The organism is Paraburkholderia phytofirmans, from assembly GCF_046028095.1.
Classification (GTDB): Bacteria; Pseudomonadota; Gammaproteobacteria; order Burkholderiales; family Burkholderiaceae; genus Paraburkholderia; species Paraburkholderia phytofirmans_A.
Window position 1 is genome coordinate 1 of sequence record NZ_JAQQDJ010000019.1, and the last position, 115,000, is coordinate 115,000.

At 63.1% G+C, this 115,000-nt stretch carries 104 protein-coding genes and 1 tRNA gene (1 of these 105 cut by a window edge); 70 read left to right on the top strand and 35 right to left on the bottom strand.

Features of this window, described 5'->3' with window-relative positions; translation table 11 throughout:
* Positions 1-99: 99 nt before the first annotated feature.
* Positions 100-1,296: a M20 aminoacylase family protein gene (locus PQR54_RS34965; RefSeq protein ID WP_408254022.1), complete on the bottom strand. Its 1,197-nt coding sequence runs from the start codon at positions 1,294-1,296 to the stop codon at positions 100-102.
* Positions 1,297-1,483: 187 nt separating this feature from the next.
* On the opposite strand from PQR54_RS34965, the gene PQR54_RS34970 reads away from it, so the two are divergent.
* Positions 1,484-3,562, top strand: coding sequence for a molybdopterin-containing oxidoreductase family protein (locus PQR54_RS34970; RefSeq protein ID WP_408253806.1), 2,079 nt, complete (start codon positions 1,484-1,486; stop codon positions 3,560-3,562).
* 146 nt (positions 3,563-3,708) lie between these two features.
* On the top strand, positions 3,709-5,382 hold the full coding sequence (locus tag PQR54_RS34975) for a long-chain fatty acid--CoA ligase (RefSeq protein ID WP_408253809.1): 1,674 nt from the start codon (positions 3,709-3,711) through the stop codon (positions 5,380-5,382).
* 205 nt (positions 5,383-5,587) lie between these two features.
* Here PQR54_RS34975 and PQR54_RS34980 read toward each other — a convergent pair whose 3' ends face one another.
* The gene (locus PQR54_RS34980) at positions 5,588-6,757 is read right to left on the bottom strand and encodes a porin (protein ID WP_408253811.1); all 1,170 of its coding nucleotides are present in this window, start codon (positions 6,755-6,757) and stop codon (positions 5,588-5,590) included.
* A gap of 303 nt (positions 6,758-7,060) precedes the next feature.
* Here PQR54_RS34980 and coq7 point away from each other — a divergent pair, with 303 nt between their 5' ends.
* The 18 genes from coq7 to lpxC all read left to right on the top strand — a co-directional run bounded on the left by coq7 (position 7,061) and on the right by lpxC (position 27,616).
* Entirely contained in the window at positions 7,061-7,699 is a 639-nt protein-coding gene (gene coq7 / locus PQR54_RS34985) for a 2-polyprenyl-3-methyl-6-methoxy-1,4-benzoquinone monooxygenase (protein WP_408253813.1), read from the top strand.
* Between the two features lie 412 nt (positions 7,700-8,111).
* A complete protein-coding gene (gene mraZ / locus PQR54_RS34990) occupies positions 8,112-8,540 on the top strand; it encodes a division/cell wall cluster transcriptional repressor MraZ (protein WP_408253815.1) in 429 nt (142 codons plus the stop codon).
* A 15-nt stretch (positions 8,541-8,555) separates the two neighbouring features.
* A complete protein-coding gene (rsmH, locus tag PQR54_RS34995) occupies positions 8,556-9,509 on the top strand; it encodes a 16S rRNA (cytosine(1402)-N(4))-methyltransferase RsmH (protein WP_408253818.1) in 954 nt (317 codons plus the stop codon).
* A complete protein-coding gene (gene ftsL, locus PQR54_RS35000; RefSeq protein ID WP_408253820.1) occupies positions 9,506-9,856 on the top strand; it encodes a cell division protein FtsL in 351 nt (116 codons plus the stop codon). Before rsmH ends, ftsL begins: the two co-directional genes overlap by 4 nt.
* Positions 9,853-11,718, top strand: coding sequence for a peptidoglycan D,D-transpeptidase FtsI family protein (locus PQR54_RS35005; RefSeq protein WP_408253823.1), 1,866 nt, complete (start codon positions 9,853-9,855; stop codon positions 11,716-11,718). The genes ftsL and PQR54_RS35005 overlap by 4 nt, the downstream gene beginning before the upstream one ends.
* Complete coding sequence (locus PQR54_RS35010; protein WP_408253826.1) at positions 11,715-13,262, top strand: UDP-N-acetylmuramoyl-L-alanyl-D-glutamate--2,6-diaminopimelate ligase; 1,548 nt, start codon at positions 11,715-11,717, stop codon at positions 13,260-13,262. The genes PQR54_RS35005 and PQR54_RS35010 overlap by 4 nt, the downstream gene beginning before the upstream one ends.
* The gene (locus tag PQR54_RS35015; RefSeq protein ID WP_408253829.1) at positions 13,259-14,671 is read left to right on the top strand and encodes a UDP-N-acetylmuramoyl-tripeptide--D-alanyl-D-alanine ligase; all 1,413 of its coding nucleotides are present in this window, start codon (positions 13,259-13,261) and stop codon (positions 14,669-14,671) included. Before PQR54_RS35010 ends, PQR54_RS35015 begins: the two co-directional genes overlap by 4 nt.
* A gap of 17 nt (positions 14,672-14,688) precedes the next feature.
* Entirely contained in the window at positions 14,689-15,858 is a 1,170-nt protein-coding gene (mraY, locus tag PQR54_RS35020) for a phospho-N-acetylmuramoyl-pentapeptide-transferase (RefSeq protein WP_095418165.1), read from the top strand.
* 26 nt (positions 15,859-15,884) lie between these two features.
* Positions 15,885-17,399 (top strand): UDP-N-acetylmuramoyl-L-alanine--D-glutamate ligase, encoded by a 1,515-nt coding sequence (gene murD / locus PQR54_RS35025; protein WP_408253832.1) that lies wholly within the window; start codon positions 15,885-15,887, stop codon positions 17,397-17,399.
* Positions 17,396-18,673: a putative lipid II flippase FtsW gene (ftsW, locus tag PQR54_RS35030; RefSeq protein WP_408253835.1), complete on the top strand. Its 1,278-nt coding sequence runs from the start codon at positions 17,396-17,398 to the stop codon at positions 18,671-18,673. Before murD ends, ftsW begins: the two co-directional genes overlap by 4 nt.
* Before the next feature lie 121 nt (positions 18,674-18,794).
* Positions 18,795-19,913 (top strand): undecaprenyldiphospho-muramoylpentapeptide beta-N-acetylglucosaminyltransferase, encoded by a 1,119-nt coding sequence (gene murG / locus PQR54_RS35035; RefSeq protein WP_408253838.1) that lies wholly within the window; start codon positions 18,795-18,797, stop codon positions 19,911-19,913.
* A complete protein-coding gene (gene murC, locus PQR54_RS35040) occupies positions 19,910-21,313 on the top strand; it encodes a UDP-N-acetylmuramate--L-alanine ligase (protein WP_408253841.1) in 1,404 nt (467 codons plus the stop codon). The genes murG and murC overlap by 4 nt, the downstream gene beginning before the upstream one ends.
* A gap of 5 nt (positions 21,314-21,318) precedes the next feature.
* Positions 21,319-22,260, top strand: a complete 942-nt coding sequence (locus tag PQR54_RS35045) for a D-alanine--D-alanine ligase (protein ID WP_408253844.1) — start codon at positions 21,319-21,321, stop codon at positions 22,258-22,260.
* Positions 22,261-22,284: 24 nt separating this feature from the next.
* Positions 22,285-23,037 carry a cell division protein FtsQ/DivIB gene (locus PQR54_RS35050; RefSeq protein WP_408253846.1) on the top strand — a complete coding sequence of 251 codons (753 nt, stop codon included), beginning with the start codon at positions 22,285-22,287 and terminating at the stop codon, positions 23,035-23,037.
* A gap of 27 nt (positions 23,038-23,064) precedes the next feature.
* Complete coding sequence (gene ftsA / locus PQR54_RS35055; protein WP_007180311.1) at positions 23,065-24,297, top strand: cell division protein FtsA; 1,233 nt, start codon at positions 23,065-23,067, stop codon at positions 24,295-24,297.
* 155 nt (positions 24,298-24,452) lie between these two features.
* The gene (ftsZ, locus tag PQR54_RS35060) at positions 24,453-25,649 is read left to right on the top strand and encodes a cell division protein FtsZ (protein WP_408253848.1); all 1,197 of its coding nucleotides are present in this window, start codon (positions 24,453-24,455) and stop codon (positions 25,647-25,649) included.
* Between the two features lie 256 nt (positions 25,650-25,905).
* Positions 25,906-26,409: a peroxiredoxin gene (locus PQR54_RS35065; protein ID WP_408253851.1), complete on the top strand. Its 504-nt coding sequence runs from the start codon at positions 25,906-25,908 to the stop codon at positions 26,407-26,409.
* Positions 26,410-26,698: 289 nt separating this feature from the next.
* On the top strand, positions 26,699-27,616 hold the full coding sequence (lpxC, locus tag PQR54_RS35070) for a UDP-3-O-acyl-N-acetylglucosamine deacetylase (protein ID WP_106285167.1): 918 nt from the start codon (positions 26,699-26,701) through the stop codon (positions 27,614-27,616).
* An 82-nt stretch (positions 27,617-27,698) separates the two neighbouring features.
* On the opposite strand, the gene PQR54_RS35075 is transcribed toward lpxC, so the two are convergent.
* A complete protein-coding gene (locus PQR54_RS35075; protein WP_041758585.1) occupies positions 27,699-28,184 on the bottom strand; it encodes a DciA family protein in 486 nt (161 codons plus the stop codon).
* Between the two features lie 291 nt (positions 28,185-28,475).
* Here PQR54_RS35075 and secA point away from each other — a divergent pair, with 291 nt between their 5' ends.
* From secA to mutT, 4 genes are all read left to right on the top strand, one after another.
* Positions 28,476-31,286 (top strand): preprotein translocase subunit SecA, encoded by a 2,811-nt coding sequence (secA, locus tag PQR54_RS35080; protein ID WP_408254025.1) that lies wholly within the window; start codon positions 28,476-28,478, stop codon positions 31,284-31,286.
* 149 nt (positions 31,287-31,435) lie between these two features.
* Positions 31,436-32,677 (top strand): bifunctional glutamate N-acetyltransferase/amino-acid acetyltransferase ArgJ, encoded by a 1,242-nt coding sequence (gene argJ / locus PQR54_RS35085; protein ID WP_408253854.1) that lies wholly within the window; start codon positions 31,436-31,438, stop codon positions 32,675-32,677.
* A gap of 45 nt (positions 32,678-32,722) precedes the next feature.
* Positions 32,723-33,592 carry an ATP-binding protein gene (locus tag PQR54_RS35090; RefSeq protein ID WP_041758583.1) on the top strand — a complete coding sequence of 290 codons (870 nt, stop codon included), beginning with the start codon at positions 32,723-32,725 and terminating at the stop codon, positions 33,590-33,592.
* Positions 33,593-33,600: 8 nt separating this feature from the next.
* Entirely contained in the window at positions 33,601-34,026 is a 426-nt protein-coding gene (mutT, locus tag PQR54_RS35095) for an 8-oxo-dGTP diphosphatase MutT (RefSeq protein WP_408253856.1), read from the top strand.
* Positions 34,027-34,108: 82 nt separating this feature from the next.
* On the opposite strand, the gene yacG is transcribed toward mutT, so the two are convergent.
* The 9 genes from yacG to PQR54_RS35140 form a co-directional block, all read right to left on the bottom strand.
* On the bottom strand, positions 34,109-34,309 hold the full coding sequence (gene yacG / locus PQR54_RS35100; protein ID WP_408253859.1) for a DNA gyrase inhibitor YacG: 201 nt from the start codon (positions 34,307-34,309) through the stop codon (positions 34,109-34,111).
* Positions 34,310-34,432: 123 nt separating this feature from the next.
* Positions 34,433-35,188 carry a cell division protein ZapD gene (gene zapD / locus PQR54_RS35105; RefSeq protein ID WP_012434407.1) on the bottom strand — a complete coding sequence of 252 codons (756 nt, stop codon included), beginning with the start codon at positions 35,186-35,188 and terminating at the stop codon, positions 34,433-34,435.
* A gap of 193 nt (positions 35,189-35,381) precedes the next feature.
* Positions 35,382-35,984 (bottom strand): dephospho-CoA kinase, encoded by a 603-nt coding sequence (gene coaE, locus PQR54_RS35110; protein WP_408253862.1) that lies wholly within the window; start codon positions 35,982-35,984, stop codon positions 35,382-35,384.
* Between the two features lie 3 nt (positions 35,985-35,987).
* Complete coding sequence (locus tag PQR54_RS35115; RefSeq protein ID WP_408253865.1) at positions 35,988-36,929, bottom strand: prepilin peptidase; 942 nt, start codon at positions 36,927-36,929, stop codon at positions 35,988-35,990.
* A gap of 27 nt (positions 36,930-36,956) precedes the next feature.
* Positions 36,957-38,195, bottom strand: a complete 1,239-nt coding sequence (locus tag PQR54_RS35120; RefSeq protein WP_408253868.1) for a type II secretion system F family protein — start codon at positions 38,193-38,195, stop codon at positions 36,957-36,959.
* Positions 38,192-39,493: a GspE/PulE family protein gene (locus tag PQR54_RS35125; RefSeq protein WP_408253871.1), complete on the bottom strand. Its 1,302-nt coding sequence runs from the start codon at positions 39,491-39,493 to the stop codon at positions 38,192-38,194. Before PQR54_RS35125 ends, PQR54_RS35120 begins: the two co-directional genes overlap by 4 nt.
* A 264-nt stretch (positions 39,494-39,757) precedes the next feature.
* Entirely contained in the window at positions 39,758-41,056 is a 1,299-nt protein-coding gene (locus tag PQR54_RS35130; protein WP_408253873.1) for an HlyC/CorC family transporter, read from the bottom strand.
* Positions 41,057-41,255: 199 nt separating this feature from the next.
* Positions 41,256-41,332, bottom strand: a tRNA-Pro gene (locus tag PQR54_RS35135).
* A gap of 48 nt (positions 41,333-41,380) precedes the next feature.
* Positions 41,381-42,373: a polyprenyl synthetase family protein gene (locus tag PQR54_RS35140; RefSeq protein ID WP_012434401.1), complete on the bottom strand. Its 993-nt coding sequence runs from the start codon at positions 42,371-42,373 to the stop codon at positions 41,381-41,383.
* Between the two features lie 239 nt (positions 42,374-42,612).
* Here PQR54_RS35140 and rplU point away from each other — a divergent pair, with 239 nt between their 5' ends.
* The 4 genes from rplU to proB all read left to right on the top strand — a co-directional run bounded on the left by rplU (position 42,613) and on the right by proB (position 45,754).
* The gene (gene rplU / locus PQR54_RS35145) at positions 42,613-42,924 is read left to right on the top strand and encodes a 50S ribosomal protein L21 (RefSeq protein ID WP_007180329.1); all 312 of its coding nucleotides are present in this window, start codon (positions 42,613-42,615) and stop codon (positions 42,922-42,924) included.
* A 25-nt stretch (positions 42,925-42,949) separates the two neighbouring features.
* Entirely contained in the window at positions 42,950-43,213 is a 264-nt protein-coding gene (gene rpmA / locus PQR54_RS35150) for a 50S ribosomal protein L27 (protein ID WP_007180330.1), read from the top strand.
* A 232-nt stretch (positions 43,214-43,445) separates the two neighbouring features.
* Positions 43,446-44,567 (top strand): Obg family GTPase CgtA, encoded by a 1,122-nt coding sequence (gene cgtA, locus PQR54_RS35155; RefSeq protein WP_408253876.1) that lies wholly within the window; start codon positions 43,446-43,448, stop codon positions 44,565-44,567.
* A gap of 68 nt (positions 44,568-44,635) precedes the next feature.
* The gene (gene proB, locus PQR54_RS35160) at positions 44,636-45,754 is read left to right on the top strand and encodes a glutamate 5-kinase (RefSeq protein WP_106310923.1); all 1,119 of its coding nucleotides are present in this window, start codon (positions 44,636-44,638) and stop codon (positions 45,752-45,754) included.
* Positions 45,755-45,864: 110 nt separating this feature from the next.
* Here the strand turns inward: proB and PQR54_RS35165 are convergent, their stop codons facing one another.
* Positions 45,865-46,422 (bottom strand): CNP1-like family protein, encoded by a 558-nt coding sequence (locus PQR54_RS35165; protein WP_408253878.1) that lies wholly within the window; start codon positions 46,420-46,422, stop codon positions 45,865-45,867.
* Positions 46,423-46,499: 77 nt separating this feature from the next.
* Positions 46,500-47,240, bottom strand: coding sequence for an RNA pyrophosphohydrolase (locus PQR54_RS35170; RefSeq protein ID WP_408253881.1), 741 nt, complete (start codon positions 47,238-47,240; stop codon positions 46,500-46,502).
* A 303-nt stretch (positions 47,241-47,543) separates the two neighbouring features.
* Here PQR54_RS35170 and PQR54_RS35175 point away from each other — a divergent pair, with 303 nt between their 5' ends.
* Positions 47,544-49,280, top strand: coding sequence for a proline--tRNA ligase (locus PQR54_RS35175; RefSeq protein WP_408253883.1), 1,737 nt, complete (start codon positions 47,544-47,546; stop codon positions 49,278-49,280).
* Between the two features lie 12 nt (positions 49,281-49,292).
* A complete protein-coding gene (locus tag PQR54_RS35180; RefSeq protein WP_408253886.1) occupies positions 49,293-49,892 on the top strand; it encodes a MarC family protein in 600 nt (199 codons plus the stop codon).
* A gap of 191 nt (positions 49,893-50,083) precedes the next feature.
* Here PQR54_RS35180 and PQR54_RS35185 read toward each other — a convergent pair whose 3' ends face one another.
* A complete protein-coding gene (locus PQR54_RS35185) occupies positions 50,084-50,635 on the bottom strand; it encodes a hypoxanthine-guanine phosphoribosyltransferase (protein WP_012434394.1) in 552 nt (183 codons plus the stop codon).
* 154 nt (positions 50,636-50,789) lie between these two features.
* A complete protein-coding gene (ffh, locus tag PQR54_RS35190) occupies positions 50,790-52,157 on the bottom strand; it encodes a signal recognition particle protein (RefSeq protein ID WP_408253889.1) in 1,368 nt (455 codons plus the stop codon).
* Positions 52,158-52,238: 81 nt separating this feature from the next.
* On the opposite strand from ffh, the gene PQR54_RS35195 reads away from it, so the two are divergent.
* The 7 genes from PQR54_RS35195 (at position 52,239) to PQR54_RS35225 (ending at position 60,687) form a co-directional block, all read left to right on the top strand.
* A complete protein-coding gene (locus PQR54_RS35195; protein ID WP_408253892.1) occupies positions 52,239-53,168 on the top strand; it encodes a cytochrome C assembly family protein in 930 nt (309 codons plus the stop codon).
* Positions 53,169-53,177: 9 nt separating this feature from the next.
* Positions 53,178-53,489 carry a PP0621 family protein gene (locus tag PQR54_RS35200; protein WP_408253895.1) on the top strand — a complete coding sequence of 104 codons (312 nt, stop codon included), beginning with the start codon at positions 53,178-53,180 and terminating at the stop codon, positions 53,487-53,489.
* Positions 53,486-54,082 carry a 1,6-anhydro-N-acetylmuramyl-L-alanine amidase AmpD gene (gene ampD / locus PQR54_RS35205; protein ID WP_408253898.1) on the top strand — a complete coding sequence of 199 codons (597 nt, stop codon included), beginning with the start codon at positions 53,486-53,488 and terminating at the stop codon, positions 54,080-54,082. The genes PQR54_RS35200 and ampD overlap by 4 nt, the downstream gene beginning before the upstream one ends.
* A 541-nt stretch (positions 54,083-54,623) precedes the next feature.
* Entirely contained in the window at positions 54,624-57,629 is a 3,006-nt protein-coding gene (locus PQR54_RS35210; protein WP_408253901.1) for a ribonucleoside-diphosphate reductase subunit alpha, read from the top strand.
* Between the two features lie 761 nt (positions 57,630-58,390).
* Positions 58,391-59,626: a ribonucleotide-diphosphate reductase subunit beta gene (locus tag PQR54_RS35215; RefSeq protein ID WP_106310951.1), complete on the top strand. Its 1,236-nt coding sequence runs from the start codon at positions 58,391-58,393 to the stop codon at positions 59,624-59,626.
* 86 nt (positions 59,627-59,712) lie between these two features.
* Positions 59,713-60,039 carry a hypothetical protein gene (locus PQR54_RS35220; RefSeq protein WP_012434387.1) on the top strand — a complete coding sequence of 109 codons (327 nt, stop codon included), beginning with the start codon at positions 59,713-59,715 and terminating at the stop codon, positions 60,037-60,039.
* Between the two features lie 30 nt (positions 60,040-60,069).
* Positions 60,070-60,687: a histone H1-like DNA-binding protein gene (locus PQR54_RS35225; RefSeq protein ID WP_408254026.1), complete on the top strand. Its 618-nt coding sequence runs from the start codon at positions 60,070-60,072 to the stop codon at positions 60,685-60,687.
* A gap of 248 nt (positions 60,688-60,935) precedes the next feature.
* On the opposite strand, the gene PQR54_RS35230 is transcribed toward PQR54_RS35225, so the two are convergent.
* The 10 genes from PQR54_RS35230 to PQR54_RS35275 all read right to left on the bottom strand — a co-directional run bounded on the left by PQR54_RS35230 (position 60,936) and on the right by PQR54_RS35275 (position 69,228).
* The gene (locus PQR54_RS35230) at positions 60,936-61,412 is read right to left on the bottom strand and encodes an outer membrane lipoprotein (RefSeq protein ID WP_408253904.1); all 477 of its coding nucleotides are present in this window, start codon (positions 61,410-61,412) and stop codon (positions 60,936-60,938) included.
* Between the two features lie 26 nt (positions 61,413-61,438).
* Positions 61,439-62,377 (bottom strand): carbohydrate kinase family protein, encoded by a 939-nt coding sequence (locus tag PQR54_RS35235; protein ID WP_408253907.1) that lies wholly within the window; start codon positions 62,375-62,377, stop codon positions 61,439-61,441.
* A gap of 94 nt (positions 62,378-62,471) precedes the next feature.
* A complete protein-coding gene (tpx, locus tag PQR54_RS35240; RefSeq protein WP_408253910.1) occupies positions 62,472-62,972 on the bottom strand; it encodes a thiol peroxidase in 501 nt (166 codons plus the stop codon).
* A 73-nt stretch (positions 62,973-63,045) separates the two neighbouring features.
* Positions 63,046-64,383 (bottom strand): zinc-ribbon and DUF3426 domain-containing protein, encoded by a 1,338-nt coding sequence (locus PQR54_RS35245; RefSeq protein WP_408253913.1) that lies wholly within the window; start codon positions 64,381-64,383, stop codon positions 63,046-63,048.
* 48 nt (positions 64,384-64,431) lie between these two features.
* A complete protein-coding gene (gene prmA / locus PQR54_RS35250; RefSeq protein WP_408253916.1) occupies positions 64,432-65,334 on the bottom strand; it encodes a 50S ribosomal protein L11 methyltransferase in 903 nt (300 codons plus the stop codon).
* 3 nt (positions 65,335-65,337) lie between these two features.
* Positions 65,338-66,705, bottom strand: a complete 1,368-nt coding sequence (gene accC, locus PQR54_RS35255) for an acetyl-CoA carboxylase biotin carboxylase subunit (protein WP_012434380.1) — start codon at positions 66,703-66,705, stop codon at positions 65,338-65,340.
* Between the two features lie 118 nt (positions 66,706-66,823).
* Positions 66,824-67,294 (bottom strand): acetyl-CoA carboxylase biotin carboxyl carrier protein, encoded by a 471-nt coding sequence (accB, locus tag PQR54_RS35260; RefSeq protein WP_134457782.1) that lies wholly within the window; start codon positions 67,292-67,294, stop codon positions 66,824-66,826.
* Between the two features lie 68 nt (positions 67,295-67,362).
* The gene (gene aroQ, locus PQR54_RS35265) at positions 67,363-67,818 is read right to left on the bottom strand and encodes a type II 3-dehydroquinate dehydratase (protein ID WP_408253920.1); all 456 of its coding nucleotides are present in this window, start codon (positions 67,816-67,818) and stop codon (positions 67,363-67,365) included.
* Positions 67,819-68,012: 194 nt separating this feature from the next.
* Positions 68,013-68,564 carry a TlpA family protein disulfide reductase gene (locus PQR54_RS35270; RefSeq protein ID WP_408253923.1) on the bottom strand — a complete coding sequence of 184 codons (552 nt, stop codon included), beginning with the start codon at positions 68,562-68,564 and terminating at the stop codon, positions 68,013-68,015.
* 10 nt (positions 68,565-68,574) lie between these two features.
* Entirely contained in the window at positions 68,575-69,228 is a 654-nt protein-coding gene (locus PQR54_RS35275; protein WP_408253926.1) for a UDP-N-acetylmuramate--alanine ligase, read from the bottom strand.
* 277 nt (positions 69,229-69,505) lie between these two features.
* Between PQR54_RS35275 and mpl the strand changes: the two genes are divergently transcribed.
* The 16 genes from mpl (at position 69,506) to pyrF (ending at position 88,066) form a co-directional block, all read left to right on the top strand.
* Positions 69,506-70,900 carry a UDP-N-acetylmuramate:L-alanyl-gamma-D-glutamyl-meso-diaminopimelate ligase gene (gene mpl / locus PQR54_RS35280; protein WP_408253929.1) on the top strand — a complete coding sequence of 465 codons (1,395 nt, stop codon included), beginning with the start codon at positions 69,506-69,508 and terminating at the stop codon, positions 70,898-70,900.
* Positions 70,897-71,499: a YqiA/YcfP family alpha/beta fold hydrolase gene (locus PQR54_RS35285; RefSeq protein ID WP_408253932.1), complete on the top strand. Its 603-nt coding sequence runs from the start codon at positions 70,897-70,899 to the stop codon at positions 71,497-71,499. Before mpl ends, PQR54_RS35285 begins: the two co-directional genes overlap by 4 nt.
* A 196-nt stretch (positions 71,500-71,695) precedes the next feature.
* Positions 71,696-73,813, top strand: coding sequence for a ribonuclease catalytic domain-containing protein (locus PQR54_RS35290; protein ID WP_408253934.1), 2,118 nt, complete (start codon positions 71,696-71,698; stop codon positions 73,811-73,813).
* Entirely contained in the window at positions 73,810-74,673 is an 864-nt protein-coding gene (aroE, locus tag PQR54_RS35295; RefSeq protein WP_408253937.1) for a shikimate dehydrogenase, read from the top strand. Before PQR54_RS35290 ends, aroE begins: the two co-directional genes overlap by 4 nt.
* A 48-nt stretch (positions 74,674-74,721) precedes the next feature.
* Positions 74,722-75,444 carry a monofunctional biosynthetic peptidoglycan transglycosylase gene (mtgA, locus tag PQR54_RS35300; protein ID WP_408253939.1) on the top strand — a complete coding sequence of 241 codons (723 nt, stop codon included), beginning with the start codon at positions 74,722-74,724 and terminating at the stop codon, positions 75,442-75,444.
* Between the two features lie 1,141 nt (positions 75,445-76,585).
* On the top strand, positions 76,586-77,572 hold the full coding sequence (locus tag PQR54_RS35305; RefSeq protein WP_408253942.1) for an IclR family transcriptional regulator: 987 nt from the start codon (positions 76,586-76,588) through the stop codon (positions 77,570-77,572).
* Complete coding sequence (locus tag PQR54_RS35310) at positions 77,569-78,621, top strand: 2-dehydro-3-deoxygalactonokinase (RefSeq protein ID WP_408253945.1); 1,053 nt, start codon at positions 77,569-77,571, stop codon at positions 78,619-78,621. Before PQR54_RS35305 ends, PQR54_RS35310 begins: the two co-directional genes overlap by 4 nt.
* 36 nt (positions 78,622-78,657) lie before the next feature.
* Positions 78,658-79,338: a 2-dehydro-3-deoxy-6-phosphogalactonate aldolase gene (locus PQR54_RS35315; protein WP_408253948.1), complete on the top strand. Its 681-nt coding sequence runs from the start codon at positions 78,658-78,660 to the stop codon at positions 79,336-79,338.
* Positions 79,335-80,111: an SDR family oxidoreductase gene (locus PQR54_RS35320; protein ID WP_408253951.1), complete on the top strand. Its 777-nt coding sequence runs from the start codon at positions 79,335-79,337 to the stop codon at positions 80,109-80,111. Before PQR54_RS35315 ends, PQR54_RS35320 begins: the two co-directional genes overlap by 4 nt.
* A 130-nt stretch (positions 80,112-80,241) precedes the next feature.
* A complete protein-coding gene (locus PQR54_RS35325; protein ID WP_408253954.1) occupies positions 80,242-81,240 on the top strand; it encodes an arabinose ABC transporter substrate-binding protein in 999 nt (332 codons plus the stop codon).
* Positions 81,241-81,373: 133 nt separating this feature from the next.
* Complete coding sequence (gene araG / locus PQR54_RS35330; RefSeq protein ID WP_408253956.1) at positions 81,374-82,912, top strand: L-arabinose ABC transporter ATP-binding protein AraG; 1,539 nt, start codon at positions 81,374-81,376, stop codon at positions 82,910-82,912.
* 54 nt (positions 82,913-82,966) lie between these two features.
* Positions 82,967-83,983: an L-arabinose ABC transporter permease AraH gene (gene araH / locus PQR54_RS35335; RefSeq protein WP_106285215.1), complete on the top strand. Its 1,017-nt coding sequence runs from the start codon at positions 82,967-82,969 to the stop codon at positions 83,981-83,983.
* A 39-nt stretch (positions 83,984-84,022) separates the two neighbouring features.
* Positions 84,023-84,823: an SDR family NAD(P)-dependent oxidoreductase gene (locus PQR54_RS35340; protein ID WP_408253959.1), complete on the top strand. Its 801-nt coding sequence runs from the start codon at positions 84,023-84,025 to the stop codon at positions 84,821-84,823.
* A complete protein-coding gene (locus PQR54_RS35345) occupies positions 84,820-85,722 on the top strand; it encodes an SMP-30/gluconolactonase/LRE family protein (protein WP_408253962.1) in 903 nt (300 codons plus the stop codon). Before PQR54_RS35340 ends, PQR54_RS35345 begins: the two co-directional genes overlap by 4 nt.
* Positions 85,723-85,940: 218 nt before the next feature.
* Positions 85,941-87,002, top strand: a complete 1,062-nt coding sequence (locus tag PQR54_RS35350; protein ID WP_408253965.1) for an aldose 1-epimerase — start codon at positions 85,941-85,943, stop codon at positions 87,000-87,002.
* A gap of 248 nt (positions 87,003-87,250) precedes the next feature.
* Entirely contained in the window at positions 87,251-88,066 is an 816-nt protein-coding gene (gene pyrF / locus PQR54_RS35355; RefSeq protein WP_408253968.1) for an orotidine-5'-phosphate decarboxylase, read from the top strand.
* A gap of 155 nt (positions 88,067-88,221) precedes the next feature.
* On the opposite strand, the gene PQR54_RS35360 is transcribed toward pyrF, so the two are convergent.
* From PQR54_RS35360 to thiL, 4 genes are all read right to left on the bottom strand, one after another.
* Positions 88,222-88,740 carry a cupin domain-containing protein gene (locus PQR54_RS35360; RefSeq protein WP_408253971.1) on the bottom strand — a complete coding sequence of 173 codons (519 nt, stop codon included), beginning with the start codon at positions 88,738-88,740 and terminating at the stop codon, positions 88,222-88,224.
* Positions 88,741-88,764: 24 nt separating this feature from the next.
* Positions 88,765-89,265, bottom strand: coding sequence for a CinA family protein (locus tag PQR54_RS35365; protein ID WP_408253973.1), 501 nt, complete (start codon positions 89,263-89,265; stop codon positions 88,765-88,767).
* Positions 89,266-89,331: 66 nt separating this feature from the next.
* Positions 89,332-89,913, bottom strand: coding sequence for a phosphatidylglycerophosphatase A family protein (locus PQR54_RS35370; RefSeq protein WP_408253975.1), 582 nt, complete (start codon positions 89,911-89,913; stop codon positions 89,332-89,334).
* On the bottom strand, positions 89,903-90,901 hold the full coding sequence (gene thiL / locus PQR54_RS35375) for a thiamine-phosphate kinase (RefSeq protein WP_408253978.1): 999 nt from the start codon (positions 90,899-90,901) through the stop codon (positions 89,903-89,905). Before thiL ends, PQR54_RS35370 begins: the two co-directional genes overlap by 11 nt.
* A gap of 219 nt (positions 90,902-91,120) precedes the next feature.
* Between thiL and PQR54_RS35380 the strand changes: the two genes are divergently transcribed.
* The 3 genes from PQR54_RS35380 (at position 91,121) to PQR54_RS35390 (ending at position 94,898) form a co-directional block, all read left to right on the top strand.
* Positions 91,121-93,460, top strand: a complete 2,340-nt coding sequence (locus PQR54_RS35380) for an NADP-dependent malic enzyme (RefSeq protein ID WP_012434352.1) — start codon at positions 91,121-91,123, stop codon at positions 93,458-93,460.
* Positions 93,461-93,904: 444 nt separating this feature from the next.
* On the top strand, positions 93,905-94,321 hold the full coding sequence (locus PQR54_RS35385; protein ID WP_408253981.1) for a ribonuclease: 417 nt from the start codon (positions 93,905-93,907) through the stop codon (positions 94,319-94,321).
* Positions 94,322-94,337: 16 nt separating this feature from the next.
* Complete coding sequence (locus PQR54_RS35390; RefSeq protein ID WP_408253984.1) at positions 94,338-94,898, top strand: barstar family protein; 561 nt, start codon at positions 94,338-94,340, stop codon at positions 94,896-94,898.
* Between the two features lie 134 nt (positions 94,899-95,032).
* Here the strand turns inward: PQR54_RS35390 and PQR54_RS35395 are convergent, their stop codons facing one another.
* The 3 genes from PQR54_RS35395 to speE all read right to left on the bottom strand — a co-directional run bounded on the left by PQR54_RS35395 (position 95,033) and on the right by speE (position 97,193).
* Positions 95,033-95,773 (bottom strand): 16S rRNA (uracil(1498)-N(3))-methyltransferase, encoded by a 741-nt coding sequence (locus PQR54_RS35395; RefSeq protein WP_041759039.1) that lies wholly within the window; start codon positions 95,771-95,773, stop codon positions 95,033-95,035.
* Positions 95,774-95,792: 19 nt separating this feature from the next.
* Complete coding sequence (locus PQR54_RS35400; RefSeq protein ID WP_011489849.1) at positions 95,793-96,206, bottom strand: VOC family protein; 414 nt, start codon at positions 96,204-96,206, stop codon at positions 95,793-95,795.
* Positions 96,207-96,320: 114 nt separating this feature from the next.
* Complete coding sequence (speE, locus tag PQR54_RS35405; RefSeq protein ID WP_408253987.1) at positions 96,321-97,193, bottom strand: polyamine aminopropyltransferase; 873 nt, start codon at positions 97,191-97,193, stop codon at positions 96,321-96,323.
* 279 nt (positions 97,194-97,472) lie between these two features.
* Here speE and tkt point away from each other — a divergent pair, with 279 nt between their 5' ends.
* A complete protein-coding gene (tkt, locus tag PQR54_RS35410) occupies positions 97,473-99,494 on the top strand; it encodes a transketolase (protein WP_408253990.1) in 2,022 nt (673 codons plus the stop codon).
* Between the two features lie 95 nt (positions 99,495-99,589).
* A complete protein-coding gene (gap, locus tag PQR54_RS35415) occupies positions 99,590-100,600 on the top strand; it encodes a type I glyceraldehyde-3-phosphate dehydrogenase (protein ID WP_035548635.1) in 1,011 nt (336 codons plus the stop codon).
* A gap of 98 nt (positions 100,601-100,698) precedes the next feature.
* On the opposite strand, the gene PQR54_RS35420 is transcribed toward gap, so the two are convergent.
* Positions 100,699-101,403 (bottom strand): FadR/GntR family transcriptional regulator, encoded by a 705-nt coding sequence (locus PQR54_RS35420; protein ID WP_408253992.1) that lies wholly within the window; start codon positions 101,401-101,403, stop codon positions 100,699-100,701.
* A 229-nt stretch (positions 101,404-101,632) separates the two neighbouring features.
* Here PQR54_RS35420 and PQR54_RS35425 point away from each other — a divergent pair, with 229 nt between their 5' ends.
* From PQR54_RS35425 to PQR54_RS35435, 3 genes are all read left to right on the top strand, one after another.
* Positions 101,633-102,958 carry a C4-dicarboxylate transporter DctA gene (locus PQR54_RS35425; RefSeq protein WP_408253994.1) on the top strand — a complete coding sequence of 442 codons (1,326 nt, stop codon included), beginning with the start codon at positions 101,633-101,635 and terminating at the stop codon, positions 102,956-102,958.
* A 114-nt stretch (positions 102,959-103,072) separates the two neighbouring features.
* Positions 103,073-104,083, top strand: a complete 1,011-nt coding sequence (gene alc / locus PQR54_RS35430; RefSeq protein WP_408253996.1) for an allantoicase — start codon at positions 103,073-103,075, stop codon at positions 104,081-104,083.
* A 13-nt stretch (positions 104,084-104,096) separates the two neighbouring features.
* Positions 104,097-104,609 (top strand): ureidoglycolate lyase, encoded by a 513-nt coding sequence (locus tag PQR54_RS35435; protein ID WP_408253999.1) that lies wholly within the window; start codon positions 104,097-104,099, stop codon positions 104,607-104,609.
* 117 nt (positions 104,610-104,726) lie between these two features.
* Here PQR54_RS35435 and fur read toward each other — a convergent pair whose 3' ends face one another.
* Positions 104,727-105,155, bottom strand: coding sequence for a ferric iron uptake transcriptional regulator (gene fur, locus PQR54_RS35440; RefSeq protein WP_012434340.1), 429 nt, complete (start codon positions 105,153-105,155; stop codon positions 104,727-104,729).
* A gap of 160 nt (positions 105,156-105,315) precedes the next feature.
* On the opposite strand from fur, the gene PQR54_RS35445 reads away from it, so the two are divergent.
* The 9 genes from PQR54_RS35445 to PQR54_RS35485 form a co-directional block, all read left to right on the top strand.
* The gene (locus tag PQR54_RS35445) at positions 105,316-106,173 is read left to right on the top strand and encodes an outer membrane protein assembly factor BamE (RefSeq protein ID WP_408254001.1); all 858 of its coding nucleotides are present in this window, start codon (positions 105,316-105,318) and stop codon (positions 106,171-106,173) included.
* A 165-nt stretch (positions 106,174-106,338) separates the two neighbouring features.
* Positions 106,339-107,136 (top strand): 4-hydroxy-tetrahydrodipicolinate reductase, encoded by a 798-nt coding sequence (gene dapB, locus PQR54_RS35450; protein ID WP_408254004.1) that lies wholly within the window; start codon positions 106,339-106,341, stop codon positions 107,134-107,136.
* Positions 107,137-107,213: 77 nt separating this feature from the next.
* Entirely contained in the window at positions 107,214-107,930 is a 717-nt protein-coding gene (locus tag PQR54_RS35455; protein WP_408254007.1) for a MotA/TolQ/ExbB proton channel family protein, read from the top strand.
* Between the two features lie 25 nt (positions 107,931-107,955).
* Positions 107,956-108,384 carry an ExbD/TolR family protein gene (locus PQR54_RS35460; RefSeq protein ID WP_116139124.1) on the top strand — a complete coding sequence of 143 codons (429 nt, stop codon included), beginning with the start codon at positions 107,956-107,958 and terminating at the stop codon, positions 108,382-108,384.
* 333 nt (positions 108,385-108,717) lie between these two features.
* Positions 108,718-111,309, top strand: coding sequence for a leucine--tRNA ligase (gene leuS, locus PQR54_RS35465; protein ID WP_408254010.1), 2,592 nt, complete (start codon positions 108,718-108,720; stop codon positions 111,307-111,309).
* 91 nt (positions 111,310-111,400) lie between these two features.
* Positions 111,401-111,952 carry an LPS-assembly lipoprotein LptE gene (locus PQR54_RS35470; RefSeq protein ID WP_408254012.1) on the top strand — a complete coding sequence of 184 codons (552 nt, stop codon included), beginning with the start codon at positions 111,401-111,403 and terminating at the stop codon, positions 111,950-111,952.
* 54 nt (positions 111,953-112,006) lie between these two features.
* Positions 112,007-113,128: a DNA polymerase III subunit delta gene (holA, locus tag PQR54_RS35475; protein ID WP_408254014.1), complete on the top strand. Its 1,122-nt coding sequence runs from the start codon at positions 112,007-112,009 to the stop codon at positions 113,126-113,128.
* Positions 113,129-113,362: 234 nt separating this feature from the next.
* A complete protein-coding gene (locus PQR54_RS35480; protein WP_408254016.1) occupies positions 113,363-114,634 on the top strand; it encodes a glutamate-5-semialdehyde dehydrogenase in 1,272 nt (423 codons plus the stop codon).
* 15 nt (positions 114,635-114,649) lie between these two features.
* On the top strand, positions 114,650-115,000 hold the 5' portion of the coding sequence (locus tag PQR54_RS35485) for a CopD family protein (RefSeq protein ID WP_012434331.1). The gene runs 66 nt beyond the window's last position; 351 of the gene's 417 nt are visible here — the first part of the coding sequence; its start codon is at positions 114,650-114,652; the stop codon falls past the right edge of the window.

Consider the following 115,000-nt stretch of genomic DNA (forward strand, 5'->3'; position numbering starts at 1 on the left):
AGGCTTAGGCGAGCGAGCGGCAACGGGCGTTAATCACCCGTTGCGCGAGAGATAACAGGCGACGAACCAATCACAGCCGAAAACCCTCTCGAAAGCATTCTATTTGCCCTGCGCCAAGAACTGCTGTGCGAGTCGTACCCAGTACGTCGAGCCGATCGGCAACAACTCGTCGTTAAAGTCATAGCTCGCGTTATGCAACATGCACGGACCCGCGCCATGGCCCGAATCTCGGTGCCCTCCATCGCCATTGCCAAGGAACGCGTAACAACCCGGTTTGGCGAGCAACATGAAAGAGAAGTCCTCCGCGCCCATCGTCGGTTCAACCGCGTCGTCGACGTTATCCGCGCCGACAATTTCCTTCATCACCGTCGCTGCAAAGCGGGCCTCTTCGCTGCTGTTAATCGTCGGCGGGTAGTTTCGGTGGAATTGAATATCGACCGAGCAATCGTAGGCCTCGGCAGTGCCCTCCGCGATTTTGCGCATGCGCGCTTCGATCAGATCAAGCGTATCGGTCGTAAACGTCCGCACTGTGCCTGCGATCCACGCATTGTTCGGAACAACATTGACCGCGTCGCCAGCGTGAATCTGGGTGATCGACAGCACGGCGGTGTCGAGCGGCTTCTTGTTCCTCGTGATGATGCTCTGCAGTCCGTTCGCGATCTGCACCGCAGTGAAGACAGGATCGCGGCCATTGTGCGGCAGCGCGGCGTGCGAACCCACGCCTTTGATTTCAATGTGAAACTCGTTGCTCGACGCCATGATCGGACCTTCGGTCACGCCGAAGTGTCCCGCCGGCATGCCCGGCCAGTTATGAATGCCGAACACCGCGTCGACCGGAAATTTCACGAACAGGCCGTCGTCGATCATGGCTTGCGCGCCGGCGCCGCCTTCTTCAGCAGGCTGGAAAATGAATACGATCGTGCCGTCGAATTCGCCATGTTTGACCAGGTGCCGCGCGGCACCGAGCAGCATCGCGGTATGTCCGTCATGGCCGCACGCGTGCATCTTGCCGTCGTTTTTCGACCGATGGTCGAAGCTGTTCAGTTCCTGTATCGGCAGCGCATCCATGTCGGCCCGCAGCCCAATGGAGCGTGAACCATTGCCGCGTTTCAGCACACCGACGACGCCGGTTTTGCCCAACCCTCGATGTGTTTCGATACCCCAGGATTCGAGAGTTCGTGCCACCAGATCGGCCGTCGCCGTTTCTTCGTAACGCAATTCCGGATGGGCATGGATTGTTCGTCGGAGGGTCTGAATTTCGCCGTGAGCGGCTTGGATTTCGGGAATCAGTTTCATGATGGAGTGGTGACGCGTCTGTGCTTTGGCTTGCGTGGAATCGCTCGGGGCCCCATTGGCCCGGGCACGGTAACAACCGATTCTACGCCCAAGGCCTTTTTGGCGGCGCCACGCAGACCAGGCAGCAATTGCCGTAATAGAATCCCGCATCGCTCCACTGCTCACTGCCTTCTTGGACGGATCGCCGATGAATGCCCCGACTGAATTCGCTCGCGCCGTATGCCCGCACGATTGCCCCGACACCTGCGCGATGCGAGTGACGGTCGCAGCCGGACGTGCGATCAAGGTTGTCGCTGATCCTGAGCACCCGCCGACGCAAGGCGCGCTTTGCACCAAGGTCAGCCGCTATGCAGAGCGCGTGCATCATCCGCAAAGATTGACAATGCCGATGAAGCGCGTCGGCCGGAAAGGCGAGGGCCGCTTTGAACCGATCAGTTGGGACGAGGCATTTCAGATCGCTGCTGGCCGTCTCGCGGAGATTGCGCGCCGCGCGCCAGAAGCGATCCTCCCCTACAGCTATGCGGGCACGATGGGTTTAGTTCAGGGCGACAGCATTGCGCAGCGCTTCTTCCACAAGATCGGCGCATCGCAGTTGGACCGTACGATCTGCGCGTCCGCTGGCGCCGCCGGGTTGAAGTACACCTATGGCGCGAGCCTTGGCATGCTCACCGAGTTTTTCGACGAGAGCGAAGTCATCCTCGTCTGGGGCTCCAATCCCGTCGCGTCGAGCCTGCATTTCTGGACACGCGCCCAACAGGCCAAACGCCGCGGCGCACGGCTGATCGCGATCGATCCGTACCGATCGCTGACCGCCGAAAAATGCCATGAGCATATTGCCCTGAAACCCGGCACCGACGGCGCCTTGGCGCTCGGCATGATGAACGTGTTGATCACGGAAAATCTGCTCGATCACGCTTACATCGAGGCCCACACATTAGGTTTTGATGAACTGAAGGCCCGCGCGCTGAATTACCCGCCGTCGCGCGTTGCTGAAATTTGCGGTATTGATGAGCACGTTATCATTGATCTTGCACGACTTTACGGTGGTACTAAAAAGGCCGCAATTCGCATGAACTACGGTCTGCAGCGCGTGCGTGGCGGCGGCAACGCCGTGCGCGCGATTGCCTGTCTGCCGTCGTTGACGGGCGCGTGGCGTGAGAGAGCGGGTGGCGTGCTGCTGTCTTCGGGCGGTTGGGCGCCGGTCGACTCGCACGCATTGCAGCGTCCGGACCTGATGCCGGGCTGGCCGTCCAAGGTGAGCCGCGTCATCAATATGAATACAATCGGCGATGCGTTGCTGCACAAGGGCGACGCCGCGTTCGGCCCTAAAGTCGAAGCGATCGTTGTCTACAACTCGAATCCCGTGGCCGTCGCGCCGGATTCCGAGCGAGTCGCTGCGGGTTTCGCGCGCGAGGATCTGTTCACCATCGTGCTGGAGCACTTCCAGACCGACACCGCCGACTACGCCGATCTGCTCCTGCCCGCGACCACTCAACTCGAACACCTCGACGTCCACAAGTCATACGGCCACACGCACGTGATGGTCAACCTGCCGGCAATCGCACCCGTCGGCGGCGCACTTCCAAACACCGAGATTTTCCGCGGCTTCGCGCGCCATATGGGGCTCGACGAACCGGCACTGTTCGAGAGCGATGAGACCATCGCACAGGCTGCGCTCCGCTGGCAGGACAAAACGCTCGAAGGGGTGGATTGGCAAACGTTGAAGCAAACCGGCTGGGCCCCGCTGAACCTGCCAGACGCGCCTTTTGCGGAAGGCGGCTTCCGAACGCCATCCGGCAAATGCGAGTTCTATAGTGAACGCCTCGCACAGCAGGGACTCGACCCGCTGCCCGACTACCTGCCGCCCTACGAATCCGCCGACGGCGCACCGGAGCTCGCCGCCCGCTACCCGCTTGCGATGATCTCGCCGCCGGCCCGCAACTTCCTGAACAGCACCTTTGTGAACGTGGAAAGCCTGCGTTCGACGGAAGGCGAGCCGCATCTCGACATGCATCCGGCCGACGCTCAATCACGAGACATCGTCGATGGCGCTCAGGTGCGCGTCTTCAACGATCGCGGTTCGATGCAGGCGCGCGTGCGCGTCACGGATAAAGCCCGTGAAGGGCTCGTGGTCGGCCTGTCGATCTGGTGGAAAAAGCTTGCGCCCGACGGCTGCAATGCCAATCAACTCACCAGCCAGGCGCTCACCGATCTGGGCGGCTCGGCAACGTTCTACGACTGCCTGGTCGAAGTCGAACGCGTCTGAAACCCGCTCAGCCATCCCGCAGCGCGCGTCCCTCACGGGTTCGAGGCTGCAGTCTAACCAGGCCGCTTTTCGCGAATAGCACCGAGGTGCCCATGCTACGATGCGTTTTTAGCACGACCATTCGAAAATAAAGGAGGAGACGCTGCATGGACAAAATCTGGCTGAAATCTTATCCGCCCGGCGTTCCCGCAGAGATCGACCCGAGCCGCTATTCGTCGGTGGGAGAACTGCTCGAAGAAGCCTTCCGCGAGCACCGCGCCAAACCGGCGTTCGTCTGCATGGGCAAGGAGATCAGCTACGGCGAGCTAGACGCGCTTTCGCGCAAACTCGCCGCATGGTTTCAGTCGAAGGGCCTGGCCCGCGGCGCGCGCATCGCGATCATGATGCCCAACGTGCTGCAATATCCGGTTGCCATTGCAGCCATCTTGCGTGCGGGCTATGTGGTCGTGAACGTGAACCCGCTCTATACGCCGCGTGAACTCGAGCATCAACTCAAGGACAGCGGAGCGGAAGCGATCATTCTGCTCGAGAACTTCGCGGTCACGCTGCAGGCGATCGTACGCAACACGTCGATCAAGCATGTTGTCGTGGCGGCAATGGGCGACCTGATGGGGATCAAAGGCACGCTGGTGAATTTCGTCGTGCGCAAGGTGAAGAAGATGGTGCCGGCCTGGAGTCTGCCGGGGCACGTCAAATTCAACACCGCCATCGCGGAAGGCGCACGCCAGAATTTCAAAGCGGTCCAGCAAGGCCCTGAAGACGTCGCTTTTCTCCAGTACACGGGCGGAACGACAGGTGTAGCCAAGGGCGCGACGCTGCTGCATCGGAACCTGATCGCCAATGTGTTGCAGTCGGAGATCTGGCTCGATCCGGTTCGCGCGAATCGCACGGATATCGATCAGTTCGTCACCGTCGTTGCGTTGCCGCTGTATCACGTGTTCGCGCTGACCGTGTGCGGGCTGCTGACGATCCGTACCGGTGGCCTCGGCATACTCATTCCGAATCCGCGCGACATTCCGGGCATGATCAAGGCGCTGGAAGGCTATCCGATCACGACGATTCCCGCCGTCAACACGCTGTACAACGCGTTGTTGAACAGCCCGGATTTCCATAAGCTGGATTTTTCGAAGCTGATCGCCGCGAACGGCGGCGGTATGGCGGTGCAGGAAGCCGTCGCCAAACGTTGGTACGAGCAGACGCATACGCCGATCATCGAAGGCTACGGTTTGTCGGAAACGTCGCCGTGCGTGACCTGCAATCCGGTCACCGTCACCGAATACAGCGGAACGATCGGCCTGCCGCTGCCGTCGACGGAAATCTCGATTCGTGACGACGAAGGCAACGAAGTGCCGCTCGGCCAGCCCGGCGAGATTTGCATCCGCGGCCCGCAGGTGATGGCGGGCTACTGGAACCGGCCCGACGAAACCGCGAAAGTGATGACGCCGGACGGTTTCTTCAAATCGGGCGATGTCGGCCTGATGAACGACGGCGGCTTCGTCAAGATCGTCGACCGCAAGAAGGACATGATTCTGGTGTCCGGTTTCAATGTCTATCCGAATGAAATTGAAGACGTGGTCGCCAAGCTGCCGGGCGTGTTCGAGGTTGCCGCGGTCGGTGTGCCGGACCAGCATTCGGGCGAAGCGGTGAAGCTGTTCGTCGTGAAGAAGGATCAGGCGCTCACCGATGCCGACATCTTCGCCTACTGCAAGCAGCAGTTGACCGGCTACAAGCGCCCTAAGATCGTCGAATTCCGCACTGAATTACCGAAGAGCAACGTCGGCAAGATTCTGCGTCGCGAATTGCGCGACGGACGGGCGTAGGCGGAATCGCGCACTGTTCAGGCAGGAAGCCGGCAAGAAGTGGCGAGTAAGCGGAAAAGGCCGGGCAGACGCAAAGTCTGCCCGGCCTTTTCTTTTGCGCAGCCATCGCATCGCGGAACTGTAGTGATCAAGCCCGCCGGTAGCGAGCGCCATAAAAAAAGGCGCCCGAAGGCGCCTTTGAGGCAAACTGCTTTTTTACGACTTATTAGAACTTGTGGCGGATACCGATGCGAGCCGTGAACTGGTTCTGGTTCGACGAACCCGTCAGGCCGTTGATGCCTGCCGTTGCGTCGACCGTAGCACCGGTTGCGGTGATCGTGTCGCCCAGAGCGTGTTGGTACACACCCGTCACGTACACGTCGGTACGCTTGGACAGGAAGTAGTCCACGCCGACTGCGCCTTGGTGGTACTGAGCACGCGAGTTGCCGTTGATTTCCGCGCCGCGCGTGTAGTCATACGCTGCGCCGACCAGCAACGCCGGGGTCAACTGATACTTGAAGTTCAGTTCCGCGTTGTTGAACGTAGCCGACTGGCCCTTGAACGGCGATGCGAACGAAGCGCCCAGGTTGCCGAAGCGGATGTTCGAGTACGTCAAGCCAACCGTTGCTGCGCCGAACGTGTACGCGCCGCCTGCACCGATCACTTGATACGTGTTAGCCGACGTGAAGCCAGCGTAGACCGGCGACGTCACAGCCGCGGCCGGTGCTGCAGCCGTACCGCCGTTGTTGAACAGGCCGCCCGAAGCTGCCGGCGTGCGTGCGTTCAAGTAGCCAACGCCCAAGACCAACGGACCGTTGTTGTAGCCAGCGCCCAACGACCAGATCTGGTTCGACGTGACGTTGCCGGCGATGCCGCCGAAGCTGTAAGTGCCGCCGAACGTCAGGCCGCCGTAGTTTGCGCTCGTGTACTTGACCGTGTTGTTGGTGCGGTACGCGTTGTTGAAGTTGTCGATGTCGCCCGGGTGAGCAGCGATGTAGCCGCCCCATTGGTCGCCGGCTTCCAGCGGACCGACGTAGTCGACGACGGAGTCGTACTGACGACCCAGCGTGACCGTACCGAATTGGCTCGACAGGCCGACGTAAGCTTGACGACCGAACATCAGGCCGCCTTGACCCAGCTTGCCGCTGTTCACGTCAAAGCCGTTTTCGATCACGAAGATGGCCTTCAGACCGCCGCCCAGATCTTCCGTGCCGCGCAGGCCGAAACGCGAGCCTTGCAGAACGCCGCTGGACAGGTTGTACAGGTGCTTGCCACCCGAGTTGGTGTTGATGTTGAAGCCTTCGTCAATGATACCGTACAGGGTCACGCTGCTCTGAGCATGTGCGACGCCTGCGAATGCGCCCAGTGCTGCGAGAGCGAGAAGCGACTTTTTCATCGAATGATCTCCAAGGATTACGAATCTTTTGTACAAGGCAGAATATTTATCTAGCGTTGAGGCCTTGCATGTCCAACTTCGCGAGAAGTTGCACGTAATGTAACAAAAGGCATACATGGCACAAAGAAAAAGGAGCGGGGCGCGAAGGCTCCTGTTTCGTTTACGCAACATGGTCTAAAATCAGAAATTGGCCGCCCGATTCATGCGGTTTGAAGGTTTCCGTGAAGCCGGTTTTGCACTGCAAAGCCTTGTCGAGCGGACCTGGAGGATCGGTGGGGCGGTGGTTGAATGAGGGAGTGCTGAATGTTTCTGGACGAGTTGATTAGCGAGTTTGATCGGGGTTTACGCTCAATGACCGGCGTGTCGCGGATGAGTCGCCCGTTGCCGGTTCCGCAAGAATCCATGGTGACGGAACCGGCGGTCGAACTCTCACCGGCCGAGCGTGCGCACGCGGCTGGCTTGATGCGCGTGAACCACGTCGGCGAGGTCTGCGCCCAGGCGCTCTACCAGGCTCAAAAGCTCGCCACCAAATCGCCGTCCTTGCGGGCTGTGTTCAATCGCGCCGCAATCGAGGAAGAAGATCATCTCGCGTGGACTTCCAAACGTCTCGAAGCGCTCGACTCGCGTCCCAGTCTGCTGAACCCGCTCTGGTATACGGGTGCACTTGCCATCGGCCTCGCGGCAGGGCGCATGGGCGACCGGGTCAGCCTCGGCTTCATGGCCGAGACCGAGCGTCAGGTGGAACTGCATCTCGACAGCCATCTGAACGAACTGCCGGCAGCCGATCACGAGTCGCGTGCCATCGTCGAGCAGATGCGCGTGGACGAAGCGGAACACGGTAAGGCGGCGATGGAAGCCGGCGGCCTCGAGCTACCGTTTCCCGCGCGCGCACTGATGCGCGCCGTGTCGAAAGTCATGACCCGCACCGCCTATTACATATAAGTTAAAGACAGCCGTTCACGCACCTCTCGGAAGTGGGACGGCGCCTCGCGCGCCGTCCGCCTGAAGTACCCGGAAACGCCATCCCACACCCGCCGATCCCGCTTAACGATCTCTTTCATTCCGCGCCTTTCCTCCGCACTTTTCACGTATCACCTTCACAAGCTGTACTAGCTCATTCATTTATAACGGTTTTCCGTTTTATGCGTGACGTGAAGGAGTCGCGCTAAGTCCTTGTTCTAACAAACAAAATTCGCCGGAAAAGCGCGTATCTCCCTTGACCCCTGTTTAGCGTTCCTCTAAAGTGGGAGACAGTGTGAGAAAGTGTATTTTTGTGTGATCTCGCAAGCGGTTTCGGGTAGATTTTCATGGGTCGGGCAGCTGGCGCGCCAATGCGCCAAATGGGGAGAGCGAAGTGTTCCAAGGGGCGTCGGCGCTGACGCTCGATGCGAAAGGGCGGATGTCTATTCCCTCTCGATATCGGGATGCGCTGCAGACACAGGCAGAGGGCCGGGTGACGATCACCAAGCACCCGGACGGCTGCCTGTTGCTCTTTCCGCGCCCGGAGTGGGAGATCTTCCGCGACAAGGTCGACAAGCTGCCTATGAACGCGACCTGGTGGAAGCGCATTTTTCTCGGCAATGCAATGGACGTGGAAATGGACGGCGTAGGGCGCGTGCTCGTGTCGCCGGAATTGCGCACGGCTGGTGGGTTGGAAAAAGAAGTGACCTTGCTCGGCATGGGTCGTCACTTCGAGTTGTGGGATGCACAAACATACGCCGCGAAGGAACAGGCGGCAATGGCCGAGGGCATGCCCGACGCGTTAAAAGATTTCACGTTCTGATCGCGGCTTACATATATGGCACCTGCGATGGGAAACGAATTGCAGCATCGCACGGTGCTGCTGGACGAAGCGGTTCAAGCGCTGGTCACGCGCGCGGACGGCGTGTATGTGGACGGCACGTTCGGGCGCGGTGGGCATAGCCGCCTGGTGCTGGAGAAGCTGGCTGAGTCGGGGCGTCTGATCGCTTTCGACAAAGACCCGCTCGCCATCGCCACGGCGCAGCAGATTGCGGATCCGCGCTTCGGCATCGTGCACGAGAGTTTTGCTTCACTGCGCACCGCGATTGCGGAGCGCGGCGTAGGACGGGTGTCGGGCGTTTTATTGGATCTGGGCATATCGTCGCCGCAAATCGACGATCCGGAGCGGGGTTTCAGCTTCCGCGCCGACGGCCCGCTCGACATGCGGATGGACCCGACGCGCGGCGAATCAGCGGCTGATTGGCTCGCGCGGGCCACGGTGCAGGAATTGACGGAGGTGATACGAGATTATGGGGAAGAACGGTTTGCTTTTCAGATTGCAAAGGCGCTTGTTGCTCGCCGGGCAGAGTCCGACCGTCTTGGGCCTCTCGTCAGCACGGGCGAGCTTGCCCAAATCGTGGCTAACGTCGTCAAAACCCGTGAGAAGGGCAAGGATCCGGCAACCCGCACCTTTCAAGCTATACGGATTCACATCAATCAAGAGCTTGCGGAGCTGCAAGTCGTTTTAGAAGCAGCGTTGTCGCTGTTGGAGCAAGGGGGGCGGCTGGTGGTCATCAGCTTTCATTCGCTCGAGGACCGGATCGTCAAGCGATTCATGCAGGCGCACGCCAGTACGCCCGCGGTGGATCGCCGTCTGCCGATTCGCGCCGTCGATCTGCCGAGCCCTCCGCTCAAAATCATCGGCCGTGTATTCGCGAGCGACGCTGAAGTCGCCGCGAATCCGCGCGCCCGTTCTGCCGTGATGCGTGTGGCGGAGCGGATCGCACCATGAATCGTCTCAACATCTTCCTGCTGATCATCGTGATGGGCTGCGCTTTGTCCGTCGTCAACGCTACCAATCAGCAGCGCCAGATCTTTATCCAGTTGCAGCGCGCTCAATCGCAGGAGCGCCAGCTGCAGCAGGATTACTCGCAGCTTCAATATCAGCAGAGCGCGTTGTCGAAAACGTCGCGCATCGAGACTATCGCCACTGATTCCCTGAAGATGCAATCGGTCACCACCGGCCGCACGCAATACCTCACGCTCGATCCGGGCGCGGCGCGAGCCGAAGATGCACCGATTCCGACTTCCGGCCCGGCATCGGCGCCGGCAGCGACCCGTCGCGGAGGCGTGCGATGAAAAAATCGTCGACTCGCAAGAGCGTGGCTTTTTCGGCCAATCCGATCCTGTCGGTGCGTCTGCCGATGTGGCGTTCGAAACTCGTCGTGTTCCTGCTGTTCATGGCGTTCGTCGCGCTTACCGCGCGCGCCTTCTGGATTCAGGGCCCGGGCAACGCGTTCTATCAGAAGCAGGGTGAAATCCGCTATCAGCGCCGGCTCGAACTGCCGGCCACGCGCGGCAAGATTCTCGACCGCAACGGTCTCGTGCTGGCCACGAGTCTGCCGGTGCGCGCGATCTGGGCGATTCCCGAATCGGTGCCGGACGACCTCGGCGCGGACAAGCTGACGTCGCTCGGCAAACTGCTCGGCATGACTAATAAGGAACTGCGCGCCAAGCTCTCGGAAGACAAGACCTTCGTCTACGTGAAGCGCCAGGTGCCGGTCGACGTCGCCGCAAAAGTCGCCGCGCTGGAGATCCCCGGCATTTACGCGCGCGACGAGTACAAGCGCTTCTATCCGGAAGGCGAGATCACGGCCCACCTGATCGGCTTCACCAATGTGGAAGACGAAGGCCAGGAAGGTGTCGAACTCGGCGACCAGAAGCTGCTCGCCGGCATGTCGGGCAGCCGTCGCGTGATCAAGGACCGCATGGGCCACATCATTGAAGATGTGGACGAGCAGGTCGTGCCGCACAACGGTCAGGACGTGGATCTCTCGATCGACAGCAAGATTCAGTACATCGCCTATACGAACCTGAAGGCGGCCGTCGAGAAATTCAAGGCGAAGGCCGGTGCGGCCATGGTGATCGACGTGCGCACCGGCGAAGTGCTGGCGCTCGTCAACTACCCGACGTACAACCCGAACGACCGTTCCCACCTGACCGGCGATCAGTTGCGCAACCGCATCCTGACCGACACGTTCGAGCCCGGCTCGATCATGAAGCCGTTCACGGTCTCGCTCGCGCTCGATCTGCACCGCGTCACGCCGACTACACTGGTTGATACAGGCGGCGGCCGCTTCGTGCTTGACGGTGCGCCGATTACCGACGACAGCGCGTTCGGCGTGCTGACGGTGGGCGGCGTGATCCAGAAGTCGAGCAACATCGGCGCGACGAAGATCGCCATGCAGCTCAAGCCCGAAGAGATGTGGAACATGTACACCAGCATCGGTCTCGGCCAGGCGCCGAAGGTCGGTTTCCCGGGCGCGGCGGCCGGCCGTCTGCGTCCGTGGAAGGGCTGGCGCCGCATCGAGCAGGCCACCATGTCGTACGGCTATGGTCTGTCGGTGTCGCTGTTCCAGTTGGGCCGCGCTTACACCGCGATCGCCCATGACGGCGAAATCATGCCGGTGTCGATTTTCCGCACGCCTGGCGATCAGCCGGCCACCGGTCCGCAGATCTTCGCGCCGACCACCGCTCGCCAGGTGCGCGCGATGCTCGAAACCGTCACGGCCCCGGGCGGCACGTCGCCGGATGCGGCGGTGCCGGGCTATCGCGTCGGCGGCAAGAGCGGTACGGCGTACAAGCATGGCGCGCACGGCTACGACCACTCCAAATATCGCGCTTCGTTCGTCGGCATGGCGCCGATGCCGAACCCGCGCATCGTCGTCGCCGTTTCGGTCGACGAACCGACGGCGGGCAGCCACTTCGGCGGTCAGGTGTCGGGCCCGGTGTTCTCGAGCATCGTCGGCGATACGCTGCGCTCGTTGAATGTGCCGCCGGACATGCCGGTCAAGCAAATGGTGGTGTCGGACGATTCGGCCCCGGCCGCGCCGACCGCGCCCGCCACGCCGGCCACGGCCAAGAAAATCTCCACCAGTGCCGGCGCGAAGAAGATGACGATTTCTGCGAACGCGAAAAGCCATCCGGGAGTCGTGCGATGAGCATGTTGCGGAAGAAGCATCCCGCACAGCGGCAGATCGCCGACGCCCTCGCCTGGCTGCATGCTCACGTGCAGCCAGGCGCGCATCTGCACGCCGACACGCGCTCGCTCGCGGCCGGCGACGCGTTTTTCGCCTACGCCGTTGATGGCGCGGACAACCGCCCGTTCATCGAGGGCGCCATCGAAAGTGGCGCCGCCGCCGTGCTGGTTCAGCCCGAAGGCTTCAGCGGCGCGATCGATCCGTCGAACACCCTGGCCGTGCCGGCTTTGAACGAACTCGCGGGTTCGATTGCGAGCGGCTGGTACAACGATCCGAGCGACAGCATGCTGACGCTCGGCGTTACCGGCACGAACGGCAAGACCTCGTGCAGCCAGTGGATTTCGGCGGCGCTGACGGCGCTCGGCACGCCCTGCGCGATCATCGGCACGCTCGGCACCGGCTTGCCGGGCCACCTGGTGCACACCGGCTTCACCACGCCCGACGCACCGCAACTGCAGCGCAGTCTCGCGCAGTTGCGCGATGCGGGCGCGCAGGCGGTGGCCATGGAAGTGTCGTCGCACGCGCTGCATCAGGGGCGCGTGAACGGCACGGCGTTTGACATCGCCGTATTCACGAATCTCACGCAAGACCATCTCGACTATCACCACACGTTCGAAGCCTACGAAGCGGCGAAAGCGCGTCTGTTCGCCTGGCCGGAACTGCGCGCAGCCGTGATCAATCGCGACGATGCCGCCGGCCGGCGTTTGCTCGCGAGCACGCAGGGGCACGCACGCACGATCGCATACGGCCTGGACGACACACTGCAAGACGCGCCTCAAGCCGACGCGCTTCTGCTCGCTTCAAACGTGCGCGCCACTGCCACGGGCACGGCGTTCCATCTGAGCACCTCGGATTGGGGCGATGCCGAAGTGGAAGTGCAAACGCTCGGCGCGTTCAACGTGAGCAATCTGCTCGGCGTGCTGGGCGCATTGCTGGCCGCCGACGTCCCGTTCGACGCCGCCGTGGCCGAACTGGCAAAGCTCGAATCGGTGAACGGTCGCATGCAGCGTCTCGGCGGCCGCTTGCAAAACGACGAACCGCTCGTCGTGATCGATTACGCGCACACGCCGGATGCGCTGGAAAAAACACTCGAGGCGTTGCGCCCGATGGCGACCGCGCGCGGCGGCGAACTGATTTGCATGTTCGGCTGCGGCGGCGACCGCGACGCGACCAAGCGTCCGCTGATGGGCGCGATCGCCGAGAAAATCGCCGACGGCGTCGTAGTGACCAGCGACAACCCTCGCAGCGAAGATCCGCAAGCCATCATCGAGCAGATCGCGGCTGGAATGAAAGACGCGTCGAAGGCGCGCCGTATCGAGGACCGCGCGAGCGCGATCCTGCAAGCGATCCGCAGCGCCGCGCGCGAAGACGTCATCGTGCTGGCCGGCAAGGGGCACGAAGCAACACAGGAAATCATGGGCAAGAAACGCGCTTTCTCCGATCAGGACCACGCTCGCCTCGCGCTGGCCGCACGCGCGACGCACGCACGCGGAGGTGGCGAATGACCATGTTCTCGCTGCGTGAAGCCGCCGTGCAGATTGCGGGCGCGACCGTGGTCGGTGACGATACAGTCACGTTCGAACGCGTCTCGACCGACAGCCGCAGCGCGGGCCCCGGCGATCTGTTCGTCGCGATCAAGGGCGACCGCTTCGACGCTCACGACTTTCTGCCGGACGTCGCCGCCCGCAACGTGACGGCCGTTCTCGTCACGCGCACGCCGCAAGACTGGACTGTGCCGGCGCTCAAAGTCACCGACACGCGCGTGGGTCTCGGCGCGCTCGCACGCGGCTGGCGCCGCCAGTTCAGCATGCCGCTCGTCGCCGTGACGGGCAGCAACGGCAAGACCACGGTCAAGGAAATGATCGCGTCGATCTTCGCCGCCGCGGTCGGCGCCGACGCGCGTCTCGCGACCGCAGGCAACTTCAACAACGACATCGGCTTGCCGCTCACGCTGTTCCGTCTGCACGCATCGCATCAACTGGCGGTAGTCGAACTCGGCATGAACCATCCGGGCGAAACCTCGGAGCTCGCGAAAATCGCCGAGCCGACGGTCGCCGTGGTGAACAACGCGCAGCGCGAACATCAGGAATTCATGGCGACGGTCGAAGCCGTCGCGCTCGAACATGCGAGCGTGATTCACGCGCTGTCGCCGGAAGGCGTCGCGGTGTTCCCGGCCGATGACGCCTACGCGAGCATCTGGCGCGTAGCCGCAACCGGCAATCGCATCATGGACTTCGCGCTGAACACCGCCGAGCGCATCACCGAGGCGGCAGTGAGAGGCACGTTCTCCGGCAACGTCCTGAGCATCGATACGCCGGAAGGCCAGCTCGAAGTCACGCTGCAAGTGCTCGGCGACCACAACGCGCACAACGCTTTGGCCGCAACGTCAGCAGCTTTAGCCGCGGGCGTTTCACTCGACGCGATCAAGCGCGGGCTCGAATTGTTCGGCGCGGTGAAGGGACGCTTGCAGGTGAAACAGGCCGTACTCGGCTCGCTCGCCGGCGCCACCGTCATCGACGACACCTACAACGCCAACCCCGATTCGATGCGCGCCGCGATCGACGTGCTCGCCTCACGCGCCGCGCCGCGCGTGCTGGTAATGGGCGACATGGGAGAAGTCGGCGACAACGGTCCGGCATTTCACCGCGAAATCGGCGCATACGCCAAAGAACGCGGTATCGACGCGCTGTACGCAATGGGCGACGCCTCGCGCGACGCCTGCACCGCGTATGGCGCCAACGCGCATCACGTCGCCGACATCGGCACGCTGGTCGCGCAATTGCAGCAGGCCGGTTTCGGTCCTGCCGCAACGCTTCTCGTGAAAGGCTCGCGCTTCATGCAGATGGAGCGCGTGGTGGACGCCGTAACGAGTCCACAACCCAACGCAGCGGGCAGTACGCCCGCCGCACATTGAAATAGAAGGACCGAAGCATGCTACTGGCGCTGGCGCAATGGCTGCAGAATGACGCAAGCTTCTTGCGCGTGTTCAGTTATCTGACTTTCCGTGCGGTGATGGCGACCATCACCGCGCTGCTGATCGGGCTCGTCTGCGGCCCGGCGGTGATTCGCAAGCTGACCGCCATGAAGGTCGGTCAGGCCGTTCGCAAAGACGGCCCGCAAACTCACCTCGTCAAATCCGGCACGCCGACCATGGGCGGCGTGCTGATTCTGCTCGGCATTGCCGTGGCGACGTTGTTGTGGGCCGATCTGACCAATCGCTTTATCTGGATCGTGATGCTTGTCACGTTCGGTTTCGGTGTGATCGGCTGGGTCGACGATTACCGCAAGGTGGTCTACAAGGATCCGCGCGGCATGTCGTCGCGCGAAAAGTATTTCTGGCAGTCGGTGATCGGCCTGTTCGCGGCGGTTTATCTGGCCTTCAGCGTGTCCGAAGCGAGCAACGTGCGCGTGTTCGACCTGTTCATGGCGTGGGTGCGCAGCGGCCTTTCGATGGGCTTGCCGGCGCGCGCCGACCTGATGCTGCCGTTCGTCAAATCGATCAGCTATCCGCTCGGCGTGTGGGGCTTCATCGTGCTGACGTATCTGGTGATCGTCGGCGCGAGCAACGCGGTCAATCTCACCGACGGTCTCGACGGCCTCGTGATCATGCCGGTCGTGCTGGTCGGCGCGTCGCTCGGTGTGTTCGCTTATGTGATGGGCAGCTCGGTCTACTCGAAATACCTGCTGTTTCCGCATATCGCCGGCGCGGGTGAACTGCTGATCTTCTGTTCGGCGATGGGCGGGGCAGGGCTCGCATTCCTCTGGTTCAACACGCACCCGGCGCAGATGTTCATGGGCGACGTCGGCGCGCTCGCGCTCGGTGGCGCGCTCGGCACGGTGGCGGTGATCGTGCGTCAGGAAATCGTGCTCTTCATCATGGGCGGCATTTTCGTCGCGGAAACGCTTTCCGTGATGTTGCAGGTCACCTGGTTCAAATTCACCAAGCGCCGTTTCGGCGAAGGGCGGCGTCTCTTCAAGATGGCGCCGCTGCATCACCATTTCGAATTGTCGGGGTGGAAGGAAACGCAGGTGGTCGTGCGCTTCTGGATCATCACGTTGATGTTGTGTCTCTTTGGTTTGTCCACGCTCAAACTGCGTTAAGCAGCAGGTAATTAAGGAAGCAGGCGATGTTCGGCGAGAAGTTTCGGGATCGGCAAAAGCCGATGGTGCTCGTGCTGGGACTGGGTGAATCCGGTCTCGCTATGGCGCGCTGGTGCGCGCGGCACGGCTGTCGGCTGCGTGTGGCCGATACGCGTGAAGTGCCGCCGAACCTGCCCGCGCTGGAAGCGCACGGCATCGACGCCGCATTCGTCGGCGGCCCGTTTTCGCCGGTGTTGCTCGAAGGCGTCGAACTCGTCGCCATCAGCCCGGGCTTGTCGCCGCTTGCCGCTGACCTGTTGCCGCTGATCGAAGCGGCGCGCGAGCAAGGCATTCCCGTGTGGGGCGAACTCGAACTCTTTTCGCAAGCGCTGAAGACGCTCGGCGAAAGCGGCTACGCGCCGAAGGTGATCGCGATTACCGGCACTAACGGCAAAACCACGACGACGAGTCTGACTGGCCTGCTGTGTGAACGCGCCGGCAAGAAGGTCGCCGTGGCCGGCAACATCAGCCCGTCGCTGCTCGACAAACTTTCGGAAGCGATCGACAACACCGCATTGCCCGACGTGTGGGTGCTCGAACTGTCGAGCTTCCAGTTGGAAACAGCGCACACGTTCTCGCCGGATGCGGCGGTCGTGCTGAACATCACGCAAGATCATCTGGACTGGCACGGCGGTCTGGACGCGTACGCCGCCGCGAAGGGCCGCATCTTCGGTGCGCAGACTGTGCGCGTGCTGAATCGCGATGACTCGCGCGTCATGAAGCTGACGCCCGCGGAAGACAGCGAAGCCGAGATGGTCACGTTCGGCGTCACCGAGCCGAAGAACGACGGCGACTACGGTCTGCTGCGCGACAACGGCATGATCTGGCTCGTGCAGGCGCACGATCGCGACGCCAGCGACGAACCGGTGCCGAAGCGCCGTCGCAAGAACGAAGTGGTCACGCCGCCGAATATCGCACTGAAACGCTTGATGCCCGCGGACGCCTTGCGTATTCGAGGCCTGCACAACGCCGCCAACGCGCTCGCCGCTTACGCGCTTACGCGCGCAATCGGTCTGCCGGGCGCACCGCTGTTGCACGGACTGCGCGAATATCGCGGCGAGCCGCATCGCGTGGAATTAATCGCGTCGATCGACGGTATCGACTATGTGGACGACAGCAAGGGCACTAACGTCGGCGCGACGGTTGCCGCGCTTGACGGGCTCGCGCAGCGCATCGTGCTAATCGCCGGCGGCGATGGCAAGGGCCAGGATTTCGAACCGCTGGCCGCGCCGGTCATGCGCTGGTGCCGCGCCGTGATGCTGATCGGCCGTGACGCGCCGCTGATTCGCGCCGCGCTCGAAGAAACCGGCATCGCCATGACGGATCACGCCACGCTCGAAGAAGCGACGCGCGCAGCAACGGCGCTTGCGGAACCGGGCGACGCCGTACTGCTCTCGCCGGCTTGCGCGAGCTTCGACATGTTCAAGGGTTACGCGCACCGCGCCGCGGTATTCCGCAGCACGGTAGAAGACATCGCGGCCGAACGGGGGACGATGATATGAGCTGGTCGGAACGTTTCGGTTCGCGTCAGGCTGCCGCCGGCGACGCGGGTGGTTCGGGCGGGGCGGCTCGCGTCGGCGGCCGCACGGGCGGCAGTGGTCTCGCGAGCGCCGTCAACGGAGTGCGTCCGCTGCGCTCGCGCATGCTCGACTACGATCACTCGCTGCTGTGGGTGGTCGTCGCGCTGCTCGGTCTCGGCGTGGTGATGGTGTATTCGGCGTCGATCGCGATGCCCGATTCGCCCAAGTACGCGTCGTATCGTGATTACGCGTTCCTCGTGCGCCAGATCATCTTCGTGGTGATGGGTTCGGTGATCGGCATCGTGTCGTTCCGCATTCCGATCGCGACGTGGGACAAGTACGCGCCGAAGCTGTTTCTGATTTCGCTGGTCGCGCTGGTGATCGTGCTGATCCCGCACGTCGGCAAGGGCGTGAACGGCGCGCGTCGCTGGATTCCGCTCGGCATCACGAACATGCAGCCGTCGGAAATCATGAAGCTCGCGGTGACGATTTACGCGGCGAACTACACGGTGCGCAAGCAGGAATACATGCACAGCTTCGCCAAAGGCTTTTTGCCGATGGCGGTGGCGGTGGGTCTCGTCGGCGCGTTGTTGCTGCTCGAGCCGGACATGGGCGCGTTCATGGTGATCGCGGCGATCGCGATGGGCGTGCTGTTTCTCGGCGGCGTGAACGGCAAGCTGTTCGGTGGCCTGGTGGCAACTGCGGTTGGCACGTTCAGTTTGCTGGTGTGGGCATCGCCGTGGCGTCGCGAGCGGATTTTCGCGTACCTCGATCCGTGGGACGACCGTTACGCGCAGGGCAAGGCTTATCAATTGACGCACTCGCTGATCGCGTTCGGCCGCGGCGAGTGGTTCGGCGTAGGTCTTGGCGGCAGCGTCGAGAAGCTCAACTATCTGCCGGAAGCGCATACCGACTTCATCCTCGCGGTGATCGGCGAGGAACTGGGTTTTATCGGCGTGCTGGTCGTGATCCTGATGTTCTACTGGATCGTGCGCCGTTCGTTCGAGATCGGCCGTCAGGCGCTCGCACTCGACCGCACGTTCGCGGGCCTGGTGGCGAAGGGCGTCGGCATCTGGTTCGGCGCGCAGACCTTCATCAACATGGGCGTGAACCTCGGCTTGCTGCCGACCAAGGGTCTCACGTTGCCGCTCGTCAGTTACGGCGGCTCGGGCATTGTGCTGAACTGCGTCGCGGTTGCCGTGCTGATGCGTGTGGATTATGAAAATCGTGTGCTGATGCGTGGGGGGAAGGTATGACCCCCATGCAGCAGCGCACGATATCGGCGAAGGCTAACTTCGTGCGCGAAGCGCGCGAAGTTAAGCGAAGCGGCCGAAGCCAAAACGGGTTTTCGTCCATGCTGATGCGTGGGGGGAAGGTATGACCGCTCTGCCGCAACGCACGCTGATGGTGATGGCCGGTGGCACCGGGGGACACGTGTTCCCGGGGCTCGCGGTCGCTCATCTGATGCAGGCGTGGGGCTGGAAGGTCGTATGGCTCGGCAATCCTGCGGGCATGGAAGCGACGCTGGTGCCGAAGCACGGCATCCCGATGGAATACGTGCGCTTCGGCGGGCTGCGCGGCAAGGGCATGAAAACCAAGCTGATGCTGCCGTTGAATCTGCTGCGTGCCTGCACGCAAAGCCTGAGCGTGCTGCGTCGCGTGAAGCCGGATGTCGTGCTCGGCATGGGCGGCTATATCACGTTTCCGGCCGGCTTGATGACCGCGTTGAGCGGCCGTCCGCTGGTGCTGCACGAACAGAATTCGATTGCGGGTCTCGCGAACAAGGTGCTCGCGAAAGTCGCCAAACGCGTGCTGGTTGCGTTTCCGAATGCACTGCCGCACGGCGAATGGACGGGAAATCCGATTCGTGAGGAACTTGCGCGCGCAATTGCACCCAAAGCACGCTACGCGCAACGCAGCGGCCCGTTGAATGTGCTGGTCGTGGGCGGCAGTCTGGGCGCCGCGGCGTTGAATGAAGTCGTGCCGCGTGCGGTGGCCTTGCTCGCGCCGAATGAGCGTCCGCGCATCGTGCATCAGGCGGGCGCGAAGCATATCGAGGCGCTGCGTGAGAACTACGCGGCAGCAGGTCTGCAAGCAGGCGCCGACGTCGAACTCGTGCCGTTCATCGACGACATGACGAGCGCCTACGCGAACGCGGACCTGGTGATTTGCCGCTCGGGCGCCATGACAGTTTCAGAGATTTCAGCAGTAGGCGTGGCGGCGTTCTTCGTGCCGTTCCCGTATGCAGTAGACGATCACCAAACCACTAATGCAGCGTTCCTCGCCGACAACGGCGCGGCGCTGGTCGTGCAGCAACGCGATCTGTCGGCGGAAACCCTCGCTGACTGGTTGCGCAGCCAGACGCGAGAGACCCTCGCGGAGATGGCGGAGCGTTCGCGCTCGCTCGCGAAACCCGACGCCACTGAACAGGTTGCGCAGATTTGCGCGACCGTGGCGGGTTCGATTTCGGGCGCGAGCCCAGAAGGAAAGCAATGAAACACATCGTCAAACACATTCATTTTGTCGGCATCGGCGGTGTCGGCATGAGCGGCATCGCGGAGGTGCTGGTCAACCTCGGCTATCAGGTGAGCGGCTCGGATCTCACGAGCAACGCGATCACCGATCGCCTCGCCGCACTCGGCGCGCGGATCGCGATCGGTCACGCGGCGGAGAACATCGAAGGCGCGAACGCTGTGGTCGTTTCCACGGCGGTGCGTAGCGACAATCCGGAAGTGCTGGCCGCGCGTCATCGACGCATTCCGATCGTGCCGCGCGCGGTGATGCTCGCGGAACTGATGCGCCTGAAGCAAGGCATCGCGATTGCCGGTACGCACGGCAAGACCACGACCACCTCGCTGGTGGCGAGCGTGCTCGCGGCGGGCGGTCTCGACCCGACTTTCGTGATCGGCGGCAGGCTGATTAGCGCAGGCGCGAATGCGCGACTCGGCACGGGCGACTTCATCGTCGCGGAAGCGGATGAATCGGATGCGTCGTTCCTGAATCTGTTCCCGGTGATCGAAGTCATCACGAACATCGACGCCGATCACATGGACACCTACGGCCACGATTTCGCGCGGCTCAAGCAGGCGTTCATCGAATTCACGCACCGTCTGCCGTTTTACGGTATCGCGGTGTTGTGCGTCGACGATCCGAACGTGAAGGAGATCCTGCCGTTCGTGTCGAAGCCGATCATTCGCTACGGCTTCGCGCCGGATGCGCAGGTGCGCGCGGTCAACGTAAAAGCGCACGACGGCAAGATGCATTTCACGGCCATGCGCGAAGACGCGGCGCCGATCGACATCGTCTTGAACCTGCCGGGCGAGCACAACGTGCAGAACGCTTTGGCCGCAATTGCAATTGCGACTGAACTTGAAGTGAAAGATGCCGATATCCAGCGAGCGCTGGCGGATTTCAACGGCGTGGGCCGACGCTTTCAGCGCTACGGCGAAGTGCCGGTCGTAAGCGAAGGCAAAGCGAGCGGCGCCTACACGCTGGTGGACGACTACGGTCATCACCCGGTCGAAATGGCGGCCACGGTGGCGGCGGCGCGCGGCGCATTTCCGGGGCGTCGCCTGGTGCTGGCGTTCCAGCCGCACCGCTTCACGCGTACGCGTGATTGCTTCGAGGATTTTGTGAAAGTGCTGTCGACCGTCGACGCGCTCGTGCTGACCGAAGTCTATTCGGCCGGCGAGTCGCCGATCGTCGCCGCGGACGGCCGCGCATTGGCGCGCGCGCTGCGCGTGGCGGGCAAGGTCGAGCCGGTCTTTGTCGATACGGTGGATGAAGTGCCGGACGCTCTCTCAGCAGTGGTGCGCGACGGCGATGTGGTGATCACGATGGGCGCGGGTTCGATCGGCGGAGTGCCGGGTCGCCTCGCGCAAGAAAACAAGGTGTGAGTGAGATGAGCAGTATCGATCCGAAACAATTCGGCAAAGTGGCAGTGCTGCTCGGTGGTAATTCCGCCGAGCGCGAGGTATCGCTCAATTCCGGCCGCCTGGTGTTGCAAGGTCTGCGCGACGCCGGCGTGGACGCGCATCCGTTCGATCCGGCCGAGCGTCCGCTCGCCGCATTGAAGGAAGAAGGCTTTGTGCGCGCGTTCAACGCGCTGCACGGCGGCTACGGCGAGAACGGCCAGATTCAGGGCGCGCTCGACTTTTACGGCATCAAGTACACGGGCAGCGGCGTGCTCGGCTCGGCGCTCGGTCTGGATAAATTCCGCACCAAGCTCGTGTGGCAGCAACTCGGCATTCCGACGCCGCCGTTCGAAGCCGTGCTGCGTGGCGACGACTACGAAGCGCGCTCGAAAGAGATTGTCGCGAAGCTCGGCTTGCCGCTCTTCGTGAAGCCGGCGAGCGAAGGTTCGAGCGTCGCGGTGATCAAGGTGAAGAGCGCCGAAGCACTCCCGGCCGCGCTGATCGAAGCCGTCAAGTACGACAAGATCGTGGTGGTCGAAAAGAGCATCGAAGGCGGCGGCGAATACACCGCGTGCATCGCCGGCAATCTCGATCTGCCGGTGATCCGCATCGTGCCGGCTGGCGAGTTTTACGACTACCACGCTAAGTACATCGCGAACGACACGCAGTATCTGATCCCGTGCGGTCTGGCGGCGGACGAGGAAGCGCGCCTGAAAGTGCTGGCGCGCCGCGCCTTCGATGTACTCGGCTGCACCGACTGGGGCCGCGCGGATTTCATGCTCGACGCCGACGGCAACCCGTATTTCCTCGAAGTGAACACGGCGCCTGGCATGACCGATCACTCGCTGCCGCCGAAAGCGGCGCGCGCGGTGGGCATCAGCTATCAGGAACTGGTTGTCGGCGTGTTGGCGCTGACGCTGCAGGACTAACCGGGGCGACCCGAAAGCAACACCATGTGGAACAACGTTCGCCAGCTCAATTTCGCCTCCAACGCATTGCATGTGTTGCTGGTGCTCGTGCTGCTGGCGGCAGGCGGTTACTGGCTGATCCAGCGCCCGAATTTCGCGCTGCGCGAGATTCAGATCGACGGCGATACCGAGCACATCAATTCGCCGACGGTGCGCGCGGGTGTGGTGGGGCGCTTGAAGGGCAACTTTTTTACGGTGGATCTCGACGTGGCGCGTCAGGCGTTCGAGCAGATGCCGTGGGTGCGTCATGCGAGCGTGCGGCGCGTTTGGCCGAATGCACTGGCTGTCACGCTGGAAGAGTACAAACCGCTGGGAACGTGGGGCAGTGATCAGCTGGTGAGCGTCGACGGCGAGCTGTTCACCGCGAACCAGGGCGAGCTCGAAGAAGACCTGCCCGCGTTCGACGGTCCGGACGGGACGGCAAAAGAGGTGGTCGCGCGGTATCACGACTTCCAGAAATGGTTTGCGCCGTTGGGCGCGACGCCTGAAGAAGTGACGCTGTCGCCGCGCTACGCGTGGACGGTGAAGCTCTCGAACGGCACGCAGGTGGAACTTGGGCGCGAACGCAATCAGGACACGCTGCTCGATCGGAGCAAACGTCTGAGCGCGGCGTGGAGCGCGGTGACGCAACGTTGGGGAAAGGATATCGAGTATGCGGACTTGCGCTATCCGAACGGTTTCGCGATTCGCGCGGCAGGGATGCGCTTTATCACCGAACCCGACAAGGGCAAGAAGTAAACGGACATCACACGCAATGAGCACGCTATGAGTAAAGACTATAAAGATCTGCTGGTCGCCCTCGACATTGGGACGTCGAAGGTCGTGGCCATCGTCGCCGAGTTGAAGGGCGAAGGTCACTACGAGGTGATCGGCCTCGGCCAGAGCGAATCGAAGGGGCTCAAGAAAGGCGTGGTGGTGAATATCGAGGCCACCGTGCAGTCCATTCAGCGCGCGCTCGAAGAAGCCGAGCTGATGGCCGACTGCAAGATCACCAACGTATTTACCGGGATTGCCGGCAGCCATATCCGCAGCTTCAATTCGAGCGGCATGGTGGCGATCAAGGAGAAAGAAGTCACGCAGACGGACGTGGCGCGCGTGATCGAAACGGCGAAGGCGATCAACATCCCGACCGATCAGCAGGTGCTCCATATCCTGACGCAGGAATTCATCATCGACGGTCAGGAAGATGTGCGCGAGCCGATCGGCATGAGCGGCATTCGTCTCGAAGTGAAGGTGCATATCGTCACTGGCGCGGTGAGCGCGGCGCAGAACATCGTGAAATGCGTGCGCCGCTGCGGGCTCGAAGTGAACGATCTGATCTTGCAGCCGCTGGCGTCGTCGCTCGCGGTGCTGACGGAAGACGAGAAAGAACTCGGTGTGGTGCTGGTCGATATCGGCGGCGGCACGACGGACATTGCGATTTTCAGCGAAGGCGCGATCCGTCATACGGCGGTGATTCCGATCGCCGGCGACCAGATCACGAGCGACATCGCGATGGCGCTGCGCACGCCGACGCCGGACGCGGAAGACATCAAGGTGGATTACGGCATCGCCAAGCAGGCGCTCGCCGATCCGGACGAGATGATCGAAGTGCCGGGTCTCGGCGAGCGCGGTCCGCGCACGCTGTCACGCCAGGCACTGGCGGCGGTGGTCGAGCCGCGTGTCGAAGAACTGTTTTCGCTCGTGCAGCAGGTGGTGCGCGAGTCGGGTTACGAGGAACTGCTGAGCTCCGGCGTGGTGCTGACCGGCGGCGCGTCGATGATGCTCGGCATGGTCGAACTGGGCGAGGACATTTTCCTGAAGCCGGTGCGTATCGGCGTGCCGGAGTACGCGGGCGGTCTCGCCGATGTAGTGCGCAATCCGCGCTACTCGACGGCGATGGGCCTGCTCGTCGAAGGACGCTCGCAACGCATGCGCGGCCGCAAGGTCGCGGTGCAGTCGGGCTCGATGGGACAGGTGTTCACGCGCATGAAGGACTGGTTCCTCGGCAACTTCTAAAGCATTCGTAGTACCGCTGCATAGAACGGGTTTTCGAACAGGTTTCAAAAAAAATACGCGCTGGTGCCGGCGGCCGGCGCGCGACAGGGGGTTGCCCGATCTCCTGCCGAATAACGGCCGAAGTGGCTGTAAATTTTTATCTTGACGGAGGCATCATGGATTTCCAAATGCTGGAAACCGAAACGAACGGCACCATCATCAAGGTGGTCGGAGTAGGTGGCGCTGGCGGCAATGCTGTTCAGCACATGATCAACAAAGGCGTGCAAGGCGTCGACTTCATCGTGATGAACACGGACGCGCAGGCTTTGTCGCGTTCGCGCGCCACCGCGGTGATCCAGCTCGGCAACACGGGTCTGGGCGCCGGCGCCAAGCCGGAAATGGGCCGCGCCGCAGCGGAAGAAGCCCGTGAGCGCATCGCCGACGCACTGCGCGGCGCGCACATGGTCTTCATCACGGCCGGCATGGGCGGCGGCACGGGCACGGGCGCAGCACCCGTGGTCGCGCAGATCGCCAAGGAAATGGGTATCTTGACCGTTGGCGTCGTCAGCAAGCCGTTCGAATTCGAAGGCGGCAAGCGGATGCGCGTGGCAGAAGCCGGTTCGCAGCAACTGGAGGATCACGTCGACTCGCTGATCGTCGTCCTGAACGACAAGCTGTTCGAGGTGATGGGCGATGACGCCGAGATGGACAAGTGCTTCCAGTGCGCAGACGACGTTCTGAACAACGCAGTTGCCGGCATCGCGGAAATCATCAACGTCGACGGTCTGGTGAACGTCGACTTCGAAGACGTGAAGACGGTGATGGGCGAGCAGGGCAAGGCGATGATGGGCACGGCGACGGTTGCCGGCGTCGATCGCGCTCGCCTCGCTGCTGAGCAGGCTGTTGCCAGCCCGCTGCTGGAAGGTGTGGATCTGTCGGGCGCGCGTGGCGTGCTGGTCAATATCACGTCGAGCCGTTCGCTGCGTCTGTCGGAAACGCGCGAAGTGATGAACACCATCAAGAGCTATGCCGCGGAAGACGCAACGGTCATCTTCGGCGCAGTGTACGACGATGCAATGGGCGACGCGCTGCGCGTGACGGTCGTGGCAACGGGTCTGGGCCGCGCGGCCAAGAAGCAGCAATCGGCACCGATGACGCTGCTGCGCACCGGCACCGACAACCAGCCGATCAACGCACACGCTGCCTACGCACCGCAGTCGTCGCACGCCAGCACCGCCGATTACGGCGCGCTGGATACGCCGGCAGTGTGGCGCACGTCGCGCGATACGGCCGCTTCGCATGTGCAGGCGCTGCAGGAAAAGGGCGTCGACACGTACGACATTCCGGCATTCCTGCGCAAGCAGGCGGACTGAGCGCAGGGGCAGGCTTTCGTTGCGGCGTCGATTCTGGCGCTGGCGGACGAATGCACGAGCGTGGCGGGTGAACGGCGAACAAGTCGCGTATCGTTGAGGATTCGCGACAAGGACAACTGCCCTCTTCGGATTCGCGAAGCGGAGTGGGCGACTGTCGCCGGACGGCGGAGCATGCAGTGGTTGGTGCCCACGCCGGATTTTTCACTGCGACACGACGACGTGCGAGCGTGCTTCGCATCGATGCAAAGGACTGAGCATGATTCAGCCAGGTGAAAAGCTGCCCGACGCAACGCTCTTCGAGTTGATCGAAGACGAGCGGGCGGGCTGCACGATCGGGCCTAACAGCTTCGACGTGCGCGAACAGACGGCGGGCAAGCGTGTGGTGATCTTCGGATTGCCGGGCGCGTTCACGCCCACCTGTTCGGCCAAACATGTACCGGGTTATGTCGAGCACGCCGAGCAGTTGCGCGCTCTTGGCATCGACGAGATCTGGTGCGTGTCCGTCAACGACGCGTTCGTAATGGGCGCGTGGGGACGCGATCAGCATGCCTCGGGCAAGGTGCGCATGATGGCGGACGGTAGTGCGGCTTTCACGCGAGCGCTCGGTCTCGAGCAGGATTTGTCGGCGCGCGGCATGGGAATCCGTTCCCAGCGCTACGCGATGGTGGTCGACGACGGCGTGGTCAAGACGTTGAACGTCGAGGCTGCCGGCAAATTCGAAGTCAGCGATGCAGGGAGTATTCTCGCTACGTTGAGCTAGGCACGCGGGCGTCATGGCCTTCGCCGCGGGCACGCGCCGTTAGCGCGTTGTGCCTGGGCAACGGTCGATAAGACGCTTTTGTGACAGGCCGTTACGCGGGCCGATGACCGGAAACGCCTCCGTTCCGGGGCATCGGCCCGTCACGCTTTCCCTGACGGGCGCCCAAGGGTAATGCAGCGAAACAGATTGATACGTTCCGGGAAAAGACGCTCCTAAGGGTATTGGAGTATAATTCGCGCTATGGAATAAAAAGTCCCGATTGGGATTTTCAATCGAATAGAAGATCACCATGCTGAAGCAGCGCACTATCAAGCAAATCGTCAAGACAGTCGGCATCGGCCTGCATTCGGGCCGCAAAGTCGAACTGACGCTCCGTCCGGCCGGGCCGGACACGGGCATCGTGTTTTCGCGCGTGGATCTCGCCACGCCGGTGGACATTCCTGCGTCGGCGATGGCGATTGGCGATACGCGTCTGGCTTCCGTGTTGCAGAAGGACGGCGCGCGCGTCTCGACCATCGAGCATCTGATGTCCGCCTGCGCCGGTCTCGGCATCGACAATCTGTATGTCGACGTCACCGCCGAAGAAATTCCGATCATGGACGGCAGCGCCGGTTCATTCGTGTTTCTGATTCAGTCTGCCGGTATTGAAGAGCAGAACGCGGCGAAGAAATTCATCAAGGTCACCAAGCCGGTCGAAATTCGTGACGGCGATAAATTCGCGCGTCTCGATCCGTATTTCGGTTTCAAGCTCAAATTTACGATCGATTTCCGTCACCCGGCTGTGGATAAAACCGGTCAGGCGTTGGAAGTGGATTTCGCCAATACGTCGTACGTGCGCGAAATCGCGCGTGCCCGCACCTTCGGTTTTGCGCATGAAGTGGAAATGATGCGCGAACTGGGTCTGGCGCGCGGCGGCAGCATGGACAACGCAATCGTGCTGGACGAGTACCGCATTCTGAACAACGACGGCCTGCGCTACGACGACGAGTTCGTGAAGCACAAGATGCTCGACGCGATTGGCGACCTGTATGTGGTCGGCCATCCGTTGCTGGCGGCGTACGACGCGTACAAGTCGGGCCACGGCCTGAACAACGCGCTGCTGCGCGAACTGCTGGCGCACGAAGATTCGTACGAAATCGTCACCTTCGACGACACGCAGAAGGCGCCGCGCGGTTTTGCCTACGAGACGCAGACGGCTTTTGCCTGACGCTTTCGCTTTCGCTTCGGGTGAAATTTCCGAATCAAGCGCATGAAAAGTAAGCGGCCCAGTCGGGCCGCTTTTCTTTTGCCTAGCGATTTCTCCGATGCCGTGCTGCCATTTTCGCCAGCGCTTCCTGTAACGGCGAAGGCGCCAGCGATTCGCTCAGCGCGTGGAGCGCATCAGCGCCAGCCGGCGTCATGCGCGCCTGTTTGACCGGCGGCGGTTCCTTCACAGCCTGCGGCCGCACGCGAATCCGCAGCGAATTCACGGGCCAGCCGCGCTGCTGCAGATCCGCCAGCAGCCGTGGCTCCAGATGCCGCAGCCGCGCCGCCAGCGCGTTATGGCCGGCGAACAGGGCCAGCACGCCTTCCTTGATAAAGCTGGGTTCGACGCTCGTCGCCAGATAGTCGGGCAGCAGCGCCCGCAGATCCTTTTCCAACGCCGCAATCTGCTCGACGCCCGCGCGCAGGGCCGCGAACGCGTCCGTGCGATTGAGCACCTCGGCGACCGGCTGCGGGCGGCGCGCCTTGAACTGCTGGGGCGGCGGCCTTGAAAAGGAAGGAAAACGGCTCATGTTCGATGGGTAACGGCGTGTCCGCACCCTATGCGCGTTCACGCCGCGATTGTACCGCGCAGGACGCACGCGGGCCCGCCTCAATACGGACTGCCAGAGCTTGCTGCGGCGGGCTCCGGATGCCCCGCCGCCGTCTCGCTGCTGACATAAGCGTGGGCGGGGGCGCGTGCTAAAATGCGCGATTCGAATTCACTCTTGGACTAAGCCGCCGAGGCCCTTCCGACCCCGGAGCGCACGTGCATGAACTGCACGCCGCGACCCAGCCGAAGCCGCGACGCAGACACCGATCCGATGACCACCGGTTTTCTACAGAAGATTTTTGGCAGCCGCAACCAGCGGCTAGTCAAGCAATATCAAAAGACCGTCACGGCGATCAATGCGCTCGAGCCGCAGATCGAGCAATTGACGGACGATCAACTGCGCGCCAAAACGGGTGAATTCCGCCAGCGCGTCGCGAGCGGCGAATCGCTCGACAAGCTCCTGCCGGAAGCCTTCGCGGTGTGCCGTGAGGCCAGCAAGCGGGTGCTGAAAATGCGCCACTTCGACGTGCAGCTGATCGGCGGCATGGTTCTGCACTACGGCAAGATCGGCGAAATGCGCACCGGCGAGGGCAAGACGCTCGTCGCCACGCTGCCGGTGTACCTGAACGCGCTGTCGGGCCGCGGCGTGCACGTGGTCACGGTCAACGACTACCTCGCCCAGCGCGACGCCGAATGGATGGCGCGCCTGTACAACTTCCTCGGTCTGTCGGTCGGCATCAACCTGTCGCAGATGGATCACGGCGCGAAGCAGGAAGCCTACGCGGCTGACATCACGTACGGCACCAACAACGAATTCGGCTTCGACTACCTGCGCGACAACATGGTCTACGAGACCGACGCGCGCGTGCAGCGAGCCCTGAATTTCGCGGTGGTCGACGAGGTCGACTCGATCCTGATCGACGAAGCCCGTACGCCGCTGATCATCTCCGGCCAGGCCGAAGATCACACCGACCTGTACGTGCGCATGAATGCGCTGCCGCCGCTGCTCGAACGCCAGATCGGCGAAGAGAAAGCGGACGGCACCGGCGTCGAAAAGCCGGGCGACTACACGCTGGACGAAAAAGGCCGCCAGGTGTTCCTGACGGAATCGGGCCACGAAAAGGCCGAGCGTCTGCTCGCCGAGTGGGGCCTGATCGGTGAAGGCGAAAGCCTGTACGCGCCGCAGAACATCACGCTGATGCACCACGTGTACGCCGCGCTGCGCGCGCACACGCTGTTCTTCAAGGACCAGCATTACGTGGTGCAGAACGGCGAGGTGGTGATCGTCGACGAATTCACCGGCCGTCTGATGTCGGGCCGCCGCTGGTCGGACGGGCTGCACCAGGCTGTCGAGGCGAAGGAACACGTCAAGATCCAGAGCGAGAACCAGACGCTCGCGTCGATCACGTTCCAGAACTACTTCCGCATGTACGCGAAGCTGTCCGGCATGACCGGCACGGCGGATACGGAAGCGTTCGAATTCAACGAGATCTACGGTCTGGAAACGGTCGTGATCCCGACCAACCGTCCGCCCAAGCGGATCGACAAGCAGGATCAGATCTACAAGACCGCCAAGGAACGTTACGACGCGGTGATCCGCGATATTCGCGATTGCTACGAGCGCGGACAGCCGGTGCTGGTCGGAACGACGTCGATTGAAAACTCCGAGTTGCTGTCGCATCTGCTGAAGCAGGCCGGTTTGCCGCACGAAGTGCTGAACGCCAAGCAGCACGCGCGTGAAGCCGAGATCGTCGCCGAAGCCGGCCGTCCGAAGCGCATCACGATCGCCACCAACATGGCCGGTCGCGGTACCGACATCGTGCTCGGCGGCAACGCGGAAAAGCAGGCGTCGTTCCTCGAACTGGACGAAACGCTGGCTGAAGACGACAAGCAGCGCCGCATCCAGAAGCTGCACGACGAATGGCAGGCGCTGCACGATCAGGTGAAGGCCGCGGGCGGTCTGCACATCATCGGCACCGAGCGCCACGAATCGCGCCGGATCGACAACCAGTTGCGCGGCCGTGCCGGCCGTCAGGGCGACCCGGGTTCGTCGCGCTTCTATCTGTCGCTGGAAGATCCGCTGCTGCGCATTTTCGCCGGCGATCGCGTGCGCGCGATCATGGACCGCCTGAAGATGCCCGAAGGCGAAGCGATCGAGGCGGGCATCGTGTCGCGCTCGATCGAATCGGCGCAGCGCAAAGTGGAAGCGCGCAACTTCGACGTTCGCAAGCAATTGCTCGAATACGACGATGTGTCGAACGATCAGCGCAAGGTGATCTACCAGCAGCGCAACGAATTGCTCGAAGCGAACGACATCACCGAAACGATCGGCGCGATGCGCCAGAGCGTGATCGGCGAAATCGTTCACCAGTTCGTGCCGGCAGGCAGCATTGAAGAGCAGTGGGACGTGCCCGAGCTGGAAGAAGTGCTGCGCAACGAATGGCAGCTCGATCTCGCGATCCAGGAAATGATCAACGAGTCGAACTCGATCAGCGCGGACGAGATTCTCGAAGCGGTCGAAGCCGCCGCGGACGAAGCGTACGAAGCGAAGGTCGAACTGGTCGGCCGCGAATCGTTCAGCGCGTTCGAACGCTCGATCATGCTGCAAACGTTGGACCGTAGCTGGCGCGAACATCTGGCCGCGCTCGATCACTTGCGTCAGGGTATCCATCTGCGCGGCTATGCGCAAAAGAACCCGAAGCAGGAGTACAAGCGCGAGGCGTTCGAACTGTTCGCCGCCATGCTCGACGCGGTGAAGCTTGAAGTCACCCGCGTGGTGATGAACGTGCAGATCCAGTCGCCGGAACAGTTGGAGCAGGCTGCCGAACAGCTCGAAGAGCAGGGCGGCCACCTTGAAAACGTCGAGTTCCGCCACGCCGAATTCGCCGAAGCAGCCGCCGCGGCGCCCGTTGCCGCGGAAGCAGCCACCGCCGCCATGATCGGCGATGCAATGAGCCATGGCTCGTCGCAGGCGCCCGCAGCGAACCTGAGCGCGGACAACGTGCCGAAGGTCGGCCGTAACGACCCGTGCCCGTGCGGCAGCGGCAAGAAGTACAAGCAGTGCCACGGCAAGATCGTGTAATGCCCAATGCGGCGCGCTGAGAGGCGCGCCGCGTCGTTTTACGCGCTAGGTTGCCTTGATTTCGCGGTGGTCCGGCAGCACGCCCGGGCCATCAGTTCCGTTTCCCCGATGCCGGCGCCTGCCGGCATTTTCTTCGACAGGTCGCGACCATGGCTGTCAATTTCCCCTCGATCGATCCCGCTCAACTTCACCCCGTCGCCGGCGTTTCGCTCGGCTGGGCGGAGGCGAATATTCGCAAGCCGAACCGCAAGGACGTGCTCGTCATTTCCGTGGGCGATGGCGCCACGGTGGGCGGCGTGTTCACGCAGAACCGTTTTTGCGCGGCGCCCGTCACGGTGTGCCGTGAGAATCTGGAACGCGTGCGCGCCGGCGGCAAGCCGATTCGCGCGCTGGTGATCAACACCGGCAACGCGAACGCGGGCACGGGTGAGCCGGGCCTCGTGGCGGCACGCGAAACCTGCGCCGAGCTCGCGCGTCTCGCGGACATTACGCCGGAGCAGGTGCTGCCGTTTTCGACGGGCGTGATTCTGGAGCCGCTGCCGGTCGATCGTTTGAAAGCGGGTCTGCCGGCCGCGCTGGCGAACCGCAAGGAAGCGAACTGGTACGACGCCGCGCAGGCGATCATGACCACGGACACGCTGCCCAAGGCCACGTCGCGCCAGGTCACGATCGAGGGCCACACGGTCACGCTGACCGGCATCAGCAAGGGCGCGGGCATGATCAAGCCGAACATGGCGACCATGCTCGGCTTCCTCGCGTTCGACGCCGCCGTCGCCCAGCCGGTGCTCGACGCGCTGGTCAAGCACGTGGCGGACCGCTCGTTCAACTGCATCACGATCGATGGCGATACGTCGACCAACGACTCGTTCATCCTGATCGCGTCGGGCAAATCGAGCCTGCCGGCGATCACGTCCACCGACTCGCCCGCTTATGCAGCGCTGCGCGACGCGGTGACCGAAGTCGCCCAGACCCTCGCGCAACTGATCGTGCGCGACGGTGAAGGCGCGACCAAATTCATGACCGTGCAAGTGGAAGGCGGCTCGAGCGTCGGCGAATGCCGCCAGATCGCCTATGCGATCGGCCACTCGCCGCTCGTGAAGACGGCCTTCTATGCATCGGATCCGAATCTCGGCCGCATTCTCGCGGCCATCGGCTATGCCGGCGTGGACGATCTCGACGTCGGCAAGATCGATCTGTATCTGGACGACGTGCTGGTTGCGACTGCCGGCGGCCGCAATCCGGCCTACCGTGAAGAAGACGGCCAGCGCGTCATGAAAAAGAGCGAGATCGGCATTCGTGTCGTACTCGGCCGCGGCGATGCGCAAGCCACGATCTGGACTTGCGATCTGTCGCACGATTACGTGAGTATCAACGCCGACTATCGTTCGTAACCACCAGGTTCATTACGCGGCTCCAAGGCCGCTTATTTCACAGCCATGGATAAACTCGAACAGTTTTTGACCCGGGCCGAAGCCGTGCTCGTCCGCCTCGAAGCGATGCTTCCGCCCGCTGCGCCTGACATCGACTGGTCGGCGGCAGTGGCCTTTCGCTGGCGCAAGCGTCAGGGGCGCGGCTACCTGCAGCCGGTGCCGGCCATCTCGGCGATCACGCTCGACGACCTGCAAAACATCGATCGCCAGAAAGGCCTGATCGAGCAGAACACGCGTCAATTCGTGCACAAGCAGCCGGCCAACAACGTGCTGCTGACGGGCGCGCGCGGCACCGGCAAGTCGTCGCTGATCAAGGCGTGTCTGAACGCGTACGCGAAAGACGGCCTGCGTCTGATCGAAGTGGATAAGGACGATCTGCACGACCTCGGCGATATCGTCGATCTGATCGCGCAGCGGCCGGAGCGCTTCGTGGTGTTCTGCGACGACCTCTCGTTCGAAGACGGCGAGTCGGGCTACAAGGCGCTGAAGGTCGCGCTCGACGGCTCGATCGCCGCGCAATCGGACAACGTGCTGATTTACGCGACATCGAACCGCCGCCATCTGTTGCCGGAATACATGAGCGACAACGAGACGTACAAGCACACGTCCGACGGCGAGATTCATCCCGGCGAACTCGTGGAAGAAAAGATCTCTCTGTCCGAGCGTTTCGGCCTGTGGGTCAGCTTCTATCCGTTCAAACAGGACGACTACCTGTCGATCATCGGCCACTGGCTGCGGCATTTCGGCTGCGATGACGCCGAAGTCGAGGCGGCGCGCGGCGACGCGCTGGTGTGGGCGCTCGAGCGCGGCTCGCGTTCAGGACGCGTTGCGTGGCAGTTCGCGCGCGACTGGTCCGGCCGCAAAACCTCAGCGTGAGCGTCGGCATGAGCGATGACGTCGAGAAGAACGCCGCCGGCCGCAAGGTGACGCAAGTCGCGGTCGGCGTGCTGGTCCAGCCCGATGGGCGCTATCTGCTGGCGCAGCGCCCGGCCGGCAAGCCGTACGAGGGCTACTGGGAGTTTCCGGGCGGCAAGCTGGAAGCGGGCGAATCGGTCGAAGCCGCGCTCGCACGTGAGCTGCACGAGGAGCTGGGTATCGACGTCGAGGCAAGCCATCTATGGCATACGCTCGAACACGATTACCCGCACGCGTATGTGCGGCTTTTTTTCTGCAAAGTGACGCAGTGGTCCGGCGAGCCGCACGGCCGCGAAGGTCAGGCTTTTGTCTGGCAGACGCTGCCGGCGGACGTCGAGCCGCTGTTGCCGGCGACCATTCCCGTGCTGGAATGGCTCGCAGCCGAAAAGAACTGAAGCGGAAAGAGAAGGACGCGCGACACCGGGCGCTGCTCTAGCGCAGCGCCGATCGGCATGGCCCGGCTAGCAGGCCGCGCGCTCAATGCGGAGTGTAATCCCCACCGCCAGGCGTCTCGTCCGACGACGCCTCCTGCTCGGCCCCGCCGATCTTGTACTTCTCAGCGGCCCAGGCGCCGAGGTCGATCTGCTTGCAGCGATCGGAACAGAAGGGGCGGAAGCGGTTTTCAGGTGTCCAGCGGACGTCCTTTCCGCAAGTGGGGCATTTGACGACAGTAGGCATACGGTCAGGCAATCAATCGCAAACGGAACAAGTAACGAATATAGGGGCATTTTTCGCCGCTTTAAAGGCGCGCCCCTTCCTTTGTGATTTACCCGATGAATATGACAGGTTTGCGAGCGTGTTTTACAGGCTGCAAAGCGTGAGCTGGAAAGGTACGTCGACATCGACCGCACGCGGACGCAGATCGCCGTCCTGCACCGTGAAGCGCACCCACAGCATGTACTTGTTCGCACTGGCTTCGGGGATCACGCGCAATTCCGGTGCTACCCGCACTTGCATCAATTGATACGAACGGCCTGAGAGCATCTGCTGATAGCTGCCCTGCATGGCCATGACCTTGGATGCCTGGCCGGATTCGCGCGCGAGCCGCAACACGATAATGGCCGCGTCGCGCAGCGGCAGCAGCGGCGTTACCCACTTGGCGATGTCCTGGCGGCGCTGATCGGGATGAATCTGCTGCCAGGCGTAATAGGACGGCAAATCGAACTTGCAGGTGCCGCCTGGAATGATCGCGCGGCTGCGGATACTGGCGAGCCACTCGTTGTCTGCAAGATGCTGGCCGGTCTTGCCCTGCATCTGCGAAAGCCCCGCGAGAGTTTGCTCGATCTCGCCGAGTACGGCCTCGAGCGCACTCTGTTCGATTCCCGGATTGCCGCGAAACGGCGCCAGCGTTTGCCGTTGGCGTTCGAGTTCTTTCATCAGATCCGACTTCAGATCCGCGCGGCCCGCAACCTCTGAGATTTCGAACAACGTTGTCAGTGCGACGTGATGTTCCCTGGCGTCTTCCTGAGTCAGAAAGAACGTGAAGCGCTCGAACAGATCTTCGAGGCGCAATAGCGTCCGGATTCGCTCGTTGAAGGGATACTCGTAAAGGATCAAGCGGGCTCGCCTCGGGCGTGGTCGGTGACGGGAATGCAGAACATTCTAATGCCGTGAGACTACCCTAGCAATCACGCACTTTTTCAGCACGCATTTGCAACTTTTTTCACGTGTTTCGGGCGGTTTTCAACGCACTTTGGCATGCGCATCGCTGCGAAGTTCAACCGGGATTTCCCGAGGTATCACGTCGGCGTCATGCGCCGGCGAGCGACAGATACACGCGATGCAACGCGTCGACTTGCGCTTTTAGCGCGTCGAGCGGCGCGTTGTTGTTGTCGATCACGTCGTCGGCCGCGGCGAGGCGCGCTTCACGCGTGGCCTGACGGGCGATGATCGCCAGCACCTGTTCGCGGCTGAAATTATTGCGGCTCATCACGCGCGAGATCTGCGTTTCGACGCTGCAGTCCACCGTCAGCACGCGATTCACGCGCGTCTTCCATTTGCCGGATTCGACCAGCAGCGGCACCACGACAATCACATAAGGCCCTTGCGCCTCGCGCTGCTCGCGTTCGGTCTCCGCGCGAATCAATGGATGCGTGATGCCTTCGAGGCGTTTGCGCGCGCTGTCGTCGCTGAATACGAGTGTGCGCATGCGGGCGCGGTCGAGTGAGCCGTCGGGGGCGACGAACGTCTCGCCGAACTCCGCCGCGATTGGCGGCATGGCGATGCCGTGCGGCGCTGTGATGCGGTGCGCGATCAGGTCTGTGTCGACGAGCGGCACACCGTGCGCCGCGAACAGGTCGGCGACAGTCGATTTGCCGCTGCCGATGCCGCCGGTTAATCCCACAGCAAACATGCTTCAGCCTCCCAAAGCCAGATAGAGTGGCGTGCCGAGAAACAGCGTCAGTGCGCCGCCTGCCGCGAGGAACGGCCCGAAGGGCAGCGGCTCTTCGAACCGCATACGGCCGCGCCACGTTGCCAGCAGGCCGACGACCGCGCCGCTCACCGCAGCGATCAGCACGATCTGCGGCAGCGCTGCCCAGCCGAGCCACGCGCCGAGCGCCGCCAGCAATTTGAAATCGCCATGACCCATGCCTTCGACGCCGCGTATGAGTAGAAATACCCAATGCACGACCCACAGCACCAGATAGCCGAAGATCGCGCCGAGCACCGCATCGTGCAAGTTCGTAAACATACCGTTGAAGTTGACGATGATGCCCGCCCACAGCAACGGCAGCGTCATGGAGTCGGGCAGCAGATGCGTGTCGATGTCGATCGCGCTCATGGCGAGCAGCGTAGCGCACAGACCAAAGGCTGCGAGCGCCGTGAAGGTCGGGCCGAACAACGCGAGCGCGCCGGCTGCGAACGCTGCACTGGCGATTTCGAGCAGCGGATAGCGCAGACTCACACGCGCCTTGCACGCGGAGCAGCGGCCGCGCAGCAATAGATAGCTCAGGACCGGCAGGTTCTCCCATGCGCTCAACACGTGGCCGCAATGAGGACACGCACTGCGCGGCACCCACAGGTTGTAGCGTGCCGGCAAGCCGTCTTTTTCCTGTGGTTGATCGGTGGCGTCGCTGACTTCAGCGCGCCAGGCGCGGTCGAGCATGATCGGCAGCCGATGCACGACAACGTTCAGGAAGCTGCCGATCACGAGCCCGAACACAATGGCGAATGTCATCTGCGATGCTGCGGGCAAGCTGCCGAACGCCTGGCCGAGGCCGGTCGCGAAATGGTCGGGCAGCAAGCCCGAGAGCAGGCTGAAAGAGGTGTCTGGCACGAGTGGAAGAGTAGCCCGCATAGATTAAGGATGGATTCGGCTGCGATCCTACACCACGTTGCCGAGTTGAATAATGGGAAGATACATCGCGATCACGAGGCCGCCGACCAGCGCGCCGAGCACGACGATGACGAGCGGCTCGCATAGGCTCGACAGCGTGCCGATCTTTTCGTCTACCTGACGATCGGCCAGCGACGCCACGTCGATCAGCATGGTGTCGAGTGCTCCGGACTCCTCGGCAACGGCAATCGGCTGCACGACCTCCGGCGGAAAGCAGCGTGCCGCGCGCATCGCGGCGGCGAGCCGCTCGCCGCGCCGCAGACGCGCGGCGATTTCAACGGTAGCGCGGTCGAAGAATGCGTTGCCGGTGGCGTAAGTCAGCGAATCGAACGCGTCGGCCAGCGGCGTGCCGGCTGATAACAAGGTGCCGAGCGCGCGGCTCCAGCGCGCCGCGCACAACGTGCGCAGCAGCGGACCGGCAACCGGTATTGTCAGCGATACGCGCGCAAAGCGGATGCGCGCGGCTTCGGAACGTCGCAGTAGAAACGTCGCTGCTGACCCGGTTGCGAAGACCATGGCGAATGCCGGTATGCTCCATCGCGCCACACCGGACGACAATGCCAGCACGAATTGCGTGGGTGCAGGCAGTCTGGCGCCGAAGCCGTCGAAGATCTGTTTGAAGGTCGGCACGACCCATACGAGCAATGCCGCGGTGATTGCCATCGCCAGCACGAGGATCGCGACGGGATAGGTCAGTGCCGCGCGCACTTTGGCGCGTTGCGCGGCGGCGCGTTCGCGGTCATCGGCGATGCGGGCGAGGACGGCCGCGAGTGCGCCAGCCGCCTCGCCGACTTCGACGAGCTGGCAGTACAGTGCGTTGAATTGCGCGGGATGCCGCTGCAACGCCGCGGAAAAACGCAGTCCGCCGGTGATGTCGCGCGCGAGAGCGCCGACGATCCGCGGCATGCCTTGGCGGCGTGAACTCTGCGCTTGCGCGAGCAGGTCCAGCGCGGGCGCGAGTGGCAGACCCGCGCGTAGCAGGCTGGCGAGTTGCCGAGTGAATAGTGTGATGTCCGCAGCGCGCGTGGTGGGACGCGGTGCCGGTCCGTGCGCAGTCAGTTCGAGGATGAACAGATTGTCGCGCTTGAGTACCGAGCGCGCGATGGCTGCGTCCGGCGCGATGAGTGCGCCGTTTTTCCGCACACCGTCGGTATCGACGCCGCGCCATTTGAAACGCATGTCGGAGGCCGGTGGTCTTGGGATCGTCGCGGTGTTCGCCGTGTTCATGCGACCTCGGTGGCGGCGAGAGCTTCGGCGAGGCTGGTGGTGCCGTCGCGCACACGCGTCAACGCCGCGTCGCGCAAGGTGCCCACCTGTTCAGTTTGCGCTAGCCGCGCGAGTTCATGTGCGCCGGCGCTCGCGACGATCAGCTCGCGCATCGCATCGGATACGGGCATCACCTGATGAACGCCGACGCGGCCGCGATAGCCGATACCGTGACATGCTGCACATCCGGCTGCGGCGTAGGGCTGCCAGCCATCGAGTTGATGCTCGCTGAAACCCGCCGCTCGCAGTGCCGCGACCGACTCCGGCGACGGCACGCGGCACGCGACGCAGAGCCGCCGCACCAGCCGTTGCGCGGTGACCATGCGTAACGCGGCGGCGAGGTTATACGGCTCGACGCCGATATCGATCAGCCGCGCGACGGCTGCCGGTGCGTCGTTCGTATGCAGGGTCGACAGGACGAGGTGGCCCGTTTGCGCGGCTTTCACGGCGACGTCGGCGGTCTCTTCGTCGCGAATTTCGCCGACCATGATCACGTCGGGATCCTGGCGAAGAAATGCACGCAGCGCGACCGCGAAAGTGAGCCCGGCTTTTTCGCGCACGCTGACCTGATTGATGCCGGCCAACTGAATCTCCGCCGGATCTTCCACCGAACAGAGATTGCGGGCCTCGCCGTTAAGCAGATTGAGGAAACAGTACAGCGACAATGTCTTGCCGCTCCCAGTGGGGCCGGTGACAAGCATGAGACCGTGCGGCGCGCGAATCGCGGCGTCCACTGTTTTGCGCTGATGCGGATCGAGGCCGAGCGAGTCGAGTGAAAGATCGGCGGGCAGCGCATCGAGTCTGCGCAGCACGAGCTTTTCTCCGAATAGCGTGGGCAGCGAGTTGACGCGGTAGTCTTCAACGCGTCCTGGCGAAGTGGAGATGCGCAGCCGGCCGTCTTGCGGTACGCGACGCTCGGCGATGTCCATACGAGCCAGCACCTTCACCCGAGTAATGAATGCGTCACGCAGATGCGCGGGCGGCGGCGGGATTTCGTGCAGCACGCCGTCGATTCGCAAGCGCACGCGCCAGCCGTGTTCCGCCGGCTCGATGTGAAGGTCCGACGCGTTTCGGCGAGTTGCTTCCTGCAAAGTGTCGGTCAAGAGACGCACGGCGGGAGCGTTGTCGGTGTCGGCGGGATTTGCTGCGCTGAGCTCGGGTGCGAATGGTTTCAGCTTCGCTCTGACGGCGCTTTCGTGGGTGCTTGCGACGGGACGCGGCGATGCCGCTGGCGCTGTGGGCTGGAAAGATGCTTGCATGAGAGACCGGTGATGAACCGCCTGTAGAACACGACGGCTTCATCTTCCGGCAAGGCGGCGGGCGCCGCTATTCGGCCATTCGGCTAATGGCGCGCGCTGCGTCTGTGTGCGATGCTGCTGCAGGTTTGGCCGCTGTGCTTGGCGCGTGTTCTGCTGTTGCCTGCCGTCCTTGGCTGCGGTGCTCGCCCATGTCGCGCGCTGTTGCGGTCGTGCCTCGCTGTCGCGTGCGCCGCGTTGCGAAGTTGCGCAGTCACGTCGACTAACCTAGCCGCGCAATACCTTGCCGGCTTTCGCACGCGTCGGCGGTCTGAACAGCTTGACGGTACGAATCGCCTGATCGTCGCTGCGCATCACTTCGAGTTTGACTTCGCCGATCTGCACGCACACGTCGCCGTCGGGAATATCTTCGAGAATTTCGAGGATCAGGCCGTTGAGCGTTTTCGGCCCGTCGGTGGGCAGCGTGAGATGCAGCCAGCGGTTCAACTCGCGCAGCGGCATGCTGCCGGCCACGATGCATTCGCCGTTCTCATTCCAGCCGCCGCGCGAATTGGCACCGCGCGGAATCGAGGTAGTGAACTCGCCGATCAGTTCCTCGATGATGTCTTCCGGCGTGACGAGGCCCTGCAACTCGCCGTATTCGTTGACGACCAGCGCCGTGCGGTGGCGGCTCTCCTGGAAGAATTGCAATTGCTGGAAAACCGGCGTGCCGCTCGGCACGAAGTACGGCTCGGCCAGCAGCTCGCGCAGCGTCTCGCGCTCGAGCTCCTGGTTGTGCAGCGCCGCCAGTGTCTTGCGTACATGCAGCACACCGAGCACCCGATCGATGTCGCCTTGATAGACGATCAGCTTGTTGTGATAGCAGGTTTCGAGTTGATGCAGGATCTGTTCGAACGGCGCGTCGAAATCCAGCGCCTCGATACGGCGGCGCGGGATCATCACGTCGTCGACGGAGATGTTTTCCAGGTCGAACAGGTTCAGCAGAATGCTACGGTGTTTGGTCGGCATGAAGCTGCCGGATTCGAGCACGATGGTGCGCAGCTCTTCGGTCGACAGGCGCTGGTCGTGCGCGCCTTTCGTATTGATGTGCAGCACGCGCAGAATGCCGTTTGCAAAAAGATTGACGAACCACACCAGCGGTCTGGCGACGCGCATCATCGGCGCAATCAGCAAGCTGGCCGGCAGCGCGACTTTCTCAGGGAACGTCGCGCCGACGATCTTCGGCGTTATTTCCGCGAACACGATGATCAGAAACGCGACGATACCGGTCGCGATCGACAGCACCAGGTTGTTCCGACCGAAAGTGTGCAGCGCGATCGAAGTGGTGAGCACCGGAATGATGGTGTTGAACAGATTGTTGCCGATCAGCACGACGCTCAAAAGCTGATCTGTCTGCGCGAGGAGGCCTTGAGTGGTCTTTGCGCCGAGCGCGTTCTGATTGGCAAGATGTTTCAGGCGATGGCGATTGATCGCCATCATCGCCGTTTCGGAAATCGAAAAGAAGCTCGAGCAGATAAGCAGCAGAAAGACGGCGCCAATCTGCGCCCATAAGGGAAGTTGTTCCACGCGTCGTGAAGGATAGGGAAAAGGATGAAGAGAATATAGCAGAGGGGCTTGCGCGCGCCGTCCGGGCTGGCGGCAAAAGACAGGACGGCGATGGCGGTGCGGGGCGCGTGAGCGAGATAACACGCCGCGCGGCCCAGAAAACAAAAAACCGCCGAGCAAGCTGGGCGGTTTTTTGAGCCTTGAACTAACAAGGCGAATCTGGTCGGGGTGAGAGGATTCGAACCTCCGGCCTCTACGTCCCGAACGTAGCGCTCTACCAGGCTAAGCTACACCCCGATGTGTACTGCAGACTCGATTCAGACTAAGCCGGCGTTTCAGTCTCGTTCAAGACTGTCTCGCCGTCGAGTAAGAACATAATTCTAGCAGGCTCTCTTTAAAAATGGAATCCGGAAATGAAGAAATTGCTGCTGCGGCGGCCTGAGCTTCCTTTTTCGCGCATTCGAGCGTGTGATCCAGCGCGCCGGAGCGCGTGATCGCCTCGAAAATGGTGTCGAAACGGTCCGTGCCGCCTTGCTCGATAACTTCTCGAGCGAGCGCCGATTGCTCCGGCGTGCCGCGTTCGATCAGATAGATCAGCGGCAGCGTGGGTTTGCCTTCGCGAAGGTCGTCGCCGGCGTTCTTTCCCATCGATTCAGCCGTGCCCGTGTAGTCGAGCCAGTCGTCCATGATCTGGAACGCGGTGCCGATGCGCCGGCCGAACTCTGCCGCGGCGGCTTCCGTTTTCGCGTCCGATCCGGCCAGCACCGCGCCCAGTTGGGCGGCTGCTTCGAACAGCTTGGCGGTCTTGTAGCGGATCACCTGCATGTAGCGGGCTTCGTCCACGTCGGCGTCGTGCATGTTCAGGAGCTGCAGCACCTCGCCCTCGGAGATGATGTTGGTCGCCTCCGACAGAATCTCCATCACGCGCATCTTGCCCACGCCGACCATCATCTGGAACGAGCGTGAGTACAGAAAGTCGCCCACCAGCACGCTCGCGGCGTTGCCGAACAGCGCATTGGCGGTCTGGCGGCCGCGCCGCAGGTCGGATTCGTCGACCACGTCGTCGTGCAGCAGCGTGGCCGTATGGATGAATTCGACGACCGCGGCCAGCTCATGCCGGTGCCCCGTGGTTTCGCCCAGCGCACCCGCCACCAGCAGCAGCAGCGCGGGCCGCAGCCGTTTGCCGCCGGCGCTGATGATGTACTCGGAAATCTGGTTGATCAGCATCACGTCGGACGCAAGACGGTGCCGTATGACGCGATTGACCTGCTGCATGTCTTCGGCGATCGGAGCGAGCAGGCTGGCGGCGTTGGAGGAGGGGGTGGCAGTCGACGACATGATGGCTGAATTGGGTAGTGCCGCGAATTATAAGGCGAATCGCGACAGTTCCGGGTCGCAGGCTGCGGCGCGGCGCGTTCCGGGCGGCGGCAGAACCGCGCGCCGGGGCTATGCGGCAAGGCGCCGGGCGCTACGCGCGGCGCCACTCAATGAGTTTTGACCGAGCAGCTAACTCTATGTATAATCACGGGTTTCCGCGCGCGGTGCGTGGGAAAAATGAACACAGAGTGAGGTTCTCAATGTACGCGGTCATAAAAACCGGTGGCAAGCAGTATAAAGTTGCCGTCGGCGAAAAACTTAAAGTAGAACAGATACCGGCAGACATTGACGCTGAAATCACGCTCGACCAGGTTCTCGCAGTGGGCGAAGGCGAATCGATTAAGTTCGGTACGCCGCTGGTCAGTGGGGCTTCCGTCAAGGCTACCGTCGTGTCGCAAGGTCGTCACGCAAAAGTGACCATCTTCAAGATGCGTCGCCGGAAGCACTACCAGAAGCATGGCGGCCACCGCCAGAACTATACCGAACTGCGCATCGACGCGATTAACGCGTAAGCGCACCGGTTAAGGAGCAAATCAAATGGCACACAAAAAGGCAGGCGGATCATCCCGCAACGGCCGCGACTCCGAATCGAAACGCCTTGGCGTGAAGGTTTATGGCGGTCAGGCTATCAACGCTGGCGGCATCATCGTTCGTCAACGTGGCACGCGTATGCACCCGGGCGAAAACGTCGGCATCGGCAAGGATCACACCTTGTTCGCGCTGACGGACGGCCACGTCAATTTCTCGACGAAGGGCGCAGCGAAGAAGCACATGGTCAACGTCGTCCCGGCAGCAGTCTGAGCTTACTCAGGCACGGGCTTCAGGACCGGAAAAGGCCCCGCGAAGTTAGCGGGGCTTTTTTTATTCCGGCAGGTTTTCGCCGGATGAATGGGCAGGAACGCCCTTCATGCCGATATGTCCTATGCCGTTCGGCCGATTGATCGGCGCACGGCGGGCGCGGCAAAATAGCAGCATCCAGTAGCAACAAATTTAGCAGCACCATCTGGCAGCACACCACGGGACGGAGTTACGCATGAAGTTCATTGACGAAGCGAGGATTGAAGTCATCGCCGGCGACGGAGGGGATGGCAGCGCGTCGATGCGCCGCGAGAAGTTCGTTCCGTTCGGCGGCCCGGATGGCGGCGATGGCGGCCGGGGCGGCAGCGTGATAGCGGTCGCGGACCGCAACATCAATACGCTGATCGACTACCGCTACGCGAAGAAACATCTGGCGCGCAACGGTGAAAACGGCCGCGGCGCGGACTGCTACGGCAAGGGCGGCGACGACATTACGTTGCGCATGCCGGTCGGCACCACGATCACCGACATGGAGACCGGCGAACTGATCGCCGATCTGACCGAGCACAACCAGAGCGTGCAGATCGCTCAGGGTGGCGCGGGCGGTCTCGGTAACCTGCATTTTAAATCCAGTACGAACCGCGCGCCCCGTCAGAAAACGGACGGCAAGCCGGGCGAGCGCCGCATGGTGCGCCTTGAGCTGAAGGTGCTGGCGGACGTCGGCCTGCTCGGCATGCCCAACGCCGGCAAATCGACCTTCATCGCGTCGGTGTCGAACGCGAAGCCTAAGATCGCCGACTACCCGTTCACGACGCTCGCGCCGAATCTCGGTGTGGTGCGTGTCGGGCCGAGCCGCAGCTTCGTGATCGCGGACATTCCTGGCTTGATTGAAGGCGCGGCGGAAGGCGCGGGCCTCGGCCACCAGTTCCTGCGTCACTTGCAGCGCACGGGCTTGTTGCTGCATATCGTCGACTTGGCACCGTTCGACGACGCGGTCGATCCGGTCGCGGAAGCCAAGGCGATCGTCAACGAACTGCGCAAGTACGACGAGCTGCTGTATGAAAAGCCGCGCTGGCTGGTGCTGAACAAGCTGGACATGGTGCCCGAAGACGAGCGCGAAGCGCGTGTCTCGGCGTTCCTCGAAGGCTTCGGCTGGGATGGTCCGGTGTTCGAAATCTCGGCGCTGACTGGTCAGGGCTGCGAAAGCCTTTGCTACGCGGTGTTCGACCACATCGCCGCGCATTCTGACGCGCAGCGCGCAGCGGAAGCCGAAGATCTCGCTGCGGACGTGCGCTTCCGCGAGAAGCCGCAAGCCCCCGCCGCCGCAGACGACGCCGGCATCGACCCGCAGGCATAAAAGCTCGAGCGCCGGCACCCGACCGGGCCGCCGGTTGCATCACGCGTCATCTTGGGAGACCGCGCACAATGCGTTCCGTCATCGCAGATTCACGGCGATTGGTAGTGAAAGTCGGTTCGAGCCTCGTCACGAATGACGGGCGGGGCCTCGATCATGCTGCTATCGGCCGCTGGGCCGCACAGATTGCCGCGCTGCGCGCGCAGGGCAAGGAAGTGGTGCTCGTCAGCTCGGGCGCCATTGCCGAAGGAATGCAACGGCTCGGTTGGACCAAACGGCCACGCGAGATCGACGAACTGCAAGCAGCCGCGGCCGTCGGCCAGATGGGTCTCGCGCAGGTGTACGAAAGCCGCTTTGCCGAGCATTCCATTCAGACGGCGCAGATTCTGCTGACCCACGCCGATCTGGCCGATCGCGAACGCTATCTGAATGCGCGCTCTACGTTGCTCACGCTTCTACGCTTAGGCGTGGTGCCGATCATCAACGAGAACGACACGGTCGTCACCGACGAAATCAAATTCGGCGACAACGACACGCTGGGCGCGCTCGTTGCAAACCTGATCGAAGGCGACGCACTCGTCATCCTCACCGATCAGCAAGGACTTTTCACCGCCGATCCGCGCAAGGATCCGACTGCCACACTGGTCCAGCAAGCCGATGCTGGCGCGCCGGAGCTCGAAGCCATGGCAGGCGGCGCGGGGTCGAGTCTCGGCCGTGGCGGCATGCTGACCAAGATTCTCGCCGCCAAGCGTGCGGCGCACAGCGGCGCCAATACGGTGATCGCCAGCGGGCGCGAAGCAGACGTGTTGTCACGGTTGGCGTCGGGCGAGGCGATCGGCACGCAGTTGATCGCGCGCACGGCGCGCATGGCGGCGCGCAAGCAATGGATGGCGGATCATCTGCAGGTGCGTGGCCATGTGGTGATCGACGATGGCGCCGTCGAAAAGCTGACCGAAGGGGGCAAGAGCCTGCTGCCTATCGGCATCGTCGGCGTTCAGGGCGCCTTTGCGCGCGGTGAAGTGATCGCTTGTCTGAGCGCCGCGGGGCGCGAAGTGGCGCGTGGTCTGACGAACTACAGCAGTGCGGAAACCAAGCTGATTCAGCGGCGCCCGAGTGGCGAGATTGAATCGGTGCTCGGCTATATGCTGGAGCCGGAGCTGATTCACCGCGACAACCTGGTGCTGGTCTAAGTCATTTCTAACCGGCGCAGTTACAGGCACACGAGCGAGGCAAACAAAAAGCCGTTCCAGCGAAAGCTGGAACGGCTTTTTTCACGCGCACAGCCGCATGAATCCAAAGCTCAGTGAATCGACGAACTCGCTGTGCGCTTATAGCGGATGTTTTCCAGAATCGAGGCCGCGTTCCCCATGGGCATCTTGTTCGCGCACAGATAGTCCTGATACAGCGCAGCCTGATAAGCGTTGAGCGCGCCATTCTCAATGCGCGTGAAGTTGTTCGCGACCGTGGTGTCCCAGCCGTCGTGATCCGAATTCAGACCCGCATACTGGCGCCATTCGTACGTGTCGCAACGAATCCCTTCGTAAATTACGTTACGAGCGCCGCTCGGGCTTGCCACGACGACGGTAAAGCGAACCACGCCGTCCGTACCGACAGTTAGCGAATTCCGGTCGACCGCGAACTGCAGCGGCGTATTGCCGGAGACTTCGAAAGGCAGCAGATTCGACTCTTGCGGCAGCGGCGGCAGAGCGTCCACCTTGTTCTCAACCCAGTTGCTCTGGCGGTCCAGCAAATAGGTAAACGCGCTGTCGTCTTTATTAGTAGGTTTGCCGGCGCTCGAACAACCAGCCAGCAGGGCGCCGGTGGCGACGCACGCCACGACGAGAGCAAGTGCTTTCAATATGGTTTCCTCGAAACACTGACGCGGCTCGTCGAGCCGCGCCAGAGAGAGGCGGCGTGAACAGCCGCTCAGAGTTGTTAATTGCGCACGCCCGGGCGGAACAGCGAGCCGGCCGTTTCGCCTGCCGATTCGTCTTCGTGATCCGGTGCGGCGTCGACTTCTGCCGTTGACCCGGATCCCGGACCGCAATCGGACGCGATCGTTACGTGAACCGATGTTTCGATGCTGACGGTGGTCACAGAAGTCACCGTCATTACCGTGGAATCCGGCGGACTTTCCATTGACGACGCTATCCGGGGATAGCGCGGCCCATGGTGCCCGCCAGGTTTTTCCGCACGCGGCGCAGCCCGGCGCATAAAACGGGATAGCTCCGTCAGCGCCAACTGATATACATCCCGCTTGAACTCGATCACACAGTCGAGAGGCACCCAGTACTCGTTCCAGCGCCACGCATCGAACTCAGGGTGGTCGGTGGCGCGCAAGCAGATGTCGCAGTCGCGTCCAACCATCCGGAGCAAAAACCAGATTTGTTTCTGGCCGCGGTAATGACCGCGTACTTCGCGCTTGATGAACTTGTCAGGCACCTCGTAACGCAACCAGTCGCGCGTGCGACCAATCACCTTGACGTGCTCAGGAAGCAGCCCGGTTTCTTCGTGTAACTCCCGATACATCGCTTGCACGGGGGTCTCTCCGTACTTGATGCCCCCTTGCGGAAACTGCCAGGAATGTTCACGGAGCCGTTTGCCCCAAAACACCTCGTTGTGCGCGTTCAAGAGGATGATGCCGACGTTCGGGCGAAAGCCTTCACGATCCAGCATACAACCACCTTCGAATCCTTTAAAATTGCTTTGATTATAAACAGATAACGGGTCTGACGCACCGATTCGCACCAGATTGGAACGATTCGCCGCCAAAGGCCCGCGTTTGCGGTAGCCTGTCAGTCTTTCCGTGCCTTATCCCTTGTGCAAAGGCTTTGCGCGGCGGCTTCGGCGCTGCGGTCGGGCTGTGTTGTGCCGAGATCAGGCTAGCCGTGCCGGCTCAGAGCCGGATCTGTGTCGATTTCCCCACCGTTTTCACCTCTCGGGCGGTCCCTCCGGAGCCGCCGCTTTTGGATAATCTGAATGAAAGCTTCCCGTTTCTTTATCGGTACCCTCAAAGAAGCTCCCGCCGACGCAGAGATCGTCAGCCACAAGCTCATGGTGCGCGCCGGCATGATCCGTCGCGTTGCCGGCGGTATCTATAACTACCTGCCGGTCGGCCTGCGCTCGATCCGCAAGGTGGAAGCCATCGTGCGCGAAGAAATGAACCGGGCGGGCGGTATTGAATTGCTGATGCCGGCGGTGCAGCCGGCCGAGTTGTGGCAGGAATCGGGCCGTTGGGAAAAGTACGGTCCCGAACTGCTGCGCTTCAAGGATCGCAGGCAGTCCGATTTCGTGATCGGACCCACCCACGAAGAAGTGGTTACTGATATCGCGCGCAATCAGATCAAGAGCTACCGCCAGCTGCCGGTGAACTTCTACCAGATTCAGACCAAGTTCCGCGACGAGATCCGTCCGCGTTTCGGCGTGATGCGCGGCCGCGAATTCATCATGAAAGACGCGTACTCGTTCGACAAGGACATCGAAGGTCTGCGCGAGTCGTATCGCAAGATGTACGACGCGTACGTGCGCATTTTCACGCGCCTCGGTCTGGACTTCCGCGCGGTGGCGGCGGACAACGGTTCGATTGGCGGTAGCGGTTCGCACGAATTCCACGTGATCGCCGAGACCGGTGAAGACGCGATCGCCTACTGCCCGACCTCGGATTTCGCGGCAAACGTCGAAGCGGCCGAAGCGCTGCCGCTCTACGCGGAACGCGCGGCGCCCGCCGAAGAAATGAAGAAGACCGCCACGCCGGGCAAAGCGAAGTGCGAAGCGGTGGCCGAGCTGCTGAACATTCCGCTCGAGCGCACGATCAAGTCGATCATCCTCGCCACCGAAAATGAAGGCGCCGAGCCGACCATCTGGCTGCTGATGCTGCGCGGCGACCACGATCTGAACGAGATCAAGGCGAGCAAGCTGCCGGGTCTGGCGGACTTCCGCATGGCGACCGAGGCTGAAATCATCGAAACCTTCGGTACGCCGCCGGGTTACCTCGGTCCGATCGGCACGAAGAAGCCGATCAGGGTCGTCGCGGATCGCACGGTCGCGAACATGAGCGACTTCGTGGTCGGCTCGAACGAGGTGGATTACCACACCACCGGCGTGAACTGGGGCCGCGATCTGCCGGAGCCGGTCGTCGCCGATATTCGCAACGTGAAGAAGGGCGATCCGTCGCCGGACGGCAAGGGCGTGATCGACATCTGCCGCGGGATCGAAGTGGGCCACGTGTTCCAGCTCGGCACCAAGTATTCCGAAGCCATGAACGCGACCTGCCTCGACGAAACCGGCAAGCCGCGGCCGATGGAAATGGGCTGCTACGGGATCGGCGTGACGCGTATCCTGGGCGCCGCGATCGAACAGAATTTTGACGACAAGGGCATCATCTGGCCGGAATCGATCGCGCCGTTCGAAGTCGTGCTGTGCCCGATGGGCTATGACCGCAGCGAAGCCGTGCGCGCAGAAGCCGATAATCTGTATGCGACGCTGGTCGAAGCGGGCATCGACGTGATCCTCGACGACCGCGGCGAGCGCCCGGGCGTGATGTTCGCCGACTGGGAGCTGATCGGCGTGCCGCATCGTCTCGTGATCGGCGACCGTGGCCTGAAGGAAGGCAAGCTCGAATACCAGGGCCGCCGCGACGCTGAAGCGACGCTGCTGCCGGTCGAAGACGCCGCGCAAACGGTGATCGGGAAAGTTCGCGCAGCGTTGGCGCGTTAAGCGGAGCGGACGGTGGAGTACACCTTCCTGTCCGCGACCGTCCTGCTGATTCTGATCACCGATCCGCTCGGCAACATTCCGCTTTTCATTAGCTGTCTGAGAGGCGTGGCGCCGAAGCGGCGCACGATCGTCATCCTCCGCGAGGTGGCAATCGCGTTTGCGATCCTGCTGATCTTCATGGTGGTCGGCGACCGCTTTCTACGCATGATGAGCCTGACCGACCAGTCGTTGCGGATCGGCGGCGGGATCGTGTTGTTTCTGATTGCGCTCAGAATGGTATTTCCGCATCCGGACGGTCCGTTCGGCGGCGACACGCGCGGCGGCGAACCGCTCATCGTGCCGCTCGCCATTCCGGCGCTGGCGGGTCCGTCGGCGCTGGCCACGGTGATGCTGCTGACGTCGCAGGCGCCAGGCAAGATGTTCGAGTGGATCGGCGCGCTGACTGTCACGATGGTGGTCTGCGCGATCGTGCTGATGCTGGCGGAGCGTATTCAGGCGTGGCTCGGCGAGCGCGCGATGATGGCGTTCGAAAGGCTGATGGGTCTGGTTCTGGTGGCGATTTCGGTGGAGATGATGCTCGGAGGGATTCGGTCGTTCGTGCATCAACTTTGAAAGGCGGTCGCCGTCGCACGAGGTAATCCGCGACTTGCAGCTCTTAGCGCAATGCAGCGCGACACAACGCGACGCAAACAGCGCAGCGCAAAGCCCAGCGATTTCATAAAAAAAGCGGCCCCAGAAGGGCCGCTTTTTCGTCTCCTCGCTGCACCGCGAAACATCACGCGGCGGCGAGAAAATCATGCATCTTACGCGCCTTCGGTCAGCGCACGAATCGTCGGCAGGTTACGCCAGTAACCCTTCGCATCCATCCCGCAACCGAACACATAGCGGTCGGGCACTTCGAACCCGCAATAATCCGGGCGCAGCGGCTTGGCCTTCGGAATGATCTTCTCGCACAGCACCGCGCTCAGGAAGCGCTTCGCGCCCATCGCGAGAATGCGGTCGCGAATCGCGGCCATCGTTTCGCCTTCGTCGAGAATGTCGTCGAGCACCAGCACGACGCGATCCTTTACCGACTCTGCCGGCGCCACGCGCCACTGCATCTCGTTGCCGCCCTTGGTGGTGTTGCGGTAGCGGGTCAGGTGGATGTAGTCGAACTCGAGCGGGAAATCGAGGTGCGGCAGCAGCATGCCGGTGAACACCGCCGCGCCGCCCATGACCGACAGCACGAGCGGGAAGTCCTCGCTCATCTCGTTGCGGATGGCGGCCGCCATGCCGCTGATCGACGCGTTGACGTCGTCGGCCGAAACGATTTCTTCGGAGTGGCTAAAAATGTGGAGAGCTTCTTCGCGGTTCATGACGTCTGACGGGCGGTGACTGTATACATAGTGTGAGTGAGGACGGCGGCGCGCGGTACAGAATAAACCCGCACAAAGCGGGAGTCGGCCCAGCGGAGTCAGGGGCGCGTTCCGTGGTTCATACGCGGAACGCGCGCCGCCGTCTTGCTAAAGCTTAGCGCATGCCGGGCAACATGCCCTTCATGCCGCGCATCATCTTTTGCAGATTGCCGCCTTTGAGCTTTTTCATCATGGTGCGCATCTGGTCGTACTGGTTCAGCATGCGGTTGACTTCCTGAACTTGCACGCCCGCGCCAGCGGCAATACGGCGCTTGCGCGTGGCCTTGATCAGATCCGGCTTGGCGCGCTCCTGCGGCGTCATGGAATTGATGATGCCTTCCATGCGACGCATCTGCTTCTCGGCCTGGCCCATGTTGGCGCCCGCGGCGGCTTGCTGGAACTGCGCGGGCAGCTTGTCCATCAGCGACGACAGGCCGCCCATGCCCTTCATTTGCGTGAGCTGGGCGCGGAAATCGTTCAGATCGAAGTCGCCGCCCTTCTTGACCTTGTCGGCGAGCTTCTGCGCGGCCTGCACGTCTACGCCGCGTTGCGCTTCTTCGACGAGGGCGAGAATGTCGCCCATGCCGAGAATCCGGTTCGCCATGCGATCCGGGTAGAAGACTTCAAGACCGTCGAGCTTTTCCGCGACGCCGACGAACTTGATCGGCTTGCCGGTGACGTGACGCACGGAGAGCGCCGCGCCGCCGCGCGAGTCGCCGTCGAGCTTGGTAAGGACCACGCCGGTGAGCGGCAGCGCGTCGCTAAACGCCTTGGCTGTATTGACCGCGTCCTGGCCGAGCATCGCGTCGACGACGAACAGCGTTTCCGCCGGCTTCAGCGTGTTATGGAGCGCGGTGATTTCCTGCATCATCGCTTCGTCGATACCGAGACGGCCGGCGGTGTCGACCAGCAGCACGTCGTGATAGTGACGCTTGGCCCAATCCACCGCGGCGCGCGCGATGTCGACCGGTTTCTGATCCGGTTCGGACGGGAAGAAATCCGCGCCGACCTGCTCGGTCACCGTCTTCAACTGCGCGATAGCGGCAGGGCGGTAAATGTCGCACGAGACGGTCAGAACTTTTTTCTTGTACTTCTCGCGCAGCAGCTTGGCGAGCTTGCCGACGGTGGTCGTCTTACCCGCGCCCTGCAGACCCGCCATCAGGATGACGGCCGGCGGCGTGACGGCGAGGTTGAGCTCGACCGCCTTGCCCTCGTAGTCGCCGCCGATGATCGCGGTCAGCTCGCGCTGTACCACGCCGACCAGCGCCTGGCCCGGCGAGAGGCTGCTGATCACTTCTTCGCCGAGCGCCTTTTCCTTCACCTTGGCGATGAACTCGCGCACGACGGGCAGCGCCACGTCGGCCTCGAGCAGCGCGAGACGCACCTCGCGCAGCATTTCCTGGGTGTTCGCCTCGGTGAGCCGGGCTTCGCCGCGCAGCGTCTTGACGACGCGCGCCATCCGTTGAGTCAGATTGTCGAGCATGGGGAGCGATGAACAGTGCGGCCGGAGCGGGGCGCGATGCAGGAGACGTCGCGGAGCAGGGGCCTAGTGTAAACTTCGAATATGGATATTGTACTGTATGCCCTCACTGCGCTCCTCTACGGCGGTTTAGCCGTGGCTGGCTGGCGCTCGCACCGGCACGCCGCGTTGCGTCCCATGCTCGAAAGCGTGCCGCCGGTGCCTGCCGCAGCGGCGTCCGTGTCGACACCGTCGGCTGCTTCGGGCATGAGTGGCTCGGGCCGCGCGCTGCTGTTCGTGGCGCTGCTCGCCCACGGCGTGCTGCTGCATACCACCATCTTCCCGCAGAACGCGATGGTGTTCGGTTTCGCGTTCGCGCTGTCGGCCATGTTCTGGCTCGGCGCCGGCATCTACTGGATTGAGAGCTTTTTCTTTCCGCTCGACGGTCTGCGCCTGCTGGTTCTGCCGCTCGCCTGCGTCGCCTCGTTGTTACCGCTCGCGTTCAACGGCGTGCGCGTGCTGCCGTATTCGGCCGCGCCGATGTTCAAGCTGCACTTTCTGATCGCCAACATCGCCTACGGTTTGTTTGCGATCGCGGCGCTGCACGCCATTCTGATGCTGCTCGTCGAGCGGCGTCTGCACGCCATGCGCGGCGGCGTCGCGCAGCGTCACACGGCCGCGGCGGGCAACGGCTGGCTGTCGAGCTGGCTCGATACGCTGCCGCCGCTTCTCACGCTGGAGAAGCTGCTGTTCCGTCTGATCGGCGCGGGTTTCGTCCTGCTGACGTTGACGCTGGTGTCGGGCATTCTGTTCAGCGAGCAACTGGTGGATCGCGCATTGCGGCTCGATCACAAGACCGTGTTCGCGATTCTTTCCTGGGTGATGTTCGGCGCGCTGCTGACCGCGCGCAAGGTTTCCGGCTGGCGCGGCCGTGCGGCATTGCGCTGGGTGCTGGCGTCGTTCGTCGCGCTGTTGCTGGCGTACGTCGGCAGCCGTTTTGTTTTCGAGGTGCTGTTGCACCGTGCTGTAGTGTGAGCGTGTCCCATGCGACAAATTTTTCTGCTGATCCTGTTGTTCATCGTCGGCCAGTGGCTGGTGAAGGCGCTGCGTCGTCATGACGCGCAGGCGTCTCAACGCAGCGGCGCGAACGGCGCCGCGGGTGCCAAAGGCGCGAATGGCGGCGCGGGTCCAGCCGCTGCCGCGCCGGCGCAACTCCCCGAGCCGATGATCCGTTGCGTCGAATGCGGCGTGCACGCGCCGAAGAGCGATTCCGTGGTGGTGGCGGGGCAGCCGTTCTGCAGCGCCGCGCACGCGCAGCGTCACGGCGCGCGACCCACGGGCCGCGACGCTCGATGAGCGTCGAGTTCACCGTCGACGCAGACGGTTGGGTCGCCGCCGCACGCAAACTGCCATCGCCGAATTTCGAAGCGCGGCCCGAAGCGGCCGTGCCGACGCTGATCGTGGTTCACAACATCAGCCTGCCGCCCAACGAATTCGGCGGCACCGCGATCGCCGAACTGTTCCTCAATACGCTCGATTGCAACGCTCACCCGTACTACGACTCGCATCTGCGCGGCGTGCGGGTGTCGGCGCATTTCGTGATCCATCGCGACGGCGCGCTCGAACAGTTCGTGTCGTGCAACGAACGCGCGTGGCACGCCGGGCCGTCTAATTTTTTCGGCCGCGAGCGCTGCAATGACTTCTCGATCGGCATCGAGTTGGAGGGCAGCGACACCACGCCTTTCGAAGCGGCTCAATACCGCACGCTCAGCGCCCTGGTGAGCGCGCTCAAGGCTCGCTATCCGGTCGAAGCGCTCGCTGGCCACTCGGATATCGCCCCCGGTCGCAAGACCGATCCAGGGCCGCATTTCGAGTGGCAGCGTCTGCAGCGCGACACCTCGCTCGACGCTCAGTATTTCCCCTATCTCAAGTTTTCCAAAACGCCGTAACGACCCTTCGCGCGACTTCGCGTGATGCGAGGAGAGCAAGGCGCTGCCTTGTTCTCCGGGGAGTCGTCTTCGCGTCGCGCTAAGCAAAAGTCAAGACTTCGAAAGCAAATAAAACGATTTGACCTGTCTCGAATCTCCACTATACTTGGTGCCACCAAACCAGTTGTGCACTATATCTAGTGTTGCTCTGTGCATAACCATGTGAATAACCGCGTGCACAACTGGGTGAATAAGTCAGCGGCGTCCGCTCTCCGAGCACGGCGCCGCAAGCATTTCAGGCAGCGAAAAAATATTCCTGTGGCGTGGCCGGAGAGACCACCGGCGGCATCCAGAAGCATTCAGGAAAGGGGCTTAGCAAGTGATCGCGACATACACGATGAAGACCGTTATCAATTCGAACCAGGCTTCATCGCATTCGCATCCCGCCAGCCGGCTCGGCCGGTCCCTTTCCTGCACCCCATCGCTTGCGCACGCGGCGGCGCAGCGTTCGTTTTAATCCGCGGATCTTCCCGCAACATTTCCAGGACCAGGAGCTTTGCACATGCAAACCACCGACAACGTGACGACCCGGTACGAGGGCTCACCGACTGGCCAGGCCTTCGGCCAGGCACAAGGCGCACAAGCGCTCGCGCCGCAAGCGACCTTCGCCGACTACAAGGTGATCCGCCGTAACGGCAGCGTCGTGTCGTTCGAACCGTCGAAAATCGCCATCGCCGTGACGAAGGCATTTCTGGCCGTGAACGGTGGTCAAGGCGCCGCGTCGGCGCGTGTGCGCGAACTGGTCGAGCAACTCACGCAGAACGTGGTGCGCGCACTCGTGCGCAGCCGCCCGAACGGCGGCACGTTCCATATCGAAGACATTCAGGATCAGGTCGAACTCGCGCTGATGCGCGGCGGCGAGCACAACGTCGCGCGTGCGTACGTGCTGTATCGCGAGAAGCGCACGCAGGCGCGCGGTCATGACGATCAGATCGTGGCGAACACGCCGGGTCTGAACGTGACCGACAACGGCGTCACGCGTCCGCTGGACATGGCCGCGCTGCGCGGCATCATCGAACTGGCCTGCTCGAATCTGGGCGACGCCGTGAGCGCCGATCCGATCATCGCGGAAACGGTCAAGAATCTGTATGACGGCGTGCCGATGAGCCAGGTCTACGACTCGGCGATTCTGGCTGCCCGCACGATGATCGAAAAGGATCCGGCTTATAGCCAGGTCACCGCGCGCATCCTGCTGCACACCATCCGCCGCGAGATCCTCGAAGAGGAAGTTACGCAAACGGAAATGGGCGAGCGTTACGCCGAATACTTCCCGCAGTTCATCAAGCGCGGCGTGCAAGCCGAGCTGCTCGACGACAAGCTGCTGCAGTTCGACCTGAAGCGCCTCGGCGCCGCGCTCGACAACAACCGCGATCTGCAATTCGGCTACCTCGGCCTGCAGACGCTGTACGACCGCTACTTCCTGCATCACGACGGCGTGCGCATCGAAATGCCGCAGGCATTCTTTATGCGTGTCGCGATGGGTCTGTCGCTGAACGAGATCGACCGTGAAGCGCGCGCGATCGAGTTTTACAACGTGCTGTCGAGCTTCGACTTCATGTCGTCCACGCCGACTCTGTTCAACTCGGGCACGCGCCGTTCGCAACTGTCGTCGTGCTACCTGACCACGGTCGACGACGACCTCGACGGCATCTACGAAGCGCTGAAGGAAAACGCGCTGCTGTCGAAGTTCGCCGGCGGTCTGGGCAACGACTGGACGCGCGTGCGTGCTCTGGGCTCGCACATCAAGGGCACCAATGGCAAGTCGCAAGGCGTCGTGCCGTTCCTGAAGGTGGTCAACGACACGGCAGTCGCCGTGAACCAGGGCGGCAAGCGCAAGGGCGCGGTCTGCGCATACCTGGAAACGTGGCACCTGGACATCGAGGAATTCCTCGAGCTGCGCAAGAACACCGGCGACGACCGTCGTCGCACGCACGACATGAACACGGCGAACTGGATTCCCGACCTGTTCATGAAGCGCGTGATGGAAGGCGGCGACTGGACGCTGTTCTCGCCGTCCACTTGCCCGGATCTGCACGACCTGTTCGGCGCCGATTTCGAAAAGGCTTACACGACTTACGAAGACAAGGTCGCGCGCGGCGAGATCAAGCTGTTCAAGAAGATCCCGGCGGCGCAGCTGTGGCGCAAGATGCTGGGCATGCTGTTCGAAACCGGCCACCCGTGGATCACGTTCAAGGATCCGTGCAATGTGCGCTCGCCGCAACAGCACGTCGGCGTCGTCCACTCGTCGAACCTGTGCACGGAAATCACGCTGAACACCAGCGACGCCGAAATCGCCGTCTGCAACCTGGGCTCCGTGAACCTCGTCGCTCACCTGAAGGAACAGGCCGACGGCACGCTCGTGCTCGACCACGACAAGCTCAAGCGCACCGTCAGCGTGGCCATGCGCATGCTCGACAACGTGATCGACATCAACTACTACGCGGTCGCCAAGGCGCGTAACTCGAACCTGAAGCACCGTCCGGTCGGCATGGGCATCATGGGCTTCCAGGACTGCCTGCATCTGCTGCGCACGCCGTACGCGTCGGAAGAAGCGGTCAAGTTCGCCGACACGTCGATGGAAGCGGTCTGCTACTACGCTTACTACGCGTCGACGGAACTGGCACAGGAACGCGGCCGTTACTCCAGCTACCGCGGCTCGCTGTGGGATCGCGGCATCCTCCCGCAAGACTCGGTGAAGCTCTTGGCCGACGCGCGCGGCGGTTACGTGGAAGTCGATTCGAGCGAGTCGATGGACTGGACCGAACTGCGTTCGCGCATCGCCACCTACGGCATGCGCAACTCGAACTGCGTCGCGATCGCGCCGACGGCGACGATCTCGAACATCATCGGCGTGTCGGCCTGTATTGAACCGACCTTCCAGAACCTGTATGTGAAGTCGAATCTGTCGGGCGAATTTACGGTGGTCAACGACTACCTGGTGCGCGACCTGAAGGCACGCGGTCTGTGGGACGAAGTGATGGTCGCCGACCTGAAGTACTTCGACGGCACGCTCTCGCGCATCGACCGGATCCCGGCCGACCTGCGCGCGATCTACGCCACCGCGTTCGAAGTCGATCCGAAGTGGCTGGTCGAAGCGGCATCGCGTCGTCAGAAGTGGATCGACCAGGCGCAGTCGCTGAACATCTACATGGGCGGGGCATCGGGTAAGAAGCTCGACGAGATCTACAAGCTTGCCTGGGTGCGTGGCCTGAAGACCACGTACTACCTCCGCACAATGGCGGCGACCCACGTCGAGAAATCGACGGTGGCGCACGGCGCGCTGAATGCGGTGAGCTCGGGTGGCGGCGAAGGCTCGGGCGGTGCCGCGGGTGGCGCGGCCGGTGGCTTCGGTGCGAACAACGGCGCGGCTGGTGGTGCCGCAGGTGGCTTTCAGGCTGCAGCGGCCACGCCAGCAGTCGCGGTTGAAGCAGCGCCGGAAGCGGATGGTCCGGTGTGCATGATGCGTCCGGGCGACCCTGGCTTCGACGAGTGCGAAGCTTGCCAATAAGAGGCACGCAGAGAAGCACGCAGTTAGCAGGATCGCTGCTTGCTGACGGGTTGTAGGTAATGACCCGCATGCAGCGAGCAGCGAAGCTGAAGCAAGTGAAGCAGAAGTGAAGCAGAAGTGAAGTCGATGAGCGGCGCGGCGAGTGAAGTACGAAGCGCGCTGTTCATCGCAACGCAGCGAAGCGACGCAGTGAAGCAGGGCAGTCACTGAAGTCACGCAGTCGAAGCGCGCGGTCGAAGTCAGACGGTCAACTAGCAGTCAGCAGTCGGCAGCACCAGACGAAGCGCGCGACACAGTGCGCGCAGCAAACGCTTCGATCGATGGGTCGATCAACGCAGCCGGCCCGATGCATCGCTCGACATGGCATTGAACTTCACCTCGCCGGCACTGACGAACAGACAAGTGCGAGGCAAACGCGAGACGAATGCGAAGCACACGCAGGGCAAGCGCGAAGCAAGCGCGGACCACCGCGACGAGCAACGCGAGTCAGCAGTCAGCAGTCGCAAGACGCTACAAGCACGCTCCGCAATACAGATAGATAGAGCAGCGAAACGTCGCATCGACACGTTGCTCTTCGAGCTCGCGACGCACGTCGACGACACACGTTCAACACGCTTCACATGAGGTGATGCACACACTCCGTTGAACAAAGTGTTGTATGAACGTAGCAACGCGAATCGAAAACAGGATTTTTCATCAGCGAACTCTTTTATCGCTCGTGAAAAGATGGTACAAACCGTTCTAAATTGATGGTGACATTTATGCTCAACTGGGATGACGAGATCACTGCCGTAACTCCCTCGAGCGCTACGCAACAGAATGTGTTGCGCAACGCTGCGGGATCGGCTGTCGGTTCGCAAGTCGGAACGCGTTCCGCTCCTCATGCTCCCTCGGCTCAAGACGTCTTCGCGAACGACATCGCTGTCGCTCCCGTCGCTCATGTGACCCACGCTGCTGCTGAAACGGCTGCCGTTTCGGAAGCGCGAGTCAACGTCGCCGACAAGCGCATCATCAACGGCCAGACCGACGTCAATCAGTTGGTGCCGTTCAAATACAAATGGGCTTGGGAAAAGTATCTGGCCGGTTGCGCCAACCACTGGATGCCGCAAGAAGTGAACATGTCGCGCGACATCGCCCTCTGGAAAGACCCGAACGGTCTGACCGAAGACGAGCGCCGCATCGTCAAGCGCAACCTGGGCTTCTTCGTCACGGCCGATTCCCTCGCCGCCAACAATATCGTGCTGGGCACCTACCGCCACATCACGGCGCCCGAATGCCGCCAGTTCCTGCTGCGCCAGGCGTTCGAAGAGGCGATCCACACGCACGCCTACCAGTACATCGTCGAATCCCTGGGTCTCGACGAAGGCGAAATCTTCAACGCGTATCACGAGGTCTCCTCGATCCGCGCGAAAGACGAATTCCTGATTCCGTACATCCACGTGCTGACCGATCCGGCCTTCAAGACCGGCACGCTCGAGGCAGACCAGACGCTGCTGCGCTCGCTGATCGTGTTCGCCTGTGTGATGGAGGGGCTGTTCTTCTACGTCGGCTTTACCCAAATCCTGGCGCTGGGTCGCCAGAACAAGATGACCGGCGCGGCGGAACAGTACCAGTACATCCTGCGCGACGAGTCGATGCACTGCAATTTCGGCATCGACCTGATCAACCAGATCAAACTCGAAAACCCGCAGCTCTGGACGGCTGAGTTCCGCGCGGAAATCCGCGAGATCTTCCAGCAAGCGGTCGAACTTGAATATCGTTACGCAGAAGACACGATGCCGCGCGGGGTGCTCGGCCTCAACGCGTCGATGTTCAAGAGCTATCTGCGCTTCATCTGCAACCGCCGTTGCCAGCAGATCGGTCTCGATCCGCTGTACCCGAACGAGGAAAACCCGTTCCCGTGGATGAGCGAGATGATCGACCTGAAGAAGGAACGCAACTTCTTCGAGACGCGAGTGATCGAATATCAGACTGGCGGCGCGCTGACCTGGGAGTGATCCGGGTTCGTGCTGCAGATGCATTCATCGATGGGGATGCCGTCGGCTTGGGCCGCGGCAATTTTGGCTAGGAGCAGAATCGCCTGATGCAAAGCATGCCCGGTGCGCCGCGTGCCTTCGCGGCCCACAACTATGACAGGCACTTTGCGAACCCTTCAGTGGGATGGGCAAACTTCCCCCCGGAAAAAGCCGCTGGCGTCGTTGCCGGCGGCTCGATCAAGCAATTGCCGGCGTTGAGCTTTCACGCCGAACAGATCTGGCGCGCGGTGCCTTTTGGCACGGCGCGCCTTACCGCATTCATTAGCGTAAGCGCGCAGCACCTGCGTACGCCGATGAATAGCCCGCTTCGTAGCGCGCGCCCTGAGAAGCGTCCGCGGGAAGCGGGTTTTGACGAAGGGTGTAGTTTGAACTGACTCTCATCTGAAAACCTGAAGGAGAAAATGATGGCAACTATCAAGAAAGCCGCCGCTAAGAAACCCGCAGCCAAGAAGGTCGCAGCAAAGAAGGCTGCTCCGGCTAAGAAAGCTGCTCCGGCAAAGAAAGTCGCTGCCAAGAAAGTGGCAGTGAAGAAGGTCGCAGCGAAGAAGGCAGCACCGGCCAAGAAGGTTGCAGCGAAGAAAGCTGCTCCGGCCAAGAAGGCTGCAGCCAAGAAAGTCGCCGTGAAGAAGGTTGCGGCGAAGAAGGCTGCACCGGCTAAGAAGGCCGCTGTGAAGAAGGTTGCAGCAAAGAAGGCAGCACCGGCCAAGAAGGCTGCAGCGAAGAAGGCTGCGCCTGCTAAGAAGGCTGCTGCCAAGAAGGCTGCGCCTGCGAAAAAGGCTGCTGCTAAAAAGGCTGCGCCCGCGAAAAAGGCTGCCGCTAAAAAGGCTGCGCCTGCCAAGAAGGCTGCCGCGAAGAAAGCCGCTGCTCCTGCCAAGAAGGCTGCCCCTGCGAAGAAGGCTGTCGCCAAGAAGGCGGCTCCCGCACCCGCAGCGACTTCTGTCTCGAGCGCACCGGCGGCGACGGTGAAGACCGCGCTGAACCCGGCAGCGGCATGGCCGTTCCCGACGGGCAGCCGTCCGTAAGCTGGACGACAAGCGGTAGAAGTACTTCGACACGTCGCATGATGTGTCCGATGATCGAGTAGCGCTTGGGTAGCGTGGTGAGCGCTACTCGGTCAGTCCCGTTGCTGGTTTCCGGCGACGGGATTTTTTTTGCCCGGAGAAATCACCCGGCGAACAACGTACAGGCGAAAAAAAACGCATGCACAGGGGAGGGCATGCGTGTGAGGTCGTCGCGGCGGCAGACAGCCTCGCCGCGCGAGAGGGGAAACTTAGTGCGTGACGCGCGTCACGCCGCCGCTGGAAAGCAACCGCACGCGCTCGCCGGCGCGGAAGATCTCGCCGGTGGCGCTTTGCGTGATGGCGCGCATGTCGCCGTTATCGAGCCGGACCGTGATCTCGAGGCCGTCGTGCACCGCGACGCCGTTCTCGACCGCATTGCCGGCCACCGCACCCGCCAGACCGCCGATGATGCCCGTGACGATCGCGCCGGTGCCACCGCCGATCCTGCTGCCGGCCACCGCACCCAAGGCGCCGCCACCGATCGCGCCGAGACCGCTCGGCTGCCCGTTGTTCGAACTGATCTTCACGGCGCGCACGCTATCTACCGTGCCCATGCGAACCGTTTCTTCACGCTGCGCCTGCGACGCCGTGTAGACGTCCGCAGAGCTGCTGTTGTACGCACACCCCGACATGGCCAGCGAACCGGCAATCAAGGCGGCCACGATCAGGCGACTCGTTGTTCTCATTCCCTAAACTCCAGTAGCTCTCGGTATTACGGCAGGTCGTATCCGAACGCCTGCTTGAACCGCTCGTTGATCTCGGCCCGGTTGGGCGCGTAATTTTGCGGGCCCTGATGTTCGATCTTCAGCGCGCCCATCAGGCTCGCCAGACGCCCGGTGGTGGCCCAGCCAAGCTTGTTCTCGATGCCGTACAGCAAGCCGCCGCGGAACGCGTCGCCGCAACCTGTAGGGTCGAGCACTTGCTGTGCCTTGACCGCCGGAATCTCTTCGATGCCGCCCGCGTGATGGATCTGCGCGCCATGCTCGCCGAGCGTGACGATCAGCGCCTCGACCTTGCCGGCGATCTCTTCGATCGACCAACCCGTCTTGTTGCTCACCAGTTTGGCTTCGTAATCATTGACCGCTACATAAGTGGCGAGTTCAATCATGCGCCGCAGCGACTCGCTGTCGAAGAGCGGCAAGCCCTGGCCTACGTCGAAGATGTACGGGATGCCCGCGGCCGCGAGATGCTCGGAGTGCTGGATCATGCCGTCGTAACCGTCCGGCCCGACGATGCCGAGCGTGATGCCCTTCGCCTCGTCGGCGCGATTCAGATGCGACTGCATCATCGCGCCCGGGTGGAACGCGGTGATCTGATTGTTTTCCAGGTCGGTGGTAATCATCGCCTGCGCCGTGTACGTGTCCGGCACCACCAGCACGCTCTCCGTCGACAGCCCGAGTTGCTCGAAGCGGTCCATATAGAGCTGCGCGTCGACCGAGCCGAGTGTGCCCATGATGCGCGCGTCGCCGCCCAGCAGATGCAGCGAGTAGGCGATGTTGCCCGCGCAGCCGCCGAACTCGCGGCGCATGGTCGGCACCAGAAAGCTCACGTTCAGGATGTGGACCTGCTCCGGCAGGATGTGCTCCCGGAACCGGCCTTCGAAGGTCATGATGTTGTCGTAGGCGAGCGAGCCGCAAATCAGCGTAGCCAAGGCGAGCGTTCCTGTAAAAACGATAAAGAGAATGGGCGCGACGATGTGACAGCGCCGCGCATGAAGCGCGGCGCCGGGTTCGTGCGCGAAGGTGTTACTTCAGCGCGGCGAGTGCTGCGTCGTAGTTCGGTTCGTTCTTGATTTCGCCGACCAGTTCAGCGTGAACGACCTTGTCGTTCTCGTCGACCACCACCACGGCGCGCGCCGTCAGGCCGGCCAGCGGGCCGCTCGTCACGTCGACGCCGTAGGCTTGCGCGAACTCGTGGCCGCGGAACGTGGACGCCGTGACGACGTTCTCGATGCCTTCGGTCGTGCAGAAGCGCGAGGCGGCGAACGGCAGGTCGCCCGACACGACGATCACGACCGTGTTGGTCAGCTTGGCCGCGGCTTCGTTGAACTTGCGGGTCGAGGTGGCGCAGGTCGGCGTGTCGAGGCTCGGGACAATGTTCAGCACTTTGCGCTTGCCGGCGAAGTCGGCGAGCGACACCGGCTTCAGATCCTTGCCGACCAGCGAGAAAGCGGGAGCCGCCTGGCCCACCGACGGGAACGTGCCGGCTACTTCGATCGGGTTGCCACCCAGCGTAACTTGACTCATGTTGTCGTGCTCCGAAAATTCGTCAGGATTGACGGTGAACGCGCCCGGTCAGTGCCAGGCGCGCGGGAAAGCGTTACGGATAAAAAATCTGTACGCGGAAATTGGAAGCGACCGCATTGCCCGTGTCGAGATGCACGATCATGGTCTGGGTCGTATGCGCGGGCAGGCCGGCCGCGATCTGCGTGCCGGGCGGAACGTAGTCTTGCGGCCACAGCACGCGGCGCACCGCGACGTTGTTCTGGTCGTCGAGCAGCGTGAGTTCGATGGCCGGATAGGCGAGCGCGATATTGAAGCGGTTACGCAGCGGCATCTTCAGTTCGAGCTTGTGCGGACCGTCGATCTGCCGCAGATCGGACGGCTCGACCTGCAAGCCGTCGATGTCGTGCGGCGGCGTGACCTGGCAGCCGAGCGTCAAGCAGGCCTTCGCATAGAGCGTCTGCGAGCGCGGGAAGTACACCATCACCGTTTCGCGTTGCCACCAGGCGAGCTGTGCGAGCAGCGCGATGATCAACAGCGCCGCCACCACCGAGCCGGCGATGATCCAGCCCATGCGCCGTGGTTCGGCCGGGCGGGTTTCGCGCACCACGGGGAAGGGATCGGGGCCGTCGTTGACTGGCTGCACGGAGAAGGGTTCGCCGCTGGCGGAGACTGGGCCGGTGGCGGCGGGACTGGCAGCGGCGAAGGGCGTCGCGGCTGCGCCTGTAGACACACCTGCTGCACGTGGTTCGGCGGCGCCTGCGCCAGACGCGCCTACACCGGCCGCACCTAAGCCGGCCGCACCTAAGCCGGCCGCGCCGAAACGCGGCTCATTGTCAGGAATGCCATACAAGGTAGCCGGCTCGTCCAGAACCGGCTCTTCGAGCGGTTCGCTCGGCGCCGTATCGGGAGCGCGCTCGGTCTTGTGCCAGACGCGCGGTGCGTCGGTATCTTCCTCAGGCGGGTCCAGGTGATACGCGAACGGGTCGAGCGGCGCGTCCGCGAGCAGTGGTTCATCGTCTGGAGGAATCGGTGCGCTGGATGCGCCGGGCGGCAGTTCAGGCTCCGTGGCATGGCGCGGCGTGACGGCGACGCCCGCGCCGGTAGAGACCGGCGAGAGCGGCACATTGCCGGCATTGTGGCGCAGACGGTTGTCGATGGCGGCGTCGGGCGCGGCCGCCCACGGGTCCCAGGCTTCGCCGCTGAAGTCGGGCCCTTTCGGCCGCACGCCCGAGAGCGCTTCTATCGCCGCAGCCACGGCGACCGGTTTCGCGGTGGAAAAATCACCGCCTTCGCTGATGTCGAACAGGCTGCTCGATGCGTCGAATACTTCATGGCAATGTCCGCAGCGCACGAGGCCGCGACGCAGCGCAAGCTGTTCCGTTTGCAGACGAAAGACGGTTTCGCAGAAGGGGCAACGCGTTGCCAGGAGCATATTGAGCCGGTGAGCCGGAAGGCCGTTGGTTGGACAATACGCCTTATTCTAATGGCTTTCGCGACGCGTTCCCGACAGGCATACCCAACCTTCGTGTTCGCGCCATACGCTGATGTCGATCCACCGTGAGTAGACCTGCGCGACCTCGTCCGCTTGCCGCGCCAGAATGCCGGACAGCGCGATCTTGCCGCCCGGCTTGACCTTCGACGTGAGCATCGAGGCCATCAGTTTGAGCGGGTTGGAGAGGATATTGGCGACCACGATATCGAACTCGCCGGTGGGGCATTCGTCGGGCAAGCCGTAGATGACTTCCGCGCGGTTGCGCTCGCTATTGTGACGGGCCGACTCGACCGCTTGCGGATCGATGTCGATGCCGTACACGGGATTCGCGCCGCACTTTTTCGCGAGGATCGCGAGGATGCCGGAGCCGCAACCGTAGTCGAGCACGGACTGCTCGGGCTGCACCGACTGCTCCAGCCACTCCATGCAAAGCCGCGTGGTGGGATGGCTGCCGGTGCCGAACGCGAGGCCCGGATCGAGTTCGAGCACAAGTGCGTCGGGGTCCGGCGCATCGTGCCAAGACGGCACGACCCAGATGCGCTCGCCGATCTTGATCGGATCGAACTGCGACTGCGTGAGCCGCACCCAATCCTGATCTTCGACTTCACGCACGGTGAACGACGGCGCCGCGTCTAGGCCAATCTCATTGGCCGCGGCGGTGAGCAAGACTGCCGGCTCGTGCTCCGGCGCGAGCAGCGCGATCACGCGCGAGCGCTGCCACGCCGTGCGATCCGGCGTGAGACCGGGTTCGCCGAACAACGGCTGTTCGTCGGGCGTGTCGGCGTCCGCATCTTCAACCGACACGGACAACGCGCCCAACTCGAGCAGCGCGTCGGAGAATTCCTCCGCGTGCTCGCGTGCCAGTTCGGCGATCAGTTCCCGGTAGCTCATGAGTTACGCTTCTTCCGGCGCGGCCTGCAGCTTCGCGGCCAACCGGTTTTCGAGGTAATGAATGCTGGTGCCGCCTTCGACGAATTTCGCGTCCAGCATCAGTTCGCGGTGCAGCGGGATGTTGGTCTGAATGCCTTCCACCACCATCTCCGACAACGCGATGCGCATGCGCTTGATCGCCTGCTCGCGCGTCGCGCCGTAAGCGATCAGCTTGCCGATCATCGAATCATAGTTCGGCGGCACGAAATAGCCGTTGTAGGCATGCGAGTCGACGCGGATGCCGGGGCCGCCCGGCATGTGCCACGACGTCAAACGTCCCGGCGACGGAATGAACTTGAACGGATCTTCCGCATTGATCCGGCATTCGATCGCGTGACCCTTGAACACGATGTCGCGCTGACGGAAGGCGAGCTTCTCGCCGGCCGCGATGCGGATCTGTTCCTGCACGATGTCGACGCCCGTGATCAGCTCCGTGACCGGATGCTCGACCTGCACGCGCGTGTTCATTTCGATGAAGTAGAACTCGCCGTTTTCGTACAGGAATTCGAACGTACCCGCGCCGAGATAACCCATCTTCTTGCAGGCGTCCGCGCAACGATCGCCGATGCGGTCGATCAGGCGGCGCGCGATACCCGGCGCCGGCGCCTCTTCGATCACTTTCTGGTGACGGCGCTGCATCGAGCAGTCACGTTCGCCCAGCCAGACCGCGTTCTTGAACGAATCGGCCAGCACCTGAATTTCGATGTGCCGCGGGTTCTCCAGGAATTTCTCCATGTAGACCTGCGGGTTGCCGAAGGCACGGCCGGCTTCTTCGCGCGTCATGTTGACCGCGTTGACGAGCGCCGCTTCCGTGTGGACCACGCGCATGCCGCGGCCACCGCCGCCGCCGGCGGCCTTGATGATGACCGGATAGCCGACCTGGCGGGCAATCTTCACGATCTCTTTCGGATCTTCCGGCAACGCGCCTTCCGAACCCGGCACGCAAGGCACGCCGGTCTTGATCATGGTCTGCTTGGCGGTCACCTTGTCGCCCATCATCCGGATGGTTTCCGGGCGCGGGCCGATAAAGGTGAAGCCGGACTGTTCGACACGTTCGGCGAAGTCGGCGTTTTCCGAGAGGAAGCCGTAGCCGGGGTGGATCGCTTCGGCGTCGGTGACTTCCGCCGCGCTGATCAGCGCGGGCATGTTCAGGTAGCTCAGGTTCGAAGGCGCCGGGCCGATACAGACGGCCTCGTCGGCGAGCTTCACGTACTTGGCTTCCTTGTCGGCTTCGGAATAAACGACGACCGTCTTGACGCCGAGTTCGCGGCAGGCGCGCTGGATACGAAGCGCGATCTCGCCACGGTTGGCAATGAGGATTTTTTCAAACATAGCGGTTTTTCGACTCATCAATGGGCGCCGGGTTGCTCACAACGCCGGCTGCCTCAGAGGATCGGTCGCGCGCCTGGGAACGACGGGCGCGCGGGCGGCATGCGTAAAGCCTGCCGCGTCAGCCGACCACGAACAGCGGTTGGCCGTACTCGACCGCCTGACCGTTTTCGACGAGGATTTCCTTCACCACGCCGGACTTGTCCGACTCGATTTCGTTGAGCAGCTTCATCGCTTCGATGATGCAGATCGTCTGGCCTTCCTTGACCGTGTCGCCCACCTGCACGAACGGATCGGCGCCCGGCGACGGCGCCCGGTAGAAGGTGCCGACCATCGGCGAGGTCACCACATGGCCTTGCGGCGCGACGGCGGCCGGCGTGGCCGGTGCGGCTGCCGCAGCGGCCGGCGCTTCGCCACCGATTGCCGGTGCCGGCTGCGCGTACTGCGGCGCATACGAGGCGGACGGCTGCACGTAAACCGGCGGCGCATTCTTGACGATGCGGACCTTGCCTTCGCCCTCGGTCACTTCGAGTTCGGAAATACCGGACTCCGAGACGAGGTCGATCAGAGTTTTCAGTTTACGTAAGTCCATCAGGCAGCCCCTTTAATGCGAAAAGTGCCGGCGCGTGCGCAGCCGGCGCAAATTAGACGTGTTTGGAATCAGCCGCGCGACGAGCCGGCGGACAGCCGGTCGAGCGCGAATTCGAGCGCGTACAGATATCCCTTCCAGCCGAGGCCGCAAATCACGCCCTCAGCCTGGTCGGAGAAGTACGAGTGATGCCGGAACGGTTCGCGACGATGCACGTTCGACAGATGAATCTCGACGAACGGGATGCCGACCCCCGCCAGTGCGTCCCGAATGGCCACGCTGGTGTGCGTGTACGCGGCGGGATTGATCAGTATGAAATCGGTTTTTTCAGTCCGCGCGGATTGGATGCGGTCCACCAGAGCGCCTTCGTGATTGCTCTGGAACGACGCGAATTCGACGCCTGCGTCCGCTGCGCGGTCCGCCAGCGCTTGATCGATCTGCGGCAAGGTTACGCGACCGTAGACCTCGGGTTCCCGGGTGCCGAGAAGGTTGAGGTTGGGGCCGTGCAGTACCAGCAGTCGCGTCATGGTCGCTTCTTTTTCCGTGGAATTGGGCGCACTTTAGCGCTGATTAGAGAAACTTGTCTAGTTTCGCGCACGTACGGATCGATGCGGGCGGCGCTTTGCCGCCGCGCCGGGCGCCCATCTTCTCTCAAATCCGTGGAATTTGCGCGTAATTTCGCGCCTTCCGCGGGTAATCGAGCGTCAAAAGAATGTGAAATTTAAAGCGTATCGAGCGTTTGTTTCAGCGCTTGCGGGTCGATTTGTCCTAATTTTGTCGAGCGAATGTTGCCTTTTGCGTCGATTACGACGGTAAACGGCAGCCCGCCCGCAGTATTGCCGAACGCACGCGCGAGATCGGCGCCGCCGAAGCCGGTGATATAAATTGGGTACGCCACTTTCACCTTTTGCAGGAAAGCCTGAACGTTTTTCTCTGAATCGACGCCAAGTCCGACGAACTGGATGCCTTTTTTCGCGTAATCGCGCTGAAGCTGCGACAAAGCGGGCATTTCTTCGACGCAAGGCCCGCACCACGAGGCCCAGAAGTTGACGACGATTGGGTGTCCTTTAAGCAAACTTAGCGTTTGTGGCTTACCGTCCACCGTCGTGACGGGGGCCGTCCACAGTTGCGCGACCGCGCTTTGGGAAGAGGCCGGTTGCGCGGCGTGCGCGACTTCCTCGACGCCGCCGTTCAGCCAGTGGTTGGCCAGCACTCCGCCGCCCGCGGCGACGATGGCGACACACGCGCCCGCCAGAATCCGTCTCGTATTCATCTTGGTCAGTCTAGTTGGTTGAAGGTGCGACATCGCTGCCGTCGAGCAGCGTTTGCACGGCCTGCAGATTTGCGCGCGCCGTGCGGCCGCGCGCGTCGGCACGTACCGCGCCGCGCAGGTCGTCCGTTTCGTAGAGCGCCACGTGCACGCCGACCGGCTCCGCCTCCCGCCCTTCATTCGTGGGGCGCCACAGGAAGCTGAGCGTCTCGACATAGCCGCGGCCGGCGAAATGCCGCGTTTCGGAAACGTCGTACTGAATGTCGGCGTTGAGAAAATAGATCGCGACTTCCTTCGGGTTGTCGCAGAACACCTGGAGGTGAATATCCGAGTGCTCGCCGGCGGTGCCGCCCAGCACCGCGCCGGTCAAATAAGGATTGAACGGCGCGAGCCGCTCCATCCAGTCGACCGCGATGCGGCGCAGCCGCCGCAGCAGCGCGGGCTGGCTGTCGCCCTGGAACAGCGACTGATACTCGCGGATTTCTTCTTCAATCTGGTCGTTATCCGGCAGCCATTCGCCGGCAACACGGCTTTCGCCGACCACTTGGCGGGCGGCTTTGCGCTTTGCCGTGGCGTAATCCAGACCGTCTTCGGCGATCATGCGGGCAGCCGCGATGGCGATTTCCTCGCGCACGCGCTGCGGATCGAAGTGTGATTTGCGAACCATCCCTCGATCATACTAGAGATTGACGACGGCCTTTCCTGGCGGGTCGCGCAGCGCGCCGGGCGCGGCGGCGCGGGCGAGCGCGCATAGGGCGATCGAAAGGCGTCGGTTACAATAGCGTCCTTTGCAGACGGTCGTTTCGGCCGCTCTTCTGCGCTCCCATCCCTCTCAGGAAAACGCCGGGCCGGGCCCGCGTTTCTTGCCCCCTCGGGGGACTGGCGCGAAGCGCCGGATTAGTAGGGGCCCTTCCAGGAAAACGCCCGCGCGGCACGACAGGCTTATGCACATCCACATCCTCGGTATCTGCGGCACGTTCATGGGCGGTCTCGCGGTCCTCGCGCGCGGCGCGGGCCACACCGTGACGGGTTGCGACGCCGGTGTCTATCCGCCCATGAGCACGCAGCTCGAGGCGCAAGGCATTGGCCTGATCGAAGGTTACGACGCGGACCAGTTGAATGGTCTGAACGCGGACCTGTTCGTGATCGGCAATGTGGTCTCGCGCGGCAACCCGCTGATGGAAGCCATTCTCGACCGCGGCCTGCCGTACACCTCCGGCCCGCAATGGCTCGGCGAGCATGTGCTGAACGGCAAATGGGTGCTGGCGGTGGCCGGCACGCACGGCAAGACGACCACCAGCTCGATGCTGACGTGGCTGCTCGAAGACGCCGGCCTCAATCCGGGCTTTCTGATCGGCGGCGTGCCGTTGAATTTCGGCGTGTCCGCGCGGCTAACCGATTCCAGCTTCTTCGTGATCGAAGCCGACGAGTACGACACGGCCTTCTTCGACAAGCGCTCCAAGTTCGTCCACTACCGGCCCAAGACCGCGGTGCTGAACAATCTCGAATTCGATCACGCCGACATCTTCCCGGATCTGGGCGCGATCGAAACGCAGTTCCATCACCTGATTCGCACCGTGCCGGGTATCGGCCGCGTGGTCACGAACGGTCGCGAAGACGCGCTCGAGCGCGTGCTGACGCGCGGTTGCTGGAGCCAGGTGGAGCGTTTCGGCGTGCAGGGCGGCTGGGAAACCTTGCCGGCGGAAGACGGCGTACCGGTCGATGAGCGTTTCGCCGTCTATCACAACAGTGCGCGTGTCGGCGTGGTCGAGTGGCAGGTGCAAGGCGAGCACAACCGCATGAACGCGCTGGCAGCGATTGCCGCCGCGCGCCATGTCGGCGTGCCGCCGGCGCAGGCCGCCCGGTCGCTGGCGAGCTTTCGCAACGTCAAGCGGCGCATGGAAGTGCGCGGCAGCGTCGACGGTGTGACCGTGTACGACGACTTCGCGCATCACCCGACCGCCATCGATACAACCGTGGCCGGGCTGCGCGCCCGCGTCGGCCGCGACAACACGCGGATTCTCGCCGTGCTGGAACCGCGCTCGAACACCATGAAGCTCGGCGTGATGAAAGCGCAATTGCCGGCCAGTCTCGCCGACGCCGATCTCGTATTCGGCTACGGCGCGCCGAGCGGCCGCGACGCGCTCGGCTGGAATCTCGGCGAGGCGCTCGCGCCGCTCGGCGGCAAGGCGCAGGCTTTCGACAATCTCGACGCGCTGGTCAAAGCGGTTGTCCACGCAGCGCGCCCCGGCGACCAGATTCTGGTGATGAGCAACGGCGGCTTCGGCGGCGTGCATCAGAAGCTGCTCGACGCCCTTTCCGCGCGAGGCGCTTCGTGATCCTTTATCTGCACGGTTTCCGCTCGTCACCTAATTCGTTCAAGGCGCGCGTGCTGGCGGCGCGGCTAGTCGAACTCGGCCGCAGCGACGAATGGTGCTGTCCGATGTTGCCGGTTTCGCCGTTCGAGACCGTGGCGCTCGCCGAATCGCTGGTGGCCGCAGCCCAGCCGAAGAACGTCACGCTGATCGGCAGTTCGCTCGGCGGCTACTTTGCCACCTATCTGGCCGAGAAACACGGCTGGCCGGCGGTGCTGCTGAACCCGGCGGTCGTGCCGCAGCGCGATCTGAGCGCTTATCTCGGCGAGCAGCCGTTGTGGCATGGCGGCGGCAGCATCGTCGTCGAGCCGCATCATCTGGATGAGTTGCGTGCGCTCGGCGTCGCCTCGATCACGCGGCCCGAACGCTATTATTTGATGGCCGCCACCGGCGACGAAGTGCTCGACTACCGCGAAATGCTCGCGCACTATGCCGGCGCACGGACTACGCTGATCGAAGGGAGCGACCACGCGATCAGCGAGTTCGCGCAATACGTCGACGACGTGCTGGCCTTTTGCGACGCGGAAGACGTCGAGCCGCCGGCGCCGCGCGAAGCCGCTTGATGTTGCGTTAAGTCACGTCACGCCGGGCGTTCCGGCAGCGCGGCAGTTGCCGCGCATCATGATTCATGCCGCAGGCGCGCGCGTACCGCGCCGCGGATCCACTACCACGAACACGTTGCCGCGCCGCGCACGCAATGACCGATCGCTGAACCAGATCGGGCGCGCCGGCAGATGCAAGTCAGAACGAGAGTATTGAGTGAACGTTTTCTTCGAGGAATCGGGCAGTTTCAAGGCCGGCAGCGTGCTGTCGCGTCAGGGCGATGCTTTTCAGGTCGAGCTGCCGGGCGGCCGGCGCGCCAAGGTGCGCGCGAAAGACGTGCTGATCGAATTCGAAAAGCCGAGCGCGGCCGAGCTGATGCAACAGGCCGACGCCGCCGCGCAGGAGATCGATCTGGACTTCCTGTGGGAGTGCGCGCCTGACGACGAATTCCCGTTCGCGACCCTCGGCGCCGAATATTTCGGCGAAAGCTTCGGGTCGATCGAGCGCGCCGCGCTGGTGTTGCGCATGCATGGTTCGCCGGTGTACTTCCGCCGCAAGGGCCGCGGCATGTATCAGCGCGCGCCGCAGGAACAATTGAAGATGGCGCTCGCCGGACTCGAGCGCAAGCGTCAGCAGGCACTCGTGCAGGCAGGCTACGAAGACGAGCTGAAAGCCGGCCGTCTGCCGGAAGCCTTCACCGGCAGCAAGGCTTTGGGCCTGTTGACCAAGCCGGACAAGAACACGATCGAATACAAAGCGCTCGAAGGCGCGGCGGCGGCGCGCGGTATTTCGCAAGCGCGTCTGATGCTGGAAAACGGCGCCATTCCGTCTGCGCGCGCGCTGCACGAGGCAAAATTCCTCTCCGAGTTTTTCCCGCACGGCACGGGCTTTCCGCCGGTTACCGTCGGCAGCTTGCCGGAGGATCTGCCGGAAGCGAACGTGCAAGCGTTCTCGATCGACGACATCACCACGACTGAAATCGACGACGCCTTCTCCGTCGAGCATCTGGCCGATGGCCGCGTGCGGATCGGGGTGCACATCGCCGCGCCGGCGCTCGGCATTCAGCGTGGCGACGAGGTCGATGCGATCGCGCGCACGCGTCTGTCGACCGTGTATATGCCGGGCGACAAGATCACCATGCTGCCCGACAGCGTCGTCGAAGCGTTTACGCTGGCCGAAGGCGGCTTGCGTCCGGCGCTCTCGCTGTATGTGATCGTCAATCGCGAGACGCAGGAGATCGTCGCGAGCGAAACGCGCGCCGAGCGCGTGTTCGTGAAGAACAACCTGCGCCACAACACGCTCGACGAGTTGGTCACCGAAGAGGCGCTCGCCGCCGGCACCGGCGACTATCCGCACAAGGACGACATCGCCGTGCTGTGGCCGTTCGCGCAGGCGCTGTTCGAAAAGCGCCAGGCCGCGCGCGCCGGTTATGGTTTGCGTCGCGAAGTGCAGCGCAATACCGACTTCAACTTCTACGTGGAAGGCGAGCACATCACGATCACGCCGCGTCGGCGTGGATCGCCGCTCGACACGATCGTCGCCGAACTGGCGATTCTCGCGAACTCGTCGTGGGGCGCGTTTCTGCATGACCACGGTGTGCCGGGCATTTATCGCACGCAGCGCGCGTTCGGCGCGCCGACCGGTCCGAAACGCACGCGCATGCAGACCAATGCCGCGCCGCACGAAGGCCTCGGTGTCACGCAGTACGCGTGGAGCACGTCGCCGCTGCGCCGTTACGTCGACCTGGTTAATCAGTGGCAGTTGATTGCCTGCGTGCAGCATGGCGTGACCGCGAAACTGGCCGCGCCGTTCAAGCCCAAAGACGCCGATCTGTTCGCCGTCGTGCAAGGTTTCGACGATACCTACACCGCGTATGCCGATCATCAGCGTCGCATGGAATATTTCTGGTGTCTGCGCTGGCTGAAGCAGGAGAACAGGAAGCAGGTGGTGGCGTCGGTGGTGAAGGGCGATCTGGTGCGCCTCGAAGAGATTCCGCTGCTGCTGCATGTGCCGGGCCTCGGCGTGCACGCGCGAGGCACGCGTTTGCAGATGGAAGTGATGTCGATCGATGAGTTGACCGTCGAAGCGTCCGTGCGTCTGCTGCACGTGCTCGACGCGCCGACGGTGACGAGCGGCGGCGAGGCTGAAGAAGCGGACGAGAGCGAAGAAGAGATCATCGACGCTCCAGACGAGAGCGCCGAAGGCGAAGCCGAGGCGCAGGCCGAAGCCGACCTCGACGGCAACGGCGCGGCTGCGGCTCAGAGCGAAGCCGAGAGCAGCGACGGAGCGGACGATGCCGTCAAGCATCAGCACATTGCGGAGCCGGGACGATGAGCACCCAAGGTTCACGCGACCGGTATGCGGTCATCGGCAACCCGGTCGGCCACAGCAAGTCGCCGTTCATTCATGGGCGCTTCGCCGCGCAGACCGGCGAGCCCGTCGAGTACGGTCACCTGCTCGCACCGGTGGATGCGTTCGTGCCGCACGTGCGGGCCTTTATCGATGCAGGCGGGCGCGGGCTGAACGTGACCGTGCCGTTCAAGCTCGATGCACATGCGTTCGCCGATACGCTCTCGCCGCGTGCGGCGGCGGCGGGCGCGGTGAATACGTTGCGCTTCGACGCGAATGGTATCTACGGCGACAACACTGACGGCTTCGGTCTGGTGCGCGACATCGAGGTGAATCTCGGCGTGTCGTTGAAGGGCGCGCGCATTCTGTTGTTGGGCGCCGGTGGCGCCGCGCGCGGCGTGGTGCTGCCAATGCTGGACCGCGCGCCGCATACGTTGACCATCGTCAATCGCACGGCGGAAAAGGCCGAGGCGCTGGTGGACCAATTCGCGCAAGCCGCGCGTGACGCCGCATGCAAATTGAGCGGCGGCAGTGCGCGGGCGATCGAGGCGGGTACGTACGACGTGATCGTCAACGCGACGGCGGGCAGTCTGGATGCATCGTTGCCCGAGTGCGACGACCGCGCGTTCGGCAATGGCACGCTCGCCTACGACATGATGTACGGCGCGCATCCGACGGTCTTCATGGAACACGCGCGGAAGCTGGGCGCGCGCGGCGCCGATGGGCTCGGCATGCTGGTCGAGCAGGCCGCCGAGTCGTTTTACGTGTGGCGCGGTGTGCGGCCTGACGGCGCGCCGGTGCTGGCCGAATTGCGCGCGCTGTTGACGGCGCCGTCGCACGCTTAAGGCGGCGTTTACCTTGCAGCGGCCTTCGACACGAGGACTCGACGCACGATGACAGCAACGCGGCGCGTGAGCCGGCCAGGTCCGGTGCGATGGATGTTCTATCTGGGCGCCGTGGTGGCGATTGCGTGGCTCGCGACGCAGGCGTTTTACTTCGGGCAGATCGCGGTGTGGAATTACGTCAATCCACGGACTACGTCGTTTATGCGGTCGGACGCGTGGCGGCTGTCGCAGGATCGGCCGGATCTTTCAGTGCAGCATACGTGGGTGTCGTATGACCAGATTTCGCGGAATCTGAAGCGCGCGATTATTGCTTCCGAGGATGCGAATTTTGTTAATAACAACGGGTATGAGACCGACGCTATTTTGCAGGCCTGGGAGCGGAACAAGGCTAAGGGCAAGATTGTGCGCGGTGGGTCGACCATTACTCAGCAGTTGGCGCGGAATCTGTTTTTGTCGCGGGAGAAGAGTTATATCCGGAAGGGGCAGGAACTCATCATTACCTGGATGCTTGAGACCTTGATGGATAAGGAACGGATCTTTGAGATTTATCTCAACTCCGTTGAGTGGGGGAATGGGGTTTATGGGGCTGAGGCGGCGGCTCATTATTATTACAAGACGTCGGCGAGTAAGTTGACTGCTGCGCAGTCGGCTCGGTTGGCTGTAATGCTGCCGCAGCCTAAGTATTTTGATGAGCATCGGGGGTCGGCGTATCTGGCGCAAAGATCGCGGGTGATTGCTCGGAGGATGGGGGCGGCTGAGTTGCCCGATTGATGAGGTTTTTGCCTTGCGCGGCGGTTTGGTTGTGTGTCTTTGAGGTGTTGGCCTTTCCTTGATTTCTTAGTGGTCTATTAGCGTCGCCCCTGTGCGGGGCGGGCAAAGAAAGCCGCTTCACACCGCTAGCTCATAAGCGGGCCCCTCGCGCAGTCGCAGTAGTGGTGCATCTGGAATCTGTGTTCTCGCACATTCGGCGCGAGTGACAAGGCCGTCATACTTCCCGCCTCGCGCTCCGCGCTCGCCGGAAGGGTTTGCTTCCACCAGTGGTTTTTTTTGTGTGCGGTGGGGCCGTCGGCTTTGGGCCGTAACGGCTATCTGTATTTGGTGCGCGTCAATTCGAAGCGCACAGCCGTCATTTCCGAAATTCCTTGGCATTACTTCCGATTTGGAGTTATCGCGCTAAGCAAATTCCCCAAGGAAGTGCGGCACCACTCCTAAGAGACAACCGTGGGTGTGACGACAACACATTGCCATGGTCTTCGACCATCCCATTTCAAGCGACTACTTCTCAAGGACCGGCACTTAAGCGCTGCGCCGAGGCGAAGCCGACGGCTCCCACCGCACACAAAAAACCACTGGTAGAAGCAAACCCTTCCGGCGAGCGCGTAGCGCGAGGCGGGAAGTATGACGGCCTTGTCACTCGTGCGAAATGTGCGAGGGCACAGATTCCAGATGGACCACTGCGCCCTCCAAGCCGAGGGGCCGCTTATGAGCTAGCGGTGTGAAGCGGCTTTCTTTGCCTACTTTCTTTGCCGCGGCAAAGAAAGTAGGTGCCGCCCCGCACAGGGGCGACGCCAATAGACCACCGAGATTTCAACCAAAGGCCAACCCCCTACAGAACACACCCCAAAAGCCCGCGCCAGCGCAAAATCCCATTATATGAATCCGACACTCACATATTGGAGCTTTCTCAAAAACCGCCCTACAATCCAACCCAACAGGCAAAAAGCGCCGCACGGGCAAGCAAAACGCACCCACGCAACGCGCCACCTGCGACAGCAAAAAAACCGGAGACAACGCCCAACCATGCCTAAACAGCAAAGGCAGCACGCCCGCGCCCGCGGCACCGCGAGCAACCCAGGCCCACTCTCCGGCCCCGCGCTGTAAGCGCAAAAAAACCACCGAAAAGCGAATCGCCATGAACAAAGCGATGCCTACTCACGCCGCGAGCGAATCCGAAGCCGACCTGTCGCCATCCGCCGACCACGCGACTAGCGCCACACCGCCGCGTCCGTTGCCGGCCGCCGCCAGAACACCGCGCGCGAACGCCAGCATCCACCCGGCCCCGGTGGACGGAATCGCGCTCCCCAGCACGCTGCTCGACATCACCCCGCAGCAAGCCGGCACGCAAACGCTCCTGCGTGGCCTCGCGATCCTCGAAGCCGCAGCAGCCGGCGTCCGCGACCTGCGCACCTTCGGCGCCGCGCTCGGCACGACCCGCAGCACCACGCATCGCCTGGTAAGCAGCCTCGTGCAAGCCCGCTACCTGCGCCAGGTGCAAGGCGGCTACCTGCTCGGCCCGAAACTGATCGAACTCGGCACCATCGCACTCGAACAGATGCCGCTCACCGCGGTCGCCCGCCAGCACCTCGAATCGCTCGCGGAACAAACGCTCGACACGATCCACCTCGGCGTGCGCGACGGCGACGACGTCCTGTACATCGACAAAATCCCCGGCACCCGCGGCCTCGAAATGCGCTCGCGCGTCGGGCACCGCATGCCGCTGGCATCGACGGGGATCGGCAAGGCCATGATGCTCGACCTCACGCCGGACGTCTGGCAGTCGCTCTTCGACGCCTCGCGCCGTGCGCTCGCCGGCGTCAGCTTCAAGCCGGATAACCGTCCCGACGCGCAGACCTTCATGCAGCGCATGACCAACTACGCGGCCGGCGGCTACACCTTCGACCTCGAAGAAAACGAAGCGTCGATCCGCTGCGTCGCGGCACCCGTGCGCGATGCGTCGGGCGCGGTGGTGGCGGCGCTGTCGGTGGCGAGCACGATTCCGTACATGTCGCTCGAACGCATGGACGAACTGATTCCGGTCGTGCAGCGCGAAGCGCGCGCGATCTCGGAAGAACTCGGCTGGCGCGCCCCGCAGCCGGCAACCCGCAGGATCAAGCGATGAAGCGAGCGGGTTCTCCCACCCAGGCAGCCGGCCACGCCGCAGCCGCTTCGGTCGACGCGAGCCACGAGCACGCCGCCTTGATCGCGCTCGACTGGGGCACGACGTCGCTGCGCGCCTATCTGTACGACGCGTCCGGCAACGTGCTGGCGACGCGCGCATCGACGGCGGGCATCATGAATCTGCCGCGCAGCGCGGAGCAGGGCGGCTTCGACGCGGCCTTCGACGACACCTGCGGCGCCTGGCTCGAACACGCGCCCGCCGCGCCGGTGATCGCGGCAGGCATGGTCGGCAGCGCGCAAGGCTGGCTGGAAGCGCCGTATGTGGACACGCCGGCCAGCGCCGATGCGCTGGTGGCCGGCATCGTCCGCGTCAAGGCGGCGTGCGGCGCGACGCTGCATATCGTGCCGGGCGTCCTGCAACGCGGCGAGTTGCCCAATGTGATGCGCGGCGAAGAAACACAAATCTTCGGCGCACTCGGCGAGGAAACAAACACGGTCGACAGCAGCAAGCGCTCCCTGATCGGTCTGCCAGGCACCCACGCGAAATGGGCGGTGGTGCAGGCGGACCGCATCGAACGTTTCCACACCTTCATGACCGGCGAAGTATTCGCGGCACTGCGCGAACACACGATCCTCGGCCGCACGATGCTCACGCCCGATAGCCCGGATACCGGCGCGTTCCTGCACGGCGTGAACATCGCGCGGGAAAAAGGCCAGGCGGGTGTGCTCGCGACCGTGTTCAGTTCGCGCACGCTCGGCCTCACCGGACAACTTTCGCGCGAACAGCAACCGGACTATCTGTCGGGATTGCTGATCGGCCACGAACTCGCCGGCCTCGACGCCGTGCTTGCACAACAGCAAAGCGCGCTCGCTGGCCAGAGCCTGCGCCTGATCGGCAACGAAGCGCTGTGCGAGCGCTATCGGCTCGCGCTGGCGCAATTCGGCTGCACCCAGGCGGAACTGGTCAAGCACGCCACCGAGCGCGGCCTGTGGCGCGTCGCCTCGCAGGCGGGGCTCGTCAAACCGGCCGCCAAGACGGCGCGCGCCTGACCCACAGCGCCCTCGCTCACGAAACAAGGAACCGACATGCAACCTCACATCAATCTGCCCGCTCCGTACATGCCGCACGCGGGTTTGATCGCGGCTTTCGAGGTGTGTCCGCTGATCGCGATCATGCGCGGCGTGACGCCCGCCGATGCCGCCGAGCACGGTCAGGCGCTCTACGAAGCCGGCTTCCGGATCGTCGAAGTGCCGCTCAATTCGCCGCAGCCTTTCGACAGCATCGCCGCGATCCGCAAGGTGTTGCCGGCGGATGCGATCGTCGGCGCGGGTACGGTGCTGCATCCGAGTTTTGTCACCGACGTGAAGTCGGCGGGCGGTGAACTGATCGTCATGCCGCATAGCGATCCGGAAGTCGTCAGTGCAGCGAAAGCGCAAGGCATGGCCTGCGCGCCGGGCGTCGCGACGCCCAACGAAGCGTTCATCGCGCTGAAGAACGGCGCGGACGTGCTGAAGATGTTCCCCGCCGAACAACTCGGCTGCCAGGTCGTGAAAGCATGGCGCGCGGTGATCGCGGCGGAAGTGCCGCTGGTGCCGGTCGGCGGCATTACGCCCGACAACATGGGCCCGTTTCTGAGCGCGGGCGCGAACGGCTTCGGCCTCGGCTCGGCGCTGTATAAGCCGGGTCAAAGCGCGGCGGTGACGGCTTCGCACGCGAAGGCGTACATCAACGGTTTGCGCATCGCTCGCGCGGGTGCGAAGAAATGAAACGGCTCACCGGCAAAGTCGCACTCGTCACCGGCGCCGGCCGCGGCATCGGCTCGGCGATCGCGCATGCTTTCGCGCGCGAAGGCGCGGCGGTCGTGCTGGCGGAACTCGATATCGAAACCGCGCAGCAGACGGCGGAGCACATCAAGGCGCAGACCGGCGCGCGCGTGCTCGCGGTGCACACGGACGTGACGCAATCCGCGTCGGTTCAGCACGCGGTGAGCGAAGCCGAACGCACATTCGGCGCGCTCGACGTGCTGGTGAACAACGCCGGCATCAACGTGTTCTGCGACCCGCTCACCATGACCGACGACGACTGGCGCCGCTGCTTCGCGGTCGATCTCGACGGCGTGTGGAACGGTTGCCGCGCGGCGTTGCCGGGCATGGTCGAACGCGGCGCGGGGAGCATCGTGAATATCGCCTCGACGCACTCGTTCAAGATCATTCCGGGCTGCTTTCCGTACCCGGTTGCAAAGCACGGCGTGATCGGACTGACGCGCGCGCTCGGCATCGAATACGCGCCGCGCAATGTGCGGGTCAACGCGATCGCGCCGGGTTACATCGAAACGCAATTGACGCACGACTGGTGGAACGAGCAGGCCGATCCGGCCGCCGCGCAGCAGGCGACGCTCGATCTGCAGCCGATGAAACGTATTGGCCGCCCGGAAGAAGTGGCGATGACGGCGGTGTTTCTCGCCTCGGACGAAGCGCCGTTCATCAACGCCACCTGCATCACCGTGGATGGTGGGCGCTCGGCGCTGTATCACGACTGATTTACAGAACTCGGATTGCGCAGGGGCGCAATGAGTACACCGGACGACGCGCTGGCCGCGTGTGTCAGACCCGGTACAAGAAGACGCGGCCGATACCTTCTCGTTATCAATTAGTCAGGAGACACGCATCATGAAACGTAGAATTTTCCTCACGCTGGCAGCAGCGGCGACGGGTGTGCTCTTCAACGCACCGGTCGCGCAAGCCGCCGATCCGGTGAAGATCGGCTTCCTCGTGAAGCAGCCGGAAGAACCGTGGTTCCAGGACGAGTGGAAGTTCGCCGAAATCGCCGCCAAGGAAAAGGGCTTCACGCTTGTGAAGATCGGCGCGCCGTCGGGCGAGAAGGTGATGAGCGCAATCGACAACCTGTCGGCGCAAAAGGCGCAGGGCTTCGTGATCTGCACGCCTGACGTCAAGCTCGGACCGGGCATCGTCGCGAAGGCGAAAGCCGACGGCCTGAAGATGATGACGGTGGACGATCGTCTGGTCGACGGCGCGGGCAAGCCGATCGCGTCGGTGCCGCATATGGGTATCTCGGCGTACAACATCGGCAAGCAGGTCGGCGACGGCCTGGCTGCGGAAATCAAGAAGCGCGGCTGGGACATGAAGGACGTGGGCGCGATCGACGTGACCTACGAACAGCTGCCGACCGCGCATGACCGCACGAGCGGCGCAACCGACGCACTGATCGCCGCCGGCTTCCCGAAGGCGAACATCATCGCCGCGCCGCAAGCGAAGACCGACACGGAAAACGCGTTCAACGCCGCTAACATCGCGCTGACGAAGAATCCGCAGTTCAAGCACTGGGTCGCTTACGCGTTGAACGATGAAGGTGTGCTCGGCGCGGTGCGCGCAGCGGAAGGCCGCGGCTTCAAGGCGGACAACATGATCGGTATCGGCATCGGCGGCTCGGAGTCGGCACTCAACGAGTTCAAGAAGCCGTCGCCGACGGGTTTCTACGGCACGGTCATCATCAGCCCGAAGCGCCACGGCGAAGAAACCTCGACGCTGATGTACGACTGGATCACGCAAGGCAAGGCACCGCCGGCACTGACGCTGACCAGCGGCATGCTGGCCACGCGTGACAACGTCGCCGATGTGCGCCAGAAGATGGGTCTCGCGGCGAATTGAGCTGGGCGATTCAGTACGCGATGAAATGAAGTGAACTGCCGGCGCGCCTTTTGCCAAAGATCGGCGCGCCGGCAGCAGCAATAAAAGATCAGCAGTAGAGACAGACGGTTCATACGAAGCAACAGGAGGCGAAGTGTCAGCGACGCTACGTTTTGACAATATCGGCAAAGTCTTTCCAGGCGTGCGCGCGCTCGACGGTGTGTCCTTCGACGTCAACGTCGGCCAGGTGCACGGCCTGATGGGCGAAAACGGCGCAGGGAAATCGACCCTGCTGAAGATTCTCGGTGGTGAATATCAGCCCGACTCGGGCCGCGTGATGATCGACGGCAACGAGGTGCGCTTCTCGAGCGCGGCGTCGTCGATCGCGGCGGGCATCGCGGTGATTCACCAGGAACTGCAATACGTGCCCGATCTGACGGTCGCGGAAAACCTGCTGCTCGGCCAGCTGCCGAACTCGCTCGGCTGGGTCAACAAGCGCGAAGCCAAACGCTTCGTGCGCGAACGCCTCGAAGCGATGGGCGTGGCGCTCGATCCGAACGCGAAACTGCGCAAGCTCTCGATCGCGCAACGGCAAATGGTCGAAATCTGCAAGGCGCTGCTGCGCAACGCGCGCGTGATCGCTTTGGACGAACCGACCAGCTCGCTTTCGCATCGCGAGACCGAAGTGCTGTTCAAGCTGGTGCGCGACCTGCGCGCCGACAATCGCGCGATGATCTACATCTCGCACCGCATGGACGAGATCTACGAGCTGTGCGACGCCTGCACGATCTTCCGCGACGGCCGCAAGATCGCCTCGCATCCGACGCTCGAAGGCGTGTCGCGTGACACCATCGTCAGCGAGATGGTGGGGCGTGAAATTTCGGACATCTATAACTATTCGGCGCGGCCGCTCGGCGAAGTGCGCTTCGCGGCGAAAGCGATCGAAGGTCATGCGCTCGCGCAGCCTGCCAGTTTCGAAGTGCGGCGCGGCGAGATTGTCGGCTTCTTCGGTCTGGTGGGCGCGGGCCGCAGCGAACTGATGCATCTGGTGTACGGCGCCGATCACAAGAAGGGCGGCGAGTTGCTGCTCGACGGCAAGCCGATCAAAGTGCGCAGCGCGGGCGAAGCGATCCGCCACGGCATCGTGCTGTGCCCGGAAGACCGCAAGGAAGAAGGCATTGTCGCGATGGCGACGGTGTCGGAGAACATCAATATCAGTTGCCGCCGTCACTATCTGCGCGCCGGGATGTTCCTCGACCGCAAGAAGGAAGCGGAAACCGCCGACCGTTTCATCAAGCTGCTGAAGATCAAGACGCCGAGCCGCCGCCAGAAGATTCGCTTCCTCTCGGGCGGTAATCAGCAGAAGGCGATTCTGTCGCGCTGGTTGGCCGAACCAGATCTGAAAGTGGTGATTCTCGACGAGCCGACGCGCGGTATCGACGTCGGTGCGAAGCACGAAATTTACAACGTGATCTATCAGCTTGCCGAACGCGGCTGCGCGATCGTGATGATTTCGTCGGAGCTGCCGGAAGTGCTCGGCGTGTCCGACCGCATCGTCGTGATGCGCCAGGGCCGGATTTCCGGCGAGCTGGCGCGCAAGGATGCCACGGAGCAATCGGTGTTGAGTCTCGCGCTGCCGCAAAGCTCGACTGCACTGCCCGGAACGGAAACCGCTGCCCAACAGGCGGCCTGAACATCATTCGGACGAAAGTCCGGCAACCCGTGGGGAACGGGAGGAGTCTTCAACATGCAAGCCAGAGAAAACCTCGCGCAACAGGCCGCCAAGAGCGCCGCTGACGCGCTGATTCCGCAGTCGAACGACAAGGCCAAATGGTGGCAACAGATCACCGAGTACAGCCTGATCGTGATCTTCGTCGTGATGTTCGTCACGATGTCGCTGACCGTCGATCACTTCTTCTCGATCGAGAACATGCTCGGCCTCGCGCTGTCGATTTCGCAGATCGGCATGGTCGCGTGCACGATGATGTTCTGTCTCGCCTCGCGCGACTTCGACTTGTCGGTCGGTTCGACGGTCGCGTTCGCCGGCGTGTTGTGCGCGATGGTGCTCAACGCGACCGGTAACACCTTCATCGCGATCGTCGCGGCGGTGGCGGCGGGCGGCGTGATCGGTTTCGTCAACGGCGCGGTGATCGCGTATCTGCGCATCAACGCGCTGATCACGACGCTCGCTACGATGGAAATCGTCCGCGGTCTCGGCTTTATCGTCTCGCACGGTCAGGCGGTGGGCGTGTCGTCGGATACGTTTATCGCGCTGGGCGGTTTGAGCTTCTTCGGCGTGTCGCTGCCGATCTGGGTCACGCTGCTGTGCTTCATCGTGTTCGGCGTGATGCTCAACCAGACCGTGTACGGCCGCAATACGCTTGCGATCGGCGGCAATCCGGAAGCGTCGCGTCTGGCCGGTATCAATGTGGAACGCACGCGCGTCTACATCTTCCTGATTCAGGGCGCGGTGACGGCGCTGGCCGGTGTGATTCTCGCCTCGCGTATCACGTCGGGTCAGCCGAATGCCGCGGAAGGCTTCGAGCTGAACGTGATCTCGGCGTGCGTGCTGGGCGGCGTCTCGCTGCTCGGCGGTCGCGCGACGATTTCCGGCGTCGTGATCGGCGTGCTGATCATGGGCACGGTCGAGAACGTGATGAACCTGATGAACATCGACGCGTTCTATCAGTACCTCGTGCGTGGCGCGATCCTGCTCGCCGCCGTGCTGCTCGACCAGTTGAAGAACCGCGGCTCGCGCGATTAAACCCGCGGCCCACTCACTTGCTCTAAAAGGAATCGAACGATGTCGTCTCCGGCCAATGCAAACGTCCGTCTCGCGGACAGCGCCTTCGCACGTTATCCGAGCCTCGTCGACCGCACGGTGTTGATCACGGGCGGCGCGACCGGTATCGGCGCATCGTTCGTCGAGCATTTCGCGGCGCAAGGCGCGCGCGTCGCGTTCTTCGATATCGACGCAAGCGCCGGTGAAGCGCTCGCCGACGAGCTCGGCGATTCGAACCACAAGCCGCTGTTTCTGTCGTGCGATCTGACCGACATCGACGCGCTGCAAAAAGCGATCGCCGACGTGAAGGCCGCGCTCGGTCCGATTCAGGTGCTGGTGAACAACGCCGCGAACGACAAGCGCCATACGATCGGCGAAGTCACGCGCGAGTCGTTCGACGCGGGTATCGCGGTGAATATCCGTCACCAGTTCTTCGCGGCGCAAGCGGTGATGGACGACATGAAAGCCGCCAACAGCGGCTCGATCATCAATCTCGGTTCGATCAGCTGGATGCTGAAGAACGGCGGCTATCCGGTCTACGTGATGTCGAAATCCGCGGTGCAGGGTTTGACGCGCGGTCTCGCGCGCGACCTCGGTCACTTCAATATTCGCGTCAATACGCTGGTGCCGGGCTGGGTGATGACCGAGAAGCAGAAGCGCTTGTGGCTCGACGACGCGGGCCGTCGTTCGATCAAGGAAGGGCAGTGCATCGACGCCGAGCTGGAACCGGCCGACCTCGCGCGCATGGCGCTCTTCCTCGCCGCCGACGACAGCCGGATGATTACCGCGCAGGACATCATCGTGGACGGAGGCTGGGCGTGAGCGCGAGCGGTTCATCCAGCACGGCCGCGCTGCTGCTCGATACGAAATGCACGCTCGGCGAAGGCGCGACATGGTGCGCGCAAACCGGCCGTTTCTACTGGACGGATATCGAAGGCGCGCGCCTGTGGCGCTATGACCCGCGGGACTGCAGCAACATGTCCTGGCACATGCCCGAACGCCTCGCCACCTTCGCGCTGTGTGCGGATCCGCGTTACCTGTTGCTCGGCCTGGCCACGCATCTGGCGTTTTTCGATTTGGCCACCGGCGAGACGCGGCGCATCATCGACGTCGAAGCCGGCTTGAATACGCGCGTGAACGACGGCCGCTGCGACCGTCAGGGCCGCTTCGTGTTCGGCACCAAAGATGAAGGCGCGCCGTTGCAGGCAATCGGCGGCTTCTACCGGCTCGGTCACGATTTGTCGCTGGAGCGGTTACCGTTGCCCGCGCCGGCGATCTCGAACAGCATCGCATTCAGTCCCGACGGCGCGACGATGTACTACTGCGATTCGCCGACGCGCGAAATCCGTGCGTGCGATTATCGCGCGGACGGCAGCATCGCCAACGACCGCCTGTTCACGCGGCTCACCGACGCCACCGGCGAACCCGACGGCTCGACCGTCGATCGCGACGGCGGCCTATGGAACGCGCAATGGGGCGGCCGGCGCGTGGTGCGTTACGGACCGGACGGCGTTGAAACGGAGCGCGTCGACGTGCCGACCGCGCAGCCGAGTTGCGTCGCGCTGGGCGGCACGCAGCTCGACACGCTGTACATTACGAGCGCGCGCTGCGGCCTCGATGCGGCGGCGCTCGTCGACGACATGCAGGCGGGCGGTGTGTTTATCGCCACGCTCGGACGGCAAGGTTTGCCGGAGCCGGTGTTCCAAGGCGCGCCCGCTTAGCGCAGAATGACGCTGCCTCGCTCCCGAGGCAGCCATGCAGCAATCAAGCGCGGTCGGGCAGTGAATCAGAAAGTGAATCGCAAGTTGATGGTGCAATCCCAGTGGCAGCAAATCGGCAGCATGCAGTTCGGACCAGAGGCGACCCGTTTTAAAAAAATCGCCCAACAGCATCCGTCAGCAATGACGGCAACGTCCCAAGCCTCTCGATGGAGCCAGATATGACTGTTGCGAATCTTGTTTCCTCCTCCCCTCAGACCTCACAGAGTCGACGCTCGCGGCTCGCCGCGGCGGCCAATCCGGTGCTGCCGGGTCCTAGCACGTCGGCAGTGTCCGTCGGCGAAGACAGCGGCGGCGATGTCGCATGCATCACGCTCGCCAACGCGCATTTGCGTCTCGACGTCGCGCCGACGCTCGGCGGCGGCGTCACCCGTTTCGACTGGCGCAACGACGGCGCACTCACGCCGATCTTCCGCCGCTGCCGCCACGTCGCGGCTGATACGCAACCGAACCAGTTGGCCTGTTATCCGCTGCTGCCGTATTCGAACCGCATCGGCGGCGGCCAATTCAACGTGGCGGGAAAGCGCGTCGAAGTGCCGCGCAATCGCGCCGACGAACCTTTGCCGATTCATGGCGACGGTTGGCAATCGGTCTGGCAGGTCGCGGAGTCGGATCGTGAAAACGTCCGCCTCACGCTCGACCGCCGCGACGGCAAGCCGTACGCCTACCGCGCGACGCAAACTTATACGCTGGACGGCCCGACGCTCGTCGTCGCGCTCGAAATCGAAAATGCCGGCCGAGAGGCGCTGCCTTTCGGGCTGGGCGTGCATCCGTTCTTCGTGCGCGACGCGGACACCGAGTTGTCCGCCGCGGCTGGCGGCCTGTGGCTCTCCGGCGACGACTGGCTGCCGGTGCGGCATGTGCCGGCGCCGCCCGCCTGGCAATTCGGCGTGGCGTACCCGCTGCCGGAAACCATGGTCAATCACGCTTTTACCGGCTGGAGCGGGCAAGCGGCGGTGGTGTGGCCGAAGCGCCGCCTGTCGCTGAACATTGCCGCCGACACCGATTACTACGTGCTGTACACGCCGCCCGGCGAAGACTTTTTCTGCTTCGAACCGGTCGATCATCCGATCAACGCGATGAACCTGGCCGGCGGCGCGAGCGAAAACGGCATGACTTTGCTGGGACGTGGCGAACGACTGACGCGCACGTTCCGCTTCACCGTGGAACGCACGGGTTTGCGCTCGATGCCGGGCGCGCGCGGCTCGAAGCGGCGGCAGTAGCGGGGGCGCGAGGGTGGGGCGATAGGGCGGACGCTTGCGTGGCCTGACGCGCTGCGGACAATCGGCTCGCACGCTTTGCGAGCGCCCGGCCGAGCATGCGCACACTCAGGGCGCGTTGCGGGCGTTAGCCGCGCGCCTGTCCGCATCTCGCGCCGGACCGCCGCTGCCGAACGCTCCTGGCGCGGCCCGCCGCGCGGGACGGGTAAAATACGCGCCTCTTCCGTTTTCCCGCTCGCCGCGAGACCACCATGCCCAATTTCATCCAGACACTCAACGACGCCTGGCAGCGCACCAACTCGCTGCTGTGCGTCGGCCTCGATCCCGAGCCGAGCAAATTCCCGGGCGCGCTCGCGGGCCGTCCGGAGGCGATCTTCGACTTCTGCCGCACGATCGTCGACGCGACCGCGCCGTATGCGTCGTCGTTTAAGCCGCAGATCGCCTACTTTGCGGCGCATCGCGCAGAAGACCAGCTCGAGCAGCTGATCGCCCACATTCATGCGAACCATCCGGGCTTGCCGGTGATTCTGGACGCGAAGCGCGGCGACATCGGCAGCACCGCCGAACAATATGCGCGCGAGGCGTTCGAGCGCTATCGGGCGGACGCGGTGACGGTGAATCCGTACATGGGCTTCGACTCGATCCAGCCGTATCTGGAACATGAAGGCAAGGGCGTGATCGTGCTGTGCCGCACGTCGAACCCGGGCGGCTCCGATCTGCAATTTCTGGAGGCGGGCGGCCGTCCGCTGTATCAGGTCGTCGCGCGATTGGCGGCAGAGAAGTGGAATGCGAGCGGGCAACTGAGTCTGGTGGTCGGCGCGACTTTCCCGAAGGAAATCGAAGTGGTGCGGGGGATTGTCGGCGATATGCCGCTGCTGATTCCGGGCATCGGCGCGCAAGGCGGCGACGTGCAAGCGACCGTCAACGCCGGCCGCACCGCGAACGGCACGGGGATGCTGATCAACTCGTCGCGGGCGATTATTTACGCGGGCAAGGGCGACGATTTCGCCGAAGCCGCGGCGAAGGCCGCGATGGAAACGCGGGATCGGATCAACGCGTTTAGGTAATCTGCGGGCTGTTGTTGTTTGGGAGCGTGTGGAGTTCGGTTTGGGCTCTGCCGCTCGATCAACGCGGCATGCCGCGCTTCCAACGCGTCGACATCCGCGAGGTCGGCATAAGCGCAGGCAACCTTTGTTGAAGACTGCCTATGAGCGCTTGGGACTCAGGTTGGGCCCAGCCGCTCGATCAACGCAACATGCCGCGGGTACTGCACTTTCAACGCGCCAATATCCGCCAGTTCGAACTCGCTGAATTCAAAACCCGGCGCGACCGTGCAACCGACCAACGCGAAGGTCGCCAGGTCGGCGCATTCCGCCGCGAACCACAAACCTGCCGGCACCATGGCTTGAAACACCGCATCCGCGTGCGTCAGCGCATTGCCCAGCTTATGCGTCACCAATGCGCCCATTTCGTCGAGCACGTGGACGTTCAACGGCTCGCCCGCATAGAAATGCCAGACCTCGTCGGATTTGATCCGATGCCACGCCGAATGCGCGCCGTCGCACAGCAGGTAATAGATCGCGGTCGACGCCGAGCGCGTTTCCGCGGCACCGCTGTCGTCTTTGTCGCGAATCACGCGCTCCACTGAGCGGTATGTCTCGCTGAAAAATCCGCCTTCGGGATGCGGCTTGAGATCGAGCCGGCGGATTAGTTCGTCTTTGACTGCGTGCGAATCAGGCATGGGCTTCCCGCTTCGAATAAAAGCTTAGTGCTCGCGTTCGTCGAGTAAAGCGAGCACACCGCGCAACGCATGCGCGGCAGCCTGCACGCGAATCTTTTCGCGGTCGCCCTTGAAAACCTTCGTTTCCACCGGCGTATGCAGCCGGTTGCTCCAGCCGAACGAGACCATGCCGACAGGCTTGGTTTCGGTGCCGCCGCCCGGTCCGGCCACGCCGGTAATCGACAGCGAGACCTGCGCGCGGCTATTGCGCAGCGCGCCTTCGGCCATGGCGCGCGCCACTTGCTCACTGACCGCGCCGTGCTTGTCGATTAGTTCGGCCGGCACGCCGATCATCTCGCTCTTCGCCTGATTCGAATACGTGACGAAGCCGCGCTCGAACCAGCCGCTGCTGCCGGAAATATCGGTGATCGCGGTCGCCACCATGCCGCCCGTGCAGGACTCGGCGGTGACGAGCATGAGGCGCTCGTCGCGCAGACGGTTGCTCACGCGAATCGCAAGCTGGTGAACGACGGAATCGGTAGGCATGGCGTCAATCCGGAAAACGGGGGCCGGCGGTGAATGCCCGGCGGCGCGGCGGGCGCCGGGCAGCAATCAAACGGACATGCGCCAGAGCGCAATCACGAGCAGCGTGAAAAACGCGGCGACCAGGTCATCGAACATGATGCCAAAGCCACCTTTCAGACGGCGATCGAAATAGCCGATGGGCGGCGGCTTCACCATGTCGAAAAAGCGGAACACGATGAACGCCCAGAACTGGCCGGTCAGCGTAACCGGCGTGACCATCAGCAGCACTAGCCAGAACGCGATGATTTCGTCCCACACGACCGGCGACGGATCGTCGATGCCGAGTCTCTTCGCGGTGAACCCGCAAATCGCAATGCCGCCGATAAATCCCGCGACGATCAGCACACCCCACTCGATGACCGTCAGATAGCGGCTGAGCACGGCGAACGACGCCCACGCGAACAACGTGCCGATCGTGCCAGGCGCGACCGGCGACAAGCCGCTGCCAAACCCAAGCGACAGAATGTGCAGCGGATGCGACAGCATAAAGCGCGCGGTGGCGCGGCGCGGTTGACGGCCCGGCGGGCGCGGATCGGGCGCGCGCGGCACCGGGGATGGCTCGGCAGCGATGAGTTTGTCGGCCGGGCCGAGCGGGGGATCAGTCTGCATGAAAGTGGTCGAAGCCTTGCAACGTCAGGGAGAGCGGCGCGCCGGCGGCGTCGCGCCAGCCGATCGTCGGGCGGTCGGCCGCCGTTTCGAGAGCGCTTATTGTACCGATGCGGGTGAGCTGGATGCCCACCTCGCGGCCGGCCTTTTCGACTTCGGCGCCCGCCGCGACCGGCGCGGTAAAGCACAACTCGTAGTCGTCGCCGCCGGCGAGCGTGCAGCGTCGCTGGATTTCGGGAGCGAGGCGGCGCAGCGCGGCGGAACGCGGTACGGCGTCGACGTCGACCGTGGCCCGCAGGTTCGAGCGTTCGAGGATGTGCAGCAGATCGCCGGCAAGGCCGTCCGAGAGGTCCAGCGCCGCGTGGGCGATGCCGCGTAGGGCCAAGCCGAGCGCCACACGCGGCTCCGGGCGTTCGAGGGCGCGACGAAACGTCGCAGTGTCGCTGGCATCGGCGGACCATTCGCCGCGCTGCACGCCGAGACCGGCGCGCGCGTCGCCGAGCGTGCCGGAAATCCAGATGTCGTCGCCCGGCTGCGCGGCGTCGCGGCGCAGCGCCGCTTGCGGCGGCACGCTGCCGAACACCGTGATGCACAGATTCAGCGGGCCGCCGGTCGTATCGCCGCCGATCAGCTCGCAACCGTAGCGTTCGGCCAGAGCGAACAGCCCTTCACTGAACGCGGCGAGCCAGGCTTCCTCTGCCTTCGGCAAGGAGAACGCCAGCGTGAACGCCTGCGGTCGCGCGCCCATTGCGGCGAGGTCCGACAGATTCACCGCGAGCGCTTTGTGGCCCAGCGCCTCGGGATCGACATCGGCGAAAAAGTGGCGGCCTTCGACCAGCATGTCCGTCGATATCGCCAGCATCTCGCCGGCACGTGGCGCAAGCAGCGCGCAGTCGTCGCCGATGCCGAGCGTGCCGGCGGCGGCGTCGGATGGCCGGGCAGCGGCGCGGCGGGCAAAGAAACGATCGATCAGCGAAAACTCGGAGAGCATGGTGGCGATGGGTGAACGCGAGGGTGAACGATGAAGTGCCGCGAATTTCGGCTAACGGCGCGCATTGTACGGAGCGAACGAAGGGTAAACATTCGATTTGCCCGCAACTCCGATTCGGGTCGCATTTCGCCCACAGCATGCCACGTCAGCCTTTCGCTATGTTTCAGTCGCGGCAGTTGTACCCGTATTGAAGGAATCGGGCCGGCAATTAGGGCTACAATGCCGTCGAACGTCTATTCTAATCCGCCCTCCGAAGCCCGCCTTATGTCGACTCCCGTCAATAGCAAACTCCGCGAAGCCGCCCTCGATTACCACGAGTTCCCCACCCCCGGGAAGATCGCGATCGCCCCGACCAAGCAGATGATCAACCAGCGCGACCTTGCGCTGGCGTACTCGCCTGGCGTCGCGTTCGCGTGCGAGGAAATCGTCGAAAACCCGTTGAACGCCGCGCGCTTCACCGCGCGCAGCAACCTGGTCGGCGTCGTCACGAACGGCACCGCGGTGCTCGGTCTCGGCAACATCGGACCGCTCGCCTCGAAGCCGGTCATGGAAGGCAAGGCCGTCCTGTTCAAGAAATTCGCCGGCATCGACGTGTTCGATATCGAGCTGAACGAGTCCGATCCGCACAAGCTGGTCGACGTGATCGCGGCGCTGGAGCCGACTTTCGGCGGTATCAACCTTGAAGACATCAAGGCGCCGGACTGCTTCATCGTCGAACGCGAATGCCGCAAGCGCATGAAGATTCCGGTCTTCCACGACGACCAGCACGGCACGGCGATCGTCGTCGCGGCGGCCATCACCAACGGTTTGAAGGTGGTCGGCAAGGACATCAAGGAGGTCAAGCTAGTCTCCTCGGGCGCGGGCGCGGCGGCGCTGGCCTGTCTGGATCTGCTGGTCGACATCGGCCTGCCGCTCGAAAACATCACCGTCACCGATCTGGCCGGCGTGGTCTACAAAGGCCGTGTCGAACTGATGGACCCGGACAAGGAGCGCTTCGCGCGTGAAACGGACGCCCGCACGCTCGCCGAAGCCATCGGCGGCGCGGACGTTTTCCTCGGTCTGTCGGCCGGCGGCGTGCTCAAGCAGGACATGGTCAAGCAGATGGCGGACAAGCCGCTGATTCTGGCGCTGGCCAACCCGACGCCGGAAATCCTGCCGGAACTGGCGCTGGAAGTGCGTCCGGACGCCGTGCTGTGCACCGGCCGCACCGACTACCCGAACCAGGTGAACAACGTGCTGGTGTTCCCGTTCCTGTTCCGCGGCGCGCTGGATGCGGGCGCGACGACGGTGACGCGGGAAATGGAAATCGCGGCGGTCAACGCGATCGCCGAGCTGGCGCGCCAGGAGCAGAGCGACATCGTCGCGACGGCGTATGGCATTCAGGATCTCTCGTTCGGTCCGGAATACCTGATTCCGAAGCCGTTCGACCCGCGCCTGATCGTCAAGGTCGCGCCGGCCGTCGCGAAGGCCGCGATGGATTCGGGCGTCGCCGAGCGTCCGATCGAGGACATGGAAGCCTACGAACAGCATCTGCAGCAGTTCGTGTATCACAGCGGCACGACCATGAAGCCGATTTTCCAGCTCGCGCGCGGCGTCGAGCCGGAGAAGAAGCGCATCGTGTTCGCGGAAGGCGAAGAAGAGCGCGTGCTGCGCGCAATGCAGATCATCGTCGACGAAAAGCTGGCCAAGCCGATCCTGATCGGCCGTCCGGCGGTGATCGAGCAGCGTATTGCGCGCTACGGTCTGCGTCTGATCGCGGGGCAGGACTACACGGTCGTCAACACCGACCACGACGAGCGTTATCGCGACTTCTGGCAGGAATATCACAAGATGATGTCGCGCAAGGGCATCAGCGCGCAGATGGCGAAGCTCGAAATGCGCCGCCGCACCACGCTGATCGGCGCGATGCTGGTGGAAAAGGGCGAGGCCGACGGCATGATCTGCGGCACGGTGTCGACCACGCATCGTCATCTGCACTTCATCGATCAGGTGATCGGCAAGAAGGAAGGCGCGAAGGTTTACGCGGCGATGAACGCGCTGGTGTTGCCGAACCGCCAGATTTTCCTGGTCGATACGCACGTGAACGTCGATCCGACGCCGGAGCAACTGGCCGAAATCACGATCATGGCGGCTGAAGAAGTACGCCGCTTTGGTATCGAGCCGAAGATCGCGCTGCTGTCGCATTCGAACTTCGGCACGAGCAACGCGCCGACCGCGCAGAAGATGCGCGACACGCTGGCGATCCTGCGCGAACGCGCGCCGGACCTGCAGGTGGACGGCGAAATGCACGGCGACATCGCGCTCGACGCGAATCTGCGCCGCGAAGTGATGCCCGACTCGACGCTCGAAGGCGACGCCAATCTGCTGGTGCTGCCGAACATCGACGCCGCCAACATCTCGTACAACCTGCTGAAGACCGCCGCGGGCAATAACATCGCGATTGGTCCGATGCTGCTCGGCGCAGCCAAGCCGGTGCACGTGCTGACGGCTTCGGCAACGGTGCGCCGGATCGTCAACATGACGGCGCTGCTGGTGGCGGATGTGATCGCGGCCCGTTAATCCGCGATCCAGACGAAGCATGGCGCCGGCTTGAAGGCCGTGCGCCATGCAAAAAAAAGGCGCGCCCGCAACGGGCACGCCTTAGGGTGAACTGGGGATTGCCACCCAAGAAAAACGGCAAGTCAGAAAATTCCGCCTCGGAACGCTCAAGGGCTCATCGCCCTTGCCACGGGAACTCGAACTGTCTGCAGATTCGTGCAAAGCGGCCTGGCATCCGCTCCCCACTTGCCTGCTTTCACACCTATTCGCACCGTTGAGATCAAGTTTAGCTTGCCTGAGCTAAACAATCTGTCAAAAGTCGTCAAAGCCGCGCCAGTGGCTGTTTCGCACCTCATCTGAGGATTTCGCCCGCCCGGCGAGCGTTGATTCCGGGGGCTATTAGCGATACCCTTACGACTTTCATGGTCGTCAAACTCGTGATCTAACAGCGGGGAACCCTGATACATGGCACGCAAGTGGCAGCGCATGAAAGGCGTGCTGATCGGTGCTATTACGCTGGGCGTTTTATCCGGCCCCGTGCCTGGCGCGTTTGCGCGCGACTCCACGGCACCCGTCGACACGAACGCGCAGTTGCAGGGCACCATCGCGCTGGCGCAGTTGCCACGCGAAGCGGTCAATACATTGAACTTGATTGCCGCAGGCGGGCCTTACCCGTATGAGAAGGACGGCATCGTATTCGGCAATCGCGAACGGTTGCTGCCGGCCCATCGGCGCGGCTATTACCACGAATACACCGTTCCCACGCCTCGCTCACGTAACCGCGGGGCGCGTCGCATCGTCTGCGGAGGTCCGCTGAAGCGAACCGACAATTGTTATTACTCGGACGACCACTACACCAGTTTTAATCGTATTGTTGAATGACATCGGGATGAACGGCATGAGCGACAACGTCTACGCGCACGACTCCGGAGTCGCGACGGATCTTTTCGCGGCCGGCGACGGCAATTTGTTCCAACGCGTCATGCAGATGCGAGCCGGCGATCAGGGCCGCGAGAACCAGAGCGAAGCAGGCACTGTGGTTTCATCGAACGAGGAACCCATGAGTCTTTTCAAGACCGTACGACCGAACATCGTACAGTCGATCCGCGCGTTCCGCGTGCAGGATCTCGCCGACGAGGCCAACCAGCTCGGCCAGCACTTTCTCTACGCGTATTGCGCCAACGCGCAGTCCAAGCAGGAAGTGCTCGAAACTATCGCGACCTCGTTCCTGTTTCCGAAACATTTCGGCAAGAATTACGACGCGTTGTACGACTGCCTGACCGATCTGGTTCAGAAGGCGGGTACGCAGCCGGGCTTTGTGATCGTGCTCGAGCAATTGCCGGTCGCCCAGAAGTTCGACAAGGAAGGGCGCGAGACGCTGCTGGACGTGTTCCGCGAAGCCGCCGAGTTCTGGGCCGAGCGCAAAGTGGCGTTCCGGGTGTTTTACTCGTTCGCTTGAGTTTTTTGCCCGCGCGTTGCGCGCTTAGGCTAAATGAGAAAGGCCCGCCAATCGGCGGGCCTTTGCTTTTGGCGCGAATGTCGAGATGGGCTTGCCGCCCTTAATCAAGACGGCCAGCGCGCTACGCAAGCGTCTTACCAGCCGCCCCAGCCGGCCGCCAGCGCCGAGAGAACGGCGATGCCGGCAGTTTCGGTGCGCATCACGCGCGGGCCGAGGCCGACGGCGGTAAACCCGTGGGCGGCCGCGGCTGCTTCCTCGGTCGCGGAAAAGCCGCCTTCCGGGCCCACCAGCACTGTCACGCGTCCTTTCGGCGGTTCGGAGGGCAACGCGGAAAAGCTGATGCTGGCGCGCGGCGAGAGCAGAATGCGCAGGTCGCCTTCCTCAGGCGTGCGGGGCATCGAGCCGAGCCAGGTGGCGATCTCGCGCACCGGCATCACTTCCGGCAGGCGATTGCGCCCGCACTGTTCACACGACGCCCGCACGATGCCTTGCCAATGCGCATGGCGGCGCTGCGCGCGATCGCCGGAAAGACGCACGACGCTGCGCGTGGTGGTCAACGGCACGAAGCTGGACGCGCCCAGTTCGACCGCTTTTTCGATCAGCCAGTCCATCTTGTCGCCGCCGGCAATGCCCTGCGCGAGCGTGAGGCGATAGGGTGCCTCGACCTCGATATCGCGAAATTCGCGGATTTTCACCATGGCTGAGCGCCTTTCGACTTCGACGAGTTCGGCGCTGTATTCACCGCCTTCGCCGTTGAAAAGGACGATCGAATCGCCTGGCTGCAGGCGCAGCACGAGCACATGCCGAACGACGTCATCGGGAAGCGGCAAGACGTCCTCGGGCTGGAGAGGCGTACCGACGAAAAAGCGGGGCATCAGAAAAATACTCATTGGTTCACGAAAGGTGGCGAGCGAGCGCCCAGCGGTAGCCGTCCAGATCTTCGACCTGGGCGAAGCGGTCGCCCCAGAACTGATCCTGTGGCTCGCTCAGCGACTTTGCGCCGGCGGCCAGCGCCCGCGCATAAATCGCGTCGACATCGTCGACATAGACATAGAACGATTGCGGTGCGATTGCGCCCGCGCTTTTGGGTGTTTTCGCGGCCGAGCCGAACGCGCCTTCCGGAGCGAACATCACAATCAACTGGCCTTGATAGGTCATCTCGACATGCATGACGACACCGTCGTCTTGGACACTGTCACGCACTTCGAAGCCGAACGCCGCTGTGAAGAACGCGGATGCGGCACGTGCGTCGCGCACCGTCAGATAGGGGGTCAACCAGGGCACACCGGCTGGGCGGGAGGCGGTCATGCGATTCTCCGGATCGATGGGGTTGGCGGGGCACGTGCTGCGAGTCCAGGTGGACGTTTGCGTATCGTCATGCCGATAGCGCAGTCCGACGGAATCGTGCATTTTGCCCACGCGTTAGCTTGATGGCTTTAAGAATTGACTTAGTTTATCTTGCACTGAGCGGGATGCCGAGAAGAGTCCGGCGTGCATGGCCGCGTCGTAATGCATCAGGGTGTCGATTCCTCGGGCGGCGAGGCGGTGCGCGAGCGTATCGACGGAGAGGGCGGCTGGGTCGAGCGTGTCGCTGGCGGCCGCCATCATCCACAGCGAGCCGTATAGCGGCACGAAAGTGCTCATGGTGCGGACGACGGCGAATGCCGCGCTCAGGTCGTCGAGCAGGCGCGCGACGCGTTCGGCATGAAAATACGGCGAGCCGAGATGCACCGAGAGCGCCGCGGTCGGCCTCATGACGCGTTTGAGCCGCCGGTAGAAGGCTTGCGTGTAAAGGCCAGCGGCGGGTGAATCCGGCGGCGTCAGGTCGAACACGACGAGGTCGAACTGCGCCGCCGCGGCTGCCTCGACGTATTGCGCGGCGTCGCCGATTATCAGTTCGACGCGTGGATCGTCGAATGCGCCGCCGTGCACCTCGGGCAAGTATTCGCGCGTCAGACGTACGACTTGCGCGTCCAGCTCCGCTACCACGATCCGTCCGATGCCGGCATGCCTCAGCAATTGCCGCGCGGCGCCGCCATCGCCGCCGCCCAGCACGAGCGCTGCTTGCGGCGACGGATGCGCCAGTGCGGCCGGATGCACCATGCATTCGTGGTAGATGAATTCGTCGCCGGTGGACGTCATCGGACGGCCGTCGAGCGTGAAAAGCCGGCCGAGTTGCGGTGTGTCCCAAACCTCGATCCGCTGATAAGGCGAATCGACGCACGCGAGGCGTTTCGCGTGCGGAAATCCGTAGACGGCGTCGGGACTCGGTCGAAACAGCAGTGGAGCGCTCACGGATGGCGGGCTCCGTTCGGAGCGCGGTGGGTCGAGGTTGAGCAATTGTAAAGGCCGAAGCGCGGCGCGGGTTCGGCCGGCGCAACGTGCCACATGGCCGGACGGCTTTCGGAGCGGGGCGCCGGCAACGTTCTGTTAGAATGTCACGCTTTCAGCCTTGTCCGTTTGCTCTGCCCGTTTCGCGTCTCCTGGCGCCGCACCGTGCGCCAAAGTGAACCGGCATTCGAGCATCCGGGCCTCAAGCGCGCACCGCTTTCTGACTCTGTCTCCGGACTCGACATGACGACCCCGTCTCCCGCACCCACCTCCTTGATGGCCAACGCAATCCGCGCGTTGTCCATGGACGCCGTTCAAAAAGCGAATTCCGGCCACCCCGGCATGCCGATGGGCATGGCCGAAATCGGCGTGGCTTTGTGGTCGCGCCATCTGCGTCACAACCCGAAGAACCCGCAATGGGCCGATCGCGACCGTTTCGTGCTGTCGAACGGCCACGGCTCGATGCTGCTGTACTCGCTGCTGCACCTGACCGGCTACGATCTGCCGATCGACGAGCTGAAGAACTTCCGCCAGATGCATTCCAAGACGCCGGGCCACCCGGAATACGGCATCACGCCGGGCGTCGAAACGACCACCGGCCCGCTCGGCCAGGGTCTGGCGAATGCGGTCGGCATGGCGCTCGCCGAGTCGCTGCTCGCTACCGAATTCAACAAGCCCGACGCGAAGATCGTCGACCACCACACGTACGTGTTCGTCGGCGACGGCTGTCTGATGGAAGGCATCTCGCACGAAGCGGCGTCGCTCGCCGGCGTGCTGAAGCTGAACAAGCTGATCGCGTTCTACGACGACAACGGCATCTCGATCGACGGCGAAGTGGTGCACTGGTTCCACGACGACACGCCGAAGCGCTTCGAAGCGTACGGCTGGAACGTGATCCCGAACGTGGTCGGCCACGACGTCGAAGCAGTGGACGCAGCGATCAAGCAAGCCAGGCAATCCGACAAGCCCACGCTGATCTGCTGCAAGACGGTGATCGGCGAAGGCTCGCCGAACAAGGCCGGCAGCCACGATTCGCACGGCGCGGCGTTGGGCGACAAGGAAGTCGCGGCCACGCGCGAAAAGATCGGCTGGAAGTGGGAGCCGTTTGTGATCCCGCAGGAAGTCTACGCAGCATGGGACGCGAAAGAAGCCGGCGCGCGCAACGAGTCCGAGTGGGACAAGGCGTTCGCCGCGTACGCAGCCAAATACCCGCAGGAAGCCGCTGAATTCAAGCGCCGCGACGCGAAGCAATTGCCCGCCGACTGGAAAGAAAAGGCCAAGGCGATCATCGCCGGCGCGAACGAACGCGCGGAAACCGTCGCGACGCGCAAGGCATCGCAACAGGCTATCGAAGCTTTGTCGGCCGTGCTGCCGGAACTGCTGGGCGGCTCCGCCGACCTGACCGGTTCGAACCTGACCAACTGGAAGGCCGCCAAGCCGGTGCGCGTGAACGCGGAAGGCCAGGCTGCCGGCAACTACGTCAACTACGGCGTGCGCGAATTCGGCATGAGCGCCGCGATCAACGGCGTCGCGCTGCACGGCGGCTTCAAGGCTTTCGGCGGCACGTTCCTGACGTTCTCGGACTACAGCCGCAACGCGCTGCGCGTGGCCGCGCTGATGAAAGCGCCGTCGATCTTCGTGTTCACGCACGACTCGATCGGCCTCGGCGAAGACGGCCCGACTCACCAGTCCATCGAACACGTTGCAAGCCTGCGTCTGATTCCGCACCTGCAAGTGTGGCGTCCCGCTGATACCGTTGAGACTGCGGTGGCCTGGACCCACGCCGTCGAACATCATGGCCCGTCGGCGCTGATCTTCAGCCGTCAGAACCTGCCGTTCTCGGAGCGCACGGATGCGCAGATCGCCAACATCGAGAAGGGTGGTTACGTGCTGCGCGACTGGAACGACGAAATCGTCGCGCGCAAGATCATCCTGATCGCCACCGGTTCGGAAGTCGAACTGGCGCTGAACGCGGTCGAGCCGCTGGCGCGCGAAGGCATCGCGGCGCGCGTCGTGTCCATGCCGTCGACCACCGTGTTCGATAAGCAGGACGCCGAGTACCGCGAACGCGTGCTGCCGCAAGGTGTGCGCCGCGTCGCGATCGAAGCGGGCGTAACGGATTTCTGGCGCAAGTACGTGGGTCTGGAGGGCGGCGTGGTCGGCATCGACACGTTCGGCGAATCGGCCCCGGCGGGCGTGCTGTTCAAGCATTTCGGCTTCACCGTCGAGCACGTGGTAGAGACGGCAAAAGCCGCCCTCGGCTGATCCTGAACAAGCGTTGCCGCTGGCGTGCGAACGCGCGGCAACGCTGTCAGTCAGACGAACTGGACGAATTTTTTTCAGCCATCAGGAGATAGACCATGACGATTCGCGTCGCAATCAACGGCTACGGCCGGATCGGCCGCAACACGCTGCGCGCCTTCTATGAAAACGGCAAGAAGCACGATATCGAAATCGTCGCCATCAACGATCTCGGCGATGCCAAGACCAACGCTCACCTGACGCAATACGACACGGCGCACGGCAAGTTCCCGGGCGAAGTGTCGGTGGACGGCGACTACCTCGTTGTCAACGGCGACAAGATCCGCGTGCTGGCCAACCGCAACCCGGCTGAACTGCCGTGGGGCGAACTGAACGTCGACGTCGTGCTGGAATGCACGGGCTTTTTCACGACCAAGGAAAAGGCGAGCGCGCACATCAAGGGCGGCGCGAAGAAAGTGATCATCTCGGCGCCGGGCGGCAAGGACGTCGACGCCACGATCGTCTACGGCGTGAACCACCACGTGCTGAAGGCATCGGACACGGTGATCTCGAACGCGTCATGCACGACGAACTGCCTGGCACCGCTCGTCAAGCCGCTGAACGACAAGATCGGTCTGGTGAACGGTCTGATGACCACGATCCACGCGTACACGAACGATCAGGTTCTGACCGATGTGTATCACGAAGACCTGCGCCGCGCGCGCTCGGCCACGCACAGCCAGATCCCGACCAAGACTGGCGCGGCTTCGGCTGTCGGCCTGGTGCTGCCGGAACTGAACGGCAAGCTGGACGGCTACGCGATTCGTGTTCCGACGATCAACGTGTCGGTCGTCGATCTGTCGTTCATCGCCGCGCGCGACACGACGGTCGAAGAAGTCAACGCGATCATGAAGGAAGCGTCGGAAGGCTCGCTGAAGGGCATCCTCGGTTACAACGAGGCACCGCTGGTGTCGATCGACTTCAACCACAACCCGGCTTCGTCGACGTTCGACGCGACGCTGACCAAGGTGTCGGGCCGTCTGGTGAAGGTGTCGAGCTGGTACGACAACGAGTGGGGCTTCTCGAACCGCATGCTGGATACGGCTGTGGCGCTGGCCAACGCGAAGTAACTGACTGCGCCTCGCGCGCATTACGCCCTGCAAAGCCGGCTTCGCGCCGGCGGTGGCTGGGCAAAGAAAAACCGCTCTTCGGAGCGGTTTTTTTTCGCCTACGCCTGCGGTTGCGCTTGCGGCGTCGGGAAATAAACGCCGGCGCGCTGCGCGGCGTTCGAAATATGCGTCTCGATGGCTTTGCCGGCCGCGGCGGAATCGCGCGCCTTGAGCGCATCCAGAATCACACGATGCTCGTTGTACGTGGACAGCACCAGTTCGCGCCGGTAGAACGGCATGCGCTGGCTCTCCTTCATGATTTCCGCGCTGCTGCTTAGAATCGATTCGATCGCCGCGTTGCCGGCAATGCTGACGATACGCATGTGGAAGTCGTAGTCGAGGCGGGCGGCTTCGTCGAGTTCGTCGCAGGCGAGCGCCGTTTGCATGGCCGTGATGTTCTCTTCGAACCAGGCGAGGTCGGACTCGCTGACCGCCAGCGCCGCCATGCGCGCTATAAAGCCTTCCAGCGCAAAGCGCATCTGATAGGTGTCCGGCAGCGATGACTGCTCCGCGAAGCGCCATGCATGCGCGGCCGAGGCCTGCGCGCTTTCCACATACACGCCCTTACCGGGCCTGATCACCAGCAAACCGAGCGCTTCGAGCGTGGAAAGCGCTTCGCGCAACGACGCGCGGCTGATCGCGAGTTCTTCGGAGAGCTGACGCTGCGCCGGCAGCAAACTGCCCACGGGATAGGCGCCCGCTTCGATCCGTTCGCGGATGGTCGCGATGGCGGCATCGGTAACGGTATGCGGGACGTTTTTCATCGTTAGCTCATTATGGAAGCGCGGTCTGACCAGCATTGTAATGCGTGGTCTGAACGCTCGTACGACTTGTCACTCGTCGCCGCTGATCCGGCCCGAAACCGCCACAAAAACAGCGGGTAAACACCGTTCCATGAATCCTTGACGTCAGTATATCGGCTTCCTACTATTCGAGATAACAGCACTGGTCGGACCAGTCTGAACAGATGTGAATCGCAACCAGGAGGAAGCCGTGTTGAAATTTTTCAATTCGCTGTTTGGCCGGGTCGTCATAGCGCTAGTGGCGGGCATCGTGGTCGGCGCCGTTTTTCCGCATTTCGCCCAATCGCTGCGCCCGCTCGGCGACGGCTTTCTCAAGCTGATCAAGATGGTGATCGGGCCCATTGTCTTTTGCGTGGTGGTCAGCGGCATGGCGCATGCCGGCGACTTGCGCAAGGTAGGGCGCGTCGGCCTGAAGGCCGTGATCTACTTCGAGGTGATGACGACGATCGCGCTCGTGATCGGCGCGATTCTCGCGTATGTCACGCGTCCGGGCGTCGGCATGAACATCGATCTGCACTCGCTGGATCCGGCCTCGCTCTCGACCTACACCGAGCACGCGAAAAGCCTCAAGGACACGGCCGGCTTTCTGCTGAAGATCATCCCTGACACGGCGATCAACGCGTTCGCCACCGGCGACATTCTGCAAATCCTGGTGTTTTCGGTGCTGTTCGGCTCGGCGCTGTCGCTGCTCGGCAATAAGGCGCAGCGCGTGAGCAGTCTGATCGACGAACTGTCGCAAGTGTTTTTCCGCATAATGGGCTTCATCATCAAGCTCGCGCCGCTCGGCGTGCTCGGCGCGATCGCGTTCACCACCGGCACGTACGGCGTCGAGTCGCTCAAGCAGCTTGGCATGCTGGTGCTCGTGTTCTATCTGAGCTGCTTCGTGTTCGTCGCCGTCGTGCTGGGCGTCGTCATGCGGCTCGCGGGCTTCAGCATCTTCAAGCTGATTCGCTACCTGCGCGAAGAACTGTCGATCGTGCTCGGCACCGCTTCGTCGGACGCCGTGCTGCCGCAGATCATGCGCAAGCTCGAATGGATGGGCGTGAAGGACTCGACCGTCGGTCTCGTTATCCCGACTGGCTACTCGTTCAATCTCGACGGCTTCTCCATCTATCTCACGCTCGCGGTCATCTTCATCGCGCAGGCCACCAACACGCCGTTGTCCATGCATGACCTGATCGTGGTGGTGCTGGTGTCGCTGGTGACGTCGAAGGGCGCGCACGGCATTCCCGGCTCGGCGATCGTAATTCTGGCCGCCACGTTGTCCGCGATTCCGGCGATCCCCGTACTCGGCCTCGTGCTGATCCTGCCGGTCGACTGGTTCGTCGGCATTGCCCGCGCGCTGACCAACCTGATCGGCAACTGCGTGGCGACGGTGGTGGTCGCCGTGTGGGAAAACGATATCGACCGGGCGCGCGCCCACCGCGTGCTGAATCGCGATGCGGCTTTGCGCTACGTACCGGCCGGCGAAGATGCCGAACCCGCTGCCGCCGGCGAGCACGCTCCGGCTGTCTGAACCTGAGAAACCTCATTAGAAACCGCGCGCCATCGCAGCGCGCTCCCAGCGCCGGCAGTTCCGAAGAACGCCGGCACGCCTTCACTTTTCGCTGCCTGACCGAGACTAGAGACTATGGCTAATCCGATCCTCGACCCCAACGCTCCCGCTTTCACGCGCCGCTACATGAACCTCGCCGATCCGCGTCTGGGTGCGAAGGCGCTCTTCGCCAGCGACGAATTCTTCGCGCCGAAAGAACGCATGCTGGAGCCGCAGCCGGCGGTGTTCATCCCCGGCAAATACGACGACCACGGCAAGTGGATGGACGGCTGGGAAACCCGCCGCAAGCGCACCACCGGCCACGACTATTGCGTGATCCGCCTCGCGCATCCGGGCGTAGTGCACGGCGTGGATCTCGATACGAGCCACTTCACCGGCAACTTCCCGCCGGCGGCGTCGATCGACGCCTGCTACGCGGACGGCGACGTGCCGCCCGATAACGCCGACTGGCAAACGCTCGTGCCGGCCACCACGCTGCAGGGCAATCAACACCACTACATCGACGTGAGCGACGCGCGCGCCTTCACGCATCTGCGCGTGAATCTGTATCCGGACGGCGGCCTCGCGCGTCTACGCGTGTACGGCCAGCCGAAGCGCGATTGGGAGCGCGTGGAGCGCGGCACGTTGCTGGATCTGGCGGCGATCGAGAACGGCGCGTACCTGGTCGCGGCGAACAACCAGCACTTCGGGCCGGCCTCGCAGATGCTGATGCCCGGCCGCGGCGTCAACATGGGCGACGGCTGGGAAACCCGGCGCCGTCGCGAGCCGGGCAACGACTGGGCGATCGTCGCGTTGGCGCGGCCGGGCGTGATCCGCAAGATCGAAGTGGATACAGCGCACTTCAAGGGCAATTTCCCGGACCGCTGTTCGCTGCAAGCCGCGTCGGTGACGGGCGGCACGGACGATTCGCTCATCACGCAGGCCATGTTCTGGCCGGTGCTGCTCGGCGAACAGAAACTGCAGATGGACCACGTCCACACCTTCGCGGACAACCTCGCCGCGCTGGGCCCGGTCACGCATGTTCGTTTCAATATCTTTCCTGACGGCGGCGTGTCGCGCCTGCGCCTGTGGGGCGAAATCGCATAGCGGAGTGGCGTCGATGAAGACATTGCAGTTGGAACGCCTCACGCGCGCGGCCTTCGCGCCGTTCGGCGACGTGATCGAACTGGACGGCGCGCGGCATTTCGCCATCAACGGCGGCACGACCGAGCGCTATCACGATCTGGCCAGCGTCGACGTGACGGAGAACGGCGGCCGGCCGCTGATCAACCTGTTCCGCGCGCAGCCGCGCGCTCTGCCGGTCGAGATCACGATGATGGAGCGGCATCCGCTCGGCAGTCAGGCTTTCATTCCCTTAACTGCGGGGCGTTATCTGGTGGTGGTCGCGCCGGCTGGCGAGTTCGATCCGACGCAGATGCGCGCCTTCTGGACCGACGCGTGGCAGGGCGTGAACTATGCGAAAGGCGTCTGGCATCACCCGTTGCTCGCGCTCGACCGGGTGAGCGATTTCGTGGTGGTCGATCGTGGTGGCGAGCAGCCTAATTGCGACGAATTGTCATTGGCGGAGCCGTGGCAACTGACGTTCGAACCCAGCGCAGAACTGGTGGAATAGGGTCGCAACCGCTCCCGCAAAAACACCGCCGCGGATGCAAAAAGACCCGGCCGATTCGCATCGGCCGGGTCTTTTTTTGCCCGCCTGACCGCGCACCCCAGCGCGGCCGACACCGCGTCAATGCTTGCGATGCGGGCAGTTTTCCTTGGTGCAGGCGCCGTACAGCGCCAAAGCGTGTTCCTGCAGCTTGAAGCCGCGTTCTTTCGCGATGGACTGCTGACGGCTCTCGATTTCCGAGTCGAAAAATTCTTCGACGAGCCCGCAATCGAGGCACACGAGGTGGTCGTGGTGCGACCCTTCGTTCAGTTCGAACACTGCCTTACCCGACTCGAAATTGCTGCGCGAGAGCAGGCCCGCCTGCTCGAATTGCGTCAGCACGCGATACACGGTTGCAAGACCGATATCGAGTTCTTCGTGCAGCAGGTTGCGGTACACGTCTTCGGCCGTCAGGTGGCGCACCGGGCTGTGCTGGAAAATCTCAAGGATTTTGAGGCGCGGAAGGGTCGCCTTGAGCCCGATATTCTTGAGATCGGTTGGATTGGTCATGACAAGGGATCCCTAGAGTACAATGCTGGGCTCTCATAGTAATGTGTTTTTGCCGTTCTCTGGTCATCTTCGATGGAATGAAACTCGCGCGGCTCGTCAGCGGGCCCGCACGGTGAGTGAAATGATTTCAAAATCTCAATTGATCTACCGGGGGAGCCGCATGCGGGGTACCTTGATCGCTGTTGCGACTGTCGCGGTTCTTGCCGGATGTTCCACTTACGACAGCCTGACGCAGCGTATTGCCCAAAGCATCACGCCGTACCGCATTACAGTGGTGCAAGGCAATTTCGTCTCGAAAGAAGCGGCTGCACAGATGCAGGTCGGCTTGTCCCGTGCGCAGGTCAAACAGCTGCTCGGCACGCCGCTCCTGGCCGACATGTTCCACGCGGATCGCTGGGACTACGTGTTCTATTTCAAGCGCGGCTCGACTAGCGTCGTGCAGCAGCGCGACTTTGTAGTCATGTTCGCCGGCGACCGCGTCGCCAGCTGGTCGGGTGGCGAAGATCTGCCGTCCAACCTCGAGTTGCTGGCTGAAATCGACGGCGACAAGCTCGGCAAGAAGAAGGCCGCAGCGGCCGTGGCGAGCGGTGCAAGTGGCGCAAGTGGCGCAAGTGGCGCAAGTGGCGCAAGCGCGCCGCAGGCTGCTGCAGCGCCGGCAACGCTGGACACCACGCGTTTGCCGTCTGTCGCCGGCGCCACCGCAGCAGGCGTTCCGTCCACGGACGCCAACGCCGAAGCCGCGCAAGCCGCCAATCGTGCGACCAATGCGGTGCAGTTGTCGCCCAATGCGCGTCCGAGCGTGCCGAGCGCGCCGACCGCCAACGGCGGCGGCATTCCGCAGCAAAGCCCGACCGCCGCGGGCCAGCCGCAGTTCCAGTTCCACCGTCCGCCGCCGCCGCAAAATCCGGGTACGGACAACAGCAATCCGGTTGGACCGACGGGCCCGCAAAGCAGCAACGGCGGCCCGACGTACAACGCGCCGCTGACCTCTGCTCCAGCTTCGGGAACGGGCGGCTAATCTCGCTGTCCGTGTGTTAAGACGGGCGCTGCGCGCGGGCAACCGCACCGCGCAACGCGTCCGTCCGGTTCTTCGTTTTTTCAGTCATGCGCGGCGCCCGGGTGTGCTGCCCACCGCCGCTTTCGCCCGCCCTTGCCGGGTTGTGCCTTTCGAACCCTCGTAGCCATGAAAATTGCCATTGCTGGCGCATCGGGCCGTATGGGCCGCATGCTCATCGAAACAGTCCTCAACGATTCCGACGCCACGCTGTCCGGCGCGCTCGACCGCGCGGGCTCCCCGCAACTCGGTCAGGACGCCGGCGCATTTCTGGGCAAACAGACGGGCGTCGTGTTGACCGACGACGTCGAGCGCGTGTTCGCCGAATCCGATTACCTGATCGACTTCACGCGCCCGGAAGGCACGCTGATGCATCTCGAAGCGGCCCAGCGTCACAACGTCAAAATGGTGATCGGCACGACTGGCTTCGACAACGAGCAGAAGGCGCAGCTGCGCGCCGCGGCGGACAAGATCGCCATCATGTTCTCGGCGAACATGAGCGTGGGCGTGAACGTCACGCTGAAGCTGCTCGAATTCGCGGCCAAGCATTTCGCGACCGGCTACGACATTGAAATCATCGAGGCGCATCACCGTCACAAGGTCGACGCGCCGTCCGGCACCGCGTTGGTCATGGGCGAGGTGATCGCCAACGCGCTCGGCCGCAATCTCGACGACTGCGCGGTCTACAGCCGCGAAGGCGTGACCGGCGAACGCGACCCGTCCACGATCGGTTTTTCGGCGATTCGCGGCGGTGATATCGTCGGCGACCATACGGTGCTGTTCGCGGGCATCGGCGAGCGCATCGAAATCACGCACAAATCGGCGAGCCGTCTGTCGTATGCACAAGGCGCGCTTCGTGCTGTGCGTTTCCTCGAAGGCCACGCGACCGGCCTCTTCGACATGCAGGACGTGCTCGGTCTGCGCTGAGCATTTCCTGAGCGAACTTCAGGGGCATTGCGCCCCGTGTTCGCGCCCCTGAAATCACAACTCCATGGCGAGGTCAGATGGCAGGCAGCAGCGGCATCATCCATTACCTGCAAACCAGCGACGCCATCACGCATGGCGTCGCGTACGTGCTGCTGGCCATGTCGATTGCGAGCTGGTGCTTTCTGATCGTCAAAAGCTGGGTTCTTACGCGCGCCAAACGTCAGGCCGCACGCGCTATTGCGCTGTTCTGGCAGGCGCCCACGCTGTCCGAAGGCGTCGCCGCGTTAAAGCGCGCGGACCGCGAGCGCGTCTTCACGCCGCTGGCTGAGGCGGCGCTGCATGCGTCTGAAGTGGACATTCCGGGCGCGCTGCTCGCTCGTGTCGAGCGCGGCGAGCGGGTGCTGCGGGCGTTGCGGCAGGCGCTCAGCGCGTCGCAGCGGCGGCTCGAATTCGGCCAGGTGCTGCTGGCCTCGGTGGGCAGCACGGCGCCGTTCGTCGGCCTGCTCGGCACCGTGTGGGGCATTTATCACGCGCTCGGCAGCATCGCGGCGAGCGGTCAGGCGCAGATCGAAAACGTCGCGGGGCCGGTCGGCGAGGCGCTCATCATGACCGCCTTCGGCCTCGTGGTCGCGATTCCGGCTGTGCTCGCCTACAACGTGCTCGGGCGGATGGTGCGGCAGTTGTCGGAGGAACTCGACGGCTTCGCGCACGACCTGCACGCCTACGTATGCGCGCCGGCGGAGCAGGGCCATACGCAGGCGCCGGCGCGGGTCCAGCAGGCCCCGACCCACTAAGCTCGCTCGGGCGGAAGGAGGCGATATGGCATTCGGCGGACTCGAGAAAAAGCAGACGGCCGCGCCCATGGCCGAGATCAACATGACGCCGCTGATCGACGTCATGCTGGTGCTGCTGGTGATTTTTATCATTACCGCGCCTTTATTCACGCACGCGATCCGGCTCGATCTGCCGAAAGTCGCGGCCGCGCCCGCGCGCCAGACGCCGCAAACCATTTCCCTTTCCATCGATGCCGCCGGCAAGCTCTATTGGGACGGCAGCGTGATCACGCTCGAGCAGATGCGCGCGCGCTTCGCGCAAGCGGGCAAGCAGAGCGACCAGCCGGAGATCCAGCTGCGCGCCGAGCGCTCCACGCGCTACGAGGTGATCGCGCAGGTGATGGGCGCGGCGCAGCAGGCCGGTCTCGAGCGGATCGGTTTCGTGACGGATCCGCCGCCGGCCGCAAAGCCGTAGTAGCCCGGATTCTTCGGAACGGGCGGCTAGTGTGGCCGTTGCGCTTCCGAATCGCGTGCGACTTACTTTCGCACCGCGCGCCGCAAATACTTTCCGAGCCGAGCCGAGCCGAGCCGAGCCGAGCCGAGCCGAGCCGAGCCGAGCCGAGCCGAGCCGAGCCGAGCCGAGCCGAGCCGGCTCCCCGCCGACGCATGCAGCACGCCGCGCGGCGGACCCGTCCGCGGACGGTATAATCAGCCCTTTCCCCCGCCGACGGGGAAACGAAGCCATTTCATCCAGCAGAGCACCAAAGCGGCCGGTGCGAAAGCACCGACCCAGCGACTCCATCACACCATGCACGAAAAATACGTTCCCTCCGACGTCGAATCCGCCGCGCAAGGGCAATGGCGCGCCATCGACGCGTACAAGTCGACGGAAACCACCGACAAGCCCAAGTTCTATTGCGTCTCGATGCTGCCGTACCCGTCGGGCAAGCTGCACATGGGTCACGTGCGCAACTACACGATCAACGACGTGATGTACCGCTATCTGCGGATGAACGGCTACAACGTGCTGATGCCGATGGGTTGGGACGCGTTCGGCATGCCGGCGGAAAACGCCGCGATGGCCAACAACGTGCCGCCGGCCAAGTGGACCTACGACAACATCGCTTACATGAAGAAGCAGATGCAGTCCATGGGCCTCGCGATCGACTGGTCGCGCGAAGTCGCAACGTGCAGCCCGGACTACTACAAGTGGAACCAGTGGCTGTTCCTGAAAATGCTGGAAAAGGGCATCGCGTACAAGAAAACCGGCACCGTCAACTGGGATCCGGTCGATCAGACCGTGCTCGCCAACGAGCAGGTGATCGACGGCCGCGGCTGGCGTTCGGGCGCGCTGGTCGAAAAGCGCGAAATCCCGATGTACTACATGCGTATCACGCAGTACGCGGACGAACTGCTGAACGACCTCGAAGGCCTCGGCTGGCCCGAGCGCGTCAAGATCATGCAGCAGAACTGGATCGGCAAGAGCTTCGGCGTGAACTTCGGCTTCCCGTACGAGATCGACGGCGAACAGAAGCTGCTGCGCGTGTTCACCACGCGCGCCGACACGATCATGGGCGTCACGTTCTGCGCGATCGCCGCCGAGCATCCGCTCGCCACGCGTCTCGCGAAAGACAAGCCGGAATTGCAGGCTTTTATCGAGGAATGCAAACGCGGCGGCGTGGCTGAAGCCGACGTCGCGACCATGGAAAAGAAGGGCATGGCGACCGGCTTCTACGTCACGCATCCGCTGACGCAGGAACAGGTCGAAGTGTGGATCGGCAACTACGTGCTGATGAGCTACGGCGAAGGCGCCGTGATGGGCGTGCCGGCGCACGACGAGCGCGACTTCGCGTTCGTGAAGAAATACGGTCTGCCGATCAAGCAGGTGGTCGCGGTTGAAGGCAAGGAATACTCGACCGATGCCTGGCAGGAATGGTACGGCGACAAGACCGGCACGCTGATCAACAGCGGCAAATACGACGGCCTTGGCTATGAAGCAGCGGTGGACCAGATTGCCGCGGACCTGAAGGAACTCGGCCTCGGCGACAAGCAGATCACGTGGCGTCTGCGTGACTGGGGCGTGTCGCGTCAGCGTTACTGGGGCACGCCGATTCCGATCATCCACTGCCCGACGTGCGGCGACGTGCCGGTGCCGGAAAAAGATCTGCCGGTGGTGCTGCCGGAAGACCTCGTGCCGGACGGCACGGGCAATCCGCTCGCCAAGTCCGAAGCGTTCGTGAACTGCACCTGCCCGACCTGCGGCGGCGCGGCCAAACGCGAAACCGACACGATGGACACGTTCGTCGATTCGTCGTGGTACTTCTACCGCTATGCGTCGCCGGATGCGAAGACCATGGTCGACGAGCGCACCGACTACTGGGCGCCGATGGATCAGTACATCGGCGGGATCGAGCACGCGATTCTTCACCTCTTGTACTCGCGCTTCTGGGCGAAGGTGATGCGCGATATGGGTCTCGTCAAATTCAGTGAGCCGGCCAGGAACCTGCTCACGCAGGGCATGGTGCTCAACGAAACGTATTACCGCGAAAACGAAGCGGGCAAGAAGACCTGGTACAACCCGGCCGACGTGACCGTTTCGTTCGACGACAAGGGCCGCCCGGTCGGCGCCGTCTTGAACGAAGACGGTCAGCCGGTCGTGCTCGGCGGCGTCGAGAAAATGTCGAAGTCGAAGAACAACGGCGTCGATCCGCAATTGCTGATCGATCAGCACGGCGCGGACACCGCGCGTCTGTTCGTGATGTTTGCCGCACCGCCGGAGCAGTCGCTCGAATGGTCCGGCTCGGGTGTGGAAGGCGCGAGCCGCTTCCTGCGCCGCGTGTGGAACTTCAGTCAGACGAATGAAGCCGCTTTGCGCCAAGGCGGCAAGTTCGACGCCGCGCAACTCAGCGACGTCGAGAAGACGCTGCGCCGTGAGATCTACAGCGTGCTGAAGCAGGCCGACTTCGATTACCAGCGTCTGCAGTACAACACGGTGGTGTCGGCCGCCATGAAAATGCTCAACGCGCTCGACAGCGCGAAGGGCGCCCGGCCGGCCGTGCTGCGCGAAACGTGCAGCGTGATGCTGCGCGTGCTGTATCCGGTCGTGCCGCACCTCACGTTCCAGTTGTGGCAGGAACTCGGTTACGCCGACGAACTCGGCTCGCTGCTCGACGCGCCGTGGCCGAAGGTCGATGAGAAAGCGCTGGAGCAGTCCGAGATCGAACTCGTGCTGCAAGTGAACGGCAAGGTGCGCGGCGCGATCACGGTGGCGAAAGACGCCACGCGCGAAGCGATCGAACAGCTCGCCGCCGCGCATGAGATGGTCGCGAAGTTCAGCGAAGGCAAGGCGCCGAAGAAGATCGTCGTGGTGCCGGGACGCCTCGTGAACGTAGTCGTGTGAGCATCGACGAAGACATGACAGCAGGCAGGACGCCGCGGCGCATCGCGGCGCTTGTCCGCGCTGCCGAATCTACTGCGAACCAGGAGCCAATGTGACTCGCAGATCGTTTTTGACGCTGGCTTGCAGCGTATTGATGTTGACCGCTTGTGGCTTCCAGTTGCGCGGCCAGCAGAACTACGCATTCAAACGCCTCTATATTGCCGGCGGTTCCGCGGCGGCGGGCGCGCGTCTCGCGCGTATCGTGGAAGGCGGCAGCGACACGGTGGTGGTCACGTCGGTCGCGAATGCCGACGCCACGCTGCAGATCACCGAAGGCCGCGGCATCGGCACGCTGACGCTGAACTCGCTGGGTGTGGTCGAAGAGTATCAATTGAATCTCAACATGAACTATTCGCTGACGGCTAAGGACGGCACGCTGCTGATTCCGCCGAGCGTGATCGCGTTGAACCGCGCGATGACCTATAGCGATCAGTTCTCGCAAGCGAAAGCCTCCGAAAGCGACATTCTCTTCGCCGACATGGAAAGAGACGCGATCGACCAGCTCACGCGCCGTCTGGCCGTCGTGCGCTCGATGCGTCCGGCGCCGGGCGAGGCAGTGCCGTCTGTTGCGCCGCGCGCGCCGTTGCCGCCGCCGCCGCTGTGAGCGTCGTGCTTCGTTCAATGTGCCGCACCTGTTCAACCTCGCCGATCGGTAGCCATGCAACTGCGACTTGACGCGCTCGAAGCGCATCTCGCCAAGGGACTCGCCGGACTGTACGTCGTGTACGGCGACGAGCACCTGCTCGCGCAGGAAGCGTGCGACCGCATCCGCGCCACGGCGCGCGCGGCAGGCTTCACCGACCGCTCGGTGTTCACGGTGGAGCGCGGTTTCGACTGGAGTTCGCTGCTCGGCGCGAGCCAGTCGATGTCGCTGTTCGGCGACCGGCAACTGGTCGAGTTGCGCATTCCATCGGGCAAGCCCGGCAAGGAAGGCGCGGACGCGCTGAAAGCGCTCGCCGCTGCCGTCAATGACGACGTGCTCACCATGATCACACTGCCGCGGCTCGACGCGGCCACGCAGAAGTCGGCGTGGTTCACGGCTTTGTCCGACGCGGGCGTCGCGTTGAAGATCGATCCGGTCGAGCGCGCGCAGTTGCCGAACTGGGTTGGGCAGCGGCTTGCAGCGCAGGGTCAGCGAGTCGCCGCAGGCGAAGAAGGGCGGCGCGCGCTGGCCTTCATCGCCGAGCGCGTGGAAGGTAATCTGCTCGCCGCGCATCAGGAAATACAGAAGCTCGGGCTGCTGTATCCGGCGGGTTCGTTGAGTTTCGAACAGGTTCAGGACGCCGTGCTCAACGTCGCCCGTTACGATGTTTTCAAGCTGAATGAAGCGATGCTGGCTGGCGACGTCGGCCGCTTGTCGCGCATGCTCGACGGCTTGCGTGGCGAAGGCGAGGCCGCGGTGCTGGTTCTGTGGGCGGTGGTCGAAGAAGTGCGCACGCTGCTGCGAATCAAGCGCGGCGTCGCGGCCGGCAAGCCGCTTGCGATGCTGGTGCGCGAGAACCGCGTGTGGGGTCCGCGTGAGCGGCTGATCGGCCCGGCGTTGTCGCGCGTGAGCGAAGGCGCGCTGGAAAAGGCGCTTGCGTTGGCGGCGCGGCTCGATCGTCAGGTGAAGGGGTTGTCGGGCGGCACGCCGGGCAATCATCGCAACGATCCGCCGCCTGATCCGTGGGACGGTCTGTTTGAACTCGCCATGACGGTGGCTTCGCCGAAAACGGCGCCCGTGCCGCCGCCACGACCTCGAAGCTCAGCGGCAGCGGCGCCGGCGCGAAGGCCTGCTTGAACCGCAGCGGCTAGCTCGATGGGCCTGCTGCATGAAGAGCACGAGCCGCTGACGCAAGCGCGCCGAGTCGCGCTCAAGCGAGCGACGCTCGGTAGCTGACGGCTCAGGCTACCTCCATGCCACCGGCGTTGTCACCGCAAGCAAAGCGCCTTCACCCGACTTACAATCGCTTGATCTTTCGCTAATTCTGCCTGTCCGCCGCACCTCGACGTGCGCGGCATCACGAGACTCACCATGGATATCGACCAGTACATGACCGACCTCGGCCGCCGCGCCCGCCAAGCTTCACGGGCGATGGCACGGGCGTCGACGGCGGCCAAAAACGCCGCGCTCGCGGCTGTTGCGCAGGGTATCGAACGCGATGCGGCGCTGCTGAAGGAAGCCAACGCGCGCGACGTCGCGCGGGCTCGCGAGAAAGGCCACGACGCCGCGTTTATCGATCGTTTGACGCTGTCGGACAAAGCGCTGAAGACGATGGTCGAAGGTTTGCGGCAGGTCGCCGCGCTGGCCGATCCGATCGGCGAGATCAGCAATCTGAAATATCGGCCGAGCGGGATTCAGGTCGGCCAGATGCGCGTGCCGCTGGGCGTGATCGGCATCATCTACGAATCGCGTCCGAACGTGACGATCGACGCCGCCGCGCTGTGCCTGAAGTCGGGCAACGCGACGATTCTGCGCGGCGGTTCCGAAGCGCTCGAATGCAATACGGTGCTGGCGAAGTTGATCGGCGAAGGGCTGGAAGCCGCCGGCTTGCCGCAGGACGCCGTGCAAGTGGTGGCCACGTCGGACCGTGCGGCCGTCGGCAAGCTGATCACCATGACCGAATTCGTCGACGTGATCGTGCCGCGCGGCGGCAAGAGCCTGATCGAGCGCTTGATGAACGAAGCGCGCGTGCCGATGATCAAGCACCTCGACGGCATCTGCCATGTGTACGTGGACGACCGCGCGGATCTGGCCAAGGCGCTGACCGTCTGCGACAACGCCAAGACGCACCGCTACGGCACCTGCAACACGATGGAAACGCTGCTGGTCGCGCGCGGCATTGCAGCCGAAGTGCTGCCGCCGTTGGGCAAGCTGTATCGCGACAAGCAAGTCGAACTGCGCGTGGACGCGGCGGCGCGCGCGGTGCTGGCGGACGCGGGCGTGGGACCGCTCGTCGATGCCACCGAGGAAGACTGGCGCACCGAATATCTCGCGCCGGTGCTGGCGATCAAGGTGGTCGAGAACCTCGATGCGGCGATCGATCACATCAACACGTACAGCTCGCAGCACACCGACGCGATCGTCACGGAAGACCACGATCGCGCCATGCGCTTCCTGCGCGAAGTGGATTCGGCGAGCGTGATGGTCAACGCATCGACCCGTTTCGCGGATGGTTTCGAATTCGGTCTGGGCGCGGAAATCGGCATCTCGAACGACAAGCTGCATGCGCGTGGGCCGGTGGGACTGGAAGGGCTGACGTCGCTGAAGTACGTCGTGCTCGGGCACGGCGAAGGCCGGCAATAAACAAGAGGAACGCTGATGCTTTGGGTAAAGACGTTTCACATCGTTCTGATTGCTTCATGGTTCGCCGGCCTGTTCTATTTGCCGCGCATCTTCGTCAATCTGGCGATGGAAACGGAACCCGCGGCGACGGCGCGTCTCCTGACGATGGCGCGCAAGCTGTTTCGGTTCATGACGTTTATTGCGGTGCCGGCGTTGGCTTGTGGACTGTGGTTGTGGCTGGTGATCGGCATTGGGCGTGGGCAGGGGTGGATTCACGCTAAGGTTGGTGTGGTGGTGCTGCTTCTGATTTATCACGCTTATTGTGGCGTGCTGCTGCGGACGTTTGAGCGTGGGGAGAATCGGCGCTCGGATAAGTGGTATCGGATG

What these genes read in the sequence shown, in the direction of transcription:
- PQR54_RS35385 (WP_408253981.1), top strand. Translation starts at nt 93,905, where the DNA reads ATGGCACGCAAGTGGCAGCGCATGAAAGGCGTGCTGATCGGTGCTATT.
- leuS (WP_408254010.1), top strand. Translation starts at nt 108,718, where the DNA reads ATGCACGAAAAATACGTTCCCTCCGACGTCGAATCCGCCGCGCAAGGG.
- mpl (WP_408253929.1), top strand. Translation starts at nt 69,506, where the DNA reads ATGCACATCCACATCCTCGGTATCTGCGGCACGTTCATGGGCGGTCTC.
- PQR54_RS35480 (WP_408254016.1), top strand. Translation starts at nt 113,363, where the DNA reads ATGGATATCGACCAGTACATGACCGACCTCGGCCGCCGCGCCCGCCAA.
- PQR54_RS35005 (WP_408253823.1), top strand. Translation starts at nt 9,853, where the DNA reads ATGAAAAAATCGTCGACTCGCAAGAGCGTGGCTTTTTCGGCCAATCCG.
- aroQ (WP_408253920.1), bottom strand. Translation starts at nt 67,818, where the DNA reads ATGACGCGACTGCTGGTACTGCACGGCCCCAACCTCAACCTTCTCGGC.
- coaE (WP_408253862.1), bottom strand. Translation starts at nt 35,984, where the DNA reads ATGTTTGCTGTGGGATTAACCGGCGGCATCGGCAGCGGCAAATCGACT.
- PQR54_RS35195 (WP_408253892.1), top strand. Translation starts at nt 52,239, where the DNA reads ATGGATATTGTACTGTATGCCCTCACTGCGCTCCTCTACGGCGGTTTA.
- thiL (WP_408253978.1), bottom strand. Translation starts at nt 90,901, where the DNA reads ATGCTCTCCGAGTTTTCGCTGATCGATCGTTTCTTTGCCCGCCGCGCC.
- ftsZ (WP_408253848.1), top strand. Translation starts at nt 24,453, where the DNA reads ATGGATTTCCAAATGCTGGAAACCGAAACGAACGGCACCATCATCAAG.
- murC (WP_408253841.1), top strand. Translation starts at nt 19,910, where the DNA reads ATGAAACACATCGTCAAACACATTCATTTTGTCGGCATCGGCGGTGTC.
- accB (WP_134457782.1), bottom strand. Translation starts at nt 67,294, where the DNA reads ATGGACTTACGTAAACTGAAAACTCTGATCGACCTCGTCTCGGAGTCC.
- ftsL (WP_408253820.1), top strand. Translation starts at nt 9,506, where the DNA reads ATGAATCGTCTCAACATCTTCCTGCTGATCATCGTGATGGGCTGCGCT.
- PQR54_RS35350 (WP_408253965.1), top strand. Translation starts at nt 85,941, where the DNA reads ATGACTGTTGCGAATCTTGTTTCCTCCTCCCCTCAGACCTCACAGAGT.
- PQR54_RS35115 (WP_408253865.1), bottom strand. Translation starts at nt 36,929, where the DNA reads ATGCGGGCTACTCTTCCACTCGTGCCAGACACCTCTTTCAGCCTGCTC.
- PQR54_RS35390 (WP_408253984.1), top strand. Translation starts at nt 94,338, where the DNA reads ATGAGCGACAACGTCTACGCGCACGACTCCGGAGTCGCGACGGATCTT.
- PQR54_RS35125 (WP_408253871.1), bottom strand. Translation starts at nt 39,493, where the DNA reads ATGCAAGCATCTTTCCAGCCCACAGCGCCAGCGGCATCGCCGCGTCCC.
- coq7 (WP_408253813.1), top strand. Translation starts at nt 7,061, where the DNA reads ATGTTTCTGGACGAGTTGATTAGCGAGTTTGATCGGGGTTTACGCTCA.
- PQR54_RS35270 (WP_408253923.1), bottom strand. Translation starts at nt 68,564, where the DNA reads ATGAATACGAGACGGATTCTGGCGGGCGCGTGTGTCGCCATCGTCGCC.
- ffh (WP_408253889.1), bottom strand. Translation starts at nt 52,157, where the DNA reads ATGCTCGACAATCTGACTCAACGGATGGCGCGCGTCGTCAAGACGCTG.
- araH (WP_106285215.1), top strand. Translation starts at nt 82,967, where the DNA reads ATGCAAGCCAGAGAAAACCTCGCGCAACAGGCCGCCAAGAGCGCCGCT.
- mutT (WP_408253856.1), top strand. Translation starts at nt 33,601, where the DNA reads ATGAGCGATGACGTCGAGAAGAACGCCGCCGGCCGCAAGGTGACGCAA.
- PQR54_RS35310 (WP_408253945.1), top strand. Translation starts at nt 77,569, where the DNA reads ATGAAGCGAGCGGGTTCTCCCACCCAGGCAGCCGGCCACGCCGCAGCC.
- murG (WP_408253838.1), top strand. Translation starts at nt 18,795, where the DNA reads ATGACCGCTCTGCCGCAACGCACGCTGATGGTGATGGCCGGTGGCACC.
- PQR54_RS34975 (WP_408253809.1), top strand. Translation starts at nt 3,709, where the DNA reads ATGGACAAAATCTGGCTGAAATCTTATCCGCCCGGCGTTCCCGCAGAG.
- PQR54_RS35065 (WP_408253851.1), top strand. Translation starts at nt 25,906, where the DNA reads ATGATTCAGCCAGGTGAAAAGCTGCCCGACGCAACGCTCTTCGAGTTG.
- PQR54_RS35170 (WP_408253881.1), bottom strand. Translation starts at nt 47,240, where the DNA reads ATGCTGGATCGTGAAGGCTTTCGCCCGAACGTCGGCATCATCCTCTTG.
- PQR54_RS35010 (WP_408253826.1), top strand. Translation starts at nt 11,715, where the DNA reads ATGAGCATGTTGCGGAAGAAGCATCCCGCACAGCGGCAGATCGCCGAC.
- tpx (WP_408253910.1), bottom strand. Translation starts at nt 62,972, where the DNA reads ATGAGTCAAGTTACGCTGGGTGGCAACCCGATCGAAGTAGCCGGCACG.
- ampD (WP_408253898.1), top strand. Translation starts at nt 53,486, where the DNA reads ATGAGCGTCGAGTTCACCGTCGACGCAGACGGTTGGGTCGCCGCCGCA.
- PQR54_RS35050 (WP_408253846.1), top strand. Translation starts at nt 22,285, where the DNA reads ATGTGGAACAACGTTCGCCAGCTCAATTTCGCCTCCAACGCATTGCAT.
- PQR54_RS35395 (WP_041759039.1), bottom strand. Translation starts at nt 95,773, where the DNA reads ATGCCCCGCTTTTTCGTCGGTACGCCTCTCCAGCCCGAGGACGTCTTG.
- PQR54_RS35045 (WP_408253844.1), top strand. Translation starts at nt 21,319, where the DNA reads ATGAGCAGTATCGATCCGAAACAATTCGGCAAAGTGGCAGTGCTGCTC.
- PQR54_RS35320 (WP_408253951.1), top strand. Translation starts at nt 79,335, where the DNA reads ATGAAACGGCTCACCGGCAAAGTCGCACTCGTCACCGGCGCCGGCCGC.
- PQR54_RS35340 (WP_408253959.1), top strand. Translation starts at nt 84,023, where the DNA reads ATGTCGTCTCCGGCCAATGCAAACGTCCGTCTCGCGGACAGCGCCTTC.
- PQR54_RS35460 (WP_116139124.1), top strand. Translation starts at nt 107,956, where the DNA reads ATGGCATTCGGCGGACTCGAGAAAAAGCAGACGGCCGCGCCCATGGCC.
- PQR54_RS35455 (WP_408254007.1), top strand. Translation starts at nt 107,214, where the DNA reads ATGGCAGGCAGCAGCGGCATCATCCATTACCTGCAAACCAGCGACGCC.
- PQR54_RS35230 (WP_408253904.1), bottom strand. Translation starts at nt 61,412, where the DNA reads ATGAGAACAACGAGTCGCCTGATCGTGGCCGCCTTGATTGCCGGTTCG.
- pyrF (WP_408253968.1), top strand. Translation starts at nt 87,251, where the DNA reads ATGCCCAATTTCATCCAGACACTCAACGACGCCTGGCAGCGCACCAAC.
- PQR54_RS35200 (WP_408253895.1), top strand. Translation starts at nt 53,178, where the DNA reads ATGCGACAAATTTTTCTGCTGATCCTGTTGTTCATCGTCGGCCAGTGG.
- prmA (WP_408253916.1), bottom strand. Translation starts at nt 65,334, where the DNA reads ATGAGCTACCGGGAACTGATCGCCGAACTGGCACGCGAGCACGCGGAG.
- fur (WP_012434340.1), bottom strand. Translation starts at nt 105,155, where the DNA reads ATGACCAATCCAACCGATCTCAAGAATATCGGGCTCAAGGCGACCCTT.
- argJ (WP_408253854.1), top strand. Translation starts at nt 31,436, where the DNA reads ATGGCTGTCAATTTCCCCTCGATCGATCCCGCTCAACTTCACCCCGTC.
- PQR54_RS35120 (WP_408253868.1), bottom strand. Translation starts at nt 38,195, where the DNA reads ATGAACACGGCGAACACCGCGACGATCCCAAGACCACCGGCCTCCGAC.
- PQR54_RS35445 (WP_408254001.1), top strand. Translation starts at nt 105,316, where the DNA reads ATGCGGGGTACCTTGATCGCTGTTGCGACTGTCGCGGTTCTTGCCGGA.
- rpmA (WP_007180330.1), top strand. Translation starts at nt 42,950, where the DNA reads ATGGCACACAAAAAGGCAGGCGGATCATCCCGCAACGGCCGCGACTCC.
- PQR54_RS35090 (WP_041758583.1), top strand. Translation starts at nt 32,723, where the DNA reads ATGGATAAACTCGAACAGTTTTTGACCCGGGCCGAAGCCGTGCTCGTC.
- PQR54_RS35075 (WP_041758585.1), bottom strand. Translation starts at nt 28,184, where the DNA reads ATGAGCCGTTTTCCTTCCTTTTCAAGGCCGCCGCCCCAGCAGTTCAAG.
- PQR54_RS35370 (WP_408253975.1), bottom strand. Translation starts at nt 89,913, where the DNA reads ATGCAGACTGATCCCCCGCTCGGCCCGGCCGACAAACTCATCGCTGCC.
- PQR54_RS34970 (WP_408253806.1), top strand. Translation starts at nt 1,484, where the DNA reads ATGAATGCCCCGACTGAATTCGCTCGCGCCGTATGCCCGCACGATTGC.
- PQR54_RS35380 (WP_012434352.1), top strand. Translation starts at nt 91,121, where the DNA reads ATGCCGTCGAACGTCTATTCTAATCCGCCCTCCGAAGCCCGCCTTATG.
- PQR54_RS35175 (WP_408253883.1), top strand. Translation starts at nt 47,544, where the DNA reads ATGAAAGCTTCCCGTTTCTTTATCGGTACCCTCAAAGAAGCTCCCGCC.
- PQR54_RS35305 (WP_408253942.1), top strand. Translation starts at nt 76,586, where the DNA reads ATGAACAAAGCGATGCCTACTCACGCCGCGAGCGAATCCGAAGCCGAC.
- yacG (WP_408253859.1), bottom strand. Translation starts at nt 34,309, where the DNA reads ATGCCTACTGTCGTCAAATGCCCCACTTGCGGAAAGGACGTCCGCTGG.
- PQR54_RS35225 (WP_408254026.1), top strand. Translation starts at nt 60,070, where the DNA reads ATGGCAACTATCAAGAAAGCCGCCGCTAAGAAACCCGCAGCCAAGAAG.
- PQR54_RS35360 (WP_408253971.1), bottom strand. Translation starts at nt 88,740, where the DNA reads ATGCCTGATTCGCACGCAGTCAAAGACGAACTAATCCGCCGGCTCGAT.
- aroE (WP_408253937.1), top strand. Translation starts at nt 73,810, where the DNA reads ATGAGCACCCAAGGTTCACGCGACCGGTATGCGGTCATCGGCAACCCG.
- lpxC (WP_106285167.1), top strand. Translation starts at nt 26,699, where the DNA reads ATGCTGAAGCAGCGCACTATCAAGCAAATCGTCAAGACAGTCGGCATC.
- proB (WP_106310923.1), top strand. Translation starts at nt 44,636, where the DNA reads ATGCGTTCCGTCATCGCAGATTCACGGCGATTGGTAGTGAAAGTCGGT.
- PQR54_RS35315 (WP_408253948.1), top strand. Translation starts at nt 78,658, where the DNA reads ATGCAACCTCACATCAATCTGCCCGCTCCGTACATGCCGCACGCGGGT.
- rsmH (WP_408253818.1), top strand. Translation starts at nt 8,556, where the DNA reads ATGGCACCTGCGATGGGAAACGAATTGCAGCATCGCACGGTGCTGCTG.
- PQR54_RS35325 (WP_408253954.1), top strand. Translation starts at nt 80,242, where the DNA reads ATGAAACGTAGAATTTTCCTCACGCTGGCAGCAGCGGCGACGGGTGTG.
- ftsA (WP_007180311.1), top strand. Translation starts at nt 23,065, where the DNA reads ATGAGTAAAGACTATAAAGATCTGCTGGTCGCCCTCGACATTGGGACG.
- murD (WP_408253832.1), top strand. Translation starts at nt 15,885, where the DNA reads ATGTTCGGCGAGAAGTTTCGGGATCGGCAAAAGCCGATGGTGCTCGTG.
- PQR54_RS35400 (WP_011489849.1), bottom strand. Translation starts at nt 96,206, where the DNA reads ATGACCGCCTCCCGCCCAGCCGGTGTGCCCTGGTTGACCCCCTATCTG.
- holA (WP_408254014.1), top strand. Translation starts at nt 112,007, where the DNA reads ATGCAACTGCGACTTGACGCGCTCGAAGCGCATCTCGCCAAGGGACTC.
- PQR54_RS35215 (WP_106310951.1), top strand. Translation starts at nt 58,391, where the DNA reads ATGCTCAACTGGGATGACGAGATCACTGCCGTAACTCCCTCGAGCGCT.
- tkt (WP_408253990.1), top strand. Translation starts at nt 97,473, where the DNA reads ATGACGACCCCGTCTCCCGCACCCACCTCCTTGATGGCCAACGCAATC.
- cgtA (WP_408253876.1), top strand. Translation starts at nt 43,446, where the DNA reads ATGAAGTTCATTGACGAAGCGAGGATTGAAGTCATCGCCGGCGACGGA.
- rplU (WP_007180329.1), top strand. Translation starts at nt 42,613, where the DNA reads ATGTACGCGGTCATAAAAACCGGTGGCAAGCAGTATAAAGTTGCCGTC.
- PQR54_RS35210 (WP_408253901.1), top strand. Translation starts at nt 54,624, where the DNA reads ATGCAAACCACCGACAACGTGACGACCCGGTACGAGGGCTCACCGACT.
- accC (WP_012434380.1), bottom strand. Translation starts at nt 66,705, where the DNA reads ATGTTTGAAAAAATCCTCATTGCCAACCGTGGCGAGATCGCGCTTCGT.
- PQR54_RS35140 (WP_012434401.1), bottom strand. Translation starts at nt 42,373, where the DNA reads ATGTCGTCGACTGCCACCCCCTCCTCCAACGCCGCCAGCCTGCTCGCT.
- dapB (WP_408254004.1), top strand. Translation starts at nt 106,339, where the DNA reads ATGAAAATTGCCATTGCTGGCGCATCGGGCCGTATGGGCCGCATGCTC.
- PQR54_RS35420 (WP_408253992.1), bottom strand. Translation starts at nt 101,403, where the DNA reads ATGAAAAACGTCCCGCATACCGTTACCGATGCCGCCATCGCGACCATC.
- PQR54_RS35275 (WP_408253926.1), bottom strand. Translation starts at nt 69,228, where the DNA reads ATGGTTCGCAAATCACACTTCGATCCGCAGCGCGTGCGCGAGGAAATC.
- alc (WP_408253996.1), top strand. Translation starts at nt 103,073, where the DNA reads ATGGCTAATCCGATCCTCGACCCCAACGCTCCCGCTTTCACGCGCCGC.
- PQR54_RS35220 (WP_012434387.1), top strand. Translation starts at nt 59,713, where the DNA reads ATGCAAAGCATGCCCGGTGCGCCGCGTGCCTTCGCGGCCCACAACTAT.
- PQR54_RS34965 (WP_408254022.1), bottom strand. Translation starts at nt 1,296, where the DNA reads ATGAAACTGATTCCCGAAATCCAAGCCGCTCACGGCGAAATTCAGACC.
- PQR54_RS34980 (WP_408253811.1), bottom strand. Translation starts at nt 6,757, where the DNA reads ATGAAAAAGTCGCTTCTCGCTCTCGCAGCACTGGGCGCATTCGCAGGC.
- mraY (WP_095418165.1), top strand. Translation starts at nt 14,689, where the DNA reads ATGCTACTGGCGCTGGCGCAATGGCTGCAGAATGACGCAAGCTTCTTG.
- ftsW (WP_408253835.1), top strand. Translation starts at nt 17,396, where the DNA reads ATGAGCTGGTCGGAACGTTTCGGTTCGCGTCAGGCTGCCGCCGGCGAC.
- PQR54_RS35245 (WP_408253913.1), bottom strand. Translation starts at nt 64,383, where the DNA reads ATGCTCCTGGCAACGCGTTGCCCCTTCTGCGAAACCGTCTTTCGTCTG.
- PQR54_RS35365 (WP_408253973.1), bottom strand. Translation starts at nt 89,265, where the DNA reads ATGCCTACCGATTCCGTCGTTCACCAGCTTGCGATTCGCGTGAGCAAC.
- secA (WP_408254025.1), top strand. Translation starts at nt 28,476, where the DNA reads ATGACCACCGGTTTTCTACAGAAGATTTTTGGCAGCCGCAACCAGCGG.
- mtgA (WP_408253939.1), top strand. Translation starts at nt 74,722, where the DNA reads ATGACAGCAACGCGGCGCGTGAGCCGGCCAGGTCCGGTGCGATGGATG.
- PQR54_RS35185 (WP_012434394.1), bottom strand. Translation starts at nt 50,635, where the DNA reads ATGAACCGCGAAGAAGCTCTCCACATTTTTAGCCACTCCGAAGAAATC.
- PQR54_RS35015 (WP_408253829.1), top strand. Translation starts at nt 13,259, where the DNA reads ATGACCATGTTCTCGCTGCGTGAAGCCGCCGTGCAGATTGCGGGCGCG.
- PQR54_RS35435 (WP_408253999.1), top strand. Translation starts at nt 104,097, where the DNA reads ATGAAGACATTGCAGTTGGAACGCCTCACGCGCGCGGCCTTCGCGCCG.
- gap (WP_035548635.1), top strand. Translation starts at nt 99,590, where the DNA reads ATGACGATTCGCGTCGCAATCAACGGCTACGGCCGGATCGGCCGCAAC.